The sequence below is a fragment of the Streptomyces pyxinicus genome, assembly GCF_024753135.1.
GTDB lineage: Bacteria > Actinomycetota > Actinomycetes > Streptomycetales > Streptomycetaceae > Streptomyces > Streptomyces pyxinicus.
The window spans coordinates 1-115,343 of the sequence record NZ_JANUGP010000026.1 but is presented as its reverse complement, the minus strand read 5'-3'; the positions used below and the strand labels follow the sequence as shown (position 1 = coordinate 115,343).

Sequence of the window (115,343 nt, the reverse complement as noted above, 5' to 3'; positions counted from 1 at the left end):
GTCGCCGCCCTGCTGCCGCTCGGCATCGGCATCGTGGCCATCCTCGGCACCAACGCGGTGCTGCGCGGCCTGACGAGCTTCACCGACGTCTCGGTCTTCGCCCTGAACCTCACCACGGCCCTCGGCCTGGGTCTCGCGATCGACTATGCCCTGTTCATCGTGCGCCGCTACCGCGAGGAACTGTCCACCGGCGCCGACCCGTTGACGGCCGTGGCCACCACCCTGCGCACAGCGGGCCGCACCGTGCTCTTCTCCGCTCTCACCGTCGCGGTGTCCCTGGCCGCGATGATGCTCTTCCCGCAGTACTTCCTGCGGTCCTTCGCCTACGCCGGCATCGCCGTGGTCCTCCTCGCCGCCGCCGCGGCGCTGATCCTGCTCCCGGCGGCCCTCGTCCTGCTCGGCCACCGGGTCAACTCCCTGGACCTACGGCGCCTGTTCCGCCGCCGCGACCGGGAGCCGAGGCGACCCCAAGGCACCTTGTGGGCCCGCACCGCTGATCTCGTCATGCGCCGCGCCCCGCTGTTCGCCGTGGGCACCGCCGCCCTGCTGGTCGTCCTCGGCACCCCGTTCCTGGGCGTGACGTTCGGTACCGCCGACGACCGCCAGCTCCCCTCGACCGCCGAGTCCCACGTCGTGCAGCAGCACCTCCGGGAGGGCTTCCCGGGCAGCCCCGGAGGCGGCCTGGAGGTGCTCGCCGAGGGCCCCGCGACCAAGGCCCAGTACGCGGCCTACAGGCAGCGGGTGGCCGCCCTGCCCGAGGTGGCCGGCGTGGAAGGGCCGCTGGTCAAGGGCGACGCGGCCTACTTCACCGTGCGGCCCCGGGGGGAGGCGGTGGACGACCCCGCCCAGCGCCTGGTCGGCGACCTGAGGGCGCTGCCCACCCCCTTCGACACCAAGGTCACCGGCACGGCCGCCGTCCTGGTCGACACCAAGCACGCGATAGCCGAACGCCTGCCGTGGGCCGCCGCGTTCATCGCCGTGGTGACCGTGCTGCTGGTCTTCCTGCTCACCGGCAGCGTCCTGATCCCGCTCCAGGCGGTGGTGCTCAACGGCCTCAGCCTGACGGCGATGTTCGGCGCCGTGGTGTGGGTCTTCCAGGACGGCCACCTCTCGGGCGCGCTCGGCTTCACCAGCCCCGGCTCCATCGAGACCACCCTGCCCGTGCTGATGTTCTGCGTGGCCTTCGGCCTCTCCATGGACTACGGCGTCTTCCTGCTCTCCCGCATCAAGGAGGAGTACGACCGCACGGGCGACCACGAGTCGGCGGTGCGGCACGGCCTCCAGCGCACCGGCGGGCTGATCACCGCGGCGGCGGTCATCCTCGCGGTGGTCATGGTCGCCATCGGCACCTCACGGGTGACCAACACCAAGATGCTCGGCCTGGGCATCGCGCTCGCGGTGCTGATGGACGCGATGGTGGTGCGCAGCCTGCTGGTGCCGGCCATCATGCGGCTCACCGGCCGGGCCACCTGGTGGGCCCCGGCCCCGCTGCGCCGCTTCCACGCCCGGTTCGGAGTGAGCGAGGGCGGCGGACAGGCGCCCGAGCGAAGAGCCGGGAGCGAGGAGCACCGGGAGCCGGTCACGCGGGCCTGAACTGCCCGGACCCTCTAGCCTGCGTCCAGGGTCCCCGAAGGGAGCGCGGATGCGAGCGGTGGTCTTCGAGCGGTACGGCGAGCCGGCCGAGGTGCGGGAGGTGCCCGACCCCGCACCCGCCGAGCACGGCGTGGTCGTCCGGGTGGAGGCCACCGGGCTGTGCCGCAGCGACTGGCACGGCTGGATGGGACACGACCCGGACATCACTCTGCCGCATGTGCCCGGCCATGAACTCGCCGGTGTGGTCGAGGCGGTGGGCGCGCTGGTCACCGGTTGGCGGCCCGGCGACCGGGTCACCGTGCCGTTCGTGTGCGCCTGCGGCACCTGCGCCGCCTGCGCGGCCGGCGACCAGCAGGTGTGCGAGCGCCAGACCCAGCCGGGCTTCAGCCACTGGGGCTCGTTCGCGGGGTATGTGGCGCTGGACCACGCCGAGGTGAACCTGGTGGCGGTCCCGGAGGGCATGGCCTTCGCCACCGCCGCCGCCCTCGGCTGCCGCTTCGCCACCGCCTTCCGCGCCGTGGTCCAGCAGGGCCGGGTCGCGGCCGGGGAGTGGGTGGCGGTGCACGGCTGCGGCGGGGTCGGCCTGTCGGCGGTGATGATCGCGGCGGCCTCCGGGGCCCGCGTGGTCGCCGTCGACGTCTCCGCTCAGGCCCTCGCTCTGGCGCGGAGGTTCGGGGCCGCCGAGTGCCTGGACGCGGCCGGGGTGTCCGACCCGGCCGCCGCCGTCCGCGCGTTGACCGGCGGCGGCGCCCATCTCTCCCTGGACGCCCTCGGCTCCCCGGCGACCTGCTCCGCCTCCATGAACGGCCTGCGCCGCCGGGGCCGGCACGTCCAGGTGGGCCTGCTGCCCTCCCCGGACGGGACGACCCCGGTGCCCCTGGCCCGTGCCATCGCCCTGGAGCTGGAGTTGCTGGGCAGCCACGGCATGGCCGCCCACGCCTATCCCGGCATGCTGGAGCTGGTCCGCTCCGGCGTCCTGCGCCCCGACCTGCTGACCACGTCGGCCATCCCTCTGGACGCGGCCCCGGCCGCGCTCGCCGCGATGGGCTCGGCGCCCGGCGCGGGGGTCACCGTCATCGAGCCCTGGGCCTGAGACCCGGCACGGAACCGGGGCGGAGACGGCAGGCCGCCCCCGGGTCGGACGTGTGTCAGTCTCTGCGGCCCCGGTTGCCGGGCCGGGATGCCACCCAGGCGCGCACGGTGTCGGCGTACCAGTAGGGCTTGCCGCTTTCCACGTGGTCGGGCGGGGGCAGCAGGCCGTGTTTGCGGTAGGAGCGGACGGTGTCCGGCTGCACCTTGATGTGCGCCGCGATCTCCTTGTAGGACCAGAGCCTTCGGTCGGTCATGAGTCGCACCTCCCCGCGTGCGCCGCGGCGACGGCCGGGGGACGGCCGTCGGGGGAGCCGGGCGCTTCGCTGGCGATCACCAAGCCTGTGCCCGGTGAACGACGCTGTGTGATCGACCGGACGCACCTGTCGTCCGGGTGTGACCGAGAGCCCGCGTACACGCGACATACGTGACAACACGGTGGTGTTTGTGACACACCCGCCACAGAAGTCGGCCGCGTCCCCAACCCTTTCGGCTGAGCGCCGATCTCCGGTGGGTGCGGGACAGTGAGGAGGGCAGGGGTGATCCCGATGACTGGTCCGAATGTCCGGACAAAACATTGACAGGGCTCGGCGGACGGGACTAGAAAGCCGGGGAGAGCCGCGACGAAGGGAAGCCGATGGCCTACGACCTCATCACCATGGGGCGGATCGGGGTGGACCTCTACCCGTTGCAGACCGGTGTGCCGCTCGCCCGGGTGTCGTCCTTCGGCAAGTTCCTCGGCGGCTCGGCGACGAACGTCGCGGTCGCCGCGGCCAGACTCGGCCGCCGCACCGCAGTGATCACCCGCACCGGCGACGACCCCTTCGGCCGCTATCTCCACGAGGCGCTGCGGGACTTCGGCGTGGACGACCGCTGGGTCACTCCGGTCCCCGGCCTGCCCACCCCGGTCACCTTCTGCGAGGTCTTCCCGCCGGACGACTTCCCGCTCTACTTCTACCGCGAGCCCAAGGCCCCCGACCTGGAGATCGCCGCCGACGACCTGGACCTGGGCGCCGTCCGCGACGCCCGGATCTTCTGGGTCACCGGCACCGGCCTGAGCGAGGAGCCGAGCCGGGCGGCGACCCTCGCGGCCCTCGCCCACCGGGACCGGTCCGGCACCACCGTCTTCGACCTCGACTGGCGCCCGATGTTCTGGCGGGACCCCGGCGCGGCCCGCCCCTTCTACACCGAGGCCCTGCGCCACGCCACAGTGGCGGTCGGCAACCTGGACGAGGTCGAGGTCGCCACCGGGGAACGCGAACCCCACACCGCCGCCCGCGCGCTGCTGGCCGCGGGCGTCGAGATCGCCGTCGTCAAACAGGGACCCAAAGGCGTCCTCGCCGTCAGCCGGCAGGGCGAGTCCGTCGAGGTGCCGCCGCTGCCGGTGACCGTCCTCAACGGACTCGGCGCCGGGGACGCCTTCGGCGGCTCCCTCTGCCACGGCCTGCTGTCCGGCTGGGACCTGGAGACGGTCATGCGGTACGCCAACGCGGCCGGGGCCATCGTCGCCTCCCGCCTGGAGTGCTCCTCCGCGATGCCGACCCCCGACGAGGTGGCCGCCGCGCTCGACGCCGGAGCGGTGCTGTGAGGGCCGGCCGGGTCGCGGGCACCCACACCGAGGGCGGCGACGGCGCCCGGCGCCCCCGCGTCGACGTCGCCGAACTCGTCCGGATCCGCACCCGGCACCCCGAGGCCATCGCCGAGGCCGCCGCCCGCCGGGCCCGCCGGCCGCTGCTGAACGGCAACGGCCGGCTGATGATCGTGGCCGCCGACCACCCCGCCCGCGGCGCCCTCGGTGTGGGCGACCGGGCGCTCGCCATGGCCAACCGTGCCGACCTGCTCGAACGCCTCTGCCTCGCGCTGTCCCGGCCCGGTGTCGACGGCGTCCTCGCCACCGCCGACATCCTGGACGACCTGCTGCTGCTCGGCGCCCTCGACCACAAGGTCGTCATGGGCTCCATGAACCGCGGCGGACTGCAAGGGGCCAGCTTCGAGCTGGACGACCGGTTCACCGGGCACCGCCCCGAGGACATCCGGCGCCTCGGCTTCGACGCGGGCAAGCTGCTGCTGCGCATCGACTACACCGACCCCGGCTCGCTGACCACCCTGGAAGCCACCGCCCGGGCCATCGACGCCATGGCCGAGCGCCGGCTGCCGGTGTTCGTGGAGCCGTTCATCAGCCGCCGCACCGCCGACGGCCGGCTGCGCAACGACCTGTCGGCGGAGGCGGTCACCCGCTCCCTCGCCATCGCCTCCGGGCTCGGCGGCAGTTCGGCCTACACCTGGCTGAAGGTGCCGGTCACCGAGAACCCCGACGACATGGCCCGGGTCATGGAGACCTCCACCCTGCCCGCCGTCCTGCTCGGCGGCGACATAGGGGACTCGCCCGAGGACCAGGTCGCCGCCTACGAGAAGTGGCGCGGCGCGCTGCGCCTGCCCACCGTGCGCGGCCTGGTGGTCGGCCGCTCGCTGCTGTACCCGGCGGACGGCGACGTGGCCGCCGCCGTGGACACCGCCGTAGGACTGCTGTGAGGGCCCGTATGACCAGCACCGAGCTGCATCTGCCCAGGGGCGCCGCCGCGAGCGCCGGGTACGCCGTCGACATCGACCCGGAGCGGGCCGGCTGGGCCCACAGCAGCCTGCGCGTCGTGGAGTTGGCACCGGGGGGTACCCGGACGTTCACCACCGGGGACAGCGAATGGATCGTGCTTCCCCTGGAAGGCGGAGGTACCGTACAAATCGAGGAGCACGAGTTCCAACTCCTGGGACGGGAGAGCGTGTTCGCGGGGGCATCCGACTTCGCGTACGCGCCCCGGGACGCCCGGGTCCAGATCGCCTCCGGCGCGGGAGGCCGCTTCGCCCTGGCAGGAGCGAAGTGCGAGCGACGACTCCCCGCCCGCTACGGCCCCGCGCCGGAGGTACCGGTCGAACAGCGCGGCAGCGGCACCTGCGCCCGCCAGGTGCGCAACTTCGCCTCCGCCGACGCCTTCGCGTGCGACAAGCTCATCGCCGTCGAGGTGATCACCCCGGGCGGCAACTGGTCCTCGTACCCGCCGCACAAGCACGACGAGCACCGGCCGGGCGAGGAGTCCGAGCTGGAGGAGATCTACTACTTCGAGGTCGCCGGTCCGAACGGACTCGGCTACCAGCGCGTGTTCCCCTCCCGCGCGGGCGGCGCCGACGTCCTCGCCGAGGTCCGCTCCGGAGACGCCGTCCTGGTGCCGGACGGCTGGCACGGCCCGTCCATCGCCCAGCCCGGACACGACCTGTACTACCTGAACGTCATGGCGGGCCCGGGCGCGATCCGGGAGTGGCGGATCTGCTTCCACCCCGACCACACCGAGACCACAGGGGGGTACCGATGACGATCCGGCTGACCGTCGCCCAGGCACTCGTCCGCTTCCTCGCCGCCCAGCACACCGAACGCGACGGCAACCGCCGGCGGCTGATCGGCGCCACCTGGGGCATCTTCGGCCACGGCAACGTCGCCGGGCTCGGGCAGGCCCTGGTGGAGTACGCGGACGTGATGCCGTACCACCAGGGCCGCAACGAACAGGCCATGGTGCACGCGGCCGTGGGCTACGCCCGTCAGTCGAACCGGCTGGCCACGCACGCCGTGACCACCTCGATCGGCCCCGGCGCCACCAACCTGGTCACCGGCGCCGCCCTCGCCACCATCAACCACCTGCCGGTCCTGCTCCTGCCCGGCGACGTGTTCGCCACCCGCCCCGCCGACCCGGTCCTCCAGCAGCTGGAGGTGCCGTACGCGGGCGACGTCTCGGTCAACGACACCCTGCGTCCGGTCTCCCGCTACTTCGACCGCGTCACCCGCCCCGAACAGCTGATCCCCGCCGCCCTCCAGGCGATGCGGGTGCTGACCGACCCGGTGGAGACCGGCGCCGTCACCCTCGCGCTGCCGCAGGACGTGCAGGCGGAGGCGTTCGACTGGCCGGAGGAGTTCTTCGCCGAGCGGGTGTGGACCGTACGCCGGCCGGGTGCCGACCCCACGGAACTCGCGGAGGCCGTGGCGGCGATCCGCTCCGCCGCCCGGCCCCTGGTCGTCGCGGGCGGCGGCGTCCACCACAGCCGCGCGGAGGCGGCCCTCGCCGAGTTCGCCGCGGCCACCCGGATCCCGGTCGCCGCCACCCAGGCCGGCAAGGGCTCACTGCGGTACGACCACCCCCAGGACGTCGGCGGCATCGGCCACACCGGCACCGCGACCGCCGCCGAACTCGCCCGCACCGCGGACCTGGTGATCGGCGTCGGCACCCGGTACACCGACTTCACCACCGCCTCCGGCACCCTCTTCCAGAACCCGGACGTCCGCTTCCTCAACCTCAACATCGCGCCCTACGACGGCCACAAGCTGGCCGGGCTCCCGCTGGTCGCGGACGCCCGCAGCGGCCTGGGCGAGCTGACCGAGGCACTGGTGATGCACGGGCACACCGTGGCCGGCGCGTACGCCACCGAGTACAGCGAGGACAAGGAGCGCTGGGAGCAGCGCGTCGACGCCTGCTTCGAGGTGGACGAGATCGACGCCCGCCCCACCCAGCCGCAGGTCATCGGGGCGCTGGACGCCCTGGTGGACGAGTCCGACGTGATCGTCAACGCGGCCGGCTCGCTCCCCGGGGACCTGCACAAGCTGTGGCGGGCCCGCTCGGCGGACCAGTATCACCTGGAGTACGGCTACTCCTGCATGGGTTACGAGATACCGGCCGCCCTCGGCGTGAAACTGGCCGCGCCCGAGCGCCACGTATGGGCGCTGGTCGGCGACGGCACCTATCTGATGATGCCCACGGAGATCGTCACCGCCGTGCAGGAGGGCGTCGCGATCAAGGTGCTGCTGGTGCAGAACCACGGGTACGCCTCGATCGGCGGGCTCTCGGAGTCGGTGGGCGGCGAGCGGTTCGGCACCGCCTACCGCTACCCGACCGAGGAGGGCACCTACACGGGCGCCCCGCTCCCCGTCGACCTCGCCGCCAACGCGGCCAGCCTCGGCATGCGGGTGCTGCGCGCGAAGACCGTACGGGAACTGCGCGAAGCGCTCGCGACGGCGCGCGCCGCCGACACTCCCACATGTGTCTACGTGGAGACCGAAACGTCCGACACTGTGTCGGGCGCGCCTCCGGCGCAGGCCTGGTGGGATGTTCCCGTGGCCGAGACCGCGACCCGACCGTCCGCGGTCAAGGCCCGTGAGCTGTACGAACGGCACGTCTCGACCCGACGCCGCCATCTGTAAAAGGAGTATCTGGGCATGACGAAGATCGTCAACCACTGGATCGGCGGCAAGACCGTCGAAGGCGCGTCGGGTACGTACGGGCCGGTCACCGACCCGGCGACCGGCGCGGTCACCACCAAGGTGGCGTTCGCCTCGGTCGAGGAGGTGGACCAGGCCGTCGCGGCGGCCAAGGACGCCTTCGCGGCCTGGGGCCAGTCCTCGCTGGCGCAGCGCACCACCATCCTCTTCAGGTTCCGGGCGCTGCTGGACGCCCACCGCGACGAGATCGCCGAGCTGATCACCGCCGAGCACGGCAAGGTGCACTCCGACGCGCTCGGCGAGGTCGCGCGCGGCCTGGAGATCGTGGACCTGGCCTGCGGGATCAACGTGCAGCTCAAGGGCGAGCTGTCCACCCAGGTCGCCAGCCGCGTCGACGTGGCCGCGATCCGCCAGCCGCTCGGCGTGGTCGCGGGCATCACGCCGTTCAACTTCCCGGCGATGGTCCCGATGTGGATGTTCCCGATCGCCATCGCGACCGGCAACACCTTCGTGCTCAAGCCGAGCGAGAAGGACCCGTCGGCCTCGCTGCGCATCGCCGAGCTGCTGGCCGAGGCCGGCCTGCCCGACGGCGTGTTCAACGTGGTGCACGGCGACAAGACGGCCGTGGACCGGCTGCTGGAGCATCCGGACGTCAAGGCCGTCTCCTTCGTCGGCTCGACCCCGATCGCCCGCTACATCCACACCACCGCCTCGGCCAACGGCAAGCGGGTGCAGGCCCTCGGCGGCGCCAAGAACCACATGCTGGTGCTGCCGGACGCCGACCTGGACGCCGCCGCCGACGCGGCCGTCTCCGCCGCCTACGGCTCGGCGGGCGAGCGCTGCATGGCCATCTCGGCGGTCGTGGCGGTGGGCGCGATCGGCGACGAGCTGGTGGCGAAGATCCGCGAGCGCGCCGAGCAGATCAAGATCGGTCCGGGCAACGACCCGGCGTCCGAGATGGGCCCGCTGATCACCGCCGCGCACCGCGACAAGGTGGCCTCCTACGTCACGGGCGCCGCCGCCGAGGGCGCCGAGGTGGTCCTGGACGGCACCGGTCACATCGTCGAGGGCTTCGAGGACGGCAACTGGATCGGCATCTCGCTGCTGGACAAGGTGCCGACCACAGCCAAGGCCTACCAGGACGAGATCTTCGGCCCGGTGCTGTGCGTGCTGCGCGTGGACACCTACGAGGAGGGTGTGGCGCTCATCAACGCCTCGCCGTTCGGCAACGGCACCGCGATCTTCACCCGGGACGGCGGCGCGGCCCGCCGCTTCCAGCTGGAGATCGAGGCGGGCATGGTCGGCGTGAACGTCCCGATCCCGGTCCCCGTGGGCTACCACAGCTTCGGCGGCTGGAAGGACTCCCTCTTCGGCGACCACCACGTCTACGGCAACGACGGCACGCACTTCTACACCCGCGGCAAGGTGATCACCACCCGCTGGCCCGACCCGGCCGACGCCCCCACCGGTGTGGACCTGGGCTTCCCGCGCAACCACTGAGCGTCACCCGGAGGTCACCTCCGGCACCCGTCAGGCCGTCCGGACTCCGGACGGCCTGACATTTTTTTGACACCTTGGCTGCGATTCCCGTTCACGCGGGATGAAACGGATGGCGAAGGGGTTCTTCGGTTATTGCCTTCGAAAGCATGGTCACATTCCCCTGAAGCTTGATGGAAGCACCTATAGGGCGTCACGGCCTGGGAAACTCAAGCCGAGCGCCGGTCGGTCGAGGTGCGGATTCCGCAGGTAAACAGCCATTGACGTGGTGGTTTTCGTCGGGGTTCTCTAAGCAGCGCCGGGAGCGGACGACAGGAACGTACGACGAGCCGCCGGAGGCGATAACGCTCCTGGACCCCCTCACTCGCACCAGTCGATCGGAACCGCCGCATGACCGACACGCTCCGCCCTGTCGAGACGTCCCCTCTCATGGACGCCTCGGGGGCCGCCGGGAGTCCGCAGAAGCTCAAGCGATCCATCGGCGTCGTCGGCGGCACCCTGCTGACCCTCTCGTGCGTCACGCCCGCCTCCACCCTCTTCGTGGTCGTCCCGGACCTCTTCGGCTCCCTCGGCACCGCCACCGCCCTCACGATCGCCATCGGCTCCCTCCTCTGTATCGCCGTGGCGTTCTGCTACTCGGAGCTGGGCACCCTCATCCCCAGCGCGGGCGGCGAGTACGCCATGGTGTCGACGATGGCCGGCCGCCTCGCGGGCTGGCTCGTCTTCGTGCTCTCCCTGCTGGTCGTCATGATCGTGCCGCCCGTCATCGCGATGGGCACCGCCGACTACCTCGCCCCGCTCGTGCACCTCGACCCGTCGATGACCGGCGCGGGCGTGATGCTGCTCGCCACCCTGGCCGGCCTGCTCGACCTGCGCGCCAACGCCTGGATCACCGGCATCTTCCTGGTCCTGGAGGTCATCGCGGCCGGCGTCGTCGCCCTCCTCGGCTTCACCCACGGCCACCGCGGCGTCGGCAGCCTCGTCTCCATGCAGGTCGCCGGCGGCGACGGCCACACCGACACCGTCACCGCGATGCTGGTGGTCTCCGGGCTCGCCATCGCCCTCTTCGTCACCCAGGGCTTCTCGACCGCCGTCTACCTCTCCGAGGAGCTGGAGCACCCGCGCCGCAACGTCGCCCGCACGGTGCTCGCCACCCTCGCCATCTCCACCGTGATCATCCTGGTGCCGGTCGCCGCGATCACCATGGGCGCGGGCGACCTCAAGGAGCTGACCGGCGGTGACATCAGCTCCATGGTCACCGCCTGGTCCAACTCCGCGGTCGGCACCTTCGTCAGCCTCTGCGTGGCCCTCGCCATCATCAACGCGGGCATCGTCATGGTCATCCAGAACTCCCGCGTCCTGTTCGCCTCCGCCCGCGACAAGGCCTGGCCCGGCCCGGTCAACCGGGTCTTCTCCAAGCTCGGCCGCTTCGGCTCCCCCTGGGTCGCCACCCTCGCCGTCGGCGTCCCCGGCGCGCTGCTCTGCTTCGTCAACCTGGACACCCTGTACGGCGTCACGGGCGTCTCGGTGACCGGCATGTACCTGCTGGTCGCGGTCGCCGCCCTGCTGTCCCGCCGCGGCTCCCACAAGCACACCGCCGCCTGGCGGATGCCGCTGTGGCCCGCGGTGCCGGTCCTGCTGATCGCCGTCCTCGCCTACATCCTCACCCAGCAGGAGACGGGCTACCTGCTGTGGACCGGCGGCATCACCGCCGTCGCCACCCTCTACTGGGCCCTCTACCTCCGCCCCCGCAAGGACACCCGCTGGCTGGTCTCGATCCCCGAGGACGAGCCCACCGAGACCGCCGGGCCGGCGCGGGCCTGAGCGCTCAGAACGCCCACGTCACCACCGTGCACCTGCCGTCGTCCTCGCCGCCCGCACTCCGGTACGCGGCGAGGGCGACGTCGTTCCCGGCGTCGACCCCCACCCACATGCCGTAGCAGCCCCGCTCCTGGGCCAGCGCGGCGAGCCGCAGCACCAGCGCCCGCCCGATCCCACGGCGCCGGTACGGCTCCGCGACCGCCAGCTCGTACAGGAACATCTCGGCGCCCTTGTCGGGGTGGAGGGTCTCCACACCGCTGACGAAGCCGACGGGCGGCCCGGCGGCGTCGGTGCGGGCGAGGAACAGATGGTGTCCGTCCGCCGCCAGGAACCGCCCCGCCCACTCGGGACGCGCCGGATGGTCGAACAGCGGCCCGGCGGCGGCGATCTCGGCGACGGTGGTGGCCCGGCGAATCTCCATGACGGCCTTCGTACCACGGCTGCCGTACGCCGGCACCCGCCCCTACTCCTCACGGAGGGCGGCGGGTTCAGCCCCGCGGGCGCACCGGTTGTCAGTGCCGGCCCGTACCGTTGACCCATGGATCTTCGACTGCCCGCGCTGCGCAGGCTGCTGCGGCGGCGACCGCGCCGGTTCGCCGCCGCGGCGGCCGCCGTCGTGGTGCTCGTCGGCGCCGGCACGTGGACGGCGGCCGTCGCCTCCGACGACGCCCCGGCGGTGCGCGCCGACGAGCGGGTCATGGCGGTCGACGGCGTCCGCCTGGACACCTCGTTCTTCACCCCGGCCGACGGCGCCCGGCACCCCGCCGTGCTGCTGGCACACGGCTTCGGCGGCAGCAAGGCCGACCTGCGCGAGCAGGCCCAGGACCTCGCCCGGGACGGATACGCGGTCCTGACCTGGTCCGCGCGCGGCTTCGGCCGCTCCACCGGCAAGATCGGCCTCAACGACCCGAAGGCCGAGGTCGCCGATGTCTCCCGGCTCGTCGACTGGCTGGCCCGGCGCCCCGAGGTCCGCCTCGACAAGACCGGCGACCCGCGCGTGGGCGTGGCCGGCGGCTCCTACGGCGGCGCGATCTCCCTGCTCGCGGCCGGACACGACCCCCGTATCGACGCCATCGCCCCGGCCGTCACCTACTGGAACCTCGCGGACGCCCTCTTCCCGAACGGCGTCTTCAAGAAGCTGTGGACCGGGATCTTCTTCAACACCGGCGGCGGCTGCGCCCGCTTCGAGCCCGCGCTGTGCCGGATGTACGACCGGGTCGCCGCGTCCGGCACCCCGGACCAGGCCGCCCGGAAGCTGCTGGAAGAGCGCTCGCCGTCCGCCGTCGGCGACGCCATCAAGGTGCCCACACTGCTGGTGCAGGGTCAGACCGACTCCCTGTTCACCCTCGACCAGGCCGACGCCGCGGCGAAGGCGATCCGGGCCAACGGCGCCCCGGTCGACGTCGACTGGATCGCGGGCGGCCACGACGGCGGCGACATGGAGACCGGCCGCGTGCAGAACCGGGTGCACGCCTGGTTCGACCGGTATCTGAAGGGCGACGAGGACACCGCCACCGGCCCGGCCTTCCGCGTCACCCGCACCGGCGGCGTCGACTCCACCGACGGCGCCGCCCAGCTGCGCGGCGCGACCGCCGACGCGTACCCCGGCCTGCGCGGCCACCGGGAGTCCGTCGCCCTCACCGGCCGCGAGCAGCGCGTCGCCAACCCGGCCGGCGCCAGCCCGCCCGGCGTCTCCGCACTGCCCGGCCTCACCGGCTCCGGCGCCCTGTCCCAGCTCTCCGCGCTCGGCACCGGCGTCTCCCTCGACTTCCCCGGCCAGTACGCGCACTTCGACTCCGCGCCCCTCACCCGCGACCTGCGCGTCACCGGCGCCCCCACCGCCACCGTCCACCTCACCTCCACCAGCGACGAAGCCGTCCTGTTCGGCAAGGTGTACGACGTCGGCCCCGACGGCTCCGGGCAGGTGCTGCCCGCCCAGCTCGTCACCCCGTTCCGGGTGACCGGCGCCAAGGCGGGCAAGGACGTCACCGTCACCCTCCCGGCCATCGACCACGAGGTGCGGAAGGGCCACCGGCTCCGCCTGGTCCTCGCCTCCACCGACCTCGGCTACGCCTCACCGATGGCCCCGGCCACCTACACCGTCTCCCTCAAGGGGAACCTGAGCGTGCCGACAGCGCCCGCCGTCACCACGGCCGCGGCGGCCCTGCCCGCCTGGGTGTGGTGGCTCCCGGCGGCCGGCGCGGCCCTCGCCCTCGCCCTGCTGCTCACCGCCCGCCGCCGCACCTCCGCCCCCGCGCCGGACCCGGACCTGACCGAGGTCCCGCTCGTCATCAGCGGCCTCGGCAAGCGGTACGTGCGCTCCACCGACCGGTACGCGGTGCGCGAGCTGTCCTTCCGCGTCGAGAAGGGCCAGGTGCTCGGCCTGCTCGGACCCAACGGCGCGGGCAAGACCACCACCCTGCGCATGCTGATGGGCCTGATCACCCCGGACACGGGCGAGATCCGCGTCTTCGGGCACGTGATCCGGCCCGGCGCCTCCGTGCTCTCCCGGGTCGGCGCCTTCGTCGAGGGCGCCGGCTTCCTGCCGCACCTGTCCGGCCGGGAGAACCTGGAGCTGTACTGGCGGGCCACCGGCCGCCCGCCCGAGGACGCCCACCTGGACGAGGCGCTCCAGATCGCCGGACTCGGCGACGCGCTCGCCCGCGCGGTGCGCACCTACTCCCAGGGCATGCGCCAGCGCCTCGCCATCGCCCAGGCCATGCTCGGCCTGCCCGACCTGCTCATCCTGGACGAGCCCACCAACGGCCTCGACCCGCCCCAGATCCGCGAGATGCGCGAGGTGATGATCCGCTACGCGGCCGGCGGACGCACCGTGATCGTCTCCAGCCACCTCCTCGCCGAGGTGGAGCAGACCTGCACCCACCTGGTGGTGATGGACCGCGGCCGGCTCGTCCAGGCCGGTCCGGTCCGGGACATCGTCGGCTCCGGTGACACCCTGCTGATCGGCACCGCCACGCCCGTCGAGGAGCCGGTCGTGGAGAAGGTGGCCGCGCTGCCCGCCGTCGCCTCCGCCGTACGCACCGAGGACGGACTGCTGGTCCGGCTCGAAGCGGGCGGCACGGCCGAGGTCCTGGTCGTGGAGCTGGTCCGGCTCGCGGTGCCGGTCGCCTCGGTCGGCCCGCACCGCCGCCTGGAGGACGCCTTCCTCACCCTGATCGGAGGTTCCGCATGAGCACGCTCACCGAGGTCGCCTCCGGCTACCGGGCGGGCCGCACCCTGCCCCTGCGGGTGGAGCTGATCCGCCAGCTCAAGCGCCGCCGCACCCTGGTCATGGGCGCGATCCTCGCCCTGCTGCCCGTCGTGCTGCTGATCGCCTTCGCCGTCGGCGGCGACCCCGGCGGCCGCAACAGCCAGGTCAGCCTGATGGACACGGCCACCGCGTCCGGCGCCAACTTCGCCGCCGTCAACCTGTTCGTGTCGGCGGGCTTCCTGCTGGTCGTCCCGGTCGCCCTGTTCTGCGGGGACACCGTGGCCGCCGAGGCGAACTGGTCCTCGCTGCGCTATCTGCTGGCCGCCCCCGTACCCCGGGCCCGGCTGCTGTGGTCCAAGCTCGCCGTCGCGCTCGGCATGAGCCTCGCCGCGATGGTGCTGCTGCCGGTCGTGGCCCTCGCCGTCGGCACGGCCGCCTACGGCTGGGGCCCCTTGCAGATCCCCACCGGCGGCGCGCTCGACACCGGCACCGCGGCCCAGCGGCTGCTGATCGCCGTCGGCTACCTCTTCGTGTCCCAACTGGTCACCGCCGCGCTGGCGTTCTGGCTGTCCACGAAGACGGACGCCCCGCTCGGCGCGGTCGGCGGCGCGGTCGGCCTGACCATCGTCGGCAACGTCCTGGACGCCGTCACCGCCCTCGGCGACTGGCGCGACTTCCTCCCCGCGCACTGGCAGTTCGCCTGGGCCGACGCCGTCCAGCCCCACCTGGAGTGGTCCGGCATGATCCAGGGCGCCGCCGTCTCCGTCACCTACGCCCTGATACTCTCCGCCCTCGCCTTCCGGGGCTTCGCCCGCAAGGACATCGTCTCCTGACCGCCACCGCTCACCAATCGGTCCCGGCCCATTGACCTTTCCTTACTTACGAGTAAGTTGACGCTCCGGTAAGGACCTGTGGGCACGAGCCGCGAGCGGGAGCCGTCATGGGCGTACGCAGGGATCTGAAACGGGCACGGCAGCGCACCGACCTGGCAGCCCGGGGCGAGGTGGAGCTGGTCCGGGACGCCACGGGCACCGTGCGCGAGGCCCGCGCGGCACCCCTCGCGCCCCCGCTCACCACCGGCTCCCTCGCCGACCTGCCCTTCGCGCACGCGGCCGAGACCCCGGACGCGGTCCTGCTGCGCCGCCGGGAGCGGGGCGCCTGGCGGCCGGTCACGGCCACCGCCTTCGCCGCCGCGGTCACCGCCGTCGCCAAGGGACTGATCGCCGCCGGCCTGGAACCCGGCGGCCGGGTCGCCGTGATGTCCCGCACCCGCTACGAGTGGACCGTCCTGGACTTCGCGATCTGGGCGGCCGGCGGCCAGTCCGTGCCCCTCTACCCGACCTCCTCCGCCGCCCAGGTCGACTGGATCGTCCGCGACTCCGGCGCCCGGTTCGCCGTCGCCGAGACCACCGAGAACGCCGCCACCGTCACCACCGGCACCGCCGGCCACCGCAACCCCCCGCGCCTGTGGCAGCTCGACGAAGGCGCCCTCCGCGATCTCGCCGCCCTCGGCCGGGAGGTGGGGGACGACGAACTCGCCAAGCGCCGAGGCGCCCTGACCCCCGACACCGTCGCCACCCTCTGCTACACCTCCGGCACCACCGGCCGGCCCAAGGGCTGCGTCCTCACCCACGCCAACCTGCACGCCGAGGCCGCCAACACCGTCGAACTCCTGCACCCGGTCTTCCAGGCCGTCACCGGGCAGCAGGCGTCCACCCTGCTCTTCCTGCCGCTCGCCCACATCCTCGGCCGCACCCTCCAACTGGCCTGTCTGCTGGCCCGCATCGAGACCGGCCACTTCCCGAGCGTCAAGCCCGACGAACTGCGGCCCGCGCTCAAGGAGTTCCGGCCCACCTTCCTGGTCGGGGTGCCGTACCTCTTCGAGAAGATCCACGACACCGGACGCGCCACCGCCGAGAGGCTCGGCCGGGCCGCCTCCTTCGACCGGGCCGAGCGGATCGCCGTCCGTTTCGCCGAGGCCCACCTGCAGAAGTTCCCCGGCACCGGAAAAGGCCCGGGACCCGGCCTCTACGCCGCCTGGGCCCTGTACGACCTGCTGGTCTACCGGCGCATCCGGCGGGAACTGGGCGGCCGGCTGCGCTACGCCATCAGCGGCGGCTCCCCGCTCGACCGCGACCTCAACCTGTTCTTCCACGCCGCCGGGATCGTCGTCTACGAGGGCTACGGCCTCACCGAGACCAGCGCCGCGGCCACCCTCGTACCCCCGCTGGCCCCCCGCCCCGGCACGGTCGGCCTGCCCATACCCGGTGTCTCGGTGCGCGTCGCCGACGACGGGGAGGTGCTGATCAGGGGCCCGGTGGTCTTCGGGGCGTACTGGAACGACCCGGCCGCCACCGAGGCCGCCCTCAGCGACGGCTGGTTCGCCACCGGCGACCTCGGCGCCCTCGACCAGGACGGCTACCTCACCATCACCGGCCGCAAGAAGGACATCCTCGTCACCTCCGGCGGCAAGAACGTCTCCCCGGCCGTCCTGGAGGACCGGCTGCGCGGCCGGGCGCCCGTCGGGCAGTGCGTGGTCGTCGGCGACAACCGGCCCTTCGTCGCCGCCCTGATCACCCTCGACCCGGAGGCGCTGGCCCACTGGCTGACCGTCCGCAAGCTGCCCGCGGACACCCCCCTCGCCGAACTGCTGCGCGACGAAAGGCTGCGGGCGGACGTGCAGAAGGCGGTCGACCACGCCAACGCGGCCGTCTCCCGCGCCGAGTCCATCCGGGCGTTCGCCCTGGTGGAGGGCGAGTTCACCGAGGAGAACGGGCTGCTGACGCCCTCGCTGAAGGTGAAGCGGCACGCGGTGACCGCCGCCTACGCGGACCGGATCGAGGAGCTGTACCGCCGCTGAACCGGAGGAGCCGGCCCCGGACACGCGAGAGCGGGCCGCCGGACCAGCCGGCGACCCGCTCCCCGGAACCCTCGGATCAGCTGCCCGACTCGCCGTTCGCCGACAGGATCGACACGTCCTCCAGCAGGTGCGCCAGCGCGCCGTCCCGCTTGACGTTGGAGGAGTTCTCGGTGCACTGCTGCTGCATGTGGTCCGAGAGGATCGGGATGTCCTGGACGTTGACACCGATGAGCGCGCCGACGCCGATCGGAATGTCGTTCAGGGCGATGCACGGCTTGTTGAACGAGCCCTGGATCAGCGCGATCTGGGGGCTCATGTTCCCGTACGTGGCCGAGTTGCCGTAGCTCTGCCAGCCCGCGTTCCCGTTGGCGACGGTCGGGCCGTCGTCGTTGCCGATCGCCAGCGCCTGCGGTGCCGCGGCAGCGGAGGCGCCGATGGCGGAAGCGGCGACAACCGCAGTCGCAACAAACTTCTTGATCACTGGCCTGTCCTTTCTGAGGAAACCCCGTCACCGGAGCTCTCTGGTCAACTCCTTCGGCCCCTTGTGGTTTCTCCCGTTCACTCCCTCGGACGATGCCGCGGGCTGGTGGTGCGCTTGTCCGACTTGCCGATTTCCGGGCCCGTCAGAGGGCCCTGCGGCCAACCGGGTGAATGGCCGCAACCATTCCCGGTGGGCCGGGTTTATCTCGCCGTAGGGCATGCGTCGCTACGAGGAAAGGAACGCGAAGTGCTCAAGAAGGCAATGGTCGCCGCCGCGACCGCCGCTTCTGTCGTGGGAATGGCGGTGGCGGCCGCGCCGCAGGCGCTTGCCATCGGCAACGACGACGGACCGACCGTCGCGAATGGCAACGGCGCCGTGTCGTCGTTCGGCAACTCGGCGACCCGGGGCGACATGAGCCCGCAGCTCTCGCTGGTCCAGGGCAGCCTGAACAAGCCGTGTGTCGGTATCCAGGACGTCGACGTCGCCGTCGACGTGCTCATCGGCGTCACCGTTCAGGACCTCCCGATCCTGTCGGACCACCTGCAGCAGCAGTGCTCCGACAACTCCACGAACGCCAAGCGGGACGGTGCCATCTCGCACGTCCTGGAGGACCTCTCGGTTCTCTCGGCCAACGGCGAAGGCTGAGCCGTTTCGGCCGGCCCGGGCAGTCCGCCGCATCGTCTCGCGGACTGCTCGGGCCCCTTTTTTCACCGGACGCGGTGCGAGCGGATGTCGCGTGAGGAAACCGTGCGATCGAGTGATTATCACTCAGTTCACGTTCTATCGAAGCGCTTTCCGTCTATCTCTCGTTCCGTGCCACGACCGTTCACGTCGTGCTCACACGGTTATGGCCGTCATCGGGGCATGACCCCAAGGAAGGGAACTTTCATGAAGAAGAGCGTTGCTGTCGTCGCCGGTGCCATCCTGGCCATGGGCATGGCCGCCCCGGCCTTCGCCGACGCCGGTGCCGAGGGTGCGGCTGTCGGTTCCCCGGGCGTCCTGTCCGGCAACGTCGTCCAGATCCCGGTCCACGTGCCGATCAACATCTGCGGCAACACCGTCGACATCATCGGCCTGCTGAACCCGGCCTTCGGCAACACCTGCGTCAACGACTGAGGACGCGCCACCACGCACCAGCCACCGGCGGTGTCCTGGCCGGCCCGGATCGTCGAATGACCCATTCTTCGTTCCGAGGCCGGCCGTCCCACTTCTGCGAGCAGGAAGACGACGACATTGCGTCAGACCCTCAGCAAGGGCATGGTCGTGGCCGCCGCGGCGGCGGCGACGGGCGTGCTCTCCTTGTACGGCGGCACCGCGCTCGCCGACACGGGCGCGCAGGGCGCCGCCCAGGGCTCGGCCGGTGTGCTCTCCGGCAACAACGTCGAGGTCCCGGTGAACGTGCCGGTCAACGTCTGCGGCAACTCCGTGGACGCGGCGGCCCTGCTGAACCCGGCCTTCGCCAACTCGTGCGCCAATCACGAGGTCCACACCGGCACCGGCTCGTACGGCGCTGACGACTCCGGCCACGGCGGCCCGTCCGCGTCCAGCCCGGCCGGCCATTCCGGCGGCTACGGCGACGACGACACCCCGCCGGCGCACACTACCGAGCGGACGACTCCGCCGGCGTATGGCGGTGAGGAGAAGACGACTCCGCCCGCGTATGGGGGCGAGGAGAAGACGACTCCCCCCGCGTACGGCGGTGACGAGAAGACCACCCCGCCCGCGTACGGAGGGGAGGAGTCGACCCCGCCTCCCTACGGTGGTGAGGAGACGACCACTCCGTCTCCGTCCGGCGACAAGACGACTCCGCCCCCGTATGGCGGTGAGGAGTCGACCCCGCCCCCGTACGGCGGTGAGGAGACCCCGCCTCCCGGTGGTGGTGAGCACGAGCATCCGAAGCCGCCGCCCAGCCTGCCGCACACGGGCAGTGACTCCCGGGCCATGCTCGCGACCTCGGCGGCCAGTGCCGCGCTGATCACGGCCGGTGCCGTCCTGTACCGCCGGGGCAGGTCGTCCAGCACCCACCGCTAGATCAGGTCCGCCGACCGCCACCGCCGTACCGGCGGTGGCGGTCGCGTGTTTTCCGGTGCCGTCCGTTCGGCCGTGCGGCGGTTCGGGCGTACCTGAAAGTCGTAACCGGGCGGGCGGCGTCCATATTGATGTGACGGTGTGTCAATAGCAGAGGAGGCAGGAGAGAGCCGACGAGAAGTATGTGGAGAGGAGCAGGCATGGCTGCACAGCGGCGACGGATGACCGTGCTCGCGGCGGCGGCCGTCGCGGCGGTCGTTCTGGCGGCCGGGCCGGGGTCCGCGGTGGGAGTGGCCCGGAACACCGACCCGCCCACTCCCGCACCGACGGCGGCGCCCGCGACGACACCGGCACCCTCGGTTTCCCCGACCGCCCCGCCCCTCCCGCCCTTCGGGGCCTTTCTCGACTCCGGGCCGCTCGGCGTGGCGCGCATGGCCGAGCTGAGCCAGTGGCTGGGCGGGACCGAGCTGAAGGTCGCCCACACCTATCTGCCCGGCGGTCGCTGGCGGGACATCGAGGGGCCGCCCGGCTTCCTGGACGTCTGGGCGCACTGGCGGCTGGAGAAGTTCGACCGCACGCTGGTGCTCAACGTGCCGATGCAGGAGCGCAACGAGGAGCACCTGTCCGACTCCCAGGTGCGGCTGCTGCTGCGGCAGGCCGCGGCCGGCGCCTTCGACCAGCACTTCCGGGCCCTTGCCGAACGGCTGGTCGCGCTGAACGTGCCGGACACGGTGATCGTGCTCGGCTGGGAGATGAACGGCACCACCTACACGCACCGCTGCGGTCCGGACCCGGCGGCCTGGAAGACGTACTGGAAGCGGATCGTCACCACCATGCGCGCGGTGCCGGGCCAGCGGTTCCGGTTCGACTTCAGCCCGAGCCGCGGCCGGGACGCCGTGCCCTGGACCGAGTGCTACCCCGGTGACGACACGGTCGACATCATCGGCATGGACTCCTACGACCAGCCGGCCGGGATCTCCTTCGACCAGCAGGTGACGGAGCCCTACGGCCTCCAGCAGCACGTGGACTTCGCGAAGGCCCACGGCAAGCCCGTCTCGTACCCGGAGTGGGGCCTCTTCCGCAACGGCGACAACGCCGAGTACATGAAGCGGATGCTCGCCTGGATCGACGAGCACCGGCCGCTGTACAACACGCTCACCGACTACTGCCCGCACGGCGTCTGGCAGTGCGCCGGCAACCCCCGCTCCGCGCAGCTCTACCGGACGGCCCTGTACGGCCGCACCGAAGAGCCGACGCCGACCCCCACCCCCACCCCCACCCCCACGCCGGTCACCCAGCCCCCGGCCAACTGCTCGCCGCTGGAGCTGGGCGACTGGGTCGAGCACTGGCTCGGCGGAAAGCTCTGCGTCCGGCTCGACTGGTGGTCGAGGAACCGTTAATCCCGGTCCCGCTCCCGCCACCGGCGCAGTACCTCCCTGCCCCGCTGCCGGGCGGCCGCGTCGCACAGCGCGGCCGTCAGCAGCGGGGCGGTGCGCCGCCGGGCCAGCAGCAGCCGCCGGTTGGCGACCGCCTCGGGCCGCCAGTGCCGCTTGTACGGCTCGTCCCCGCGCAGCAGACTCAGCGTGCCCCGGCCGCCCGCACCGGCCCGCACGGCGTGCTCGGCGCACGCGTCCAGCAGCATCACCGCCACGTCCGCCTTGCGCCGGCGCAGATCGGGATGGGCGCCGTAGAGGTAGCCGCCGGCCAGTTGGGCGGAGAGCAGGGTCAGATCGACGGCCACCACCTCGCCGTCCATCCGGAACTCGGTGACCACCGCGTTCCCGGCCCGCACCATCGGGCCGGCCGCCCGCACCAGATGCGCCCGGAACCGGGCCGTGAGGTGCTCGGAGGTCACCTTGCGGCCCTGCCACTGGAGCCGGTGCAGCTCCAGCAGCCGGTCCACGGCCGCACCCGCCTCCGAGGCGGGGACCGCGCGCCGCTCGACGCCCAGCGCGGTCAGCTTGCGCAGCTTGGCCCGCGCCCGCTGCTGGGCCTTGGCGGACGGCAGCCGGGACACCAGTTCGTCCATGGGAGCGGCCGGCAGTTCCAGGCACACCGAGTCGGGGATGTCCCGGCGCGGCCCGCGCCAGCGGTCGTAGACCCGCTCCGCCGCGCCGCCCGGCCGTACCTCGCGCAGGTCGATCAGCGCGCCGCGGGCCGTGTCCGCGAGGGCGTCGGCGAGGGCGCGGGCCGCCCGGCCGTCGTCGGCGTCGTCCAGCAGCAGGTCGGTGTAGTCGGAGATCGCGCCGCCCAGCGGGACCAGCGCGGGCAGCGGCCGGTGCGCCAGCATCAGCGGGGCCACGGCCACGAGTTCGCCGTCCGAGCGCACCAGCAGCAGCCGCAGCCGGCCGGGTCTGCCGTACGACAGCCACCACGAGTGCAGCCAGGCGTGGCTCTGGAACGGGGTCGCGCGGGCACAGCGGGCGTGCAGCCGGTCCCAGGCGGGCCCGAGCCGGGCGAAGGCGGTCTCGTCGGTGACGAGTTCGGTGGTGAGGGCGGGCCGGGTGCGGGTCGCGGTGCGTGCCGCGCAGGTCGCCGTCACAGCTGGCCGTGGGCTTCGGCGGCGAGGGCCGGGCCGGGCACCGAGGCGGGCCGCGGGCTCTCCTCCTCGGTCCGGCGCCGGGGCCGGACCAGCAGCGCGAGCCCGCCGAGCAGGCCGCCCCCGCTCGCCCCGACCAGGCCGGTCAGCGTGGGGGAGGGGGAGGAGGGACCGGTGGGCTTGACCGCCCGGGAGAACTGGAGGAGCTGGACGTGCGTGGCGGACTCGGTGTCGTCGGCGTGCCGGGTGAGCGCGCGGGCGACCGCGTTGGCCATGTCGGCGGCCCGGTCCGGGCGGTCCGAGGTGGCGGACACGGCGACCATCGGGGCGTCCGGCGAGGTCGCGGTGCGCACGTCGGCGCGCAGCGTGGCCACCGGCACCCCGGCCCACACCTGGGCGTCGGCGAGCACCGCGAGCTGGGTGGCGACCCGGCCGTAGGCCTGGGCGAAGCCCAGCGCGGTGGCGGTGTCGGACTTCTCGGTGGGGACGGCGACGACATAGCTGGTCGCCGTGTACGTGGCGGGCTTCAGGGCGCCGTACGCGCCGCCGAGCAGTCCGCCGGCGAGGGTCCCGGCCGCCACCAGCGACCAGGCGGGCAGCGTGCGCAGACGGGCGGCGCGGGGGCGCCGGGGAGGGGTGTCGGTCATGACGGGCTTGCTCCCTGCTGGATCGGGGCTCGGGGTGGGGTGGCGGGGGCGAGCGCGGCCCGGTAGACGTCCATGAGCCGGGCGGCGCTGCGGGTGACGCAGTAGTGGCGGGCGGCCTCGGGGGCGGTGCGCGGGCCGGGTCCGGCGGCGCGGACGCCGGCGAGCGCGTGGGCGTAGGCGCCGGGTTCGCACGGGACGCGTACGGCGTCCGGGGCGGCCTCGGCGGGCAGGTCCTGGAGTGCCGGGCAGGAGGTGTAGCGCACCGGCAGCCCGGCCGCGAGGGCCTCGACGACCGCGAGACCGAACGCCTCCTCGGGGGAGGGGGCGGCCAGGACGTCCATCGCCGTGGTCAGCGCGGGCAGGTCGGGGCCGGGCGTGCCGTCGGGCAGGTACGGCCGTTCCCCGGCGAACAGCACCCGGTCCTCGACCTCCGCCCGCCGCGCGGCCCGCCGCAGCGCCGATTCCTCGGGGCCGCCGCCGACCAGCAGCAGCCGGCAGTCGGCGGGGAGGCGGGCGAGGGCGTCGATCAGGACGTCGAAGCGCTTGCCGGGGGCGAGTCTGCCGATGCCGCCGATGACGAACGCGTCTTCGGGCAGGCCGAGTCGGGCGCGCGTGCGCTGCCGGACCGCCGGGTCGTGGGCGAACCGGGTGAGGTCGATGCCGTTGGGTACGACCGTGATCCGGGGCTCGGGGACGCCCCAGCGGGCCAGCCGCGCGGCGACCGTGGGGGAGACGGCGACGGTGGACCGGCCGAGCCGCTCGCCCAGCAGGTACAGGCCGCGCACGCCTCTGGTGAGCGGGCGGCCCTCCAGCTGCGCGTCGCCCAGGGAGTGTTCGGTGGCGACGACCGCGCGAACCCCGGCGAGCCGGGCGGCGATCCGGCCGTAGAGGCAGGCCCGGTAGAGGTGGGTGTGCACGAGGTCGTAGCGGCCGCGCCGGATCAGCCGGACCAGCCGGGGCAGCGCGGTCAGGTCCCGGTTGCCGGCCATGCCCAGGTGCGTCACCCGCACCCCGTCGGCCGTCAGCCCCTCGGCCACCGGCCCGGGGTTGGTCAGCGTGACCACGTCGCAGGTCACCGGCAGGTGCCGCAGCAGCAGCCGCAGCTGCTGCTCGGCGCCGCCCACACCGAGCCCGGTGATGATGTGCAGGGCCTTCACCGCAGCCCCGCCACGGGTTGCCGGCGCCACCGGTGCAGCCGGTGCTTGAGGAACAGCCGCCCCGCGCCGTCGTTCTGCCCGACGTGCACGCGCGGCAGCACCAGCGGGCCGTTCAGGGCGCCGGGGTCGATGGCGCAGCCATAGCCGTACCCGGCGTCCCGCACGGCGTCCATCGCGCGCCGGTCGACCGTGCCGTACGGGTAGCAGAACCCGGCGACCGGGCCGCCGGTCAGCTCCTCCAGCAAGGCGCGGCTCTCGGTGATCTCGGCGGTGAGCCGGGTGTCGTCGGCCCGGGTGAGGTCCACGTGGGTGAGGCCGTGCGAGCCGATCTCCATCCCGGCGTCCCTCGCGCGCCGGATGCCGTCGGCGGTCAGCAGCGGCTTGCGCGGGCCGAGCGGGTCCCAGGCGTTGTCGCCGCCGAGCCGGCCCGGCAGCACGAACAGGGTGGCCGTGCAGCCTCTGCGGGCCAGCACCGGCAGGGCGTGGTCCACGAAGTCGGCGTACCCGTCGTCGAAGGTCAGGCCCACCAGGTCCCGGCCCTCCCCCCGGGTGCGGGCTGCGAGGAGTTCGGCCACCGAGACCCCGCGCAGCCCCCGCCGCGCGAGCCAGCGCAACTGCCGGTCCAGGCGCTCGGGGGTGACGGTGATCCGGTACGGGTCCGGGGAGCGGTCGCCGACCGAGTGGTACATGGCGATCCACGGGACGGGGCCGGGCCCGGCGGGGGCCGGGGCGCCGGCGCGGGCGGGGGAGACGGACTCAACGGAGTACGGCATGCACGAGCCTTCGCGTGTGGGTGCGTACGAGACGGAGCGCGGGCGCGAACTCCCGGGCGCCCAGGGCCCGGCCGAGCAGGACGAACACCACGGTCACCGTGGTGCCGCCGGCGGCCAGCTCGGCGAGCGGCGACCCGGGCAGCCCGGCGACCAGGGCACCGGCCGGGGCGGCGACCAGGGCCGCCCGCAGCGGCCGGCTCAGCTCGCCCAGCAGCCGCCGGGTGCGGACGGGCACGCTGCGGCGCCGCATCCCGGCGAGCAGCAGGACGGCGGTGAGGGTGATGCCGGTGGCGTTGGCGGCGGCGATCCCGGTGACGCCCCAGGGGCCGACGGTCGCGGCGCCGATCCAGGAGGTGGCGGCGATCCCGGCGGCCATCGCGGCGACCGGGTACCAGGTGGCGCGGCCCGCCGAGAAGTAGGAGCGGACCAGCACACCGGTCAGGGTCTGGCCGAGCAGTCCGAGCGCGTAGACCCGCATCACGCCGGCGGTGGCCGCGGTGTCGCCGGCCGTGAACGCGCCCCGCTGGAACAGCAGCCCGATCAGCTGCGGGGCACAGGCCACCACCGCCGCCGCGCCGAGCAGCACGAGGGCGCCGGCCAGGACGAGGTCGCGTTCCACCCGGTCCCGGGCCCGCTCGGTGTCGCCCTCGGCCAGCGCCCGCGCGACCACCGGGAAGGTGATCGTGCAGAGCATCATCGACAGGGTCATCGGGATCTGCGCGACCTTCTGGGCGTAGTTCAGGTGTGAGATCGCCCCGGCGGGCAGCGTGGAGGCGAGGAACCGCTCGATGAGCACCTGCGACTGCCGGCACAGCGCGAACAGCAGCACGGTGGCCAGCAGCGGCGCGTCGAGGGGCCCCGCCGCCGCCCGCGTCCCCGCCGCCTCAGCGGCCGGTCGCCGCCTCAGCTCCCGCACCAGCGACGGCAGTTGTACGGCGACCATCAGCACACCGCCCGCCGCGACCCCGACCGCCGCCGAGCGCACCCCCCAGCGTCCGCCGAGGGTGTACATCGCGGTGATGATGCCGACGTTGTAGGCGATGTAGATCCCGGCCGGCGCGAGGAAGCGGCGGTGCGCCCGCAGGACCGCGCTGCAGTAGCCGGCCAGACCGAAGCTGACCACGCACGTCGCGGTGATCCGGGTGCAGTCCACGGCCGGGCGCGGATCGGGCAGGCCCGGCGCCAGCGCCTCCACGAACTGCGGCGCGGCCAGCGCGAGCAGTGCGCCCACCGCCGCGAACCCGAGGGCCAGCCGGGGCAGCGTGCCCGCGACCAGCGACCGCACCGGGTCCCCTCCGTCTCCCCGCGCCCGCCGGGCCAGGGCCATGCTGAACGCCGGGATCAGCGCGAACGCCAGCCCGTCCTCGATCAGCAGGGTCGCCGCGAACTCCGGCACGGTCCAGGCCACCAGGAACGCGTCCGTGTCCCGTCCGGCCCCGAACAGCCTGGCCAGCGACTGGTCCCGCACCAGCCCCAGCAGCGCCGCCGCGACCGAGAGGGACGCCGTGAGCAGGGTGGCCCGTGCGAGGAAACGGCCGGTGGGCGGGGCGTGTTCGGCGGGGGGCGGAGGGGTGCCCGCGGAGGCGGCTGCCGGCTCCGGGACGCTGGTCGTTCCGGTCGTCTGCTGCGGGGCCGTACCGGCCGTCGAGTCGGTCATGCCGGCCGTCCGCGGGTGGGGCGCGTGGTCATCGCAGGGCCGCCTTCCGCGCGTGCGGCTCGGACGGGTCCGGTACGGCGGTGCCGGCCTGCGGGGTGACGCGGTCGGCGCCCGCCAGGGACCACCAGGAGACGAGGCCGAGGGAGACGGCCGTCAGCACGGTGGAGGGGCCGCCGATGTCGGCGTAGACGAAGTCCACGAGCTGCCACAGCAGCAGCCCGCAGGCGACCAGGGCGCACTCCAGGTCCCGGCTGCCCAGGGCGTGCGCCCGCCACAGGCCGCGCAGCGCGCACACCAGCAGCGCGAGCCAGCCGCCCGCGAGGCACAGCAGGCCGATCAGCCCCTGCTCGCCGAGGACCAGCAGGTACATGTTGTGCGGGGAGAGCAGCGGCTGCCGGTGGAAGGCGGCGCCCGCGCCCTCCGTGTCGCTGCCCGAGGACAGCGCGAGCGAGGCGTGCCCGTCCCGGTACTCCGGGAAGCCCTTCAGCCCCACGCCGGTCAGCGGGCGGTCGCGCCACATGTCGACCGCCGCCGCCCACATCGTGTACCGGTCGGTGACGGACTGGTCGGGGGCGTCGGTGACCTGCCCGATGCTGTCGATCCGCTCCTGGAGCATCGTCGTCCCCACCCCGAACCCGCCCACCAGCACCACGCACGCGGCCACCGCCACCGCGCCCGCCTTCAGCGCCCGGCGCGGCCCGGCCAGCAGCAGCTGCGCGGTGACGGTGACCGAGGTGGCGATCCACGCGCCCCGGCTGAAGGACAGCGCGAGCGGCACCAGCAGCGCGAGCGCGCAGCAGGCGGCGACCAGCCGGTCCCGCACCGGCGCCCGGCCCAGCGCCAGGCCCACCGCGCACACCAGCCCGAAGGACACCGCCGTCGCCATGCCCATCACGTCCACGGCCCCGAACGTGCCGACCGCGCGGACGTCCTCGCCCTGGTACGACGCCCCCGTCCCGGTGAGGTACTGGTGCACGCCGATCGCGCCCTGCCAGCCGGCGAGCGCCACGAACGCCCAGGCCAGCAGCCGGAAGTCGGAGCGGCCCCGGACCAGGACCACGACCGCCGCCGGGACCAGCACGAAAATCTGCAGATAGCGGCCGAGCCCGGCGATCCCGGCGCCGGGCGAGACCGCGTTCATCGCGGCCAGCGCCACCCCGGCCACCGGCAGCCCGAGGACCACGGCGGCCCGCCGGCTCAGCGGGCGCCGGCGGGCGCGCAGCAGCCGCACCGCGCAGTAGCCGACGACCAGCGCGGACACCGCGTCGGCCGGACCGGCGCCGTCCCCGCCGGCCGGGACCGGCAGCGCGAGCAGCGCGACCACGGCCAGCACGGGCAGGACCGGGGGGAGCCGCCGGGGGCGGCGCGAGGGCAGGGCGAGGGCCATCGGTCAGCTCCCCGTCGAGCGCACGAGCGCGGCGGCGGTGCGCAGCAGGATGCAGACGTCCTGCCACAGCGACCAGTTGTCGATGTAGGCGTTGTCGAACCTGGCCCGGTCCTCGATCGAGGTGTCCCCGCGCAGCCCGTGGATCTGGGCGAGCCCGGTGATACCGGCCCGCATCCGGTGCCGGGCCGCGTACCCGGGGTACGTCTGGCTGAACTGCCCGACGAAGTAGGGCCGTTCCGGGCGCGGTCCGACCAGGCTCATGTCGCCGCGTACGACGTTCCACAGCTGGAGCAGCTCGTCCAGCGAGGTCTGCCGCAGGAACCGGCAGAAGGGGCTCATCCGGCGCTCGCCGGCCACGCTCCACCGGGTGGCCGCCTCGTGCTCGTCGACCGGGCGGTGGGTGCGGAACTTCAGCAGCGTGAAGGGCCGGCCGTCCTTGCCGATGCGTTCCTGCCGGAAGACCACACCGGGCCCGTCGGTGAGCCTCAGCACCACCGCGCACACCAGCAGCACCGGGCCGGCCAGCAGCAGCAGCGTCCCGGACACCGCCACGTCCAGCAGCCGCTTGCCGGCACCGGTGCGCCGCCCGGCGCCCAGGTCGAGCCGGCGCACCGCGAACCCGGCGAGCTGCTCGCGCCGCTCGTACACCGGGCTGTCCGCGTCCACCTCCCACACCGCGCAGCCGGACTCGACCAGCGCCCGCAGCAGCGGACCCTTCTCGGTACGGACGGCCGGGCCGACGGTGAGCACCGCCCGCACCCCGTTCTGGATGAGCGCCCGCTCGACGTCCGCGCCGCTGCTGAGCACCGGCAACCCCCCGCTGCCGTCCGGGTGTTCGGCGACCACGCCGACCGGGCGCACCCCGCAGCGGGGGTGCCTGAGCAGCGCGGCGGCCACCCGCTGGGCGGTGCCGGCGGGCCCGATCACCAGCGCGGCGCGCGGGTGCCTGCGCAGCACGGTCCGGCGCCGCCAGTGCACCAGGCCCCGGCCCGCGCAGGCCGTCGCCGCGTGCAGGGCCCAGCCCAGCAGCAGGGCCCGCGCCGGCAGGGCGTGCCCGGGGTCGTGGGCGCCGAGCAGGGCGGCGAGGGCCAGCCAGGCCACCGCGATCCGCCCGCAGACGGCGGGCAGTTCGTCCAGCACGCCGGGCACCGGCCGCGCGGAGTGCGGGCGCAGCAGCAGCGCGCCGGCCACCAGGACCGCGACCGGCAGCGGCCGGCGTACGGCCTCGTCCAGCGCGACCGCGCCCACCAGCGCGGCGAACAGGTCGGCGGCCAGCGGCGACAGTGGCGGCAGCGGCGAGGCGGGCCGCGCGGGCGGGCGCCGCAGCGGGAACCGGAAGCCGCCGGGGGCGCGGGCCGGCAGCACCGAGACGGACGAGAACCCGTGGTCCCAGGGCCCCGTGCCGGGGGAGGGGACGGTAGTTTCCGCGGTCACGAGTGGATGGACTCCCTGCGCTCAATGGACACGGGCGGGCGGGCGCCGAGGACTTCGCGGTACAGGGCCGCGATCCGCTCGGCGGTGTGCCGCACGTCGTGCGTGGAAAGGACGTGCCGGCGGCCCTGGTCACCGAGCGACGCGCGCAGCGCCGGGTCCGCCAGCAGCGCGGTGACCGCGGCGGCCAGCGCGGCGGGATCCTCCGACGGGACCAGGCAGGGCGCAGCCGGGGCAGGTGCGGGCGCGGCTGGGGCGAGCGTGGCTGGCGCGGGCGGGATGGGTCCGGCCGGGATGGGCCCGGGCGGGATGGGCCCGGCCGGTGCGGGCCCGGTCGAGGCGGGCGCGGCCGGGGCGGGCGGCAGGCTCTCGCGGGCGCCGTCTACGTCGGTGAGTACGACCGGCCGTCCGCAGGCCTGCGCCTCCAGCGGGACCAGCGCCATGCCCTCCCAGCGGCTCGGCAGGACGACGAGGTCGGCGGCCCGGTACCAGGGCAGGACATCGGTGACGGCACCGGCGAAGTGGACGGAGGGGTGGGCGGAGCGCCGTAGCACCTCGTGCGCGGGGCCGTCGCCGACGAGGGTGAGCCGGGCGCCGGGGTGCGCCGCGCGGACCGTGTCCCAGGCCCGGAGCAGGACGTCCTGTCCCTTCTGCCGGCACAGCCGCCCGACGCAGACCACGTGCGGCGATCCGCCCCCGCCGGGACCGGCCGGGGTGAAGCGCGCGGTGTCGATGCCGTTCGGGACGACCCGGTACGCCGCCCGGATCCCGGCGCGTTCGCCCGTGCCGCGTTCCGCCTCGCTGACGCACAGCACCCGGTCCGCCCAGCGGGCGCCCCACCGCTCCCAGCGCAGGGCCACGGCGGCGGTGGGCCCGGTGACCGCCTCGAAGGACCAGGCGTGCGGCTGGAACACGGTCGGGACCCGGCCCCGGAGGGCGAGCCGGGCGGCCAGACCGGCCTTCGCGCTGTGCGCGTGCACCAGTTCGGGCCGTACCTCTTCGATCAGGCGTGCGAGGCGCCGTACTTCGCCGGGCAGGCCGGGCCCCGGGGAGCGGCCGGCCCGCCAGTCACACACCTCGACGCCGGGGAGTTCCCGTACCGCCGTGGCCAGTTCACCGCCGGGGCAGGCCACCGCGACGCGCAGGCCCGCCGCCACCTGGGCCCGGACCAGGTCGGCCACGACCCGGGCGACCCCGCCGTCGACGGGTTGCGCGACGTGCAGGACCCGTGGCCCGGGGCCGGGTGGTGACTGGTGCATTCGGGGGATTCCTCGCTGCTCACGGGGGGCGCTCGGGACTCGGATCGGGAACGCGCCTCACTGCCGGACGTCCGCGGCGGTGACGAGCACAGCGGCCCGTGCCGCGTCCCGGTGGGGAACGAGCCGGAAGCCCGGCCGGTCACCGCCGTTCAGCGGAGCCGGGCCGAGATCAAACAGATAAGAGTCATGGCCGAGCGGCTGGGCGTAGGCCGAAGCCCGCCGCGCCGGTACCTCATCTGGTCCGATGATCGTAGGTTCGGCTACGTCGTCTGCCGGGCCGGCCGGGTCGCGCGGTGCGACCGGTGTGCGCCGGGGCCCGGAGGAGCGTGTGCGCGGCGTACTCGGCGGCGGACCCAGGAGCTTGCGCATGCCGGCGGCGCCCTTTCGCACGTGCTGGTGACATCCGCAACTCTAGTGGCTATCCGTACTAATACGGAGAAAGCAGACAAGTGTGTCGGAAGGGTGAAGGGCAGCTTACTGATACCGCCCACATCACCCCATTGGCGGCACAACCCGGACGGGCGCAGCGCGTTGACACAACGCCGGGCAGCCGCCCGGATGTTGTGTCGATCCCAAGGAGTACCTCTCCATGTCGCGTATCGCGAAGGGCCTGGTCCTGACCTCCGCCGCCGTCGCGGCCGTCGCCGGCGGTGTCGGCGTGGCCTCCGCCGACGCCGGTGCCGGCGCCGCCGCCGTCGGTTCGCCGGGCGTGCTGTCGGGCAACGTCCTCCAGGTCCCGGTCCACGTGCCGGTCAACGTCTGCGGCAACACCGTCGACATCATCGCCCTGCTGAACCCCGTGTTCGGCAACACCTGCGTCAACGACTGACGTCGGACACGCCCCTTCGGCCCGCCGCCCGTCCCATGCGCACCGCGTGGGGCGGGCGGCCGGTTTCCGCTCCCCCGGATGGGTCACGCATGGTAGCCGAGCGGTTGCGGGGTGTGAGAGCGGAACGGACGGTGGGCTCAGGTCCCGATGTCCACCGAAAGGAACGCCATGCGTGCTCTGCCGTCGCGGCGCCTCGCGTCCACCGTCCTCTGCGCCGCCGTGCTGGTAGGCATCGCCGGTCCCGTCGCCGTCGCCACCGACTCGGCGCGGGACGGCGCCCCTGCCACCTCCCGGGCGGCCGTCCCCGGCGCCGAGGAGCTGCTGGCCCAGGTCAGGGCGCTGCGCGCCACCGGAACCGTGCTCAACCCGGTCGCCGACCTGCTCGACCAGTCCCTGACCAGGGGTCAGCTGCCCGCCGACCAGGCCAAGCGGCTCGGCGACGCGGCGAAGAAGGCCGTCGCCGAGGCCGCCAAGGACCCGGCGCCCGTCGCCGCCGCGGCACCGTCGGCCGCCGTCGCGCCTGCCGCCCCCTCTACGCCCGCCGCGCCCGCCACCCCCGCGACACCCGCCACCCCTGCGGCCCCTTCGGCTCCGGTCGCCCCGTCCGCGCCCGCCACCCCCGCCGCGCCGTCGGCCCCCGTGGTCCCGTCCGCGCCCGCCTCGCCGAGTCAGCCCACCTCTCCGGACGCGGCGGCCAGCCCCTCGCAGTCCCCGGCGGCCGTGCCCGCCGCCCCGCAGCAGGTCCTGGCCGACCAGCAGCCCCAGGCCCGCGACGCCGTGAGCGACCTGCTCGCCGCCCTCGACAAGGCGATCGACGACCTGGTCGCGTCCCTCACCTCCAGCACCTCTCTCACCCCCACCACCTCCAGCGTCGGCACCGAGGCCGACACCGACGCCGACAGCGTCCTGTCCTCCGCCAACGGCGTGATGGACAACCTGCTCGACCTGATCAGCTCGGCCCTCGGCCAGGCCACCTCCGCCATCCCCTCGCTGGCGCCGCTCCCCTCCCTGAGCCTGCCGCCGGCGCCGTCGCTGCCGGCCGCGTGACCCGATAGGCGCACCTCGTCCCGCCGTAGCACCCTCGGCCGCCGCAGCCCCTCGGCCGCCGCAGCCCCTCGGGCGCGGCGGCCGGGGCGTGCGTGCGCGCGGATGGGGGCCGGGATCTCATATGTCTTGTGGGCACGGGGTTTCCGGTCCGGTCGGAACTCGTTGGACAGGGCGCCGGACAACCCGCGGGGTGACGCGAGTCGCCCAGGAAAGGAACACGATGAAGTCCCTCAAGGCCGCCGCCCTCGTCGCCGGTTCCCTGGCCCTCGTGGGCGCGGCCACGCCCGCGTTCGCCTACGGCCCCCACAACCTGCCGCCCATGAGCCTCAACGGCGGGCTCGACGCGCTCGCCAAGAACCCGCCCACCGTCACGGACCTGCTGCCGGTCCAGCACCAGTCCGACGCGCTCGACACCCAGAACAAGGACTCCGTGCTGCACAGCCTCAACGGCGCCACCGACTCCCTCAACCAGCGAGGCCTGCTCGGCGGCATCCCCCTGCACAGCTGAGCCCCGCCCCGCAGGGGCTCCGCACGGGCCGGTACCGCACCGCGGGACCGGCCCGCGCCGCGTCCGGGACGGCTTCCCTCGATCGTGTGGAGCGCCCCCGGGCACTGCTCCGGAAGGGTGAGAAGCCCGCGGCCCGCGCCGGAGGCCGTCGGTATGGTCGCGCGGTGACCTCAGCAACGAGTGAGACCCGTCCCTTCCGCGCCGCCGACATCGGCACCCTCGTCCTGCTCGCCTGGCTCGCCAGGAACGAGGAGGGCGACGGCCGGACGCCCTGCCTGCTCGCCTGCTCCCTGGGTGACGGCCCGGACGGACCCGAGGCCGCGTCGGCCGCCGTCGAGCGGCTCCTCGGCGACCTCGGCCTGCCGATCGGCGGCGAGCCCGTCGACGGCACCAGCCGCACCCTGAAGGTCGGCATGCTCGTCGCCGCCGGGCAGATCGTCCTCCAGCTGCCGCAGATCACCAGCCAGGTCACCCCGCCCGCCGACTGGCTGGCCGCCGTCCAGAAGCTCGGCTACACCTACTTCATGTTCAGCAAGCGCGTCTGCCCCTCCACCGGCCCGCGCACGCCCGTCACCGGAGCGGCGCTCGCGGAGTTCGCGGGCTCCCCGGAGACCACGAACGCCGCCGCACACGCCTACCTGCCCGCCCGGGGCCTGCGCGTCTGACGCGCCGCGCCGTACCGCGGGCGCCGGCCGCGCCTTCGGCGTGCTGCTGATCCTGACCCGCTGGTGGGACTTCCGGACAAGCCGATGTCCGAAGAGCCGACTATTACGGCACCTGGGGGAATTGTGAACTGAAGCCGTTTTCCGGCTCGTTACGCGGTACGGACGCCGAACCCCCGCACCCGGAAAGGGACCGTACCTGACATGAAGCCGACCACCCGAGGAACCCTCGCCGCCGTCGTCACGGGCGTCGCGGCCGCCGCCGCCACCATGGGCACCGCCGGCTCCGCAGCGGCGGCCGGCACGGTCCCCGTCCCCGTGCCCCTGGACGGCGCCGCCACGGCACTCCGCATGGAGCTGCCCCACCTCGGCGCCGAACTGCCACTGCTCCGGCCGGGCGCCCCCGAGGGCCCGCGCTACGCCACCGGCCACCTGCTGCCGGAGCGCACCCTGCCCCAGCTGCCGCTCAGCGCCGGCCTGCCCGGCCTGGACGCCCGCTCCCCGCTGCCGCACGTCCTCGGCGACGGCCGCTTCGACCACGTCGGCATTGACGCGCCCGCCTCCGACGTGCACGCCCTCGCCCCCGGCCTGTCCGCGGACGCCCCGCTGACCGCGCCCAACGGCGACCACTTCGGACTGCCCTCCACCAAGCTCCCCGAGGCCGGCGTCCTCGCCCCGGTCCTCCGGACGATGGCCGGCGGCAACCTGACGACGGGTCCGGGCCTGTGACCCGCTGACCCGCTCGTCCCCGCACGAACCGCCCCGGATGGCCCCCCGGCGGTGACCCCGCGCGCCCTTCACCGGTTACCGGTACCGACAGGATCGGGAACCCGGACGAGGAGAGCGCGATGGTCATCGGTGCCGGCGGTATGGCGGTGGGGACGGAACAGCAGGTCACAGCGGCGGCGGTGGGGAGACCGACCCGCCGGGAGGTGGCGCGGGGGCTGCTGGCCTCCCTCGCCGCCCTGGCCCTCGCCCCGGTCGTCGCCGCCTCCCGCCCGCTGCCCACGGCCGGCGGCGACTCCGGGTCCTTCCACGAGACGTACCGGGGCCGCCGTATCCAGGGCGTCCTGCTGCCGGTCGCGGGGCGCCGGGCGGCCGAGGGCGAGTGGCAGATCACCATCGACGGGCGCCCGCTGCACCTGATGCGCCGGGCCGACGGCACCTGGCTGAGCATGGCCGACCACTACACGTCGTACGCCACCCCGCTGGAGGCGACCCGTGCGGCCGTGGACCAGCTCGGCCCCGGCCAGCGGCTGCGCGACCTGGCACCGGGCCCGATGGACGCCACCCACGCGGACCACATGGGGACGGGGGGCGGCCATGGCGTACGTGCGTAAGGACGTCCGGAAGCTGACCGCGAGCGAGCGGAAGCGGTTCGTGAACGCGCTGCTGGAGCTGAAGAGGCGCGGCGAGTACGACGAGTTCGTGCGCACGCACATCGACTTCTACACCTCCGACGGCGAACACGGCCTGCGCACCGCCCACATGGCCCCCTCCTTCCTGCCCTGGCACCGCAGGTTCCTGCTGGAGCTGGAACGGGCGCTGCGCCGCGTCGACTCCTCGGTGACGGTGCCGTACTGGGACTGGACCCGGGACCGCGCGACGACGTCCCCACCCTGGACCAAGGACCTGCTCGGCGGCAACGGACGGTCCTCCGACCGGCAGGTGATGACCGGCCCGTTCGCCTATTCGGCCGGCCACTGGACCATCAAGGAGGGCGTCACGGACGGCAGGTTCCTCACCCGGGACCTCGGCCGCGCCGCGGCGCCCCTCCAGCTGCCGACCGGGAAGGAACTCCAGTCGGCGCTCGACGACCCCGTGTACGACGCCTCGCCCTGGGACTCCACCGTCCGCACGGGGTTCCGCAACAAGCTGGAGGGCTGGGGGAGCGGCACCGGCAGCGCCTCCTGGCGCAACCACAACCGGGTGCACCGCTGGGTCGGCGGCGCGATGCTGGGCGGTGCCTCGGTCAATGACCCGGTGTTCTGGCTGCACCACGCCTTCCTGGACCTCCAGTGGTCCCGCTGGCAGCGCGCCCACCGCACGCACCGCTATCTGCCCGCCCAGCCGCCCGGCCCCGCCGACCGCCAGCACGGCCGGGTGGTGGCCCGGCACGAGCGGCTCCCGCCCTGGGACGAGACCCCGGACCAGCTGGAGGACCTGAGCCGGACGTACCGGTACGCGTGAGGCGGCCCCGGCACACGGGAAGGGCCCCGGCGCTCGGAGTGCCGGGGCCCTTCCCTGTCGTACGGACGGCTCAGTTGCCGTAGCCGCCGGCGTCGTGGGTGCTGACGTTGGCGCAGGTGTTGCCGAAGGCCGGGTTCAGCAGGCCGATGACGTCGACCGTGTTCCCGCACAGGTTGACCGGGATGTGGATCGGCACCTGGACGATGTTTCCGGACAGCACGCCGGGCGAACCGACGGCGGCGGCCTGGGCGCCGGAGTCGGCCAGGGCCAGACCGGCCCCGCTGATCACCACGGCACCGGTGCCGAGAGCGACGGCGGCTGCCTTCGCGATGCGCGACATCACGTTCTCCTTCTGTTACTCGAAAGGGACGATGCGGCAGGCCAGCCACCGCACTTCCCGTTCAACGGCGTCGCGCGGGCCTGGTCACGGGGCCCGGCCGGGGATCACCCTTTTATCCGGGGGTACCACCCACGTCCCTCGTGCCACGTCAGGGCAGCCGCCGTACCGGCGAGCCCGCCAGATAGGCCTCGATGTCCTCGACCGCCTCGCCGTAGTAGGTCGCGTAGTTGGCCCGCGAGACATAGCCGAGGTGGGGTGTGGCGAGGAGGCGGGGCGCGGTGCGCATCGGGTGGCCGGCGGGCAGCGGCTCGGTGTCGAAGACGTCGACACCGGCACCGGCGATCCGCCCCTCGTGCAGCGCGGCCAGCAGCGCGTCCTGGTCCACGATGGCCGCGCGGGAGGTGTTGACGAGGAAGGCGGTCGGTTTCATCAGGGCGAACTCGGCGGTGCCGACCAGGTTCCGGGTGCGGTCGCCGAGGGCCAGGTGGACGGAGACGAAGTCGCTGTCGGCGAGCAGTTCCTCCTTCGACGCCGCGAGTTCGACACCGACCTCCGCGGCGCGCTCGGCACCGAGGTTCTGACTCCAGGCGCTGACCCGCATGCCGAAGGCGAGTCCCACCCGCGCGACCCGGCCGCCGATCCTGCCGAGCCCGAGCAGCCCCAGCCGGCTGCCGTGCAGATCGGCGCCGACGGTGGACTGCCAGGGGCCGCCCGCCCGCATCGCCGCGTTCTCCGCCACGATCCCCCGGGCCAGCCCCAGCAGCAGGGCCCAGGTCATCTCGACCGGGGGAGTCCCGGCGCTCGCGGTGCCGCACACGGTGACGCCGTGTTCCTCGGCGGCCGCGTAGTCGATCACGGTGTTGCGCATGCCGGAGGCGATGAGCAGCCGCAGCCGGGGGAGGCGGGCGAGGAGTGTGCCGGGGAAGGGGACGCGCTCGCGCAGGGTGACCACGATGTCGAAGCCGGCGAGAGCCGCGGCGAGCGCGTCCTCCCCGTCGAGGTGCTCGCGCAGCGCGACGACCTCGACCCGGTCCTCGATCACCGACCAGTCGGCCACCGAGGTGGCCACCCCCTGGTAGTCGTCCAGCACCGCACAGCGAAGTCGCACGTCGTCTCTCCCCTCGGACGGATCCCGCGCTCGGATCCCAGGGTGACTGTAACGCCGCCGACCGGCCCGTATCCGTCCTCAACCCCCGTGATGACGCCCACTGTTGATCTACGTCACCGCCAGGCACTTCAGGGTGAAAGTCATGGATATGTCCGGAATACGTAACGACGTGCGGGGCACCCCCGCGCACCGGGGCTCCGAGGCGCAAGGTGTGGGGGCGCGGCCGGCCGGCCGCCGAACCGCACCACGCACCACCGCACGGGGTGCTCTGGACCCTTGAGGGGGATCCTCGTGACCGTTTCCGCTTCTGTGCGCCGCATCACCGCCGTCACCGCCGTGACGGCGGCCGCCCTCGGCGCCGTGGCCCTGCCGGCCGCAGCCGCCGACCACCACCCGACGCCGCACAGCCGGCAGGGCGTCGTCCGCATCAGCGCCGCGCACGTCCATGCCCCGGGCCGCGACGACCGCAACGTCACCCTGGCCAAGGAATGGGTGGCCGTCACCAACGACGCCCGCCGTCCCGTGGACCTGAACCACTGGACGCTCACCGACCGGTCCGGCCACACGTACACCTTCCACCACTACCGCCTCGGCGCCCGCTCCACCGTGCGCGTCCACACCGGCGTCGGCCGCGACACCCGCAAGGACCTGTTCCAGGACCGCCGCAGGTCCGTCTGGGACGCCACCGACACGGCGACCCTCCGCGACGACCACGGCCGCGTCGTCGACGACGCGTCGTGGGGCCGCGGCCGGGGCCACCGCCACCACTGACCCCCGCGCCACCGAGGCCCACGGTCCCGGCCACCCCGGCCGGCCGTGGGCCTTTCGCGCGCCCGCCGCGGGCCGCCCCCGCATCACGCCCTTCCCGCCGCCCCCGCATCACGTCCTTCCCGCCGCCCTCGCCTTACGCTCTTTCCGTGCCCTCGGACGACGACGTTCCGGTCCTCAAGCGAAGCGGGCGGGAAACGAACTGCCACCCGCACGGCCCCCTGGGCCTGGCCCTGCTCATCCTGGCCGCCCTCACCGCGGCCCTGGTGCTCCTCCTGATGCACCGCCACGCGGGCCCGTTCACACCCCCGGCCGCCCCGACCCGCACCCTGTGGAGCCCGGCGCCCAACGCCCCGTACCGCCCGACACCTTCCGTGCCCGCACGGCAGTACGCCCGGTAGGCGTGGCACCCTCCCGGGTGAGTGCCACGCCTACCGGGCTACCGGGAACGCGGGGCGGCGTTCACCGGCGGGGACTGCGGGCGGTCAGCGGCGGCCACGGCCCCACGACGCGTCGTCGACGAACCGCTTGTGGTCGTTGCGCAGGGTCGCCGTGTCCTTGGCGTCCCACACCGACTTGCGGCGGTCCTGGAACAGGTCCTTGCGGGTGTCGTGGCCGACACCGGTGTGGACGCGCACGGTGGAGCGGGCACCGAGGCTGTAGTGGCGGAAGGTGTACGTGTGGCCGGACCGGTCGGTGAGGGTCCAGTTGTTCAGGCTGACCGCGTGACGCGAGCTGTTGGTGACGGCCACCCATTCGTTGTTCAGGGTGGCGTTGCGGTCGTCACGGCCCGGGGCGTGAGCCTTGGCGCCGCTGATGTAGACGGCGCCGTGCTGGTGCCGCGGCGCCGGGTGGTGGTGGTCGGCGGCGGCGGCCGGCAGGACCACGGCGCCGAGGGCGGCTGCGGTCACGGCGGTGACGGCGGTGATGCGGCGCACGGATGCGGAAACGGTCACGAGGATCCCCCTACAGGAGTCCATGGCACCCCCCTTTGCCAACCCACGGACATTGATCCCCGCAGGTCAGCGGTGGTGCGTTGTACGAGCGGCGACCGGCTGGCCGCGCACTCACACTGTGCGGGCCGGGCGCCCGGATTGCTGGGGAGATGTGCCTGTCATTACGTGTTCAACATATTCCTGTGACTCTTCGCTGTAACGTCCATGTATGGCTTGAACAGGCGAGATTGAACGTTTGTCAGGAAACCGGCCGCTCTATCACTGCAGCCCGCCCCCCGCGCCCGCCGCGAGCAGCCGACGCCTCACGCCGGGCATCACCCGAAAGTGAGTAACAGAACCCGTGCCCGCTGGGACGGACTAGTCCGTCAGGGGCACGAGTGGCGCCCCGCAGGACTGGCACGCCTGCGGATAGGTATGGCGAAAGGACTTCACCCGAGGCCCGTCCGCAGGGTCGTGTACATCGCCAACGGGCAGCACCCCGCGAGGCTTGGCGCCGGCCGGAGTGCTGGACGGCGCTTCTGTCCGGGAAGCCGTTCGCGAGCCCGTCGACACCGGACGCATGTCCGGTTTGGCGGGCAACGGCGAAGCGGTGCGACGGAGAACGGCAGCCGAACTGCTGGAGCAAGCCTCGGGGCGCCCTGGACGCCCAGGACGCGGGTTCGAGGATCGCGACGCATCACGGCTCGGTGAGATGACTCACGGCCACCCGCCATACCTTTACCTGGTGTTGGGATGACTCGCAGTAGCGAATAATCTACCGGCGACTAGGGTCACATGCGCGTGCAGTCGTTCAGAGAGGGCGGGGTCTCAAATCGTGGCTGACCATGGTGAGATACTCGATATCAAGGTCGCCGACATCAAGGCGACCGCTCCCCACTTCCAACATCAAAGCGTTGCCCTTGCACACGCGTTGACCAAGTTGAAGCACGGCCTTGCCGCAACCGGGTCCCCGTGGGGTGATGACGAGCAGGGCGAGAAGTTCCACAAGGCGTACGGCCCGCACGTCAAGCGGATCGAGCAGGCCGCGCAGATTCTGGCCGAGGGCCTGGCCAGTATCCACGAAGCCATGTTCGACATGGCTGACGGGCATATCGACAACGAAGAGCTGATCCGTGGCATGTTCAGCCGGATCCGTGTCGGCCATGACACCAAGGGCGACGGCAAGTGAGCGTCGCGGACAAAGCCCTCAAGGTCGTCCAGGACATGACGGGCATGTGGTGGCCGGACGCCGACGAGGGCGGCCTACGGGATGCCGCGAAGGCGTGGAGAGACTTCGCCGACGACGTGGATGACGTCACCTCCGCAGCCAACAAGGCGGCACGATCACTGATCGAGAACAACAAGGGCGAGGCGATCTCCGCCTTCAACGACCCTTTCTGGCGCCGCTACTACCGCGACGGGAACGGCTGGCTGAAGGACCTGCCCGACGCCGCACGTGACATGGCCAAGGCGCTGGAGGCGTACGCGGACGCCGTGCACAGCGCGAAGAAGAAGCTGGAACACGAACTGGAGATCGTCGGCGCCACCCTGGTCGCCGGTACAGCTTTGGCGATCTTCACCGCGGGTATGTCGGAGGGCGCGGCAGCCGCGGCCGCGGTCACCGTCGCCGACCTGGCTGCCGGCCTTGGGGTCACGGTCTCGACCGAGATCGCCACCATTGCGGGCACCACTCTGGCCACTGCGGCCTTCGCCGGCGTCGAATCCGTCACCGTCGACTTGGCCGTCACTCAACCCGTTTCCATCGCTCTCGGCGAGAGCAAGGGTCTCAGCCTCGACGAAGCGGGCAACGCCGGTCTCTACGGCATGGCGTTCGGCGGACTGTTCGGTGCCGGAGCTGGGACCATAAGGGCAGCGACCGAGGCGGGGGGCTTCGGCGACCTCTTCGCCGGCTTGCCCGGCTTCTCGCGCTCGGCGGCAGGACTTCCCGGGGAACTCGACTCCCTCAGCCCGGACGAGCTCCGTCTGATCCGCCAGGACGACGACTTCAGTGCCACCCACAACCCGCTCGGTCTGAAGAAATCGCGCTTCGATCCGGATGTCGGGATCATCCCGGCGGATCCGGAGGGTGACATCACACCGCTTCAGCATGTGCTCGGCGGAAAAAACAAGGCTGCCAAAGAGTCCAGTCAGTTCACCTCGTTCGCGCCGCAGGACGGCACGGGCAAGGTGTACGGAAGCGAGGAAGTCCGGGTCGACTACCAGCGGCTCCAGAAGGACATCGACGCGGGCCATGTCCACGGAGTCGAGATCCTTCCGCCACAACGCATCCAGCAGTCCATCGGTGACGAGATCGACAAGGTCGCCGGTCAGCACGTTGAGGTCCCGTCCGAGCTCAAGCCCCACGATGTGTCCGACTTCGTCGACGGTCTCGGCCTGAGCAAGGGCAAGTCACGTAAGGTGACAGACAGGATGATGGCCATGCTCAACACTCGTCGGGACGGCGAATGGCTCATCAGCGGCGTCGTCCCCAAGGAATACATCGACGGCCCCTACCCCACCTCGTGACCTTGACTCCGGAAGGGAGTGCCCCGTGCACGATGCCACATCCCGATGGGAACCGGACCCCGTGCTGAAGGAGCTCCTGTTCATGGACTTCGACGGCCTGCCCGCCGAGCCGGACGACGTCATCGCCGATGCCCTTGACGGCGGCTACCGGGAACGCACGGAGGGCCTGGTGACTCTCCTGCGCGACGAGAACGCCGATCCGGCCGCACGCTTTCTGGCCTGCTGCGCCCTCGCCTCCTGGGCGGACCCGATCGGCTACGCGACGGTGGTCGAGGCGGCTGCCGCGCCCGACGATCTGACGTGGCGGGGGCAGTCGTACGACCGCTTCAACAGCCAGGACGACACGTTCGCGCATCTGGCCGAGGCGGTGGGCCGCAGCCGCGACATGGTCGAGGAACGCGGCACCGCGGCCGAGCGCCTTGAGGCGGCCCGGGCGCTGATCCGGATCGCCGACCGCGTCCAGCTCGATCGCCGGGCGAATGATCTGCTGTACCCCGAGGTCGTCTCGGCGTGCCGGGACGACCTCTCCGCCGCCGTGGACCGAGGCATCGCTCGCCTCGCGGCCGGCAACCCCCCCAAGTTCGACCTTGGCGTGCAACTAGCCCTGTTCATCAACGCCCTCGCCGAATCCGAGCCCACCTGGGCCGCTGATGCCAGGAACGGGCTCGCCGCCGCACATCCCGGCGACCGGGCGTTGCGAGAACTGGCCGAGTCGGGGGGCAGCTCTCTCTGGCTGATGTAGCGGTGTCGACAAGTGGGCTCGTTCGAGCGGCCTTCGGTGGTTCGTCCATCGGGCCCCGGCAATCCTCGACCTTCTCCGTACGCACCGCTCCTGCCGGCCACTGATCGGCCGACGCGTGTACGACAACCGGAACAAGCGTTCCCGGCGTGTCTTGTGTCGCGTTTCACCCACTCGGAACAGCGAAAACACCCTCCCGTAGACCGCGAGAACACAGCACTGCCGAGAAGTTGCACCCGCGGTATCGCTTAGACGCGGGGGAGCTGGGCGGCTTCCTCGCTGGTTCCGTCTACCGACGTGCGTGGCGGCAGGCACGGCGAAGGGTTCTGCCGCCGCACATGTCAGCGCAGCGGAGTGCCGCCGGCGCGGGCCGCCGAGTGGGCGGCTACCGGCGTGGCCATGCTCTTCCCGGTGTGGCGCACTGCGTCAGCGGGCAGGCCAAGGAGCTGCACCACCGTGTCGAGGCGGCGTGGGACATTGCAGCCCCGGCGTGGCGGCGTGACGGTGAGGCTCTCTTGACCGAGTGCGCGTGGGGCGGCGGGCTCAGGAGCGCGGGCGGTAGGGGGCGGCGTACGGCTCCATGGACTGGCAGATCTCTTCCCGGGCCCATGAGGGGCCTGTGGGCGTAGTAGCGGGCCCTGGCCTTGCCGTGGGGAACGAGCGAACCGCGGGCGAGGAGCCCGCAGATGTCGCGGATGGCTTGTTGGTCGCTGGGGCCGGCGTCCTGTTGGTAGACAGTGCGGCGGACCTCCGCGTCTGAGAAAACGGGCAGCAAGGCGTGGACGGCCCGCTCGTCCGGGTCGGCTGCCTCGGCGCCTTCGACCAGGTGGGTCCAGGCCCGCAACATCATGTCGAAGCGACGCCGGGCCTGCTGGCCTGGCGGTGGCGGGCGGTCAGGCGGAACCGCATCCAGAGCCGGGTGCCCCGCTCCGGACTCCAGTGCGGCCCGTCCACGCGGGGAAAATCAGGGTGGGCAGGGCACGGGACATGCGTCCGTTGCCGCGCTTCCGCGGGTGGATCTTGACGAGGTCGAGGTGAGCCATCTGCCGACTTTCGCCAACGCGGCGGGTGCCGGGAACAGGGCAGGTGCTGTGTTGACGTCTACCCTGTTCTTGGCTGATAGGCCATCAGTATGGCTCTGACCAGGAACGACTCTTCCGGCAGTGGCGGTTGGGCGTAAGTTGCGGGCCCGGCTGGGGGACGCATGTGGGACGCGGCTCTCTCCTCCGCGAGTGACCTCGCGGAGGGGCAAACACACGCTCTGACCTGCATAAGCGAGCGCCCCCGGCAGGACTCGAACCTGCGGCCAAGCGCTTAGAAGGCGCCTGCTCTATCCACTGAGCTACGGGGGCCTGGTGGGGTGGCCTCGTACCTGGCGCCCCCGGGAGGGGCTGGTCAGTGACGTTGCCGTGGTCAAGGATAGGGCTCCTCGATCCTTGACCCTGTCGCTCCACCTCCGTGGCTCGATGTGGAGGTTCGGTGAAGCGGTCCTGATAATCGCAGGCAGGTACGAATCGTGCACTGTTTTTGGGCGGCTGGCGCCCCTGGTGTTGTGCACTCGTTATGCCTGGACTGAGCCATTGTCCCAGTCATCCCATCTGTCCGATCCACCCGGTCGGCGCGCAGACATGTCTATATGCTTCAGAATTCCCCTGAAATTGGGCATTCTTCGCATGTGGTGACCTTGGACGTACGGCCTCAGCTGCTCGACACACTCTCCGCTCTGCGCGACCGTGTCGCCGCCGCACGCTTTCCGCTGCCCCTGGCCGGGGCGCCACGCGCGCGTGCCAACCGCGACGAACTCCTCGCGCAACTCGACGACTACCTCCTGCCCCGGCTCCGACACCCCGAGGCGCCGCTGCTTGCCGTCATCGGCGGCTCCACCGGCGCCGGCAAGTCGACGCTCGTCAACTCCCTCGTCGGGCGGCGCGTCAGCGAGGCGGGCGTGCTCCGGCCGACGACCCGGACCCCGGTCCTCGTCTGTCATCCGGAGGACCATCACTGGTTCAGCGACCTGCGGGTCCTGCCCGGGCTGACCCGCGTGTGGGCCCCCAGACAGGACCCCGTCGACGACTTCCTGTCCCACGGCGACCCCACCGAGCGCGTCCTGCGTGTCGAGAGCGTCGAGAGCCTCCCGCGCGGCCTCGCCCTGCTCGACGCCCCCGACGTCGACTCGCTGATCGCCGAGAACCGCGCCCTCGCCGCCGAACTGGTCTGCGCCGCCGACATCTGGGTCATGGTGACGACGGCCGCCCGGTACGCCGACGCCGTCCCCTGGCACCTGCTGCGCACCGCCAAGGAGTACGACGTCACCCTCGTCACCGTCCTGGACCGCGTCCCCCACCAGGTCGTCTCCGAGGTCTCCCGGCAGTACGGCGCCCTGCTCACCAAGGCGGGCCTCGGCGACGTACCGCGCTTCACCGTGCCCGAGCTGCCGGAGTCCGCCTGGGGCGCCGGCCTGCTGCCCGCCACCGCCGTCGCCGCCCTGCGCGGCTGGCTCGTCCAGCACGTCCAGGACCCCGCCGCCCGGCAGCAGGTCGTGGCCCGAACGGCGCACGGCGTGCTCGACTCGCTCAGGTCCCGGATGCCGGAGCTGGCCGGTGCCGCCGCCGCCCAGTACGCGGCGGCCCTGCGCCTCACCTCCACCGTCGAGGCCGCCTACGACGCCGAGCGCGCCCGGGTACGCGGGCGGCTCGGCGCCGGTGCCGTCCTCGCCGGCGACGCCCTCAAACGCTGGCGCGCCTTCCCGCTGGACTGCACTGCCGGTGAACTGCTCGACGCCCTCGTGGAGAGCCTGGCCGCCCTCCTGCTGTGCTCCGTGACCGCCGCGGACGAGCGCGTCGACGAGGCCTGGCGCGCGGAACCGGCCGCCGGCGCCCCCGCACTCGCCCACCGCGACGCCTCCCTGGAGAGCGCCGAGCACCGCATCGGAATCGCCGTACGGCGCTGGCGGCGCGAGTTGGAGGAGTACGCCGAGGAGGAGACCCGGGAGCTGGACCGCACGGTCTCCCCGGACGCGGAGGTCGTCGCCGCCGTCGTCGCCACCGCGCTGCTGGGCGGGAAACGGGCGCGCAACGCCGGTGAGGGACTCGCCGGGCGGCTCGGCGCCCACGGTGCGCTGCGGCTGCGGGACCGGGCCGGGCGCCTGCTCATGGAGCACGTGGACCGTGTCATGCACACCGAACGGGAACGGCGCCTCGCCCCGCTCGACGCCCTGGACGTCCGTCCCGACCCGCAGGCCGAACTCATCGCCGCGCTGTCGGTACTGCAGAAGGAGAGGTGACCGGTGACCGCCGTCACTGACCAGGACCACGCGGATCACACCGATCACGCGGACGAACACGCCGGCCACGCTGGCCGCACCGATCGCACCGATCGCACCGATCGCCCGGATCACATGGATCGCCAGGACCGCTTCGATCACAGCGACCGCCTCGATCACAGCGATCGGGGCGCTCGCACCGAGCACCTGGACCACTTCGACCGCATCGGTCACAGCAGGCGCATGCGGCACGGCAGCGACAGCGATAACGGGACGGGACCCATGAAGTACGGCGAGCACACGGGCGGCTCCGGCGGCTCGGGCGGTACGGAGGGTTCGCCCGACACCGGTGGCCCTTCGGGAGACGCTTCCCCGGCACCGGGCGACAGCGGCTTCCGCGGCGCCGGGGAAGCGGGGGAGCGGTCGTCCGCACGTGAGCCCCACGCGCGCGGGACGGACGAAACGGTGGCCGACCCCCACCGTCCCGCCGCCGACGCGGACCAGGCGCGGCCGGTGTCGTACGGCGCCGGTGGTCGCTTCGGCGCCGTCCCGCACACGCCGAAGCCCCGTCACACCGAGGACCCGCCCGCACCGCGTCCCGCCGAGGACCCTCTGAAGCCCCGCAGGCCCGAGGGCGTGCTGATGCCCCGTCCGGCGGAGGAAGGCCGGCGGTCCGGCCTCGCCGAGGCGCCGCGCCGTACGCAGGGGACGCCATCACCGAGCAGCCGTACGGAGGATTCCCCGGCCTCCCGCACGGCCGAGGGCCCCCGGAAGCCGTGGTCCGTGGAGGAGCCGGCGAAGCCCGCGTCCGTCCAGGAGCCGTCGGAGCCCCGACCCGCCCGGGAGGCTGATGTCGGCAAGAAGCGCCGCCCTGCCGACGCCTCCGTACCCGACGCCTCCGTACCCGACGCCTCCGTACCCGACGCCTCCGTAGCCGACACTTCAGTAGCCCACCCCTCCGCACCCGACGCCGCCGATCCCGAGTCCGCCGAGGCCTGGGACGACGGGCTCATCGCGCGGCGCGTCACCGGTGCCGGGGCCGCCGCGCTCGCCGCCGAGCGGGCCGCCGCCCTGGAGGCGCCGAGCCGCGCCCCCGCGCGCGGGCAGGGCCCGGCTCCGCTGGCGTACGACGGCCCGCTGCGCTCCCGGCTGGACGCGCTGCGCGAACTCGTCGGGCTCTCCCGGGCCCGCCTGGACGGCCACACCCTCGCCGAGGCGGGCCGGGTGCTGGACGAGGCGGCGGCGCGCCGCAAGCTCTCCGGCCGGCACACCGTCGTGGCCATCGCGGGAGCGACCGGCAGCGGCAAGTCGCAGCTGTTCAACTCCCTCGCCGGTACACCCATCTCGGAGACGGGCGTACGGCGTCCGACCACGGCGGCGCCGATCGCGTGCAGTTGGAGCGACGGCGCGGCCGGGCTGATCGACCGGCTCGGCATCCCGGGCCGGCTGCGCCGCCGCCCGGTGCAGAGCGCCGAGGGCGAGGGGCAGTTGCGCGGGCTGGTCCTCGTGGACCTGCCCGACCACGACTCGGCCGCCGTACAGCACCGCGAGCAGGTCGACCGGATCCTCAAGCTGGTCGACGCGGTGATCTGGGTGGTCGACCCGGAGAAGTACGCCGACGCCGTGCTGCACGAGCGCTATCTGCGGCCCATGGCCGGACACGCGGAAGTCATGTTCGTCGTCCTCAACCAGGTCGACCGGCTTCCCGGCGAGGCCGCCGACCAGGTGCTGGACGACCTGCGGCGGCTGCTGGACGAGGACGGCGTGGCACTCGGCGAGCACGGCGAGCCCGGCGCCGCCGTGCTCGCCCTGTCCGCGCTCACCGGCGAGGGCATGGACGACCTGCGCGAGGCGCTCGGCCAGTTCGTGGCGGAGCGCGGCGCGGCGGCCCGCCGGGTCGGCGCCGACGTGGACGCCGCCGCGTCCGACCTGCGCCCGGTGTACGCGACCGGGCGGCGCACCGGGCTCAGCGAGGAGGCGCGCGAGGAGTTCGCCGCACGGCTCGCGGACGCGGTGGGCGCCACGGCGGCGGGCGAGGCGGCCGAGCGCGCCTGGCTGCGCAACGCCAACCGTGCCTGCGGCGACCCCTGGCTCCGGCTGTGGCGCTGGTTCCACGACCGCGGCGAACGCACCACCGGCCGGCACCTGGTGCGCACCCAGGCCGACGAGGAGGCCACCGCCCGCCAACGGGTCGAACAAGCGGTCCGTACGGTGTCCGACCGGGCCTCCGCCGGGCTGCCCGCACCCTGGGCACAGGCGGTGCGCGAGGCCGCCGTACGCGGCGCGCAGGGCCTGCCGGAGGCCCTGGACCAGTTGGCTGCGGGGGCCGCGCTGCCGGGCCGTCCGCCCCGGCCGGGGTGGTGGCCGGTGGCGGTGCTGGTGCAGGCGTCGATGACTCTCCTCCAGATCGTGGGCGGCCTGTGGCTGGTCGGCCAGATCGCCGGTGTCATGGAGCCCAACCTGGGAGTGCCGGTCCTGCTGATGATCTGCGGGATCGTCGGGGGGCCGCTGGTGGAGTGGGGGTCGCGGATGGCGGCCAGGGGACCCGCGAGGCGCTGCGGCCTGGAGGCGGAACGGCAGCTGAGGGAGGCCGCGGCCAGCTGCGGCCGGGCCCGGGTCCTCGATCCGGTCGCGGCGGAACTGCTGCGGTACCGGGAGGTGCGAGAGCAGTTCGCGCGGGTGGTGCGGGGTGGGGCCGGGGTGAGGTGAGGCTCTGACGGCCCAACGGCCCAACGGCCCAACGGCCCAACGGCCCAACGGCCCAACGGCCCAACGGTTCTGACGGCCTGGCGGCTCTGAAGGCCGGACGGTGCTGAAGGCCCCGTCACCCACTCGGGTGGCGGGGTTTTCCACAGGTCAGGGGGCCGTCCACAGTCCTCGGCGGGTTCGGCTCGGCGGAGGCAGTCTGAGGGCACGGCGATCGCACGACACGTCCCGCCGGTAGGTGTGCGGCGGGGCGGGCGGCGGTCGGCGGGCGTGCGGGTGCACGCGGTGGTCACGGGACCGCCGCGGGGGCGCCGGCACGGCAGACGCAGCCGCACGGGACGGACCCGTACGGATGTCCACCGGCCGCCGCCGAGCGGCCGGGGGAGGGGAACGAGGACATGAACGAGACGATCGTCTGCGTGGTGGGCAACGTGGCGACCGCGCCGGTGTACCGGGAGCTGGCGGCCGGACCGTCGGCCCGGTTCCGCCTGGCGGTGACCGCCCGCTACTGGGACCGGGAGAAGAGCACCTGGACGGACGGGCACACCAACTTCTTCACGGTGTGGGCCAACCGGCAGCTCGCGGTCAACGTGGCCGCGTCGGTGGAGGTGGGCCAGCCCCTCGTGATCCAGGGGCGGTTGAAGGTGCGCACGGACGCGCGGGAGGGCCAGCAGCAGTGGACCTCGGCCGACATCGACGCCGTGGCGATCGGCCATGACCTGGCGCGCGGCACGGCGGTCTTCCATCGCGCCGCCAAACCGGAGCCACCGGCGACGGCGGGCCGGCCGGAGCCGAACTGGGAGACACCGCGCCCGACGAACACATCGGATGGTGACCCGGCACAACAGACGCCGGAATCAGCGGTAATGACGTGACGTCAGGAAGCGCGCTCAATGGGGCTCTTACCGGTGCATGCCCTCCGGCGAACCGGTGGATTTATCGATAACCCCAGCTCATGACCGGTCCCCGGGATAACGATTGCGGATCGGATCCGCCATCGGATGATCCGACCGGCAGATGAGGTACCGGCTGGTCCATAGGATGCCGGGCATGCCCTTCGGGGCTGCCGATTCTGCTGGTGGGACCGTCCCCCACGTCCAACGGTCCTGCTCGAAGGGAATTCTGTGCTTGCTGCGCTCTCTGGGTTCTGCCGGTCCACCGGAGCGGCCCGCCTGGCCGCCGCCACGGCGGCGACCGGTCTCGTGGCCGCCGGTGTGCTGTCCGGGGCCGGTACGGCCGCGGCGGACGGGAGACCGGGGACTCAGGGCGGCGCGGCGGCCACGATCAACGGGCTCAAGACCTACGGCGAGGCCGTGATCCACGAGGGCGGCGGGGACCAGCGGGTGTCGGCCGGGCTGTTCGAGATGTCCGTGGACGGCGGCGGCACGCTCCAGACGTACTGCGTGGACCTGCACAACCCCACCCAGCGCGACGCCCGCTACGAGGAGACGCCGTGGAGCGGCACCTCTCTGGGCGCCAACAAGGACGCCGGCCGGATCCGCTGGATACTGCAGAACTCCTACCCCCAGGTCAACGACCTCGCCACGCTCGCCCGGCGGGCCGGCGCGGGTGCGCTCACCGAGCAGGACGCGGCGGCCGGCACCCAGGTGGCCATCTGGCGCTACTCGGACGGCGCGAAGGTCGACGCCGTGGACCCGCAGGCGGAGAAGCTCGCCGACTATCTGGAGAAGAGCGCCCGGAACCTCGGTGAGCCGCAGGCCTCGCTCACCCTGGACCCGCCCGCGGTCTCCGGCCGGCCCGGTGACGTGCTGGGACCGGTCACCGTGCACACCAACGCGGACGCGGTCACGGTGCTGCCGCCGGCGGACGCGGCCTCCAGCGGTGTGCGGATCACCGACAAGACCGGCAAGACGCTGACCTCCGCCCGGGACGGCAGCCGCGTCTACTTCGACGTGCCCGAGTCCGCGGCGGACGGCACGGCACAGCTGACGCTCCAGGCGTCGACCACGGTCCCGGTGGGCCGCGCGTTCGCCTCCGACAGCCGCAGCCAGACCCAGATCCTGGCGGGCTCCAGCGAGTCCACGGTCTCCGCGACGGCGACGGCGAACTGGGCGGCTGAGGGCGCCATACCGGCGGTGTCGACGCGGGAGGACTGCGCCGCGGGCGGAGTGGACGTCATCACGGCCAACACGGGCGACAGGCCGTTCACCTTCGACCTGCTGGGCACCGAGCACACCGTCCCGGCGGGCGCCACCCGCACGGTGACGGTCCCGCTCCAGGAGGACCAGGCCTACGACTTCACGATCACCGGCCCGAACGGCTTCAGCCACCACGTCACCGGCCTGCTCGACTGCAAGACCCAGGGCGCGGTCACGACCGAGCACGCCCCGGCCCACAACCAGCCCAGCCCCGCCACGGTCGGCGGCTCCGCGATCCCCGACAACACCGACCTGGCCGCCACCGGCGGCTCCGCCATCACCCCCCTCATCGCGGGCCTCGCGATCGGCCTGGTGGTCATCGGCGGCACGGTCCTGATCATCCTCCGCAACCGCGAACAGCAGAACGGCTGACCGCCCGCACTGGCCGGAGCGACAGGTCGGCGTACGACGACGCGTCCACGTCACACGCCATCGCCCCGCCTCCCGGTCCTCGCAGGAAACACCCCGACAACCGAGTGCAGGCGCTCGGCCTTGCCCGACCGGTGTTCTGCTGCCCGCTGCCACCGATGCCGAGGCCAACAATCTCGTACGGGAGTTCGGGATCCGCCGTCAGGCAGGCGCAATGCCCACGGGGCGCTACCACGGCAATCGAACAAAGGCGCTCTGTTCGCTCAGCCGATCCCCGGGAATCCGCCCTGGAGGCCCTCGGTGTGGGCGCCGAAAATCTGACTTTGCACGGGGCCGGAATTCGGGCCGCTCGGCGCGCCGGCGCGGGTAGCGTCAGTCTTGCTCCGCATCACGCGAGCCTGCCCCAGAGGCCGGAGGCTACCCGGCCCGGGGGTGCGAACCGCAGTCGAGTAAGGAAGCACCATGCCCAACCTGATTCGCCGAGAGCGCTGGCGGCTCTCCAGGCAATTGCACGGTATCAGTTTCGCTTTCCCTCATGGGGTGATCTCGCGGCGTAAGGCACTCGCGGGCTGATCCTTTGCCTCACGTTCGCGTTGGCATATGCCATCACATCTGCCCTGCCGGAGGCAGCGGTCCACTGGCCGGCCAATTTTTCCCTGGCCGTGACCGACTTGGAAATCACCCTGCAGATCCGCTGTTACCGACCACGCACGGAGTCAACGGGCTTGGGCCGCTTCGGCCATGGGCAGCGCAGGCCCTCGGCCAGTACAGCCGGATTCGAGGTCACCATGCGGAAAGCGAATCTCTCTACCTCTTCACCTCCGCCCGCGCACGCCGATGGGTCCGGAACCCGCCCGACAGCCGCGCCGACCACCGCCGCATCGACGCGTCACACGGCATCACGCCGTTCCGACCGTCTCGGATACGAGGCGTTCCGCCAGTTGTATGAGCCGTTGTACTTCCGCTACGCGCGAGCACGCCTGCACGCGGACGCGCCGTCGCGGCTGGCCGTGGCCTCCGCCGTAGGGGCCATCGGCAGCCGATGGACGGAGCTTTTGCGCCAGCCCTGCCTGGCGACAGGCACGTGGCATCAACTCCGTTACCACGTAACGACCTTGTGCACAGAGGGTGACGGCGTGATCGACAGCCTCTACCAGACCTGCGTGCCCGACGTCGCGGACGTCGTCCTGCTCAGGTACCGGCTCGGGCTATCGCCGAATGCCGTTGCCGACGTCATGGGGGTTGATCACCACTTCGTCGCGGCCGGCCTTCAGGCAGCGATACGGCTGCTTCCCCGACAAGCACTCGAACACTTGGAGGAAGTCGTCCCTCGTTCGTAGGTCAATATTCGCGGCCAGTAGTGGCGTTCAGCGCCCAGAACGCCACCTCCGCGCCACATACGCGCCACCCTGCACGCCACCATCGCCTCAAAGAGCGGTGGTGGATCTTGCCATGCTCTCCTAGGATGCCGATCAATTCCCTGGAGAGATCGGGGCTCGACCAGGAGGGGCATGCGCGTTGGCTGACAACCGACCGATCGACCTGTCTGTTCCCAGTGCGGCCAGGATGTACGACTGGCTGCTGGGCGGGCACTTCAATTACGAGGCAGACCGTCTGGCCTGTGAGGAACTCCTGCGCTATGCGCCAACCACCAAAGCGCTGGCGCGCAACAACCGTTGGTTCCTGGAACGCGTGGTCCGCGCGCTCGCCGAGGAACACGGCATCAAGCAGTTCGTCGACTTCGGTTCCGGGTTGCCGACCCAGAACAATGTGCATCAGGTAGCACAGGCCGTTCACCGCGACGCACGTGTCGTCTATGTGGACAATGACCCGGTCGTCCTCGCCCACGGCCGTTCGATCCTTGATTCGCACGACGGCAACGCCACCATCATCGAAGGCGACATGACACACCCGGAGGCCGTTTTCGAGAGTGCGGAATTCGGTCGCCTGATCGACCTGAAAGAGCGGACGGCTGCTCTGTTCATCTCGGTCCTGCACTGCGTCAAGGACAGAGACGACCCGGCGGGCATCGTCCGACGAGTGGTCTCACGGCTCAAACCGGGTAGTTTCGTGGTGATCTGCCATCTCGTCAGCGACGACGTCGGCCTCCGAGACCAGGTGACCGACCTGATGCGCAAGCAGACGGACGACCACTGGGGCAGAGTCCGGGAGAAGTGGGAGGTCGACCGCTTCTTCGAGAACCTGACCCTGCACCGCCCCGGGCTCGTGGACGTCACCGACTGGCGACCTGACTCCGACCTGCGTCAGCACGACCGCAGCGTCGAGTGGATGGACTACGGCGGCATGGCGGAAGTGCCGCCACGGTCGGCGCGGACGGATCCCTAGACGGACCCCAGGACGTGGGCTAGACGTAGCGCTTCTGGACGTTCTGGAGCAGCTCCAGGGTTTCCTTCGGGTTCAGAGCGGAGTTGTTGCTCAGGCGCAGGAGCAGCGTCGCGAAACGCTCGACGTCACGCGTCTGCGAGTGGTAGTCGGCGTTGTCGTTGCCCTCCACGTACACCATCGGAGGCAACTCGCCCACATCGAAGCTCAGGTGGGTCATCGAGGCGTGGTTGGAGACCACCTTCCCGCTGAGCGGGACGACCCGGATGCAGACTCGCGGGTCGTCCATGAGGTCGATGAGCTTCTGGATCTGCTCGTACATGACGGTCTCGTCGCCGACCATGCGGTACAGGATGCTCTCGTCGAGCAGGAACGTGGCGTGAGGCTGGAGCGCCTGGTGGAAGAACCGGTCCTGGCGCTCCGCCCGCAGTTCGGCACGCAACTCGATGACGTCCGGGGTGCGCGCCGCCACTTCCAGGCCGTCATGGATGATCTGTTGCGCGTACCGTGGCGTCTGGATCAGCCCCGGAACGATGAAGGCCTCGAAGGTCAGCAGCAGCGCGCACTGCGCCTCGATCCCGATGAGACGTTTCATCCACTGCGGCGCGCAGTCGGAGAACTTGCCCTCGAACCACTCCGGTTCAACGGCCCGCTGCGCAAGCCCCATCAGCCGCCACCGCTCATCGGTGTCGAGCCCGAAGAATGCGGCGAGTTCACGGATATCCCGGAAATCCGGGGGACTTTCCCCCCGCTCCAGACGGCTGATCTTCGACACGGACGCGTTGATGGCCTTCGCGACCACGCCGAGGGTGCGCTCACTCCTCAGTTCGCGGAGCCGGCGTCCGAGCATGAGACCGGCGACAGTTGGCGCGACCTCGGGATTCGGCCGCTCTCCGAAAAGCGGGACAACGCCCTCAGACACAGGGGACACGCGGCCTCCAACGAGTGCTCAGCATGAGTCCATGATGGCACGCTGGAGGGCCGCGCGTCCCCTCGAATGAATTTCTGACTAGCAGTCGATCAGGTGATCGAACTCCTGCTTCTTCGCCCCGTCCAGGAATGCCGCGATCTCGGCACCCTGGAAGACCAGAGCGGGGCCGGCCGGGTCCGTCGAGTTCCGCATGGCCACCCTGCCGTCCGGGAGCGCGGCCAGTTCGACGCACTGGCCGTTCGCGGAACTCTTCCTGCTCTTCACCCATTCCACCTTGAGTGAATCGGCAGGGAGACCGTTCGAATACATCTCCACGTGCGCCCACCTCCTGTCAGTCGTGATGTGCTGATCCGACTTGGCCGTCGCACTGCCATGCCCACCGCTGGGCTGGCAGGCGACACCTCATGCAATCCCGCGATGCAATTGCACGGGTTCCACCGTAGCGGAATTAGGGACCGCTCTATTCGAACATTGCGGCACACTTTCGAGTGATCCACTGCGAGTGCCGGCTAAAAGTTCAATGCAGAAACACCCGTGAGGTGCGGCGAGATCTCCCGTGCCGGCGTGGGAAGTTCACGCTTACGGATGCACGAACCCCGGAGATCGTTTCCCGTGGTCCTCCCTGACACAGCATTCTCCTGGCGCTCCTCATGGGGGCGTTTCCCATCGCTGTGAGAGGTGACAGAAGCGGATGAGTTCCAGGAATGTGAGCGTGCTCCGGCGAATCGGCGGCGGCATCGGGACGGCGGTCCTGGCGGTGGCAGGGCTCATGGCGGGGGGTGCGACAGCGAGTGCGGCCGACAGTACGGTGCGGGCTGTCAGCGGCCCGGAAGTGGGGCCGGGCGAGGTCTCCTGGGCGCAGTGCCCCGACGGCACACAGCTCGTCGGCGGCGGCTACTCCGCTGCTCCCGCCTATACCTACGGGGGTGCCTACTCCGACACCGTGCAGGCCAGCGCCCCCTCGGTGAGCCACCCCGGAGCGTGGGCGGCGCAGCCGCACGCGGGGCGGATCAGGGCATACGCCCTGTGCGACAGCGGCTCCGCGCCGACCCGGGCAGTCGCCGACCACGTACGCAACGGCGGCGACACCTCCTACGCCCAGTGCCCCGCGAACACCAATCTGGTGACCGGTGGCTACGCCATCAACCCGGTGTACAGCGTCGGCGGAACCCCCTACGACTCGGTGGACGTCAACGGCCCGTCCGAGAGCCGGCCGAACGCGTGGGCCGCCAGGTCGCACACCAAGGAAGGCCACATCCAGGCCTTCGCCCTGTGCCGGGACATCGGCTGACGGCGAATCAGCCCTTCGCCGGTCCCTGAGAGTCCACCGCTGCTGCGCGGCTCGCCGGAACAAGGTCGATCTGCCCGGCCACCATCGGCGGCCGGGGCCGGTGCTGTCCTCGCTCGCCGGTCGTGAGACCAAGCGCCTTCTAAGCGCCTGGCCTCAGCAGCCGCAACCGCACGCGTCCGCCCCTGAGTCCGCTCGCGCCGCCGCCGCTGGCGGAGCGGCGCAGCACCCCTTGCCCCGCCACGTGTCGCGCCCCTCCTTGGCGGCGATGACGGCGATGGCGAGGGCGGCGGTCGGGTCGGCCCAGGACCAGCCGAGCGTGGCGTTGAGGACGAGGCCGATGAGGAGTACGGCGGAGAGGTAGGTGCAGAGCAGGGTCTGCTGGGAGTCGGCGACGGCGCTCGCCGAGCCGAGTTCGCGGCCGGCCCTGCGCTGGGCCGCGGACAGGAAGGGCATGACCGCCAGGGAGAGGGCGGCGAGGGCGATGCCGGGGAGGGAGCGGTCGGCTTCGACCTGGCCGTCGCGGTCTCCGCTCAAGTGGTGGCGGTGTCGGTCACGGACGACGGCGGTACGGGGACGGCCCCAAAGGTCGAGCACCAGGACCAGGACGCCGAGCACGGCCGGGGCCTGGGCATGGTCGGCGTCATCGCGCACCGGGTCGTCGTGCACGACAGCGACCAGGGCCACACGGTCACCGCGGAGCTGTACGCGGACGCTCGGCGTGGAGGCTTCCCATGCTGATGACGACACCGCAGCGGGGCTACTGGTGTGAGTGCTGGACCGAGGTCCTGACCGAGGAGTGGCCGCCGGCATTGCTGGCATCGTTCGACGCCTACTCAGCGCCGCAGGCGGACCGTTGGGTAGCGGTCGTACTCCGCACGATTTCACCGGCACTGGACGCGGACGCATCGGACGCGGCGTGGGAGTGGCTGTACGAGGGCCGCATCGAGACGCGTCGAGCCCTGCTGCGTGCCGAACCGTGCACGGGGTCTGTCACCCACGCCGGCACCCGGATCACGTGGACGATCAGACCAGTGCTCTACTTGCCGCTGGCTCATCGTCAGGGCACCGAACTGCCGGCGTGCGCATACCGTTTCAAGGCCCACGCGACCGACTGAGTTACAACTTTCTCTACTGGTTCAAGCCCCGGCTGCGCTCCGCTCCGCCGGGCGCGCTTCCCGGCTCTGGCTGCGCCCGCGCTCCTGCCTCCGGCCCGCTCGGCGCTGCCGCCGCCGACGCGCGCCCGCATGTGGGTAGGACCGGTGGCCATGAGTCGATCACCGCACAGAGCGGCCACGGTCACGGCCATGCCTCCGGCGGGGGATCGGCCGGCACCGGGATGGAGGGGGCGCCGTTCCCGACCGCGGGTCCGCAGTGGCGTGCGCGGGGTGCTCCCATCCCGTCCACCGTCGACCCAGGCAGAGCCGAGCAGACGCGGCCCCTGGCGTCCAGGTCGTTCGTACAGTGGCGCGCTCCACCTGGACGCCAGGAACCACGCCCGCTCCACGGTGTGTGGGTCGACGGCGGACGGGATGGGAGCTGGGGAGAGTGGTTGGTTGAGGAGAGCGGCACAGCCTGAGGCGAAAAGCTGGAGCCCTGACTTGAGGCCAGGACTCCAGCTTCGTATCTACTTCCTCTTGCTGAGAGCCAGAGCCCTCACTACCTCCGGTACGTCGCAACTGTCGCACTTACGCAGTGCGACAAGGCCGATCACCAAGCGCACCAGCGGAGAGAGCACGAGACTCAGAAGGATCACGATCTGGAAAAACACGGACTACACCCTTTGACGAAACGGGGTGTAGTCGAATGTGGCTAAAAAGTAGGGCTCGCAGTGCCCAGCGCTCCACCTCGACCTACACAGGACAGACACACTGAAGTAGGCGAAAAGTCATTTTCGCCCAACCAGGTCGATGTGTCAATAGGGGCCCCGGGAGGCCGAGTTGATGCAAGGCCACGTAGCGCAGCTCGCTGCCGTACAGCAGTGGAGTACAGCAACCGCACTGACCGCAGGCGATCGTTCGCGGCCCTGAGCGACCTTGTGGCCAGTCCAGGAGACTTCAGTGACCCCCGTGCCTGCAGTTCGCATCGAGTGGCGCCAGATCGGGTAGTGACTTGACTCGCGTTCGAGACTCCGCCGACCTGGTCGTGAGCTATAGCGGTCTCCCCCGAGCATCGCGTCGCCGAGGTACGGCATCCTGAGCCAACCCAGCGGCGCCCAGAAGCCCGATGAAGATCGCCGGGGCACTCAGCCACCACCAAGCGCCGCCACGAGCCACACAGACTGCCAGCAGGAAGACGGCGACCGAGAGGAAGCCCACTGCCAAGCAAGATCCTGTGTATTCGCGGGTTCGCTGATCCTCATCATCAACGATCTTGCGCACAGTGGCGTCTATGTGCTTGGCGAGGAGCTGCTTCGCCTCGCTGCCCTCCGGGAGCATCCCCAACAGTTCAACATCCTGCTTGACGATCTCCCTAGTCATGGGCCGCTTACGGCGAGCCTGGAAGATGCCACCAACGATTGTGACTCCCGCCACAATGATCGGTGCCCAGTCTGCTAGCTTCAACGAAACTCCAGGAGCATGCAGGAGTGGTGAGGTCAATCAGCATGCCCGGCGCGTGTCCCTGACATGCCCGATCGAGCAGCCACTAGCGGAGAGCAACGGGGAATCACGGAGACAGCGCCGAGAAGACGCAGGTCACCGTCTCACCAGCTCGGCCCCCCTCCGCATACGCGATCTTCCAAGCTGGCTACTCGGGTACGGCCCTGGCCGCCGGCTCTGCTCGGCCCGGGGGTTTAGCGCCGCGTGCGACGCTGGCCCCCCCCGTGACAGGTAGATCTTCATCCACCTGTCACGACCGGAACGATCACCGCCGCAATAGCCGAAATCAGACCCCCCACGGCAAGGACGGCGTTGAACTTCTCCTTCGCCGTGGGGAAGACCGCACGGCTGAAGTCTCCAGCCTTGCTGCGCAGCACGAGCAGCTTTAGCTTCTGCCAGCGATGCTGGCGGTTCCGGCACCCCATCAAGATGCCGTAGGCGTTATTGCGACAGTAGGTCTTCCCGTCTCGATTGACCGCTCCACACCAGACCGGTACTTGGAAAGAGGCGTAAGCCGAGACTGTGACAGACAGAGCAACAACCATTGGTAGTGACCACCGTTGGCTCCACGCAACGATGAGAGCCGCAACCGCTATGTATCCCCAGTACAGGCGCACCGTTTTCCCCATGGATGCGGAGAGTAAGGGCATATGCGTTGCAGGCGGCAGATCCGATCCAGCCACGCTGAGTGCTTGCCTGGTCCCTGACGTGCGGAACATCGCTCGACATCGTCAGCACGCGCCTCCTTGGACCGTTTGTAGGCAATAGCGGCGACGACGGTGAGGCTGCGGGGAGCTTGAAGGCGGTCGGCGTATAGGCAGCCTTACACCCAGATCGACCAGGCGCCGGCCGCCGTGGCAACTATCAGTCCCGCGACGGCAAGCCACACCGGACCGCGTAGATCGTTCATCGCCTGCTCCCAGGCCAACCGCTGAGCCCACTCATACGTGGAGGTGAGGCGTCCGAAATTGATGACCGGCTGAATCGTTGCGGTTGATCGGGCGGCCGTGGTCCCTGTGGAAGATCAGTGATGCAGTCGCCGGTGCTCCATCGACAGCGCGCCAGGGCAGCGTCACGGAGGCCGGCGGATGCCGGTTGACATGCTCCTCCATCGACCGCGCCACGGCCGCTCCGCCGTCCAGCCACCTGGACCACAGAAACCCGTCGACGGCGCCCTCCATCCACGACAAGCCACCTCTGCGCATGCGTTACCCGGAACCCATCGTTCCGCTTGCGTGAATGGCTTACACCCGGCGACCAGTGATGAGCGAAAGAGTGAACCCAAGTAACAGTTTCACTACCACGAGTGACTGATGTCACACTTTGCCGTCGACAGTGAGGGTCTCCTCACCTATCCTCGTTCTCACGTACGCGGGTGTCTGCGTAGGAAGCGGGGGGCATGTCTCAGAGGTCAGGCGTGACGTCAGGCACGGATACCGAGGAGGCTGCAGTGGCAGGATTGCCGGATTTCGCTCTGCCGCCGGTGGTGGAAGTGGCTTGCGGTGTGAAGTTCCGAAAGATCCCAGAGCTATCCGGGATCCGACTGGCGCCGTTGTATGAAATGTGGAAATCTGATCTTCCTACGCTCGAAGAGCAGCCCACACTCCCATCGACTGAAGCTGCATTCGGGCCACGAATCCGAATCGACCTCCCTTCTCTCCGGGAAACACGTTACTGGTTTCTTAGTGAAGACGGGAAGAATCTCGTCCAATTGCAACCTGACCGCCTAATCGTCAACTGGCGCGGACGCGGCGATGGGGCAGATTACCCCCGATTCGGACACATTCTACAATCTCTGGGCCAACGAGCCGCCCAGCTTTCGGATTTCGTCGATGAGAATTTTCGGGCCAAGCTTGAATTCCTGCATGTCGAATTGAGCTACATTAATACCTTGCGCAACGACGGGCCCGACCCGTGGGACTTGCAGGATATCTTCCACACATGGCCTGATTTCGCGAGGCATCATCTAGGGCGTCCAGCAAACTCGCAGATAGCGTTTGACTTCCCGATCGCATCAGCAACTACGGGCAGTGACTTTTTCTTGCGCGTCTCGATCGAGCCTGGAGTAGTAGGAAACGCGACACCGGGCACATTTCTCACAATGACAGCCCAAGGCAAGCCGGCGCAAACTTCGATTGATGGCGCTATCGACTCCATAAAAGAAGCGCACGATCATCTCGTTAGGAGCTTCGCAGAAATCACCACCGAATCCGCTCATGAACGCTGGGGGAAACGCTCATGACCGTCATGGAAGTCGAAGCTTTGAGTCCGGTAGTAACTGGGCTCACCACTAGAAGGTCGTCTCCGGCAGATATCGCCGCTGAGAGTGTCGCAAGTCGCCGCCACATGCGGCCGAAGGCGCCTCTCTCGGTTACGGTCGCCGTGCAGGACGACGGCGCAGGCATTCCCGATCTTCGCCCGATGGTCGAAAAAATCAATAAGCTTCTCGCTCTTCCCAGGGGCTGGGACTCTTACCGCGCTGAGCCGATTACAGTCGAGGCAGCGGTTGCAATGCTGCAAATCCTAGTATGCGTAATGGATCGCAACAGCTTGCCGCCACAGCTTTTCCCATTGCCGGACGGTGGCCTACAGGCGGAGTGGCACGTGAGCGGGAGCTCGGTGGAAATCGGGGTATCAGGGGATGGTCAGTCAGGCTCTGCCCTCACGGACGGGGAAGAGGAAGTCGAAACAGAATTCTCTCTCCCAATTGCACGCGATCGGCTAGCCGATTTCCGGAACATCCTAGCCGGATTTTCTGGCCAAGCGGGAAGAGTCACCTCTAGGTGACCTTTGGTACATCGGGGGTGGGGATGAGTGAAGAGCAGGACATTTTCGATGGAGATCTGCTCTGGCGCTGGGTGGCTACTGAAAATCCTCAAATGATGCGTTATGACAGCGTGACTAATGAGGAGCTTGGTCCATCCAGTGCAGCTTTCAAACCGCACGAGGATGGAACTTCCGTATATGTCCGCCGAATTCTTGACGAGTGCGACGTCGGGCCTACGAGCATATCCGACAGTCCCCAGAATTCCGTTTGGGAGTTAGAAGCCAAAAGCATTCGCGAGCAAGAACTGGATGTAATCCCTGATGCGTGGCCGCAGGGAATACCCAACCCAGATCATCCTCGAAATGCAGCACATGCGTTGATCGTGGGCTGGGATAATTTGAGTCGGAAGCAGGTAGACAAAAGGGCAAAGGCGCTCGCTCGCCTAGCCTCTTGTGTATTCCATCCGCAAAAGCGGTTGCCGTAAGGGCGGGGCAATTGCGATAGCGGCCTGGCTGCGGCGCCTCCTGCGGACGCTGCGCCTCCAAAGTGGCGTTGCGTCCAGCGCAGCATGCTGGCATAGCTGCTAGGAGCGAGCTCTTAAAGCGGTGGTCATATGGCGGCGCCGTAGACGGCAGTGACGGCAGCGCTGACGGCAACGACGGCGGACGACAGCGGCACTCGGCGGCCCGGCACGGTGGTGGCATAGGTAACCCGGACCGGCCCACCACGGCGTGCCCGCATCTTTTAAGCGTCGACCCGCCCCGGGCGTCATGATCTAGCGATGGATGAGTACGCGGGCTAACGAGCCCTGAAGTGCCGGCCAGAGACATGGTGCGGCGGAGCTGGGCGGCGACCGTCGCTGCCCTGCCCGTGGGGACCTGGGTCACCCGGAAGGTCGTGAGCCGTCAGCCGTTCGGGATCTTCAACCTTATAGAAGGTGTGCCGGATGCCTTGGGGCTGACTGAGATCACAGCCATGCCGCTCGGGATGGAGCTGCCTGCCCTCGGGGCCGCCGTCACGGGCGTCGTCTACTGGCTCGATGCACGCGACCACCAGGTGAGGGTCCGGCTCGTTAGTGATCGTTCCCGGGCCGTCTCTGGGCCGTGCGAGGGTGGCCGAGGCCGACCGACGGCGACCGACACTGACAGGCGAGCCACGGCCGCCACCAGCGAAACCCCAGGTCAGAGCCGCCCGGGCGGACGCGTTTCCGCACAGGGGTGGCGATACGGCAAGATGGGGTGTATCTGCCCACTGTCAGATTTCAAGTTGCCGGACGGTTTCTCTTGGCTGAGTTCATTTACACCATGCGCAAGGCGCGCAAAGCGCACGGCGACAAGGTGATCCTCGACGACGTCACCCTGAGCTTCCTCCCGGGTGCCAAGATCGGCGTCGTCGGTCCGAACGGTGCCGGTAAGTCGACCGTGCTGAAGATCATGGCCGGTCTGGAGCAGCCGTCCAACGGCGACGCGTTCCTGTCGCCCGGCTACAGCGTGGGCATCCTGCTCCAGGAGCCGCCGCTGAGCGAGGACAAGACCGTCCTGGAGAACGTCCAGGAGGGTGTCGCCGAGGTCAAGGGCAAGCTCGACCGGTTCAACGAGATCGCCGAGCTGATGGCGACCGACTACTCCGACGCGCTGCTCGACGAGATGGGCAAGCTCCAGGAGGAGCTGGACCACGCCAACGCGTGGGACCTCGACGCCCAGCTGGAGCAGGCCATGGACGCGCTGGGCTGCCCGCCCGGCGACTGGCCCGTGGCCAACCTCTCCGGTGGCGAGAAGCGCCGCGTGGCGCTGTGCAAGCTGCTGCTCGAAGCCCCTGACCTGCTGCTGCTCGACGAGCCCACCAACCACCTCGACGCCGAGTCGGTGAACTGGCTGGAGCAGCACCTGGCCAAGTACGAGGGCACCGTCGTCGCGGTCACCCACGACCGGTACTTCCTGGACAACGTCGCCGGGTGGATCTGCGAGGTCGACCGCGGCCGGCTGCACGGCTACGAGGGCAACTACTCCAAGTACCTGGAGACCAAGGCCACCCGTCTCAAGGTCGAGGGCCAGAAGGACGCCAAGCGGCAGAAGCGGCTCAAGGAAGAGCTGGAGTGGGTGCGGTCGAACGCCAAGGGGCGCCAGGCCAAGTCCAAGGCCCGTCTCGCGCGGTACGAGGAGATGGCCGCCGAGGCCGACAAGATGCGGAAGCTGGACTTCGAGGAGATCCAGATCCCGCCGGGCCCCCGCCTGGGCAACGTGGTCGTCGAGGTCGACAAGCTGAACAAGGCCTTCGGTGAGAAGGTCCTCATCGACGACCTCAGCTTCACCCTGCCGCGCAACGGCATCGTCGGCGTCATCGGCCCGAACGGCGCCGGCAAGACCACGCTCTTCAAGATGATCCAGGGCCTGGAGACGCCGGACTCCGGCGACATCAAGGTCGGCGAGACCGTCAAGATCTCGTACGTCGACCAGAGCCGCGCCAACATCGACCCGAAGAAGACACTGTGGGCCGTCGTCTCCGACGAGCTGGACTACATCAACGTCGGACAGGTCGAGATGCCGAGCCGGGCGTACGTGTCCGCGTTCGGGTTCAAGGGCCCGGACCAGCAGAAGCCGGCCGGTGTGCTCTCCGGCGGTGAGCGCAACCGCCTCAACCTCGCACTCACCCTCAAGCAGGGCGGCAACCTGCTGCTCCTCGACGAGCCCACCAACGACCTCGACGTCGAGACCCTCTCCAGCCTGGAGAACGCGCTGCTGGAGTTCCCCGGCTGCGCCGTCGTCGTCTCCCACGACCGCTGGTTCCTCGACCGGGTCGCCACCCACATCCTCGCCTACGAGGGCGACTCCAAGTGGTTCTGGTTCGAGGGCAACTTCGAGTCGTACGAGAAGAACAAGGTCGAGCGGCTCGGCCCGGACGCCGCGCGTCCGCACCGCGCCACCTACAAGAAGCTCACCCGGGGCTGATCGGTCTTGCGCCACCTCTACCGCTGCCCCCTGCGCTGGTCCGACATGGACGCGTACGGGCATGTCAACAACGTGGTCTTCCTCCGCTATCTGGAGGAAGCCCGCATCGACTTCCTGTTCCGTCCCGAGAAGGACTTCCAGCAGGGGTCCGTGGTGGTGCGGCACGAGATCGACTACAAGCGGCAGCTCGTCCACCGGCACCACCCGGTGGACATCGAGCTGTGGATCACCGAGATCCGGGCCGCGTCCTTCACCGTCGCCTTCGAGGTGAAGGACGACGACCTCGTGTACGTCCGGGCCTCGACGGTCGTCGTGCCGTACGACTTCGAGGCGGGCCGACCGCGCCGGATCACCGCGGAGGAGCGCGAGTTCCTCCGGTCGTACCGGGACGAGGCCGACGAGGAGGCCGCCGCCGCATGACGGTGCTGCACCTCGCCGACGAGACAGAGGCGGCGGACCTCGCCGCCTACCTCTCCCGGCTGCTCCACTACGACCGTGGAGCCGCGGTGCGGTTGCAGGCGGCCGGCACGGCGCTGGCCGTCTTCGGCCGGCCGCCCTCCTTCGAGGTGCTGGCGGTACGGGCGGTGCGGCTGGCCAAGCCGTACGAGGACGGGCTCGCCGTCACCCTCGACCTGACCGTCTCCGCCGGGGAGTTGCTGGAGTCGGTTGACGAGCGGGCGGCGACCGCGGGCGTGCCCGCGGCGGTCACCGGGCCGCCGTGGGCCGGGGTGCTGCCGCCGCGCGGCGGCTGGCGGCCCGAGCCGGGGCTGCCGGCGCCGGACGCGCTGCGGGCGACCGTCTCCGCCGCGGTGCGGGAATTCCGGTCCCGCACCGAGGAGTTGGCGCCCGAGCGGCGCGGCCGGACGGAGCTGGACCGGATCGGGCGGGACATCTGGTCCCGGGAGATCGCGGGCACCGGGCTGCCGGTGCGGGCCGTGCACGCGGCCCAGTCCCTGGGCTTCCTGCGGCCGGGCGCCGGACCGGAGGACACCGGGCTGTACTCCTCGGGCGCGTGGCTGCGGCTGCGCACCCCCTACGGGTCCGTCGCCGTACGGCGGGAGGGACGGCAGGGGCTGGGAGCGGCTCTCGGTTTCAGCGTGCGCTGAGCACCGTCCGCCCCCGCGTGCCCGCCTCCGGGCGTCTCAGCCCGCGCTGTTCACCATCGACGCCGCCGCGTACGTCAGGTAGTTCCACAGCGTCCGCTCGTGCTCCTCGGACAGGCCCAGCTCGTCCACCGCCACCCGCATGTGCTTCAGCCAGGCGTCGTGCGCCGCCCGGTCCACGGTGAACGGGGCGTGCCGCATGCGCAGCCGGGGGTGGCCGCGGTTCTCGCTGTACGTGGTGGGGCCGCCCCAGTACTGGATCAGGAACAGGGTCAGCCGCTCCTCGGCCGGGCCCAGGTCCTCCTCCGGGTACATCGGCTTGAGCAGCGGGTCCTCCGCGACCCCCTCGTAGAAGCGGTGCACCAGCCGGCGGAAGGTGTCCTCCCCGCCGACCTGCTCGTAGAAGGTCTGCTCCTGAAGCGTGCCGCGCCGAATCTCTCTCACCCCTCCATGGTCTCAGACCGGGTGACCCAGGTCCGGGGACTTAGGACCTCGGCGGGATCCCGCCCCTACTGTGGAGTCATGGGCGCCCACGACACACGGACCGAGGCCCTCGCCGCCGCCGAGCGGGCCGAGCTGGTGCGGGAGATCGACGCGGACGGCGCCTGGGCCGCGGACCCGGTGTGGCGGGAGGCGTTCGCCACGGTCCCCCGGCACCTGTTCGTGCCGTACTACTACGTCACCGGGCCGCGCGGCCACGAGCGGCGCTGGTGCGAGAGCCCCGATCCGGCCGCCCGGGAACGCTGGGTGCGCGGCGCCTACGCGGACGTACCACTGGCCACCCGGCTGCGCGACGGCGAGCTGCTCTCCTCCAGCAGTCAGCCCTCCCTGATGGCCCGGATGCTGGTCGCGCTCGGTGTCGAGGACGGCGACCGGGTCCTGGAGGTGGGCGCCGGCACCGGCTACAACGCGGCCCTGCTCGGGCACCGGCTCGGCGACGACGGCCTCGTCACCACCATCGACCTGGAACCGGAGATCACCGAGTCCGCCCGGCAGCACCTGGCCGCCGCCGGGCACCACCCGGCCGTCGTCACCGGCGACGGGGCGCGCGGGGTGCCCGAGCGCGCCCCCTTCGACCGGATCATCGCCACCTGCGCGCTGCCGACGGTGCCGCGCGCCTGGATCGCCCAGTGCCGTCCCGGCGCGCGCATCCTGACGCCGCTGACCACCGGGCTGCTCTCGCTCACGGTGGCGGACGCCGGGCACGCGGAGGGGCGCTTCCTGCCGACGGCCGCGTACTTCGTGCCCCTGCGCGGCGAGGGCCGGGCCGAGCCGGCCGGGGTGTCCCTGGCCGGGCTGCCGCCCCAGGCCCGCGAGCAGGACGCCTTCCACTTCCTGCTCGCGCTTCTCCGGGACGCCCTGGACGCCCCGGAGGCCTACGCGCTGTGGCAGCGGGAGGGCGAGCCGGACCGGGGGCGGTACGGCGTCACGGTCGCCGGCGAGCGGGCCTGGGCCTGGCTGGACGACCCGGAGGGGCCCTACGCCTGGCCCCTCCCTTGAGCCTCCGTGCGCCCGCTCAGCCCCGGCGGACGGTGATCGTCGTCCAGGCGCCCACGTGCACCTGGTCGCCGTCGAGCAGCGGCACCGGCACGAACGGCTGGATCGGCTCCTCGCCGCCGTTGACCGTGGTGCCGTTGGTCGAGTTCTGGTCCACGACCGCCCAGCTGCCGTCCGGCTGCTTCACCAGCACCGCGTGCTGGTGCGAGACGCCCGGGTCCTCCGGCGGCACCGACAGGTCGATGTCGGGGGTGTCGCCGGTGGAGTGCCGGCGGCGGCCGATGGTGACCTGGTTGCCGGTGAGCGCGCGCTGCTGCGCGGGCGAGTACGCGGGCAGGTTCAGGCCCGCGGCCTCGGGTCCGGAGCGCTGCATCATCGCCATGAAGTAGTCGCGGTCCGGGCCGATGGTCGCGGTCCAGGTGGCCGGCCACGCGGTGTCGTCCGGGAAGCCGGGGCCGGCGGAGACGCGGGGCACTCCGTGCGTCGCCGGCGAGTAGACGTAAGCGCCCCGGTCGGCATGCCCGCCCGTCTCTTGTCCTCCGGGACCGGTGGCCGACGGCGGGGAGATCACCCAGTCGTCCTCGCCGCGGCCCGAGGTGGGACCGCCGCCGGGCGCGCGGCCGGTCTCCCGCGGGTACGTGGGCGCGGGCGGCCCGGAGTACGACGCCTGAGCGGCGCCACCGGGAGCGGCAGGGGGTGTCGGCCCGGGAGGGGGCGGCACCGGGCGCGAGGGGTCCCCACCGAAGCCGGAGGGACCACCGGGGCCGGGGCCCTGACCCTGACCCTGGCCCTGACCCGGGCCCCTGTCGAACCCGGAGGGACCGCCAGGGCCGCCGGGGCGCTGCCCCGGGCCTCTGTCGAAGGCGGAAGGCGCACCGCCCCCCGGACCCTGACCAGGCCGACCAGACCCACCAGAACCACCAGGCCCCGCACCGAACCCGGACGGGCCACCAGGACCGGGACCCTGCCCCGGACCCCGGTCGAACCCGGAAGGCGCACCGGAGCCGGGGCCCTGACCCGGACCCCGGTCGAACCCGGAAGCCCCACCGAAACCGGGCCCCTGGCCCTGGCCCTGCCCCTGCCCCCGGCCCTGGCCAGGACCCGGACCGAACCCGGACGGACCCGACGGGGCGCGGTTGCCGCCGAACGGGATCGGGCCGGAGGGCTCGCTGTCGACGTGGGGGAGCGACTCGGCGCCCCGGTTCACCTGGGACGGGCGCGAGCCCCGGTAGTCGTCGCCGAACGGAGGCCCCGGCGACCGGTACGCGTCCGGCGGAGCGGCCGGCGTGTACGAGGTCGCCGTGTTCGTCAGGAAGTTCCAGCGGCACTCCTCGCAGAACGGCGCGCCCCCCTCACGGGGCGTACGGCACTGCGGGCACAGCTCCGGCTCGGGCGCGCCGGAACCACGCGGGGGCGGGAAGCCGTAGCCGCCGGTGGGCGGGGGCGGCGGGGGCGGAGGTACGGCACCGGCCATGCGGTGACCGCAGACCTCGCACCAGTCGTCGGAACCCGACTGGTGTCCGTTCGGGCAGGTCGGCATGTCGGTGCTTCCCCTTCTCCTGAGGCTCGTCCGGTCTCACACCGCCGTGCGGCGGCGTCACTTCTTTACACGAACAGTCTTTGTGGACCGGGTCTCCAGCGTCATCTCGTCGGCCTCCGCGACCCTCGTCTTCAACCGCACAGTACCCGTCGCGGCGTCGACCACGTCCACCACCTTCGCAAGCAGTTTCGCAGTATCCGCGTTCCCCGAGGCGCCGGCGAGCTGAACGGCCCGTCCCAGTTTGGCCGTTGCTCCGTCGAAATCGCCCGCTTTGCGAAGGTCGAGGCCCTGTTGGATGGCTTGTGCCAGTTCCGCCTGCCCGGTGTAGTGCGCGACTTGGGGGTTGAGCGCCGTGGAGGCCGCCATGTCGTCGGTCCACACGGCCCGTACGAGCCCCTGTGCTCCCTGTGCTCCCTCGGCCCCGGGGTTCTGTGCCGTTCCGTCCGGTTGTGGGACGACCAGGGAGACGCGGGCGGCGAGCATCTCCTGGCCGAGGCCGGCCGCCGGGACCTCGACGCAGACGTGGTAGTCGCGGGACTCGTCGCCCCAGGAGCCGGTGGGGTAGTCCCCGGCACGCGGGCCGGCCTCGGTGCGCCGGCCGGTCAAGTTCTCCACGCTGGGGGCGACTTGCTTGACGTACCGGATGGTGGTGCCGACCGGTGTCCACACCCGCAGGGCGACGTCGGCGACCTCCTTGCCCATCGCGGTCTCCATCATCCGCGTGAAGTCGGCGGCCAGCCCCGCCGGATCGGCGACGATGTCGGCGGTGCCGAGCAGCGCCGAGGCGATTCCTGTGACTTCTTTCACTTCCCAGTCGGTGCCCACGCCCCGGGCATCGCAGGTGAACCGCCCGGCACACGCGTCCAGCGCGGCCCGCAGGTCCTCGGGGGACTCGTGCTCGTTGCGGCCGTCGGTGAGCAGGATGCCGTGCCGGATGGTGACGTCCGCCGAGGACAGCAGCCGGTCGGCGAGCCGCAGCCAGGTGCCGATGGCCGTACCGCCGCCCGCGTCGAGACGCCGTAGCGCCTGCTTGGCCTCTTCCCGGGTGCCGGCGTCGGCGACCGCGAGGGCGCCGCCGCCCGGGTAGACCTCCTTGGCCACGTGCGTGCCGGCGATCACCGCGAAGCGGGTGCCGTCGCGCAGGGCGTCGACGGCGGCGGCCGTGGCGGCTTGGGCGTTGCGCATCTTGGTGGGCGGGTAGTCCATGGAGCCCGAGCAGTCGACCATGAGCACCACGGCGGCCGAGGGTCCCCGTCCCGGGCCGTACAGCGGTGCGGCGACGGTGCCGCCGCCCGTCGCCGTGACCGTGACGATGGCGTTGACCTCCCGGCCGCCCTCGGGCAGGTACGCGTTCTGGTAGACGTCCACCGAGAACCGCGGCACGTCCGGCTTGGCGAAATTGGCCATGCTTGATCGACTCCCCCTGAAAGGCGCCCCGTTCCCGCGGGGCGCGGGTGTGGACGGACCGGTCCCCTCCGGTCCGCCGCCGCTGCCCCCGCCGGGCGCGGCGTTTTGTACGGCCTCAGGCCGATACCGGCGATCCTGCCCCGTGCGACGGCGCCGGGAACGGCAGCACCGCCACTGTTACGTTGTCGTGGCCCCCGCCGTCCAGGGCGTGCCCGACCAGCACCCGGGCGCTGTGCAGCGGGCGTTCGGCCGCGTCGGCGGGGAGGGCCTCGGACATCTCCTCGGCGGTCTCGGCGTAGTTCCACAGGCCGTCGGTGCACACCACCACGACGCCGGGCCGGTCCGGCTTGAAGGACGCGGTGTGCGGTTCCAGTTCGTAGGCGTCGGCGCCGAGCCAGCCGGTGATGGCGTGGGCGCGCTCGTCGGCGTACGCCTCGGCCTCGTTCATCAGCCCGGCGGCGACCATCTGCGCGGCCCACGAGTCGTCCTCGGTCAGCCGGGCTGGGGGTGCCGAGCGGTCGGCGGGCACCCAGTAGACACGGCTGTCGCCGACCCAGCCGACGACCAGCAGGCCGGGGCTGACGATCGCGCCGACCAGCGTGCAGGCCGGGGCGTTCTGGTGCGGTGCGTGCTCGCGGGCCGTGTCCGGCTCCTCGGCGAGCGCGTTGACCGCCTCGGCGGCGGCGACGATCGCCTCGTGCATGGCCTGCTGCGGGTGGGTGCCGCGCGGCAGGGCGGCCAGCAGGGCGTCCCCGGCCGTCCGGGAGGCGGCCAGGGAGGCCTCGTCGGGGCGGGTCGCGGAGGAGACGCCGTCGCAGACGACGGCGAGCGCGACGGGGGTGCCGTCGGGCAGCGCGGTGTGGCCGACGGCGAAGGCGTCCTCGTTGCGGTGGTGGCGCAGTCCCCGGTCGGTGACGGCCGCGACCGGGCCCGACTCCTGCTCCATGTGGTCGCGTTCGCGGGGCTGGGCGTGGCCGCAGTGCTCGCAGTAGCCGTCGTCGTCCACCCGGCCGGCCCGGCAGGCCACGCAGACCTGTGCCGTACCGGGTGCGGTACCGGCGGCGGCCGGCTCGGCCGCGGGGTCGCTCGCGCGGGGGTCCGGCGCCTGCAAGGGGTACTCCTCGGGTTCGGCGGGCCGGTCGAAGCGGACACCGGGCGCGGCCGGCCGTTGCTCGCCGGTCAGCGGCCGGCCACCGGAGTCGGTGCCGGGCAGGTCGGTCGGCAGATGGGCGGCCGGCGGGGTGCCGGCGGAGCCGGGCGGCTCGGGCGCCGGCCAGTCCACCCCGTCACCGGGCGCCGGGGCACCGGACAGGGTGAGGGTCGGATGGTCCTGCGGGGCGGCGGGCACCACCGACAGGTCGTGCCCGCACGCTCCGCAGAAGTGGTCGCCCGGTTCCACGGGCTCCGCGCAGCTCGGGCACTTCGCCGGTGCGGCCTGCTGGGGCTTCTGCGACATCAACTACACCCACGTCCGGGGGCGGTAACGGTTGGCCCGTTCCACCAGTTCGATCCTCTCCTCGCCGCCGGCCGCCAGCCGGGCCAGCGCGCGGTAGGCGCGCTCCAGACCGAAGCGGAGTCCCCGCTCGTCCAGACCGCTGCCCAGCAGCACCCGCCCTTCGGCGGCCGAGGGAGTGGTGCCCTGCCCCGAGGAGAGTATCCAGTCCAGGGCGCAGCCGAGCACTTCGACGGACAACTGCCCGCGGCGCGCCGGGTCCAGACCGTACGCGTCCAGCGCCTCGACCTGCCCGGCGGCGGCCGTCAGGTCGTCCAGGAACGGTACGTCACCGGCGCTCGCGGTGCGCTGTCTCAGCCGCGCCCGTACGGCCGCCACCCGGGCCGCCGTGTAGTGGATGGAGGCCTCCGGCACCGACTCCAGGGTGCGCACCGCGCCCTGCCGGTCCCCGGCCGCCAGCTGCACCCGGGCGAGACCGAACGCGGCGCTGACATGGCCCCGGTCGGTCGCCCACACCAGCCGGTAGTACTCGGCGGCGTTGTCGAGCTGGCCCAGCACCTCCGCGCACAGGGCGAGCGCCAGCTTGGGCGCGGCCTCGCCCGGGAAGGCGTCGTAGACCGCGTCGAAGCCGAGCGCGGCGCCCTCGAAGTCGCCGGTGACCAGGGCGGCCAGGCCCCGGTACCACACCACCCGCCAGTCGTCGGGGCGTTCGCCGTCCAGTCCGGCCAGGGCGGTGAGGGCCGCCTGGTGGTCGCCGCTCTCCAGGCGGGCGCGGACCTCCCGCAGCCGGGTCTCCACGGTCCGCGCCGGTGCCGAGGCCAGCGCGGCGAGCAGCTCGGCCGGCGCGGAGGTCACCAGGCCCGCGAGGAAACCGGCGTTCGGGTCGCCCGGGTCGACCAGTGGCACGGGCAGCGCGAGCGCGGCCGGCGGCACGTCGACCGGCTGCACCAGGGCGGCGGCCGGCTCGGCGGGCCGTCCGCCACGCGCCCCGAGCCGGGAGACGTCCTTGGTCAGGCGCGGGAACAGCTCGGTGTCCGTGACCCTGACCTCGGGCCCGAACAGCGTGGACAGCGCCGACCGCGCCTGCCCGGTCTGGAGCGAGACGACCTCCCGCAGCACCCCGGTGAGCTGCTCGGACATCTCCTGCGCGGAGGCGAACCGGCGGGCCGGGTCCGGGTCGGTGGCGCGCACCAGGAGCCGGTAGAAGGACTCGTAGCGGCGGAACACCTCGATGGTGTCCGGGTCCGGCAGCGAGTCCGCGAAGACGTTCGTGTAGCCCTGGAAGTCGAAGGTCAGCACGGCGAGGGTACGGCCCACCGTGTACAGGTCGCTGGCGACCGACGGGCCGACCTCGGCGACCTCGGGCGCCTGGTAGCCGACCGTGCCGTAGATCGCGGACTCGTCGTCGTCCATGCGGCGCACCGCGCCCATGTCGATCAGCTTGAGCTGGTCCTCGGTCTGGATGGCGTTGTCGACCTTGAAGTCGCAGTACAGCAGGTTGCGGCTGTGCAGGTGGCCGAGGGCCTCCAGCGCCTCGATGCCGTAGGCGCAGGCCTGCTCCACGGGCAGCGGGTCCCGGCGCCCGTCGGGGGTCCGGCGGCCGTTGGCGATCTCCTTCAGCGACTTGCCGCCGACGTACTCCATGACGATGTAGCCGTCGAGGGAGCCGGTGCGCTGGTCCAGGTGCTCCACGAAGTTGTAGATCCGCACGATGTTGGCGTGCTCGATCTCCGCGAGGAAGCGCCGCTCGGAGATCGCGGCGGCCATCGCGTCCTGGTCCCCGGTGTCCAGCAGGCCCTTGAGGACCACCCAGCGGTCGGAGACGGCCCGGTCCACGGCCAGGTAGACCCAGCCGAGCCCGCCGTGCGCCAGGCAGCCCGCCACCTCGTACTGGCCGTGCACGACGTCCCCGGCCGCCAGCTTGGGCACGAAGGAGTACGGGTGGCCGCACTTGGTGCAGAACCCCTCGGTGCGCCCCGGGCGCTCGCCCCGGGCCCGGCCGACCGGCGCCCCGCAGTCCGCCCGCGAGCAGAACCGTTTGCGTTCGGGGACCTCCGGGTTCTCCAGCACCATCGCGCGCGGGTCCGGCCGGGGCACCCCCGGCACGCTCACCAGTCCCGCGCCCAGCCGGCCGCGCGTCGAGGTGCCCGAGGAGGAGCCGGAACTGCGCACCGACACCGAGCGGCCGGTGGAGCGGCCGGACAGGGACCGGGAGAGCCGCCCGGACACCGAGCGACGCGAGCGCGCGGACTGCGAGGAGGTGCGGGCACTGCGCGCGCTGCCGCTGTCGGCCGCGTTCCTGGTGACCCCGGTGGGCGGCGAGCCGACCATGCCGGTGGCGGCCACCACGGGCGCGAGACCGCAGGTGTCGCAGTACAGCTCGCCGCCGCCGACGTCCTCGTACGCCCCCGCGCAGCCCGGCCGCTGACAGGTCTGCCCCGCCTGGCTCATGACTGGTCCCCCTCACGGTCCTTGGGTGTGCCCGCGCCGCCCAGCAGCTCGCGGGCCAACTGCTGGTAGCGCAGCACGGCTTGTTCCGCCACCCGCAGGTCGCAGGGCGCGCTCCACAGCATCCGCCGGGCCGCGTCGTACCGCTCGATCAGGAACGGGTCCTCGGCCAGGCCGTGCCGGGCCACCTTCGCCCGGTAGGCGTCCAGCCGGCCGCGCAGCTCGGCGCGGACCGCGAGCGGCGCGGTGACGGCCGTCAACGACTCGCGGGCCCGCAGCAGTTCGTCCTCCGCCTTGCGCTCCAGCGACTCCAGCAGCGGGGACAGCCGGTGCCACTGGGCCTGCCTGCGGTAGTCGGCGGCCGTCGCGAGCTGCTCCTGGAGCACGGTCGGCGGGCCGCTGACCACCGGCACCTCGGTCGCGGCGATCTTCGCCAGCACCTCGCCGCGCGCGGTGCGGGCCTCGGCGAGGGTGCGGTCGGCGCGCGAGAGGACGTCCCGCAGCCGGATCAGCCGGGCCTCGGCGTCCTGCCGGACGGTGAGCACGGCGTCGATCTCGCGGCGCACCTCCTCCAGGGCGCGCGCCTCCCGGTCGTACACCGTGGTGTCCGGGCGGCCGCCGCCGGGCGCCGAGCTGCCCTCGGCGGGCACCCAGTGGGCGAGCGGGTCGGAGACGACCTCCTCGCGCAGCCTGGTCAGTATCCGGGTGATCCGCTCCAGGTCGTCACCGGCCGGGTGCTCGCCGGGCCGGACGCCGACGGAGTGCGCGAGCCGCCGGGTGCGCCGGAGTTCCGCGGCCAGTAAATCGATCCGGGCGGGCAGCGCCGACCACACCGCGTCGGCGGCGACCACCAGGTCCAGGCTGGAGGCGTACAGCTCGTTCATCCGGTCCACCAGCGCGGACAGGGTGTACGTCTCGCTGAGCCGGCCCTCCCCGGCGACGGTCACGGACTCGCCGCGCAGCAGCTCGGTCAGCTCGGCCAGGTCCTCGCGGCTGGACCAGCGGCGCCGGGCGCGGATCTCCCGGGCGGAGCGCAGCGCGGCGGTGTAGGCGTCGAAGCAGACCCACAACCGGGTGATGCGCGCCTCGGTGGTCTCCCAGCGCTCCCGGGTGAGGCCGGTCAGCTCGGCGCCTTCGAGGAGTCTGCGGCCCGCGTGGTCCTGGAGGGCCAGCAGGGAGGTCTCGATCGCCTCGTACTCCTGGCCGAGCCGCGCCAGCGCACGGTCCACCTCGTCCCGGTCCATCACCGGCCCGGCGGGGTCCGTGACGCCCATCGATCACCTCTCGCTGCTGTGTCTGGTCGGCCTGTCGGGTTGTCCGGTTGTCGGGGTGTCGGGGTGTCGGGGTGCGGGGGTCAGCCGCCGTGCAGGTAGCGCGGCGCGGGGGGCTCGGACGCGGCCGGGTCCTTCCCCAGTGTCGCCGACAGCCACCGGTCGTACGACGCCTGCCAGCCGTGGTCGCGGTAGTCCACCAGGACGTGGTTGACCCGGCGCACCAGATCGCTCGCGCCCTTCTTCATCGCCACGCCGTAGTACTCGGTCGTGAACGGCTTGCCCTTGAGTTCGACGGTCGGGTCCTGCGCGGCCTGGCTGGCGGCGAGCGCGCCGTCGGTCACCACCGCGTCCACCTCGCCGAGTTGGAGCCGCACCAGGCAGTCGAGCTGGTTCGGGACGGTGATCGAGACATCGGTGGAGGCGGGCAGCCTCCCGGACGTGCGGTCGGCGTCCAGCTTGGTGTGGGCGGTCGAACCGGCGGCGGAGCACACCCTCTTGTGCGCGAGCGAGCCGTCGTAGCCCGTGATGCCCGAGGACTTGGGCGCCAGCACCTGCTGGCCGGTCTTGAAGTAGGGCGCGGAGAACGCGACTTGGGACAGCCGGTCGCAGGTGATGGTCATCGTGCGGACCACCATGTCGACCCGGTTGTCCTGGATCGCCGTGATGCGCTGGCTGGTCGGTATCGCCTTGAACTGCACGGCGTCCGGGTCACCGAGGAGGTCCTCGGCGATCCGGTGCGCCAGGTCGATGTCGAAGCCCTCCAGCTCCGCGCCCTCGGTGTTGGGGTTGCGGTAGCCCCAGCGGTAGCTGTTCTGGTCGACGCCGACGATCAGCTTGCGCTTGGCGCCGGTACGGGCCTTGATGGCGTCGATCGTCGGGCCGTCGGCGCCGGACGGGGACAGCGAGCGGTCCTGGGCCCCGGCGTCCTGGCAGTCGTCGGCGCGGACCTGGCCCGCGTGGGCGGTGCGCTGCCCGGCCGGCCTGCCGTCGGCCGGGGCCTGGGTGTGCGGGAGCAGCAGGACGAACGCCAGTGCCAGCGCGCACAGCACCGCCATCGCGCCGACGCCGCCCCAGCCCCGTAGGGCGGCCCGCGCACGCCTCCCGTACATCGCCCTGCCCCCTGTCACCGGTACTCCGAAAGCCTGCGCCCGATGCCGGCCACGGCACCGGCCGCGCCCAGCAGCGCGAGGGCCGCCGCGCCGGCCGGCAGCCCGGTCAGCGCGTCCCGGCCGTCCCCGGCCGCCCGCTGGAACTCGCCCTGTTCGTGGTCGATGGCGCGGGCGAGGTTGGCGTCCACGCTGTCGAAGCACGCGCCGGTGGCGCCCTTGGCACCGATCACCTTGTCCAGCGCCTGCTGGTAGTTGCCGTTCTCGTCCTCGGTACGGGCCGCCGCGTGGCGCTGCTTCCACACCGCCATGTTGCCCTCGGCCGCCTTGACCGGGGCGGTGCCGGCGCTGTCGTCGGCGAGCCGGCCGGCCGCGGCCAGCCCCTTGCCGAGCGCGGCCATGTCCTTGTCGAAGTCGCGGTAGTACGCGTCGTACACGGTGCCGTCAACCGTGACGGTCTCGGCGCCGCGCGCCACCAGGCTCAGGTTCTCGTTGCCGCGTGCCTTCAGGGAGGCGATCCGGGCGTCGTGCAGCACGCCGAGCGAGCGGATGCCCCGGTCGTAGGAGCCGTCCAGTTCGGAGCGGGCGACGGTGTGGCCGACGACCAGCCAGAGCAGCACGACCGTGGTGGCGGCGGTGCCGGCGACCAGGCCGTGGTTGAGGACGCGGTGGGTGCGCTGGTAGGTGCGGTGCTGGGCCCAGCCGAGCGCGCCGAGCGCGAGGACGCCGAGCGCGATCGCGGCCCACGGGTACGGGGTGGCGTCCGCGTAGTCGGCGTCGAGCCGCTGGTTCTCCCGGGTGTAGAGGTCCTCGGCGGCCGGGAGCATCTGCCGCTGCATCTTCTCGTTGGCGTAGCGCAGATAGGCGCCGCCCACCGGGTAGCCCTGCCGGTTGTAGGTGCGGGCCCGCTCGATCAGGCCCTTGTACTCGGGCAGCAGCCGGTTCAGCCGGGTGATGGCCGCCTCGGACGCCGACCCGGGCTCCGCGTTGGCGGCGGCCGTCACGAGGCCGCCGGCGGCGGTACGGATGTCCTTCTCGTACCGGTCCCGGGTGCCGGCCGTCTCCTGCCCGCCGGCCAGGAAGCCGCTGGAGGCGGCGGTGTTGGCGTCGGCGAGCGAACGGTAGATGCCGGCCGCGCCGGAGCTGAGCGGCTGGCTGCGGTGCAGCACGTCGTCGGCCGCCGCGGCCCGCTCGCTGGTCTGCCAGGCGGTGACGGCCCCGAACGCGACGACGACCAGGGCGAGTACGGCGCCGATGATCCGCAGCCGCCCCGGCTCCGTCGTCGCGGCGGCCCGCAGCCGCTCGGCACCCTCGGCGAAGGCGGTCCGCCGGGCCGGCGGCGCGGCCGGCGGACGCGGGGTGTGCGGTACCGGGGTGTACGGCACCGGGGGCGCGGGCGGCCCGGACTGCGCGGGCACGCCGGGCACCGCCACCGGTGGCGGTGCGCTGCTCTTCGGCGGGTGTGTCACTCGACCTCCCCCATGGCCATCCGTTCGCCGCCCAGTATCACCGCCACGACCGGCGTCCGCACCGGCCTTCACTGGATCTTGATCGGATCGCAGCGTCCCCTACGGGCGCGCGCCCCCAGCGCACCACCCCCTGCTGATGAACACGCGGGGCGCACCGGATCGGTTCCGCCGGCCGTTGTCGCCCGAGTCGTCGCGCGGGCGGGAGCGGCTGAACGACCGCAGGGGCGATCCCGCGTCCGCACACGATCCCGCGCGCCGAAACCCCGGCCCGTCGGTTGTCGCTGGCACCGACGCCGGGTCGCACCACCCCGGACACGACGAGGCTCCGGGTGACGAGGTCACCCGGAGCCTCCGGCAGAACCGAGGTCTCAGCCCCCCGCTGGTGCCCTACCAGCCGCCGGTGCCGATCTCGGTGGGGTCGCCGATGCCGCCGTTGCCGGTGCCCTTGTAGAGGTAGAGCTTGCCCGTCTCTCCGGTGTCGGACTTCACGGCCGCCAGGTCGCCGACGCCGTCACCGGAGAAGTCGGCACCGGCGTAGCCCGAGATCCCGTTCCAGCCGCCTGTGCCTATCTCCACCCGTGAGGTGACACCGGAGCCGTCGCCCTTGTAGAGGAACAGCTTCCCGGTCGATTTCTCCGTGCCGACGAGGTCGTCCTTGCCGTCCTTGTTCATGTCGCCGGGGCTGACGACCTTGTTCATGCCGTTCCAGCCACCCGTGCCGATCTCCACGCGCCCGCTCAGGCCCGAGATCGTCCCGTTGCCGGTGCCCTTGTAGAGGAACAGCTTGCCCGACGATTCCTCCGAGGCGCCGACGTCGTCCTTGCCGTCACCGTTGAAGTCGCCGACGAACAGGTTGGTCATGCCGTTCCAGCCGCCGGTTCCGATCTCCACCCGTGACGCCAGACCCGTACCCGTCCCCTTGTAGAGGAACAGCTTTCCCGTCGACTTCTCCGTCGCGACCAGGTCGTCCTTGCCGTCACTGTTCAGGTCGCCCGCGGCCACGTTCGCCATGCCGTTCCAGCCACCGGTACCGATCAGCACCCGGGAACTCAACGCTCCCACCTTCGGGCCCTTGTACAGCCACAGCTTCCCCGTGGACACCTCCGTCGCCACCAGGTCCGCGACCCGGTCCCCGCTGAACTCACCCGCCGTCAGATTCGTCATCCCCGGATCGGTGATCACGGGAGCGTCATCGGTCACGGACTTGTTGCGCACCGGCTCGAAGGTGCCGTGGCCCGAGAAGTACGGATAGGGGATCTCGTGGTGGATGACGTCCTGCCTGCTGCTGAACTCGTAGCCGATGTAGCTCGTGTGGGAGCTGTCCGTCCACTTCTCGAAGAGCGCGACATGACCGTCGTCACGGACCGCGTCGTTGAGGAGGGCGTCGCCGGCCTTGAGATCACCCTTGGAGATCGATTCGGTGACGCCGGCGCTGGCGAAGGTGTCCGTCGTCAGGGAGGAACTGAGGCGCCACGCCATCGACACGTATCCGGAGCAGTCGGTGCGGTAGCCGGCGTAGTACTCGCCCTGGTTGTACTTGAGGCCCTTGCCGAGCCAGCTCTGGGCCCGGTCGATGACCTCGCTGCGGGTGATGGACGGTGCCGTCTCCGCCGCGCCGACGGCGGTCCTCCGGCCCGGGACCGGCGTCACCGGGCCCTGGCCGCCGCCGGCGAGCTGCCGGACCGTCGCGCCCGGGGTGAGCGGGACCGGGGCGGCGTGGGCGACACCGCCGCCGACGGACACGAGACCGCAGGACAGCGAGGCGGTGACGGCGAGCGTGACCGAGACGGAACGGGCAGCGACGGGTCTGGGCATGACACATCCTCAGTGAAGGAAGGCGTGATGGTCCGTGGGGTGGGGCGAAACAGGCGGTCCCCGATACGCGGCGAGCCCACAGGAGATCAGCCGCGGGGCGCGTGGGGGAGGCAGTGACCGCTGTGAGTGCCGTGTCGACACTCTGCCCGCTCCGGCAGCCCGGAGGGAGCGTCGGAGCCTGGCATCAAGGAGCCTGTCACCTTGGTGCAACGCCGTTTCGAGCAGGCCGACTTGTCGATTGCTCGTCATCGGGACGAATGCAAAGATCAGGTAACGATGACGTCCACGTGGGGACGTGCCGCAGCACGCTTGGGGGGCGGAATGCTGGAGATCCTTGGCTTGGAACCGCAGGTGGAGGCGGTGTACCGGCTCCTACTCGACAGAACCGATCTCGGCGTTCCGCAGCTCTGCCGCGAACTGGGCCTCGCCGAGCGCGACGTGCGCGAGGCACTGGACCGGCTGGCGGAACTGACCTTGCTGCGGCAGTCGCGGGACGAGCCCGGACGGCTGAGAGCGCTGAGCCTGGACCTCGCCCTCGACGTGCTGCTGCGCCGGCGGGAACAGGACGTGCTGGAGCAGCAGCACCACCTGGCGGCCGCCAGACTGGCGGTGGCCCGGGCGATGACGGAACGGGCCGGCCGCCGCTTGACGGCCGGCTGCGGCTCGGACGCCGACGTGCTGCTGGGACTGGACGCCTTCCAGGAGCGTCTGGAACTGCTCGCCAAGGACCTGCACCACGAGTGCCTGGCCATGCTGCCGGGCGGTGCCCAGTCTCGCGAGGGCCTGGAGGCGTTACGTGCGCTCGACGAGGAGGCGCTGGGACGAGGCGTCACCCTGCTGGCGCTGCACCACGACAGCGTGCGTACCGACCCCGCCATGGCCGAGTACGTCGGCCGGCTGTCCGAGGGGAGCGGTGAAGTGCGCACCGCCCCCATGCTGCCGCCGCGCTTCCTCGTCCTGGACCGCGCGACCGCCCTGATCCCCGTCGACCCCGACAACACGCACCACGGGGTTCTGTGCACGAAGGAGCCCGCGGTCGTCGCCACCCTCTGCGCGGTCTTCTTCCACACCTGGGAGACCGCCATCCCCCTGGGCGCCGGGCTGCCCGCCGAGGAACTGAGTGCCGAGGAGCGTTCCCTGCTGCGCCTCCTGGCCCGCGGCCTGACCGACGAGGCAGCGGCCAAGCGGCTGGGAGTGTCGCTGCGTACGGTGCGGCGCCGGATGTCGGCCCTGATGGAGCGGCTGCACGCCAGGAGCCGGTTCGAGGCCGGTCTGAAGGCGGGGCAGCTCGGGTGGCTCTGACCGGCGGCCGCTGGGCCCAAGGGGAGGGGAGCGTCCGGCGGCTCCGGGGCTACGACGAGCGCACACGGATGGTCCCGGTGGCCGGCTGGTCAGCTTCCCAGAGCTGTGATCACCAGTGGTGCTTTCCCTCCACGGTGCGGGCCAGGATGCCCAGCGTCGCGCGCAGCCCTGCTTCCGGGATGACAGGGAAGACGTCGGCCTGGCGGTACCGCTCATGGATACGGCTCCAGTCGTAGTACGAGGTCACCAGGGAGCCCCGGTCGGCCGGTTCCACCCGGTAGCCGTACACATGGCCGATCGGAGGCTGGATCGTGCCGGAGATCGTCCACTCCAAGTGAGCGTTCCGCGCGTACTCGGTGATGATCACCGTCACGTCGTAACGGCCCATCGGCAGATCCCCGAGAGGCTCCCGGTCCATGTGCACGACGAACTCGTCCCCGACACCGCGAACCGTGTCTCCTTCCGCCGATTGCAGCATGCCGGAACTGTCGATCGCCACGTGCCCTCGCGGCGAGCAGAGGAGTGCGAAGATCTCCTCCGGAGAGGCTGCGATCTCACGGCTCGTCTCGAATCGCTCTGTCGTCATACCTCTACTGTCACACGACCGAGAAGGCTCGGAAGCGGACGCCCTGGCCGGAGCCGTGCCGGGCGGCGCCCGGCCGCCGGCTGGTCATGGAGAGCGCGGGTATCGACCAGCGGCTCGTCGGCCGCGTCCGCATACGATCCCCGAACGGGCCGACCAGGTCCGCGACCGGACCCGGCGCGGCAGGCACGGAGGCCGCCCGCCGGCCTTCGACCGCGAGGCGTACCCACACCCCGACGTCGTGGAACGGTGCTTCGACCGCAGGTCCTCGGCGCTGAGCCGGTGCTCGGGCTCAGTGCCGCCCGGACTCCCAGTGCCGCCGCGCCCGTTCCTGGGCCTCGGTGCCGGCGGCCAGGTGGTCCAGGCCCAGCAGGGCCGCTCCCAGGACCGGGCTCGTGGAGACCACGTGGACGTCGGCCTTGGGGGCGCGGGCGGCGAGTTGGTCGCGGACGGCGTCGTCCAGCAGGGCGTGGCCGGCGGTCAGGACGCTGCCGCCCAGCAGGACCGGGGTCTGCTCGGTGAGGAGGTCCAGGCGGGTCAGGGCGACCGTCGCCATCACGGTGACCTCCCGGGCCAGCCGTCCCACCAGCGCGCGGGCCACCGGGTCGCCGTCGGCGGCCGTGGCGAAGAGCACCGGGGCCAGTTCGTGCCGGCGCTCGTGCCCGACGTGCCCGAGGTGCAGGGCCTCGATGAGGGCGTACATGGTGGGCAGCCCGAAGTGCGCGGGCAGGGTGCTCGCGAGGGTCGTCGGTTCGCCCCGGCCGTCCTCCGCGCGGGCCGCGTGCCACAGCGCCTCCTCGGACAGGCCCCAGCCGCCGCCCCAGTCCCCGGAGATCCGGCCGATCGCCGGGAAGCGGGCGGTACGGCCGTCGGGGCGCATGCCGACGCAGTTGATGCCCGCCCCGCACACCACCGCGACCCCCCGGGGTTCGGCGACGCCCGCGCGCAGGATCGCGAAGGTGTCGTTGCGGACCGTCACCGACGCCCCCCAGCCCCGCGCTTCCAGGGCGGTCGCCAGCCGCTCCTCCTCCAGGGGCAGGTCGGCGTTGGCCAGGCAGGCCGAGACATGCCCGACGGAGGTCACGCCGGCGTCGGCGAAGGCCCGCGCGACCGGTTCGGCCAGCGCGTCCAGCGCCGCCGGCACGCCCACCGCCGGCGGCCGGAAGCCACCGCCGCGCGCCGTGGCCAGGACCTCCCCGGCGGCGGTGACCACGGCCACGTCGGTCTTGCTGTTGCCCGCGTCGACGGCGAGCACGGTCGAGATCAGGCCCACGCCAGATGCTCCCGGTTGTGTGCGACCAACTGGTCGGTGAGGGTCTCGGCATACGCGTACTGGCCGATCAGCGGGTGGGCCAGCAGGGCCCGGAAGACCCGGTCCCGGCCGCCGCGCAGCGCCGCCTCCAGGGCCAGCTCCTCGTACGCGGTCACGTTGGCGACCAGGCCCGCGAACAGCGGGTCCAGCTCCGGGACCGGCAGCGGCACCGGTCCGGACGGGCCGACCGCCGCCTGCACCTCGATCACCGCGTCGTCCGGCAGGAAGGGCAGCGTGCCCCGGTTGAGCGCGTTCACCACCTGGTAGGGGCTCCCGCCCCCGCCCAGCAGCGCCGCCGCGAGGTCGACGGCCGCCTCCGAGTAGTAGGCCCCGCCCCGCTTCGCCAGCAGCGCCGGCTTCTCGTCCAGGGCCGGGTCGCCGTACATCTCCAGCAGCTCCCGTTCCATCGCGGCGACTTCCTCGGCTCGCGAGGGCTTGGTGCGCAGGTCGCGGACGACCTCGTCGTGGGCGTAGTAGTAGCGCAGGTAGTACGACGGCACCACGCCCAGCCGGTCCAGCAGGGCCCGGGGCAGCCGGAGGTCGTCGGCGAGCGCGTCGCCGTGCTCGGCCAGCAGCTTGGGCAGCACGTTCTCGCCCTCGGGACCGCCGAGCCGTACGTCCGTCTCCCAGGTGAGGTGGTTCAGGCCGACGTGCCCGAGGTGGACGTCGGCCGGGGCCACGCCCAGGTGCCCGGCGAACCTGCGCTGGAAGCCGATCGCCACGTTGCACAGGCCGACCGCCCGGTGCCCGGCCTGGAGGAGGGCGCGGGTGACGATGCCGACCGGGTTGGTGAAGTCGATGAGCCAGGCGCGCGGGTTGCTGCGCCGCACCCGTTCGGCGATGTCCAGCACCACCGGGACCGTGCGCAGCGCCTTGGCGAGGCCGCCCGCGCCGGTGGTCTCCTGGCCGACGCAGCCGCACTCCAGCGGCCAGGTCTCGTCCTGCCGCCGGGCCGCCTGGCCGCCGACGCGCAGTTGGAGCAGGACGGCGTCGGCGCCCTCGACGCCCGCGTCCAGGTCGGAGGTGGTGACGATCCGGCCGGGATGGCCCTGCTTGGCGAAGATGCGCCGGGCCAGGCCGCCGACCAGGTCGAGACGGTCGGCCGCCGGGTCCACCAGGACCAGTTGCTCGACGGGCAGGGTGTCCCGGAGCCGGGCGAAGCCGTCGACGAGTTCGGGGGTGTAGGTCGAGCCGCCGCCGACCACGGTGAGTTTCATACAGACATCAACCCTTCACTCCGGTGAGCGTGACGCCCTCGACGAACGCCTTCTGCGCGAAGAAGAACACGAGGATCACGGGTGCCATGACCAGAACCGTCGCGGCCATGGTGAGGTTCCAGTCGGTGTGGTGGGCGCCCTTGAACGACTCCAGGCCGTAACTCAGGGTCCAGGCGCCCGGGTTCTCGGACGCGTAGATCTGCGGGCCGAAGTAGTCGTTCCAGGCGGAGAAGAACTGGAAGAGGGCCACGGCGGCGATGCCCGGCTTCGCCATCGGCAGCACCACCCGCAGCAGGGTGCGCAGCTCACCGCAGCCGTCGACGCGGGCCGCGTCCAGGTACTCGTTCGGGATCGTCAGCAGGAACTGGCGCAGCAGGAAGACGGAGAACGCGTCCCCGAACGCCATCGGCACGATCAGCGGCCACAGCGTGCCGGACAGGCCGAGCTGCTTCGCCCAGAACAGGTACATCGGGATGACGACGACCTGCGGGGGCAGCATCATCATCGAGATCACCAGCATGAGGGACAGGTTCCGGCCCCGGAAGCGGAACTTGGCGAGCGCGTAGGCCACCGGGACGGACGACAGCACGGTGAGCACGGTGCCGAGTCCGGCGTACAGCAGGGTGTTGCGCCACCAGGTGAGGAAGCCCGGGGTGTCGAACACCTTCCGGTAGTTGCCCCACTCCCAGGTGTGCGGGATCAGGTCCCGGCTCAAGGCCTGGCTGTCACTCATCAGCGAGGTCAGGAACACGAAGACGAAGGGCAGCGTGAAGAAGAGCGCGGCGGCCACCCCGAGGGAGTGCACCGCGACCCACTCCAGCAGGGCCCGGCGGCGGGCGGTGCGCTCGGCGCCGGAGGCCCCCGGGGCGAGCTTGAGCGGTCGCTCCAGTACCTGGGTCATGGTCAGTCACCTGCCTGGATCAGGCCGCCCCGGCGCCGCATCAGGAGCGCGGTGAACGCCATCGACAGGGCGAACAGCACCAGGGCGACGACACAGGCCGAGCCGTAGTCGAAGCGCTGGAAGCCGAGGTTGTAGACGAGCTGGGGGAGGGTGAGCGTGGACTTGTCCGGGTAGCCGGGCTCGAACTGGGTGCCGGCGCCCTGGATCACGCCCGACGCCACCTTCCCGGCGATCAGCGGCTGCGTGTAGTACTGCATGGTCTGGATCACGCCGGTGACCACGGCGAACATCACGATCGGGGAGATGTTCGGCAGGGTCACGTACCGGAAGCGCTGCCAGGCGGAGGCGCCGTCCAGCTCGGCCGCCTCGTACTGCTCGGTGGGCACGTCGAGCAGCGCGGCCATGAAGATGACCATCAGGTCGCCGATGCCCCACAGCGCGAGCAGGGTCAGGGCCGGCTTGGACCAGGAGGGGTCGTTGAACCAGCCGGGTGCCGGGACGCCCGCCTTCTCCAGCAGGGAGTCGACCGGGCCGGTACCGGGGTTGAGCAGGAACGCGAACGCCATCGTCGCCGCGACCGGCGGGGCCAGGTAGGGCAGGTAGAACAGGGTGCGGAAGACCCCCGTACCGGTCTTGATCCGCGTGATGAGCATCCCGATCCCGAGCCCGAAGACGACCCGGAGGCTCACCATCACCAGCACCAGCCACAGGGTGTTTCGCAAGGCGGGCCAGAACAGCGGGTAGTGCGTGAAGACGTACGTCCAGTTCTGGCCGCCGCTCCAGGTGGGCGGCCGGAAGCCGTCGTAGTGCGTGAAGGAGAAGTAGACCGTCGAGACCAGTGGATAGGCGAAGAACACCCCGAAGCCGATCAGCCAGGGTGACATGAAGGCGAGGTTGCGCAGCGCCGCCCGGCGGCGCTTCGACGTCAGCGTGAGCGTGGTCATGGCTACTTCGCCTGCTCGATGTCCGTGTCGATCTGCGCGGCCGTCTTCTTCAGTCCGGCCTTCAGGTCGGTGACCTCGCCGCTCTCGTAGTCGTAGCCGAACTGCTGGATCGTCGTCAGGTACACGCCGCCGTTGACGGACGCGGGGCTGGTGGTGGAGTTCGGGTCGGCGGCGATGTCCAGGAAGGTCTTGAAGCGCGGGTCGTACGTCAGCTTCGGGGACTTCAGGGCCGCGAGGGTCGAGGGCACGTTGTGGATGGCGTTGGCGAAGCCCACCACGGCGTCGGTGTCGGTGGTGATGTACCGGACGAACTCCCAGGCCGCGTTCTGCTTGTGGCTGGTGGCGGCGATACCGGTGATGGTGCCGGTGATGTAGCCCTTGCCGTACTGGTCGGCCTGGTCGTCCGGGACGGGCAGCGGGGCGACGCCGATCCCGAAGTCCGGCTTGGTCTCCTCCGCCATCCCGAGCCGCCACTCGCCGTCGAGCTGCATGGCCACCTGGCCGGTGTGGAAGGGGTGTTTGGCGCCCCACTCGTCACCGAGCGTCGCCCGGTACTTCTCCAGTTTCTCGTAGCCGCCGAGTTCGTCCACGAGCCGCTTCTGGAGTCGGAAGCCCTTCGCGAACGCCGGGTCCTTCGCCAGCTCGGACGTGCCGTCCTTGCCGAAGTAGGTGGGGGAGAACTGCCCCAGGTAGTGCTCGGTGGTGGACTCCCAGCCGTGGTAGTCCGGCATGAACCCGAGCTGCCGGTACGTGTCCCCCCGGGCGATCGTCAGCTTCTTGGCGTCCGCCTCGAACTCGGACCAGGTCTTCGGCGGGTGCGCTATGCCGGCCTTCCGGAACGCCGTCTTGTTGTAGTAGAGGCCGTAGGCGTCGCCCAGCAGCGGGGCGGTGCAGCGGTCGCCGTCGAACTGCGTGTACTCGTTCATCGCCTTCGGGAACGTCGTCCCCGGGTCGATGCCCGCCTTCTCGAAGAAGGGGTTCAGGTCCACCAGCGCGCCCGAGGAGCAGAACTTGCCGACGTTGTTGGTGGTGAAGGAGGAGATCACGTCGGGTGCCTTGTCGCCGCCCGCGCGCAGCGCCTGGTTGATCTTGTCGTCGGTCATGTTGCCGACGACGTTCACCCGGATGTTGGGGTGCGCGTGCTCGAAGCCGGCGACCAGCGCCTTGACGGCCTGCACCTCGTTCGGCGCGCTCCAGGCGTGCCAGAAGGTGATCGTCGTGTCCTTCGACGGGTCGTCCGAGGCGCCCGCGCCGGACTGGCCGGTACAGGCGGTGGTGAGCAGCACGGTGGAGGCGGCCAGGGCGAAAGCCGCTTTTCGGACGGCTTCGGGCAGGGCTGTGGGCATGACGAGGTCTCCCAGGGGCGGGGACGGGGGAAGGGGATGGGGAAGGGCGGTGCCGGGGTCGTACGTCAGCGGGAGGTGTCGAAGACCTCGTCGCGGGTGGTGGCCAGCGCGGACTCCAACGCGCCGCGCAGGACGGGGTGTTCGTGGACGTCGCCGACGACCAGCCGGGGGCGGGCCGCCGCCAGTTCCGCCAGCTCGGCCTGGACGAGGGCGCGCAGCACCTCGCCGCCGGCCGTCAGGGCGGAGCCGGACAGGACGACGAGTTCGGGGTCGAGGACCGAGACGAGCGAGGCGAGACCGGTGGCCAGCCGGGTCGCGTAGGTCCGCAGCAGTTCCCGGTGCGGCCCGTCCGCGTGGTCGGCGGCGCGGGCCACCAGCGCGGCGGCGGCCTCCGGGTACGGCCCCGGCGGCACGTCGGCGACGCCCAGTTCGCGGGCCAGCCCCGGCAGCGCCTGGGCGCCGGCCAGCTCCTGGTAGCCGCCGCTGTTGGCCCGGGTGACCTGGCGCACCAGGGGCGTGCCCGGCACCGGCAGGAACCCGACCTCGCCGGCGCCGCCGGTCCAGCCGCGGTGCAGCCGGCCGCCGAGGACCAGGGCGGCGCCGAGGCCCTCCTGGTTCCACAGCAGCACGAAGTCGGCGTGGCCGCGGGCCGCGCCGAGCCGCTGTTCGGCGATGGCGACGAGGTTGACGTCGTTCTCGTACTCGACCGGCATCGGCAGCGCGGCGGCGAGGTCGTCGAGCAGCGCGGGGGAGTGCCAGCCGGGCAGGTGGGAGGCGTAGCGCAGCCGCCCGGTGGTGGGGTCGAAGGCGCCGGGGGTGCCGATGACGAGCCGGTGGACGTCGGCACGGGCCAGCCCCGCGGCCTTCACGGCGCCGTCGAGGGCGTCGGTGACCTGCTGTACGACGGGACCCGCGGACCGCCTGCCGGGGGTGGGCAGCTCGAACTCGCCGACCGTGCGGCCGGTGATGTCGGCGACGGCGGCGCGGATGCGCTGCGGGGTGACGTCGAGCCCGGCGGCGTACGCGGCACCGGGTTCGACCGCGTAGAGCTGGGCGTTGGGTCCCGGGCGGCCCTCGCTGGTGCCGGTGGCCCGGACCAGTCCGGCCGCCTCCAGCCGGGCCAGCAGCTGGGAGGCGGTCGGCTTGGACAGGCCGGTGAGCTTGCCGATCCGGGTGCGGGAGAGCGGGCCGTGCGCCAGCAGCAGGTCCAGGGCGGCCCGGTCGTTCATGGCGCGCAGGACCCGCGGGGTGCCCGGCGTACCGGCGGTTCCTGCCATGGACTCGACACCTGCCTCTCCGGCCGCCCAGCTTCTCAGTGTCCGGGCCGGGCGTCCAGTGTCGATCAAGGAGGCCGCGGGGGAGCACCGTTCATACTGTTAGGAAACTTTCCTGTCGGGGTGGGAGGAACGTAAGCCCAGGACGAAGGGGGCGTCAAGAGACAACGGCCCCGGGCGACGGAGTCGTTACCTCGGGGCGGGGGAGGGGGCCGGGGTCAGGCGGTGACGAAGCGGGATGTGTCGAGGGTGGGGTAGGGGGAGGGGAGGGGCAGGGGTTCGCCCAGGGCGACCTTGGTGTCGTCCTCGTAGTACGCCTTGGCGGGGTCGTCACCGGGGAGGACGGGGTCGGTGTGGCAGTGGGCCGTCCACGTCTCACGGTTGATCAGGACGTAGGCCGGGATGCCGGCGGCCGCGTAGGCGGCGAGCTTCGCGCCGGTGTCGATGGCGTGGTTGGACGAGGTGACCTCGCCGACGAGAGCGATCATGCCGATCGGGTACCAGCCCTTGTGTGCCCTGAGGTACGACTCGTCCAGCTCGGTCGGCTCGCGGCGCAGGACGTAGAAGTCGGGGATCACCAGCGCCATCGTGCTGCCGTCGCGATGTGCCGCCCGGAAGCCCATGCCCATGCCCGCCAGGTCCAGGCCGGCCGTATGGAACTGGACGGTGAGCCCGACCGCGCCCTTGCTGTGCTGGTAATCCGGTTGCGGCGGCACGATGACCGTCCCCTCGACGTACTCGGGTCGAATCGGCGCCACCGACGCCTCCTCGAACGCGATCAGCAGATCGATGGGGTCCTGCGTCATCACCGGCTCCACAAGAGGTTCGGCGCTCATCGCTCATTCTCCTCGTCGCACTGATGCCAGGCTAAGCCCGCGCTGGGTGCCCCGGCAGAACGATGGGGCACCCCGTGCGCGCCCCGCGCCGGAATGCCCCACCGCTTCACTCGAACGAGCGTGCTGAACCGTTCCCCTACTTCCCCTACTTCGCCTACTTCGACGGCGGTGCCGGGCGCTGCGGCGCGATCGGGGTCGTGGCGATCGACTGCGGGGAGTCGGCGTTGGCGTAGACGGAGGGGGCCGCGACCGCCGCCGTCGGGTCGGGGGCGGCGGCCGCCACGTCCTCGACCGCCGTCGCGCCGCCCACGATGCGGATGCTCGCCGCGTCGAAGGCCCGCTTGACGCGCCAGCGCAGCTCCCGCTCGACCGTCAGCGACTTGCCCGGCATGGTCTTGGCGGAGACCCGGATCACCATGGAGTCGATGAGCACGGAGTCGAGGCCGAGCACCTCCACCGGGCCCCACAGCAGCTCGTTCCACGGCTCTTCCTTGCTCAGCTTCTCGGCGACCTCGTCCAGTGTGGCCTTGACCTTGTCCAGGTCCTCACCCGCCCGCACGGTCACGTCGACCCCGGCCGTCGCCCAGCCCTGCGACAGGTTGCCGATCCGCTTCACCTCGCCGTTGCGGACGTACCAGATCTCCCCGTCGGCGCCGCGCAGCTTGGTCACCCGCAGCCCGACCTCGATCACCTCGCCGGAGGCCACCCCGGCGTCGATGGTGTCGCCGACCCCGTACTGGTCCTCCAGGATCATGAACACGCCGGAGAGGAAGTCGGTGACCAGGTTCCGGGCGCCGAAACCGATCGCCACGCCCGCGACACCGGCCGAGGCCAGCAGCGGCGCCAGGTCGATCTTGAAGGTGCTCAGCACCATCAGCGCGGCCGTGCCGAGGATCAGGAAGCTGGCCACCGACCGCAGCACCGACCCGATCGCGGCCGAACGCTGCCGACGGCGCTCGGTGTTGACCAGCAGCCCGCCCAGCGCGCTGCCGTCCGCCGCCTGCGCGCTACGGCCCATCCGGTCTATCAGCTTGCTGATCGCCCGCCGCACCACCGCCCGGAGCGCCACCGCCACCACGATGACCAGCAGGATCTGGAGCGCCATCGCGAGCCACGTCGACCAGTTCTGCTCGACCCAGCTCGCCGCGTTCGTCGCGCTGTCCTGGGCGTCCTGGAGGGTCGGCACGGCCGGCGCCGTCGAGCCCGAGGGGGACGGCGATGGGGACGGCGTCGTACCGGCGGCCAGCAGGACGGCGGGCAAGGACGACACGGCAGGTACCTCCAAGTGCTGCGCGGTCCGCACCGGCGGGGTCACGAAAAGGTCACCGGACGGACAGGACCACCACACTAACGGGGCATGGCGGGTGCCCCGCGCGGATCCACCAGGCGGGCCCCCAGGAGAGACCGGACTCACTCCGGCTTGAACAGGCCGTGGTCCTGGGGATGTATGGGGTGTGGTCGAAAACACTCCCAGCCCGTTACCGGGACATGGTGGCGCGTTCACCAGGCATGAGGGGAGACTGACCTCAGATCGTCCCGGCGCGAGCCACGCGCCGCCGACGCCCAAGGAGGCACCCGTGCCGCACGTCCTGGTCCTCAACGCGTCGTACGAGCCGCTCGGCGTCGTACCGCTCCGCCGCGCGCTCGTCCTCGTCCTGGAGAACAAGGCCGTCTCCCTGGAGGAATCCGGCGCCTATCTGCACAGCGCGACCGTCACCGTCCCCGCCCCCAGCGTGGTCCGGCTCAAGCGTTTCGTGCGGGTCCCCTACCGCGGACCCGTCCCCCTCACCCGGCGGGCGCTGTTCGCGCGCGACGGAGGCCGGTGCATGTACTGCGGTGGCGTCGCAACCAGCGTCGACCACGTCATCCCGCGCAGCCGCGGGGGCAAGCACGTCTGGGACAACGTGGTGGCGTCCTGCCGCCGCTGCAACCACGTCAAGGCCGACCGCCACCTCGTCGAGCTGGGCTGGCGGCTGCGCCACAAGCCGGCCCCGCCCTCCGGCCTGGCCTGGCGCATCATCGGCACCGGCCACCGCGACCCGCGCTGGCTGCCCTACCTCCAGCCGTACGGCGCGGACGACGCCCTGGCCCGGATCGACGGCATCTCGGCCTGACCGGGCCCCGCCCTCGTGGCGCGGTTCAGCCGCGAGGGCCCTCCGGGCGGACACCGCGTACAGCGCCCGGCGCGAACGCGGCCGGCGCCGCCGCCCACGCCCCGGCCTGCGCGCTCGGCTGCACGGGCCACGCCCACACCGCCGCCGCGCGACCGTGCCGCCCGGCCGCCGCGCCCAGGCACACCGCCGTGACGTAGCCGAAGGCGGGCAGCTAGCTCGGCCGCGCCCCGAACAGCACGGCGGCCGCCGCCGTGAGCCCCGTACAGCCCAACGTGTTGCGCAGCACCGCCGGCGGTCCGAACACGTCCGGGTGCCCGAGCACCGCGAGCGACAGCAGCCCCCCGGCCAGTGCCGTCAGCGCCGGCAACTGCGCCAGCCGCCGCGGCCACCAGGGGCGGACGGCCGTGCGGTCCAGTTCCGCCGAGGCGCTGTACAGACTCGTCCCGATCACCGCCGACGCCGGCAGCGGTGCCGGCGCGACCACCGGCACCCGGCGGTCCGGGTCGAGACAGGCGTCCAGCAGACCGGCCGCCCACACCGCGAAGGCGGCCGTACCGGCGAGCGCGGCCGGCGCCAAGGGCAGCGCCCGTGAGCGGGCGTACCGCAGCGGACCGTTCACAGCGCCGGCACCCCCTTCGTGTCGCAGCGTCCCCGGGCCGCGAAGTACGCCGACAGCCACGCCCAGCGCTCCCGCTCGCCCATCCCGGCCAGCCGGGCGCGGGCCGCCAGCCGGGCGCGCAGGTCGGTACGGTGGGCCCGGTCGCCGCGGGCGTCGATCTCGTCGACATACTTCCGCGTCCTGCCCGGCGCGAGGTAGGCCTCCACCGCGTCGTCCGCCCGGTGGGCGCGGTCGCTCGGCTCCTCGTCGTAGGGGCAGTCACCCTGGCCGCTCAGTTCCGTCACGGCCTCCCACGCGAACTGCTCGGGATCGATCAGCCGGCCGCGTACGAAGTGCCAGCCGAGCGGTGTGAGCATCGGCAGCCGCGCCTCGTCCGTGTGCGGTCCGCCGGGCCGGTCCGCCCAGCGCGCCGGCAGTCCCGGGACGCCCGCCAGCTTCCCCGTGACACCCGACAGAGCGTCCCTGACCTGCGGGAGCAGGCGCGCGTACCGGGCGTTGACGCAGACCGCGGGAGTGGTGGTGGTGTCGCACACCTGGCGCCGGGTGAGCGGGTCGGTGTGCCACAGGCCGTCACCGGTCCCCACGAGCAGCGCCCCCGCGGCCACGGCCGCCGCCAGCGGCAGCACCGCCGTCGTCCGGCGCCGGGCCGCGTACGCCAGCGCGGCGGCCAGCGCGAGCCCGCCCGTCCACACCGTCATGGCGAGCGGCTGCCACCACACCGGCAGCACGTCGTCCGCCAGGGTGGCGGCCGGGTTCAGCGGGCTGAGGGAGCCTGAACGGACGGTCGCGGCACCGAGGCCGACGTACCCGGCCATCGCCAGCAGCGGCGCGGCCAGCCGCGTCGGCACGAGCCGCCCGACCAGGTGCCCGAGCAGGGCGGCCGCCGCCATCGCCGTGGTGCTGCCCGGCACCAGGGCCGGGTGCGGGTGGTCGCCGCGGGCGTAGGGCCAGGTGGCGAGCAGGGCCCCGGCCACGGTGAGCAGGTAGCCGGCGGCCACCCAGAACGCCACCGGCAGCGCCGAGACCAGCAGCCGGGACAAGGGGCCCCGGGCGGCCGTCTCCCACAGCTCCGTCGTCCCGCGCCGCCGCTCCCGGCCGCCCTGCCAGCAGCCCGCGGCGGCGGCCAGCGGGATCCCGACCAACAGGATGGTGTGCAGGGTGTCCGCGGTCTCCGCCCAGCCGCCCTGCCAGGTGCGTGCCCTGCCGGCCAGCGCCACGACGAGGCTCAGCGCGACGGCGGCCCCGGCGAGCGGGCCGAAACCGCGCAGCGCCTCGGCACGCAGAGGGTGGCGGACGGAACGCCTGGTGGTCCGGGTCCGGTACGCGGTGGCCGTGCCGTTCATCGCAGCGCCTCCCGTCGCTCGGCGGTGCGGTGGGCGCGCAGGGCGGCCGTGTAGCCGCGCTCGATCGGGTGGTCGCCGGGGCCTCCGGAACTCTCGCCGAGCCGGGTCAGCGACTTTGGGGTGCCCCGGTAGGCGATCCGGCCCCCCTCCAGCAGCGTGACCTCCGTACAGGCGGCGGCCACGTCCTCCACCAGGTGCGTGGAGACCACGACGGTCGCCGAGGCGCCCAGTTCGCGCAGCAGCTCGCGGAACTCCACGCGCTGCTCCGGGTCGAGTCCGGCCGTCGGCTCGTCCAGCAGCAGCACCTCCGGGTCGTTCACGACGGCCTGCGCGATGCCGACCCGGCGCACCATGCCGCCGGACAGCGTCCTGACCTTGGCGTCGGCCCGGTCCGCGAGGCCCACCCGGGCCACGGCCCGCGCCACGGCGGCCGGCACCCGGTCCGCCGGGATCTCCTTCAGCCAGGCCATGTACGCCACGAACTCGCGCACGGTGAAGCCCGGGTAGTAGCCGAACTCCTGCGGCAGATAGCCGAGCCGGCGCCGTACCCCGGCCCGGCCGCGCGGGTCGGCGACGTCCGCGCCGAGCAGTTCCACCCGCCCGGCGTCCGGCCGCGCCACCGTGGCCAGCACCCGGATCAGGGAGGTCTTCCCGGCGCCGTTCGGCCCCAGCAGCCCGTGCACGCCGGTGCCGAGGTCCAGGTCGACGGAGTCGAGCGCGAGCCTCCTGCGGTGCCGGACGCGCAGTCCGGTCACGTGGATCGAGGTCAAGGTGTCTCCGGAAGAGAGGAGGAAGAGAGAGGAGGGCACGTCACCGGCCGAACGGGCGGTCGTACGCCGGGCGGCGGGCCGCGAGCAGGGCCGCGCTCAGGACGGCCGCCGCCGCCCACGCGCCCTGCGTCCCGGTGCCGTCGAGGCAGCGGCCGAGCTGCTCGGCCAGCCGTGCCGTGAGCGGCCCGCCGGGCGCGGCGGACACCGGCGCCAGGACGGCGCACAGCCAGCCGCCGCCGGTCAGCCCGGCCGCCGTGCGGCAGCCGGTGAAGGAGGCCAGGGCCAGCGTGCCCAGCGTCAGCGCCAGCCCCGGCAGCAGCCAGGCCACCGCGGCCGGGGCTCCGGAGGCGGGCAGCAGCAGGCCGGCGAGGGTCAGCAGCGGCAGGCTCACGGCGAGTACGGCGACCGTCCGGACGAGCGCCAGCCGCAGCCCGCCGCCCGGGGTGGCCGCGGTGACCTCGTACAGCGGGTCGGCGGCCGGGCCGTAGGACAGCGCGACCCCGGCCACCGGCAGTACCGGCGCGACGGCCAGCAGCAGCGCCCGCGCCCCGGGGAGCCCGGCGCCGTGGGAGAGGGCCAGCGCGCCGACGGCCACCGCGAGTACGGCGGGCGGCCAGGCGCCGCGTACGGCGGGACCGGCGGCCCACAGGAGCCGGGCGAGGCGGGAGACGGCGGGGACGGGTACCGGTGTCGCCCGTGCCAGTACCGCGTCCCGCACCTGCGCCAGCACCGGACCCGCCGCCGTGCCGCGGACCGCCGCCGACACCCGGGAGGCACAGCCGGCGCAGCCCTCCAGGTGCTTCTCCACGGACCAGGTGTCCGGCTCGGGCAGGGTGCCGTCGGCGTAGCGGGCGGCGCGGCCGGCGCTCACGTGCCAGATGTGGGTGTTGCCGTCGCTCATGCCGTGCCTCCCAGCGGGGACGGGTTCAGCAGGTCGAGGGCGGCCCGCAGTTCGGCGCGGGCGCGCCGGGCCCGGGACTTGACGGTGCCCTCCGGGATGCCGAGCAGCCGGGCCGCCTCGCGGGTGCTCAGCCCGTCCACGACGGTCGCGCGCAGCACCTCGCGCAGCTCCGGGGAGATCCGGTCCAGGGCGGCGCCGACATCGCCGTACTCCAGCCCCGCCAGCACCCGCTCCTCGGCGGACGGCGCGGTGACCCCGTGCCCGCCGCCGCCCGGGAGCCCGGCCTCCAGCGGCGGCCCGGCGAGGCGCGTGACCCGCTCCTGGGCGCGCAGCGCGTCGACCAGGCGGCGGGCGGCGATCGTCCACAGCCAGCCGCCGGCCGCCTCCCCGCGGTGCCCGGACGCCGACCGCCACACCGTGACGAACGTGTCCTGCACCACCTCGCGCACCACCTCCGGGTCCGCGCAGCGCCGGGTCAGCCGGGCGTGCAGCCAGCCCGCGTGCCGGTCGTACAGCGTGCCCAGCGCCGCCGTGTCCCCCGCGGCGACGGCCCGCAGCAGCGCCGCGTCCCCGTCGTCGTCCTTCTCCCGCTGGCCCCCCACGGGGCGGAACAGTCTCACACCCCCTCTATCGACCGGCGGGGCGGTGCCGGATCACGGTGCTCCGGCAGCGGTCGCGAGTGGCTCGGCCGGTTCGGGGTAGGCCTGCCTGAGTCCGGCCCCGAGCCGGACACGCGTCCGATCCCACCCTTGGGGGTCCCCCCGAGGATCCGGACGCGACCGCCCACGACCGAGGAGACCTTCGTGCCCGCACCCGCTGCCCTCACCGTCCCCGCCCAGTGGAAACCCGAGGCGGAGCAGTCCGCCGAGACCGACGAGAGGCGGGCGTACGTCTTCAGCGCGGAGGGCGCGTGCACGCAGGCGCCGCTGACCAGTGAGCCGCCGCTGCCCGACGCCGAGCCCCTGACCAGTGAGCCGCCGCTCGCCGAGGCCACCCCGCTGACCAGCGAGGCCGACCCGATTCCCGACTGCTACGCCCCGGGGGTGTAGATGCCCGCGGCGCACGACGAGGATCCCGCGCTGGATCTCTCCCGGCTCGCCGAGCTGCACGGCGTCGCCACCTCCTACAGCCCCGCCCCCGACCTGACCGTCCTGGTCCCCGCCTCCGCCGTGGTCGCCGCGCTGGCCGCCCTCGGCGTCGACGCGGGCACCCCGGACGCCGTACGCGCCGCGCTCGCCGTACGGGAACACGAGCTGCGCGAGCGCCTGCTGCCGCCGACGGTGGTCCACTGGGCCGGCGCCGAACCCCCCGCCGCCCTCGCCGCGCTGCCCGCCGGCACTCTGCTGAGCGTCGCCACCGAGGACGGGCGGCACCGGGACGGCTGGGACGGAGTCGTCGAACTGCCGCTCGGCGTCCACCGCCTGACCGCCACCGCCCCCGACGGCCGCACCGGCACGGCCCACCTCGTCGTCGCCCCCGACCGGCTGCCCGCCCCGCCCGGCCGCTCCCACGGGCTGCTCGTCCAGCTCTACTCACTCCTCTCCCGCCGCTCCTGGGGCATGGGCGACCTCGGTGACCTGGCCGAGCTGGCCGGCTGGGCCGGACGCACCGCGGGCGCCGGGTTCGTGCAGGTCAACCCGTTGCACGCGGCCGTGCCCGGGGCGCCCACCGACCCGTCGCCGTACCGGCCGTCCTCCCGGCGCTTCCCCGACCCGGTGCACCTGCGGATCGAGGAGATCCCCGAGTACGGGTACGTCACCGACCGCGCCCGCCTCGACCCCCTCCTGGAGCGCGCCGAACGGCTGCGCACCGCCGTCCTCGACCAGGGCGCCCTCATCGACCGGGACGCCGTGTGGGACGTCAAGCGCGCGGCGCTGGAGATCGTCCTGCGCGTCCCGCTCGGCCCCGGCCGCCAGGCCGCCTACGACGACTTCCGCGCCGCGCACGGCCAGGCCCTCGACGACCACGCCACCTGGTACGCCCTCGCCGAGACGCACGGCTCCGACTGGCGCGGCTGGCCCGCCGAGCTGCGCGACCCCCGCTCGCCCGGCACCGCCCGTGCCCGTGCCGAACTGGCCGGCCGGGTCGAGTTCCACGCCCGCCTGGCCTGGCTCGCCGACGGCCAGTTGCGCGCCGCCCAGCGGGCCGCCCGGGAGGCCGGGATGGCCGTCGGGATCGTGCACGACCTCGCCGTCGGTGTGCATCCCGAGGGCGCCGACGCCTGGGCGCAGCAGGACGTGTTCGCCGCCGGCACCTCCGTCGGTGCGCCCCCGGACGCCTTCAACGCCCGCGGCCAGGACTGGGGCCTGCCGCCCTGGCGCCCCGACCGGCTCGCCGCCACGGGGTACGCCCCCTACCGCGACCTGCTGCGCGCCCTGTTCCGGTACGCGGGCGCGCTGCGCATCGACCACGTCATGGGCCTGTTCCGGCTCTGGTGGGTGCCGCAGGGCAGCCCGCCCACCGAGGGCACCTACGTCCGCTACGACGCCGACGCCATGCTCGCGATCCTCGCCCTGGAGGCCGGCCGGGCCGGGGCCCTGGTGATCGGCGAGGATCTCGGCACCGTCGAGCCGGGGGTGCGTGAGCGGCTCCAGCGGCGCGGGGTGCTCGGCACCTCCGTGCTGTGTTTCGAGCGGGACTGGGCGGGCGACGGCCGCCCGCTGCCGCCCGAGCACTGGCGCGCCGACTGCCTGGCCACCGCGACCACCCACGACCTGCCGCCCACCGCGGCCCGGCTCACCGGCGACCACGTCGAGCTGCGCGACCGGCTCGGCCTGCTCACCCGCCCGGTCAGCGAGGAGCGCGCCGAGGCCACCGCCGACATCGCCGAGTGGCTCGCCCTGCTGGGCAGCCTCGGCCTGCTGCACCTGACGGCCGCCGGGCCGCCCGGCACCGACGAGGAGGAGGAGATCCGCGCCGTCCACCGCTTCCTGCTGCGCACCCCGGCCCGGCTGATCGGCGTCTGGCTGCCCGACGGGGTGGGCGACCGGCGCCCGCAGAACCTGCCGGGCACCTGGGACCAGTACCCGAACTGGCGGCTGCCCGTCGCCGACCACGACGGCCGCCCGGTGCCGCTGGAGGAGCTGACGGCCTCGCCCCGGCTGCGGGCGCTGCTCGACGTGTTCGCGCGGGCGGAGAGCGACGTGTTCGCGCCGGCGGAGGGCGAAGCGTTCGCGCCGGCGGAGGGCGAAGCGTTCGCGCCGGCGGAGGGCGCGTGAGCCCGCGTACGGGACCCCGGGCGCGCGGCCGTCCGGGTGATTCGCTAACTTGAGATCGTGGACAAGAAGAACGCCCTGCGCGCCGGCGCCCTGGCCGCCGGTACGACGCTGATGATGCTGCTCATGTCGTCCCCCGCGCTCGCGCTGACCCGCGACGACGGCGACGACCCCGGCCCGGGCCTGAGCGTCATCCAGACGCTGGGCCTCTACGTGCTGCTCCCGGTGGCGCTGTTCGCGGTCATCGCCGGCCTGGTGATGGCGCTGGACAAGTCCCACAACAAGAAGGACGCCACCACGTCCAACATCTCCGTCAGGCCGGGCACCAAGGCCTGACCGCTCGACTCCGTCACCGGGGGCGCCGCCTTCCCGCCGCGTATGCGGGCGGGACCGGCGCCTCCGGTGTTTCTCGTGTCTGTGCGGGCGGTTACTTCACGGTCCCGTCCAGCAGGTCCCGCAGCAGGCCGGCCAGGTGCTCCGCCTGCTCCGGGGCGAGGGCGGCGAGGGCGTCGCTCTGCTCGGCGAGGCCCGCCCCGACCGCCTCGTCCAGCACCCGCAGCCCCTCCTCGGTGAGGGTGACCTGGAGCCCGCGCCGGTCGTGCGGGTCGGGGGAGCGGCGCAGCAGCCCGGCCCGCTCCAGCTTGTCCAGCCGCCCGGTCATCCCGCCGGTGGTGAGCATCAGGGTGGCCGACAGCTGCCGGGGCGAGAGGGTGTGCGGCTCGCCGGCCCGGCGCAGGGCGGCCAGCACGTCGAACTCGCCGCGCGAGATGCCGTAGGGCTCGTACGCCTTCTCCATCCGGTCGCCCATGGCCCGCGCGAGCCGGAAGACGCGGCCGAAGACCTCCATCGCCCGGGTGTCGAGGTCGGGCCGTACCCGTGCCCACTGGCCGATGATCGCGTCGACGGGGTCCTGGTGCTGCTGCATGCGGCGAGTATCCGCCCGCTTCCGCTCACCCGCAAGAAAGTCACTTGACGCTAAGTCGCTTAGAGCTAAGCTACTTGCAAGCGACCTGCATCGACCGACCCTTGAAGGGTGCTCCATGGCCACCCGCTCCCGCGCCGCCCTGATAGCCCTCACCGCCCTCGCCCCCGTCTCCTGGGGCACCACCTACGCCGTCACCACCGAGTTCCTGCCGCCGGACCGCCCCCTGTTCACGGCTCTGGTGCGCGCGCTGCCCGCCGGACTGCTGCTGCTCGCCGCGACCCGGGTGCTGCCGCGCGGCGCCTGGTGGGCCAAGGCGGCCGTGCTGGGCGCGCTGAACATCGGCGCCTTCTTCCCGCTCCTCTTCCTGGCCGCGTACCGCCTGCCCGGCGGGATGGCCGCGGTCGTCGGCTCCGTGCAGCCGCTGCTCGTCGTCGCGCTCTCGGCGCTGCTGCTCGGGCAGCGGCCGGCCGCGCGCACCCTGCTCACCGGCATCACCGCCGCACTCGGCGTCAGCCTGGTCGTGCTCAAGGGCACCGGCGCGCTGGACGTGACCGGAGTCCTCGCCGCCCTCGCCTCCACCGCCTGCATGGCGGCCGGAACGGTGCTGACCAAACGCTGGGGACGCCCCGCCGGCGTCGGACCACTCGCCCTCACCGGCTGGCAGCTCACCGCAGGCGGCCTGCTCATCGCACCGCTCGCCCTCCTCGTCGAGGGTGCCCCGCCCGCGCTGGACGCCCGCGCCGTCGGCGGCTACCTCTACCTCGCCCTGGCCAACACCGCCGTCGGCTACTGGCTCTGGTTCCGCGGCATCGCCCACCTCACCGCCGTCCAGGTCGGCTTCCTGGGCCCGCTCTCCCCACTGACCGCGGCCGTGGTCGGCTGGGCGGCCCTCGACCAGACCCTGACTCCCGTGCAACTCGCGGGCCTGGCGGTGGCGTTCGGCGCGACGGTCGTCGGCCAACTGGGCAGCCGTTCCGCCAGTTTCCCTGAACGGACCGGTCGGGGAGATGCGATGGGCCCCCGCACGACGACGGCGCGCCGGATCGCCCCCGGCACGGTCATCCAGCCGCTTTACGAGGAGGAGGACGCCAGTGAGGCGGTCACCACGACCTGCTCGGCGCACCCGGCCGCACGCAACGCGTCACCCGTGACCTCGACCAGCCACACGGCGGCGTCCACCGACCACTCCGGCACGCGACACACGAACCGCAGCACGCCACGGTCACGACCCTTGTTGTAGCCGTGCTCACCGGCCACGTCCGCCATACCGGACAAGTCGAGTGCCCCAGCGGCCACTTCGGCCTCCGCGATGTCGCCGAGCCGCTCTTTGATGGCGTCGCGCACCGCCGTGTCCTTCCCTCGCATCGCGGGTCCGGCGGCGACAGTGACGCTCACGGGAACCGACCTGGACGGGTCGGTGAGGGCGAACCACTTCCGCATCGCCCGCAAGTCGTCATCGGCGTCACCGACAAGCTCCTGCAGCGGGAGGACAGCATGCAGCCCGGTGAACCGGACGCGCCCGATCCGATGCACCGCGTCCGACAAGATGCGCGTCACGTGGAGCAGCGGGAGACGCGGCTCACGGACGTCGACCGGGATCTCCGCCGACATCCAGGCCAGTTCCCGGACCTTCCCGTCCTGCGTCCAGTCCCCGCCGGCCAGGGCATCGGCCCAGCGCCCCGGGTCCTGGACGATCCGGGCCTCGCCCCATCCCTGGTACTCGTAGGTCCATCCGCCGGTGGAGTACCAGCCGTAGGCTTCTGCCCTGCGCATGGCCAGGTCGTACAGTTCGCTGCCGTGGGCGTCGCACGTGAGATGCGACGCCCACGGATACCGGTCGAGTACCCCGTGCAGGGCGACAAGCGTCTCGTAGTACACGCGATGACCTCTCTGTACGCACTCGTTCCGCACGGGACCGGTATCCGTCGGCGGGACACTGGATCCGGATGCCGGATCCGACGCTAGATGCCGCAGTACAGCGTCTGCGTCTTCGTGGTGAGTTTCGAGTCACCGTCCGGGTAGCCGACGATGTCCGCGTCCACCACGGTCCGGAACTGGTTCTTCGCGATGAGGTTGGTGCACTTCCAGTTGGCGACCGCCCTCTTGTTGCTTCCTCCGCCCGGCGGAACCGTCTTGACTCCCGTGTCGAGATTCTTCCACCCGGAACCGGTCTTGACCTGCAGCCAGATGGTGATCTTCGCGTGTGTCGCCGGGCCGTCGTACTTCTTCCACCAGCCGTGAGCGTTGATCGTGTGGCTCACGGTGTGGGAGAAGTGGACGTAGTCCCCCTTGGTCTCGAAACCGTGAATGGGCCCGGCGGCGGTGGCGGCACGGTAGCTGCCCGGACGTACGTCGCGGTCGTCGGCGTGTGCCGACACAGCCGTGGCAGCGGTCAACAGCACGGCCAGCACGGCCGATGCTCCCCCGATACGTATGTTCAAGATGTTTCCCCTCGTTCGGGCGCGATGGCGCGCGCCGCGACAGACTCCATCACACCATCCCGTCTCGCTCAATTGTTTTCATCGGCGCACGAGTTCGAGGTCGGCTCGGGCTCGCGCGCCGAGTGGGGTGTCCTGTGTCACCGGACCTTGACCGTCTGCCCTCGGACTTCGACGGACGCGAGCTTGTGCCATCGGCCGCGCGGGGGCAGGCCGTCCCGTTTCGGCGTTCCAGCGGCGCGTATCGTTGCTGGTCGCGGCCGGTTTCGCCGTTCCACCGTCCCGGAGTGGGGAAAGCTCCTGGCGCCCGGGCCGCTCTCTTCCCTACCGTTCAGGTCGTCAAGGCGCCGCCCCGGAGGTTCAGATGGAGCCGACGGGTGAGCGGGCCGAAATCCCAGGATCAGGGAGGTCGTCTTGCGTCGTCTCACGCGCGTACTCGGCGTGCTCGGCGGGAGCGCTCTGCTCACGCTCGGTCTTACTCAGTCGGCCGACGCCGCGGTCGGGAACTTGCACCTGAACCAACGTGTCATCACCGACCCCGCCCGGTGGTCATGCCATGACGGCGGTCCGCTCAATCTCATCGTGCACAACTACACCAGCTCCCCGGTGGTTGTCTTCGACCAGCCGGCATGCGCAGGCAACGCGATCGGCCTGGTGGCGCCGATCAGCAACGGCTTCTTCCCCAGGGGATGGAGTGTCCGCGTCATGCAGTAGGCGCCATCGACGCGTACCTCACGCGGAGCTGGACAGGCAGGGGCCGCTGTCCGGGGATCAGGTGTCGTCGGTGGGCGTGGTCACCCGATGCGCATCTCGTAGCGCAGTTGCTGCCGATGGGCCGGCATGAGCATCTCGTCGGCCTGGATGGGGCGGTCGTGCTGGTCGAGGGTGAGGCGTCTGAGGCGGAGCAGTGGCTGATCCGGCGTGATGCGCAGAGCCTCGCACTCCTCGGCGCTGGGCATGCGGGCGGTGACGTCCTCGCGTACGCGGGCGCCGACGTGGCCCAGTTCGGCGAGGAGGGTCACGGCTCCGCCGGGGATCTTCCCCTTCTCGGCGAGGCGGGTGCCGCGGGCGATGTCGAGGGGGTAATAGGTGTCCGTCAACTCGTTCGGTTCGCCGTCCAGTTCGATGACCCTGCGGCGTACGACGACGGTCTCTCCCGCCGACAGCCCGAACAGCGCGGCGACCTCGTCCGGAGCGGGGACCTCACCGGCGAACACGACGCGCTGGCTTCCCTTCCGGCCCCGCGCCGCGGCTTCGGCGGCCCAGGCGTCGGGCTGCCCCTGCTTCGGCGGAGTCAGGTAGGGCATCGAGGTGCTGACCCAGCTGCTGTCACTCACACGGTCCTCCTGTGTTCGGGGCGTGGATTCCGCCGCCCGTCGAGCCCGAGATCGATGCAGAGAAGCGCCCGACCGCAGAACGGGTCGGGCGCTCATGGGGGTGGGCTTCCAGCGCTCTACGCCCTGCGGAACCCGCCGCCCGCGACGCCCCGTACGAAGGCGTCGAACTCGGTGGTACCGAACGCCAGGGCGGGGCCGTCCGGGGTCTTGCTGTCACGCAGGGCCCGGCCGCCGCCAGGGAGGGTGGCGACCTCGACGCAGTCACCGTTGTTGCCGGAGTACGAGGACTTCACCCACTCCACTCCGGCAGCCGACAAGAAGGCGTCGAACTCGGTGGTGCCGAACGCCAGGGCGGGGCCGTCCGGAGTCTTGCTGTCACGCAGCGCCCGGCCGACACCAGGAAGGGCGGCGACCTCGACGCAGTTGCCGTTGTTGCCGGAGTACGAGGACTTCACCCACTCCAGTCCGGCAGCCGAAGCGCGCTCGATGTAAGGCTTCACCGTCTTATTCCATTTCCTCTATGGCGCCCAGAATGAGTGCCCGTGAATCGCGGACGTTCGCCGCGGCCATGTTCAACCGCCGGAACAGGGTGGAGTAGGTGTCGACGTCGGCGGGTTCCTCGTAGTACAGGGTGCTGGTCGGCGATTCGGTGTAAATGATGTCCGTCTCGGTCGACGCCGGGAAGCTCATGATGACGAAGGGCCCGAAGAGGCATGCGTTCATAGGGTCGTTCCGGGGCAGCACCTGAAGCGGTACGTTCGACCGCCTGCTGTCCTCGACCAGTGCTTCGATCTGCGCCTTCATGACCTCGTTCGAGCCGACGCGGTGGTGCAGGACACTCTCCGAGATGATCACCCAGAGCTGCAACGGGTTCTCGCGCGTCAGCACCTTCCGCCGTTCGCTGCGCACATTGATCTGTGTCTCGACATGCTCTTCGGTGGCATCCGGCACTTGCAGCTCGATGAGCGCCTTGGTGTATTCCGGCGTTTGAAGGAGCCCCGGAACAAGGTTGGTCTCGACGTTGTACAGCTCGGCCGCGTCCCACTCGATGGCGACGTAGGCGGCGTACGCCGAATCGACGGCGTTGGTGTACCGCGACCACCAGCCCTTTTTCTTCGCTTCGCGCGAGAGTTCCTCGATCTCGGCGCGCTCGGCCGGGTTGGTGACCCCGGTCGCGTCCATCCAGGCGCGAAGGTCGGGGAGGCGGATGCCGGACTGGGCGCCCTCGATCCGTCCGACCTTCGACTCGGCCGAACCAAGCACCTTGGCGATGTCGGCGTGAGTCAGCCCGGCACTGTTTCGCAGCTCCTTGAGGCGCCGAGCCAACCGTCGCTGACGGATCGTCGGGTTGCTGTTGGCGGGCACGTTCGAGCCCCTCCTCTTCTTCGTGCGGGTCAAGTGTGCCGCTCGCGCGCGGCTGCGGCAACAACCCATCGAACGTCCTCAAAATGGGGGCTTTGGTACTCCACACTCAAGATCGCCGCAAGCTCCCCCGTATCCGATCAAAGAGGGCAGGTATGGCGGATCAGGGGACGGAGCAAGCGCGGTACCGGCGGCAGCGACCCAGCGTCAGAGCCGCTCGTGCCGATGCCAGGGCATTAGCCGGCAAGTGGAAACACCCGGAGATCGCTGCTGAGTTGGCGTTGCTGGTCTCGGAGGTGGTCACCAACGCCGTGATCCACGGGGACGCGGGCCGAGGGAGTCAGGTGCAGGTGACGTACCGCCTTCTCGACGACCGCCTGCGGGTGGACGTCCGGGACGCGGCGACCGGCCGGCCGCGGATACTGCGGCCCACACCGTTACCGGATGAACTCCGCGAGTTCGGGCGGGGCTTGACCGTCGTCGCCTCGCTCGCGCACCGCTGGGGCGTGATTCCCAGGGTCATCGGCAAAAGCGTGTGGTTCGAGGTCCTGCTCGGCACGCGGGTCGCCCCGGACACCGAGCAGGCGGTGTTCCGGTGAATCGGACGGCCGCACCCCAGCTGTACTACGCGACCAGTCTGCGCCTGGCCGCGGTGCCCTCGGCGGTCGGTTGCTCGCGCATGTTCGTCCGGCAGGCGCTCCGGCGCTGGAAGGTGCCGGACTACGTCGACGTGGCCGAGCTGGTGGTGAGCGAACTCGTCACCAACGCCGTCAAGGCGACCGGCATCACCGAGCCGCAGCCGAGGTGGACGGCGATCACGGCGGAGCACGTCGTCGCGGTGCAGCTTCGGATCACCGACAGGCGGCTGTACGTCGAGGTCTGGGACCGCAGCACCGACGCCCCCGTACGGAAGGACCCGGACGACGACACCGAGGGCGGCCGTGGCCTGCCGCTCATCGAGGCCATGACCGAGGGGTGGGACGTCTACCGCCCGGCCGTCGGCGGCAAGGTCGTCTGGGCCGAAATGTCGCTCGACGAGCCGCCGAAGCCGCCGCCTTTTCCCGCCATGCCGATACGGGTGCCGAACGAGATCAGGCCGCCGGGGGGTCGGATGGAGCGGGTGGCCACCACCGCCCTCATGCAGCGCGTCCTCGACGGACTCCGGGAACTCGTCTGATCCGGACGCCGTAGGAGGAGGTGGCGGGCGGAGGCGCACGATCCACGCAGAAAGAGGGCGTCCGGCGCGGTGCCGGACGCCATCTTCAAAAGCGCGTGACGTTACGCCGTAGCGTCCGCCGACTGTGCCCGCAACGCCCGCTCGACGCCCGCGCGGGATTCCGAGACCAGGCGGCGGAGGGCCGGGACGGGCTCGGTGGTGGTGAGCCAGGTGTCCGTCTTGGTCAGGGTGTCCTCGGAGACCTGGACCGACGGGTAGAGGCCGACCGCGATCTGCTGGGCGATCTCGTGGGAGCGGGACTCCCAGGCGCCCTTGAGGATCTCGAAGTAGCGGTCCGTGTACGGCGCCAGCAGCTCGCGCTGGTCGGTCTGGACGAAGCCGCCGATGACAGCCTCCTGCACCGCGTTGGGCAGCGAGTCGGACTCGACGACCGACGCCCAGGCCTCCGCCTTGGCCTCCTCCGTCGGGCGGGCCGCGCGGGCGGTGGCCGCGTGCCGCTCGCCGGCGGCGGTGCGGTCCCGCTCGTACTCGGCCGCGATCTCCGCCTCGTCGAACCGGCCGACCGCCGCGAGCCGCTGCACGAACGCCCAGCGCAGCTCGGTGTCCACGGCCAGCCCCTCGACCGTCTGCGAGCCGTCCAGCAGGGCCTCCAGCAGGTCGAGCTGCTCCGGCGTACGGGCGGTCGCCGCGAACGCCCGCGCCCAGGCGAGCTGGTGGTCGCTGCCCGCCTCCGCCGCCCGCAGGTGCGCGAGCGTGGCCTCGGTCCAGCGGGTCAGCAGCGCCTCCCGGGTGGCCGGCGCCGCGTACAGGTCGATCGCCAGCTTGACCTGGCGGTGCAGGGACTGCACGACGCCGATGTCGGACTCCTTGCCGATGCCGGACAGCACCAGCTCAAGGTAGTCACGGGTGGCCAGCTCGGCGTCCCGCGTCATGTCCCACGCCGACGCCCAGCACAGCGCGCGCGGCAGCGACGCCTCGAAGTCGCCGAGGTGCTCGGTGACGACCCGCAGCGACTCCTCGTCCAGGCGGACCTTGGCGTAGGACAGGTCGTCGTCGTTGAGCAGCACGACCGCCGGACGGCGCTTGCCGGTCAGCTGCGGTACGGCGGTCAGCTCGCCGTCCACGTCCAGCTCGATCCGCTCGGTGCGCACCAGCTTGCCCGACTCGGCCAGCTCGTACAGGCCGATCGCGATGCGGTGCGGACGCAGCGTCGGCTCGCCCTTGGCACCGGCCGGCAGCGCCGGGGCCTCCTGGCGGACCGCGAAGGAGGTGACGGTGCCGTCGGCGTCCGTGGCGATCTCGGGCCGCAGGACGTTGATGCCGGCGGTCTCCAGCCACGCCTTCGACCAGGTCTTCAGGTCACGCCCGGAGGTCTCCTCCAGCGCGCCCAGCAGATCGGTCAGACGCGTGTTGCCGAACGCGTGCCGCTTGAAATAGGCCTGCACGCCCTTGAAGAACTCGTCCTCGCCGACGTAGGCCACCAGCTGCTTGAGGACGGAGGCGCCCTTGGCGTACGTGATGCCGTCGAAGTTGACGAGCACGTCGTCCAGGTCGCCGATGTCCGCCATGATCGGGTGCGTGGACGGCAGCTGGTCCTGCCGGTACGCCCACGTCTTCATCGAGTTGGCGAACGTCGTCCACGAGTGCGGCCAGCGCGAGCCCGGCGCCGCCGCCTGGCAGGCGATGGAGGTGTAGGTGGCGAACGACTCGTTCAGCCACAGGTCGTTCCACCACTCCATGGTGACCAGGTCGCCGAACCACATGTGGGCCAGCTCGTGCAGGATGGTCTCCGCCCGCACCTCGTACGCCGCGTCGGTCACCTTGGACCGGAAGACGTACTGGTCGCGGATGGTCACCGCGCCCGCGTTCTCCATGGCGCCCGCGTTGAACTCCGGCACGAACAGCTGGTCGTACTTGGCGAACGGGTACGCGAAGTCGAACTTCTCCTGGAACCAGTCGAAGCCCTGCCGGGTGACCTCGAAGATCGCGTCCGAGTCCAGGTACTCGGCGAGCGAGGGCCGGCAGTAGATGCCGAGCGGCACCGACTGCCCGTCCTTCTCGTACACGCTGTGCACCGAGTGGTACGGGCCCGCGATGAGCGCCGTGATGTACGTCGAGATGCGCGGCGTCGGCTCGAAGATCCAGACGTCGTCCTTGGGCTCCGGCGTGGGCGAGTTGGAGATGACGGTCCAGCCCGTCGGCGCCTTCACGGTGAACTGGAAGGTCGCCTTCAGGTCCGGCTGCTCGAAGGAGGCGAACACCCGCCGGGCGTCCGGCACCTCGAACTGCGTGTACAGGTAGGCCTGCTCGTCGACCGGGTCCACGAAGCGGTGCAGGCCCTCGCCGGTGTTCGTGTACGCGCAGTCCGCGACGACACGCAGGATGTTGCGGCCCTCCAGCAGCCCCGGCAGGGTGATCCGGGAGTCCTGGAAGAGTGCGGCGGGGTCGAGCTGGTCGCCGTTCAGGGCGACCTCGTGCACGGCCGGTGCCACCAGGTCGATGAAGGTCTCGGCGTCACCCCGGGCGACGTCGAAGCGCACCGTGGTCACGGACCGGTAGGTACCGCCCTCCTGCGCGCCGGTGAGGTCAAGTTCGATCTCGTACGACTCAACGGTGAGCAGCTCGGCCCGCTGCTGCGCCTCTTCGCGAGTCAGGTTTGTGCCAGGCACGCGGTCATCTCCTCGTGATGTGTCGGTCGCTTCATCCTTCCATGCGAGCCACCGGGAACGCGATGTCCGGTTCCCACCGGTGCGGGCGGCGCCGAGCCCGGGGCCGGACATGCCGAAGGGCGGCCACCCACCGGTGACCGCCCCTGTGCCGCCACCGCCTACCTGGCGGACAGCTCCGCCGCCACCAGCTCCGCGATCTGTACGGCGTTCAGGGCCGCGCCCTTGCGGAGGTTGTCGTTGGAGACGAACAGGGCCAGGCCGTTGTCCACCGTCTCGTCACGGCGGATACGGCCGACGTACGACGGGTCCTGGCCGGCCGCCTGGAGCGGGGTCGGGATGTCGGAGAGGGCGACGCCCGGGGCCTTCGCCAGCAGCTCGGTCGCGCGCTCCGGGGAGAGAGGGCGGGCGAAGCGGGCGTTGACCTGGAGGGAGTGGCCCGAGAACACGGGCACGCGCACACAGGTGCCGGACACCTTCAGCGCCGGGATCTCCAGGATCTTGCGGGACTCGTTGCGCAGCTTCTGCTCCTCGTCGGTCTCGTTCAGACCGTCCTCGACGAGGTTGCCGGCGAAGGGCAGCACGTTGAAGGCGATGGGGCGCTTGTAGACACCCGGCTCGGGGAAGTCGACCGCCGCGCCGTCGTGGGTGAGCTTGTCGGCCTCGGCGGCCACCTTCTGCACCTGGCCGTGCAGCTCGGCCACGCCCGCGAGGCCCGAGCCGGACACCGCCTGGTAGGTGGCGACGACCAGCGCCTCAAGGCCGGCCTCCTCGTGCAGCGGCTTGAGGATCGGCATCGCGGCCATGGTGGTGCAGTTCGGGTTGGCGATGATGCCCTTGGGGCGGTCGGCGATCGCGTGCGGGTTCACCTCGGAGACCACCAGGGGCACGTCCGGGTCCTTGCGCCAGGCCGAGGAGTTGTCGATCACGACGGCGCCCTGCGAGGCGACCTTCTCGGCCAGCGCCTTGGAGGTGGCGCCGCCCGCGGAGAACAGCACGATGTCGAGGCCGCTGTAGTCGGCGGTGGCCGCGTCCTCCACCGTCACACCGTCCAGCACGGTCCCGGCCGAGCGGGCCGAGGCGAACAGGCGCAGCCGCGTGACCGGGAAGTTCCGCTCCGTGAGGATCCCGCGCATGACCGTGCCGACCTGACCGGTGGCTCCGACGATTCCGACCCTCACAGTGACTCCCTCTATCCGTGTCTCGCGTGACCGGGGCTTTTCCATCATGCGGCCGACCCCGGTCGACCTGTCCAATTTTTCGCGCAGCGTGCCCGAGGAATGGGACACGATCACCCGCCGGGCGGTTCCATACCTCCGCCCGGGACCCCGCTGAGCTGCAGAAATTCGCTTCGCGAGGCTCCGGCGCCGCAAGCTGTGCCGTCCGGGTCCCTGCCCGGGTGCCTTCCGGCCACACGACGGTGTGACGTACGCCTCTGCGGCCGGCGCGGAAACTCCGGGGGCGGCCGAACGTTCCGGCGGGCTCGCGCGTCGTAGGGGCGAACGCGGGAGGGGGTGGCGTGTGCTGCGCGGAGGGGCGTGCCGCGAACAGGGGTCGGGCGCCGTCGGCACGGAGTGTGCCGACGGGGCCGACGATCCGCTGGACGCGGCCCAGGAACGCCGGGTGCGGGCGGTGCTCGCGCTCGGCGGGGTGCCGCAGTCGGACCTGCCGGACGGGGTACAGCAGGTACGGCTGCGGCTGCTGGAGCGGACCGCCGGCGGGCGCGAGGCCCCGCGGGACGTGTCGGCGTGGGCGGCGGTGGTGGCGTCCAACCTGGCCATGGACTGGCACCGGGCCAGGCGGCGCCAGGAACGGCTGGGGGAGCGGCTGGCGGCGCTGCGCGAGCCGGCGCACCCTTCCGGGGAGGAGACCAGCCTGCTCTCCCTCGCCGTGGCGCGCGGGCTGGACGAACTCCCCGACACCCAACGGCAGGTGCTCGTCCTGCGCTTCTTCGCCGACCTGCCCGTGCGGGGCATCGCGGAGGAGCTGGGTGTCCCCGAGGGCACGGTCAAGAGCAGGCTGCACACGGCGGTCCGCGCCCTGCGCGAGCGGCTGCACGAGGACGAGGTGGTGTGACGTGACCGCCGGACACGAGAGCGGTGACGGTGTGACGCACGAGGACATGGACGCCCTCCTGCGCGAACAGCTGACCTGGCTCGCGGAGGCACTGACGGGGGAGCGGCAGCGGGCCAGCGCAGAGCCGGTCCGCGAGCCCCGGGGGGAGGACCTGCCGGGGGCACGGCCTACGGCGGACAGCGCCGCGGCTGTGCGGGGGGAGGCGGTGAGTGCGGGGCCGGTTGCGGGGCTGGAGAGCGGTCAGGCGGCGGCGAGGGCCGCGGTCGAGTCGGCCGACGGGCGGACGACCGAAGGGGGCTTGCCGGGGCCGGCTGGTGGTGGGTCGGTCGAGGGGGATTTGGCGGAGTCGGTCGGTGGTCGGGCGGCCTTGGGGTGCTCGGCGGCGTCGGGCCGCGATCGGGTGGCCGAGGGGGGTTCGGTGGAGTCGGCCGGGGGGAGGCCGGGTGGGGAGTCGGCGGGTGCGCCTGTCGCCGGGGGCGACCCGGCGGGTGCGGGGGCGGCCGGGGTGACAGCCGCCGGGTCTCCCGGTGAGGTGGACGCGGCCTCGCCCGGCGAGCCCGAGGCTCGGGCGGCGTCCGGTTCGGGTCCCGCCGCCGGGCGCCCCGCTTCAGTCGGCGGCGAGCGGCGTGGCGGGACAGCTCGGCGCTTCCGGCTCGGGGGTGGGCTCGGGCGGTCGTCGGACGGGGCGGGAGTGGGGGCGGCCGGGGCGTCGGCCGCCGCGTCTCCCGGCGAGGCTGAGGTAGCCCCGCCTGGCAAGCCCGAGGCTCGGGCGCTGTCTGGTTCGGGTCCCGCCGCCGGGCGCCCCGTTTCAGTCGGCGGCGAGTGGCGTGGCGGGGCGGCTCGGCGCTCGCGGCTCGGGGGTGGGCTCGGGCGGTCGTCGGACGGGGCGGGAGTGGGGGCGGCCGGGGCGTCAGCCGCCGCGTCTCCCGGTGAGGCGGATGTAACCCCGCCTGGCGAGCCCTCGGCCGGGGCGCCGTCATACTCGGGCTCCGCCGCCGGGCGCCCCGCTTCAGTCGGCGGCGAGCGGCGTGGCGAGACGGTCCGGCGCTCCCGGCCCCGGGGTGGGCCCGGGCGGTCGTCGGGCCCGGCGGGCGTGCGGGCGGCCGGGGCGGCAGTCGCCGCGTCTCCTGGCGAGCCCGAGGTTGGGGCCTCGTCCGGCGCGGGCTCCGCCGCCGGGCGCCCCGCTCCAGTCGGCGGTGAACGGCTCGGCGGGACGGCTCGGCGGTCCCGGCCCCCGGGTGGGCCCGGGCGGTCGTCGGGTCGTGGGCGGGCCGGGCGTATCGCGCTCGGGGCGCTCGTCGGGGCGGCCGTCCTGTGCCTGGGCCTCGGGTGGCTGGTGACGCAGTCGGGGAGCGATACGGGTGGGAGCAGTGCCGACGCGAAGAGTGCCGTGCAGGCGCCGGCCGACGGCGGGAAGCTCGGGCGGCCGGCCGACCCGGTGGGGGAGCTGGCCTGCTCCCGGCTGGTCGTGGAGGGCACGGTGGTGAAGGTGGAGCCGCGAGGCGAGTCCGGGGGGAGCCGGGTGACGGTGACCGTCGGCCGCGCCTACAAGCCCGCGCACGCACCGGTCCGGGTCAGTTTCCTGCTCGACGGCTCCCAGCCCGCACCGCACACCGGGCAACCGGTGCTCGTACGGGTCGCGCGGGACCGGCAGAACGCCGACCTGTGGGCCGTCGGCGAGGCCCCCGTCAAGGCCGCCCGCGCCTGGCTGACCGAGGCCCTGCCGGACTCCCGTCACGCCACCTGCCCAGCGGCCGGACGACGCTGAGAAGCGCGGCGCGAGGGAAAGGGGGCGGACGCCCACGCACGGCGCCCGCCCCCCTCAACCAGCCGTCACCCCGTTACGGCGTGACCTTCTCGATCTTCACGCTGCCCGTGCCCGCGACCGTGCCGCGGTTGTTGACGAGCTGGACCTGGCCGAAGAACTCGCGGCCGGCCGGGGCTTCGGCGGCGGCCGTGAGGGTGCCGCTGACCGTGGCCGTGTCGCCGGTGCCGAGCTTGACGCCGGCCGTGTCGTCCACCGTCACCGCACCGAGGGTGGGGGCGAAGAACACGTCCCGGTAGTCGTAGTCGGTCGAGCCGGACGGAATCGAGTAGCCCGCGACCTCGATGGTGTAGGTGCCGGCGGCCGGGGACGGCACGGAGACCGCCTCCTCCGAGTCACCGTCGGCGGACTTGCCGACCTCCTTGCCGGACGCGTCGTACACCGTCAGGTCCAGGTCGGCCGCCGTGTCCGAGACCGAACCGATCGCCACGTCCAGCGACTTCGCGCCGGCCGGCACGGTCACCGTGGAGGTCTGCGTCTCGCCCTGCTTGATGGCCGGGCGGGCGGTCTTGGCGGAGCCGAGCGGGCCGCCGACCAGCTTGCCGTCCAGCGCGGCGTACTTGTTCGTCACCTTCCAGGACGCGGTGGCCGGCCGGCCGACCTTCGCCTCGGGCACGGTCACGGTCTCCGGGTCGAAGACCGCGCCGAGCGCGGTGACGTCCAGCCGGTACGGGTTGTCCAGCAGCGGCGAGGTGCGGCGCGCCTCGACCTCGATCTCCCAGACGCCGGGCTGCGGGTCGGCGTACGAGCGCACGTCGGGCTTGCAGCCGTTGCCGTCGAGGTAGTTGTTGTAGCAGTACGGCGTCGAGGTGTTGTCGACCGGCGTGCCGTACGGGTTGATGGCGATGAACCGGGTCTGGCTGCCGGAGGCGAGGCCGCCGATCGCGACCTCCAGCGACTTGGCGCCCTCGGGCACGGTCACGAAGTAGGAGGTGGTGGCGTTGCGCTGGACGGAACTCGACGCCGCGACCGTGTACTTCACCGGCGCGGAGACGACGACGGTGGAGAGGATCTGCTTGTCGACGCCCTCGGTACGCGGGTCGTCGACCTCCAGGATCGCGCTCTTGAGACCCGCCGACCGCGGAGCCGCCCGCACCTTCACCGTCACCGGCTGGTTCAGCGGGAGCTTGACCACGTCGTCGCCGAGGATCTTGAAAGTGTGCTCGGCGTTGTTCTCGAAGTACAGCTCGTGGCGCACCGGCGTGGCGGGGCCCGAGGTACGGGTGACGGTGACGTCGTACGTCTTCTTCTGGCCCGCCTTCAGGCCGCCCTCGCGGTCGTACAGGCCGGTGCCGAAGCCGGGGGTCTTCAGGGCGGAGTCGAGCGCGGTGTCGACCGGTGCCTTGACCGTGTAGTCGTGGGCGGTGGCACCGCGCCGGATGGACTTCCAGGCGTCCACGATGTTGATCAGGCCCGCGCCCTCCTCGTACGCCTGCGCGCCCTTGATGTGGTCGGCGGTCGAGGTCAGCGCCGTGCGCAGGGTCGCCGGGGTCAGGTCGACGTGCTGCTGCTTGGCCGCGCTCAGCAGCAGCGCGGAGGCGCCGGCGGCCTGCGGGGAGGCCATCGAGGTGCCCTGGAGCATGGAGTAGCCGGCCGGCAGCGAGTAGCCCGCCTCGGCGACCGGGGAGCCCGGCAGCCAGGTCTGGGTGGTGTTGATCGCCGCGCCGGGGGCGCTCAGGGTCGGGGTGAAGCCACCGTCCTCGCGCGGGCCGCGTGAGGAGAAGGGCATCATCGCGTACCGGGTGGAGACGGCCGAGCCGTAGTTGGCGGCCCAGGTCTCCTTGGAGATGGTCGCGCCGACGGAGATCACCTTGTCCGCGAGGCCGGGGTCGCCGATGGTGTTGGCGCCGGGGCCGGAGTTGCCCGCGGAGATCACGAGCTGGACGCCGTAGGTGTCGATGAGCCGGGTGTACAGCTCGGCGCGCGCGTTGTTGCCGTCGTTCAGTGCCGGCAGGCCGCCGATGGACATGTTGACGATGTCGACGCCGCGGTTGGCGACGAGGTCGATCATGCCCTCGGTGAGCGCGACGTTGGTGCAGCCGCCGGTCCAGGTGCAGGCGCGCGAGGAGACGATCTTCGCGCCCGGGGCCTCGCCGTTCATCTTGCCGCCGAACAGCCCGTTGGCGGCGGTGATGCCGGCCACGTGGGTGCCGTGCTCGGACTCGATGACGCCGATGTTGACGAAGTCGGCCTTCTTGCCGACCCAGTCGCCGCCGTAGGGGTCGGTCGGCACGTCCTTGCGGATCTGCACGACGAACGGCTGGCGCTCGGCCACGTCGGTCTTCGGGTCGTCGGTGCCGAACCAGCCGACCTGGTGGTCCTCCTTGTACGGCTTCATCGGCGTGTCGTCGGTGAAGTCGAAGTTGTTGTTCAGGTCGACGCGGACCGTGCCGGCGGCCGGGTCGTAGAGGATGCCCCAGGAGTCGGTGGTGTCGCCGTCGCGGTTGGCGTCGCCCTTGGCGTCACCGCCGGCCGTGGCGTTCTCGCGGAACAGGTTGACCTGGTAGTCGCCCGCGGGAGCCTTCCAGTTCGCGCCGCCGTAGCTGAAGGAGGGGCCGCTGACCGGGTTGGTCATCCGGCGCCAGGTGCCGTCGCTGTCGGTGATCGGGTCGGTCGAGGTGACCCAGTCGACGATCTTGCGCTCGCCGGTGCTGGTCTTCTGGAGCGCCGGGTGGCTGAGGTCGACGCCGGAGTCGAGGATGCCGATGGTGACGCCCCGGCCGTCCGCCTTGGGGTTCTTCTTGACGAAATCGACCGCGCCGGTCTCGAACGACGGGTTGTAGGGGTTCTCCGCCGGGGTGCTCTTGCCCGGTCCCGAGTACGTCCTCTTCGCCGCTGCGGACTTGCCGGTGGTGGCGGTGTTCGGCGCCGGGTCGTCCAGCGGGATCTCCTGGCGCAGGTCGATCGCGTGCACCGAGGTGAGCTCGGCGGCGGCCTTGATGGCCGCGTCGGCCTGGGCGGTGGGGACGGTGGCGCGGACGTAGCCGACCTTGTCGTAGCTGCGGCCCACCGAGCCGCCCTTGACCGCGTCCAGCTCCCGGGCGACCTGCTCGGTCCGGCCGGGGGCCGTCGCGATCATCATCGTGACGTTCTTGGTGCCGTCGGCCTTGGCCTCGGCGAGCGCGTCGGCGTCGTCCGAACCCAGCTTGGCATGGGCGGACTTGAGACCGGGATCGGCGGCCGGGGCGGTCGGGGTGTCCGCCGCGACGGCCAGCGGGACCGACCCGGTCGCGGCGAGGGCGGCCACGACACCCACGGCCGCGGCTATGCGGGCCAGGCGTCTCGGACCGGATATGGGATCACGCTCGGGCGTGTGGGTCATCGGCATCCCTCAGGTAAAGGAACGTGTGAACGAGAGCGCTCAGCTTTACCCGAAGGGCAGGAATTTGGGGTTCGTTGACCGAATCGATATCCATGTATGGGGAAAACCCCCGATGGATTTCGGGGTGATCCGGGCGGATCTCCCCCCGTTGGTCCGGCGCGGTCTTCGCGGCTAACGTCGGGGAATGCGACGTAAGTTGAGGGTGGCGGCCTACGCCGTGTGCGTCCGTGACGGCCGGATACTGCTGGCCCGCTCGCCGGGACCGGACGGCACGCCCGAGTGGGTGCTGCCCGGCGGCGGCATGGAGCACGGCGAGGACCCGTACGACACCGTGCGCCGCGAGGTCGCCGAGGAGACCGGGTACCGCGTCGAGGTGACCGGCCTGCTCGGCATCGACTCCGCCCGCCATCTGCTGCCCCGCCGGGCCGCCCGCGGCCGGGTCGACCACCACGGGGTGCGGATCGTGTACGAGGCGGTCGTCACCGGCGGCGAACTCCGCCACGAGGTGGGCGGCTCCACCGACCTCGCCGCCTGGCAGGACCTGGACGCCGTCACCGGACTGGTCCGGGTGCCGCTGATCGACACGGCACTGCGCCTGTGGCGCGAACGGCCACCCGGCGGACGAGCCGGCACCACCCCTCATGCCGCCCCCGAGGCAACCCCCGAGGCAACCCCCGAGGCAACCCCCGAGGCAACCCCCCAGAGGACCGGACA

Annotated in this window: 102 protein-coding genes, 1 tRNA gene and 3 pseudogenes (1 of these 106 running past the window's edge); 55 read left to right on the top strand and 51 right to left on the bottom strand. The window is 72.2% G+C overall.

What is annotated here, in order from left to right:
- Together NX794_RS27900 and NX794_RS27895 are read left to right on the top strand one after the other, a co-directional pair.
- On the top strand, positions 1-1,593 hold the 3' portion of the coding sequence (locus tag NX794_RS27900; protein WP_258781938.1) for an MMPL family transporter. It extends 681 nt beyond the left edge of the window; the window shows 1,593 of its 2,274 coding nt (coding positions 682-2,274); its start codon lies off the left edge, out of view; its stop codon occupies positions 1,591-1,593.
- Between the two features lie 49 nt (positions 1,594-1,642).
- Entirely contained in the window at positions 1,643-2,686 is a 1,044-nt protein-coding gene (locus NX794_RS27895) for a zinc-dependent alcohol dehydrogenase family protein (RefSeq protein WP_258781937.1), read from the top strand.
- Between the two features lie 55 nt (positions 2,687-2,741).
- Here NX794_RS27895 and NX794_RS27890 read toward each other — a convergent pair whose 3' ends face one another.
- On the bottom strand, positions 2,742-2,939 hold the full coding sequence (locus NX794_RS27890) for a helix-turn-helix transcriptional regulator (protein ID WP_054231835.1): 198 nt from the start codon (positions 2,937-2,939) through the stop codon (positions 2,742-2,744).
- Positions 2,940-3,319: 380 nt separating this feature from the next.
- Between NX794_RS27890 and iolC the strand changes: the two genes are divergently transcribed.
- From iolC to NX794_RS27860, 6 genes are all read left to right on the top strand, one after another.
- Positions 3,320-4,270, top strand: coding sequence for a 5-dehydro-2-deoxygluconokinase (iolC, locus tag NX794_RS27885; RefSeq protein WP_258781929.1), 951 nt, complete (start codon positions 3,320-3,322; stop codon positions 4,268-4,270).
- A gap of 83 nt (positions 4,271-4,353) precedes the next feature.
- Positions 4,354-5,214 (top strand): Cgl0159 family (beta/alpha)8-fold protein, encoded by an 861-nt coding sequence (locus tag NX794_RS27880; RefSeq protein WP_428985973.1) that lies wholly within the window; start codon positions 4,354-4,356, stop codon positions 5,212-5,214.
- Positions 5,215-5,222: 8 nt separating this feature from the next.
- On the top strand, positions 5,223-6,047 hold the full coding sequence (gene iolB, locus NX794_RS27875; protein WP_258781927.1) for a 5-deoxy-glucuronate isomerase: 825 nt from the start codon (positions 5,223-5,225) through the stop codon (positions 6,045-6,047).
- Positions 6,044-7,921, top strand: a complete 1,878-nt coding sequence (iolD, locus tag NX794_RS27870; RefSeq protein WP_258781925.1) for a 3D-(3,5/4)-trihydroxycyclohexane-1,2-dione acylhydrolase (decyclizing) — start codon at positions 6,044-6,046, stop codon at positions 7,919-7,921. Before iolB ends, iolD begins: the two co-directional genes overlap by 4 nt.
- A gap of 15 nt (positions 7,922-7,936) precedes the next feature.
- Positions 7,937-9,439, top strand: coding sequence for a CoA-acylating methylmalonate-semialdehyde dehydrogenase (gene mmsA, locus NX794_RS27865; protein WP_258781924.1), 1,503 nt, complete (start codon positions 7,937-7,939; stop codon positions 9,437-9,439).
- A 387-nt stretch (positions 9,440-9,826) separates the two neighbouring features.
- Entirely contained in the window at positions 9,827-11,260 is a 1,434-nt protein-coding gene (locus NX794_RS27860; RefSeq protein WP_258781923.1) for an APC family permease, read from the top strand.
- Between the two features lie 4 nt (positions 11,261-11,264).
- Here NX794_RS27860 and NX794_RS27855 read toward each other — a convergent pair whose 3' ends face one another.
- Entirely contained in the window at positions 11,265-11,678 is a 414-nt protein-coding gene (locus tag NX794_RS27855; protein ID WP_258781921.1) for a GNAT family N-acetyltransferase, read from the bottom strand.
- A 117-nt stretch (positions 11,679-11,795) separates the two neighbouring features.
- Here NX794_RS27855 and NX794_RS27850 point away from each other — a divergent pair, with 117 nt between their 5' ends.
- The 3 genes from NX794_RS27850 to NX794_RS27840 all read left to right on the top strand — a co-directional run bounded on the left by NX794_RS27850 (position 11,796) and on the right by NX794_RS27840 (position 17,328).
- Positions 11,796-14,450, top strand: coding sequence for a CocE/NonD family hydrolase (locus NX794_RS27850; RefSeq protein ID WP_258781919.1), 2,655 nt, complete (start codon positions 11,796-11,798; stop codon positions 14,448-14,450).
- Entirely contained in the window at positions 14,447-15,301 is an 855-nt protein-coding gene (locus tag NX794_RS27845) for an ABC transporter permease (RefSeq protein WP_258781917.1), read from the top strand. The genes NX794_RS27850 and NX794_RS27845 overlap by 4 nt, the downstream gene beginning before the upstream one ends.
- A 107-nt stretch (positions 15,302-15,408) precedes the next feature.
- Entirely contained in the window at positions 15,409-17,328 is a 1,920-nt protein-coding gene (locus tag NX794_RS27840; protein ID WP_258781916.1) for an AMP-dependent synthetase/ligase, read from the top strand.
- 76 nt (positions 17,329-17,404) lie between these two features.
- Here NX794_RS27840 and NX794_RS27835 read toward each other — a convergent pair whose 3' ends face one another.
- Positions 17,405-17,809, bottom strand: coding sequence for a rodlin (locus NX794_RS27835; protein WP_258781914.1), 405 nt, complete (start codon positions 17,807-17,809; stop codon positions 17,405-17,407).
- 246 nt (positions 17,810-18,055) lie between these two features.
- Between NX794_RS27835 and NX794_RS27830 the strand changes: the two genes are divergently transcribed.
- From NX794_RS27830 to NX794_RS27810, 4 genes are all read left to right on the top strand, one after another.
- On the top strand, positions 18,056-18,454 hold the full coding sequence (locus tag NX794_RS27830; RefSeq protein ID WP_258781912.1) for a rodlin: 399 nt from the start codon (positions 18,056-18,058) through the stop codon (positions 18,452-18,454).
- A 243-nt stretch (positions 18,455-18,697) separates the two neighbouring features.
- Positions 18,698-18,925 (top strand): chaplin, encoded by a 228-nt coding sequence (locus NX794_RS27825; RefSeq protein WP_258781911.1) that lies wholly within the window; start codon positions 18,698-18,700, stop codon positions 18,923-18,925.
- Positions 18,926-19,042: 117 nt separating this feature from the next.
- Positions 19,043-19,840 carry a chaplin family protein gene (locus tag NX794_RS35960; protein WP_309506038.1) on the top strand — a complete coding sequence of 266 codons (798 nt, stop codon included), beginning with the start codon at positions 19,043-19,045 and terminating at the stop codon, positions 19,838-19,840.
- A 197-nt stretch (positions 19,841-20,037) separates the two neighbouring features.
- Positions 20,038-21,237 carry a glycoside hydrolase family 26 protein gene (locus tag NX794_RS27810; RefSeq protein ID WP_258781909.1) on the top strand — a complete coding sequence of 400 codons (1,200 nt, stop codon included), beginning with the start codon at positions 20,038-20,040 and terminating at the stop codon, positions 21,235-21,237.
- Here NX794_RS27810 and NX794_RS27805 read toward each other — a convergent pair.
- From NX794_RS27805 to NX794_RS27770, 8 genes are read right to left on the bottom strand one after another with little or no spacing between them, the layout of a single operon-like run.
- A complete protein-coding gene (locus NX794_RS27805) occupies positions 21,234-22,379 on the bottom strand; it encodes a GNAT family N-acetyltransferase (protein WP_258781908.1) in 1,146 nt (381 codons plus the stop codon). The genes NX794_RS27810 and NX794_RS27805 overlap by 4 nt on opposite strands.
- On the bottom strand, positions 22,376-23,023 hold the full coding sequence (locus NX794_RS27800) for a YveK family protein (protein WP_258781906.1): 648 nt from the start codon (positions 23,021-23,023) through the stop codon (positions 22,376-22,378). The genes NX794_RS27805 and NX794_RS27800 overlap by 4 nt, the downstream gene beginning before the upstream one ends.
- Entirely contained in the window at positions 23,020-24,180 is a 1,161-nt protein-coding gene (locus NX794_RS27795; protein ID WP_258781903.1) for a glycosyltransferase, read from the bottom strand. Before NX794_RS27795 ends, NX794_RS27800 begins: the two co-directional genes overlap by 4 nt.
- Positions 24,177-24,953, bottom strand: coding sequence for a polysaccharide deacetylase family protein (locus tag NX794_RS27790; protein WP_258781902.1), 777 nt, complete (start codon positions 24,951-24,953; stop codon positions 24,177-24,179). The genes NX794_RS27795 and NX794_RS27790 overlap by 4 nt, the downstream gene beginning before the upstream one ends.
- Positions 24,937-26,610 (bottom strand): murein biosynthesis integral membrane protein MurJ, encoded by a 1,674-nt coding sequence (murJ, locus tag NX794_RS27785; protein WP_258781900.1) that lies wholly within the window; start codon positions 26,608-26,610, stop codon positions 24,937-24,939. Before murJ ends, NX794_RS27790 begins: the two co-directional genes overlap by 17 nt.
- A 28-nt stretch (positions 26,611-26,638) precedes the next feature.
- On the bottom strand, positions 26,639-27,997 hold the full coding sequence (locus NX794_RS27780; protein WP_258781898.1) for an O-antigen ligase family protein: 1,359 nt from the start codon (positions 27,995-27,997) through the stop codon (positions 26,639-26,641).
- A gap of 3 nt (positions 27,998-28,000) precedes the next feature.
- Positions 28,001-29,431 (bottom strand): exopolysaccharide biosynthesis polyprenyl glycosylphosphotransferase, encoded by a 1,431-nt coding sequence (locus NX794_RS27775; RefSeq protein ID WP_258781896.1) that lies wholly within the window; start codon positions 29,429-29,431, stop codon positions 28,001-28,003.
- The gene (locus NX794_RS27770; protein WP_258781891.1) at positions 29,428-30,687 is read right to left on the bottom strand and encodes a glycosyltransferase; all 1,260 of its coding nucleotides are present in this window, start codon (positions 30,685-30,687) and stop codon (positions 29,428-29,430) included. Before NX794_RS27770 ends, NX794_RS27775 begins: the two co-directional genes overlap by 4 nt.
- A 589-nt stretch (positions 30,688-31,276) precedes the next feature.
- On the opposite strand from NX794_RS27770, the gene NX794_RS27765 reads away from it, so the two are divergent.
- From NX794_RS27765 to NX794_RS27735, 7 genes are all read left to right on the top strand, one after another.
- The gene (locus tag NX794_RS27765) at positions 31,277-31,516 is read left to right on the top strand and encodes a chaplin (RefSeq protein WP_258781890.1); all 240 of its coding nucleotides are present in this window, start codon (positions 31,277-31,279) and stop codon (positions 31,514-31,516) included.
- Between the two features lie 168 nt (positions 31,517-31,684).
- The gene (locus tag NX794_RS27760) at positions 31,685-32,563 is read left to right on the top strand and encodes a hypothetical protein (RefSeq protein WP_258781889.1); all 879 of its coding nucleotides are present in this window, start codon (positions 31,685-31,687) and stop codon (positions 32,561-32,563) included.
- Between the two features lie 220 nt (positions 32,564-32,783).
- A complete protein-coding gene (locus tag NX794_RS27755; protein ID WP_258781888.1) occupies positions 32,784-33,071 on the top strand; it encodes a hypothetical protein in 288 nt (95 codons plus the stop codon).
- A 164-nt stretch (positions 33,072-33,235) separates the two neighbouring features.
- Positions 33,236-33,736 carry a DUF5949 family protein gene (locus NX794_RS27750; protein WP_258781887.1) on the top strand — a complete coding sequence of 167 codons (501 nt, stop codon included), beginning with the start codon at positions 33,236-33,238 and terminating at the stop codon, positions 33,734-33,736.
- 201 nt (positions 33,737-33,937) lie between these two features.
- Positions 33,938-34,462 carry a hypothetical protein gene (locus NX794_RS27745; protein ID WP_258781885.1) on the top strand — a complete coding sequence of 175 codons (525 nt, stop codon included), beginning with the start codon at positions 33,938-33,940 and terminating at the stop codon, positions 34,460-34,462.
- A 119-nt stretch (positions 34,463-34,581) separates the two neighbouring features.
- Positions 34,582-35,073 (top strand): tyrosinase cofactor, encoded by a 492-nt coding sequence (locus NX794_RS27740; protein WP_258781884.1) that lies wholly within the window; start codon positions 34,582-34,584, stop codon positions 35,071-35,073.
- Entirely contained in the window at positions 35,057-35,923 is an 867-nt protein-coding gene (locus NX794_RS27735) for a tyrosinase family protein (protein WP_258781883.1), read from the top strand. The genes NX794_RS27740 and NX794_RS27735 overlap by 17 nt, the downstream gene beginning before the upstream one ends.
- A 70-nt stretch (positions 35,924-35,993) precedes the next feature.
- On the opposite strand, the gene NX794_RS27730 is transcribed toward NX794_RS27735, so the two are convergent.
- Together NX794_RS27730 and NX794_RS27725 are read right to left on the bottom strand one after the other, a co-directional pair.
- A complete protein-coding gene (locus NX794_RS27730) occupies positions 35,994-36,263 on the bottom strand; it encodes a chaplin (RefSeq protein WP_258781882.1) in 270 nt (89 codons plus the stop codon).
- 148 nt (positions 36,264-36,411) lie between these two features.
- Positions 36,412-37,371, bottom strand: a complete 960-nt coding sequence (locus tag NX794_RS27725) for a D-2-hydroxyacid dehydrogenase family protein (RefSeq protein WP_258781880.1) — start codon at positions 37,369-37,371, stop codon at positions 36,412-36,414.
- Positions 37,372-37,662: 291 nt separating this feature from the next.
- On the opposite strand from NX794_RS27725, the gene NX794_RS27720 reads away from it, so the two are divergent.
- Together NX794_RS27720 and NX794_RS27715 are read left to right on the top strand one after the other, a co-directional pair.
- On the top strand, positions 37,663-38,142 hold the full coding sequence (locus NX794_RS27720) for a lamin tail domain-containing protein (protein WP_258781879.1): 480 nt from the start codon (positions 37,663-37,665) through the stop codon (positions 38,140-38,142).
- Between the two features lie 146 nt (positions 38,143-38,288).
- On the top strand, positions 38,289-38,540 hold the full coding sequence (locus NX794_RS27715) for a hypothetical protein (RefSeq protein WP_258781878.1): 252 nt from the start codon (positions 38,289-38,291) through the stop codon (positions 38,538-38,540).
- 84 nt (positions 38,541-38,624) lie between these two features.
- Here the strand turns inward: NX794_RS27715 and NX794_RS27710 are convergent, their stop codons facing one another.
- Entirely contained in the window at positions 38,625-39,095 is a 471-nt protein-coding gene (locus NX794_RS27710) for a lamin tail domain-containing protein (RefSeq protein WP_258781877.1), read from the bottom strand.
- 814 nt (positions 39,096-39,909) lie between these two features.
- On the opposite strand from NX794_RS27710, the gene NX794_RS27705 reads away from it, so the two are divergent.
- The 3 genes from NX794_RS27705 to NX794_RS27695 all read left to right on the top strand — a co-directional run bounded on the left by NX794_RS27705 (position 39,910) and on the right by NX794_RS27695 (position 42,342).
- Positions 39,910-40,263 (top strand): WXG100 family type VII secretion target, encoded by a 354-nt coding sequence (locus tag NX794_RS27705; RefSeq protein WP_258781876.1) that lies wholly within the window; start codon positions 39,910-39,912, stop codon positions 40,261-40,263.
- Positions 40,260-41,600 carry a WXG100 family type VII secretion target gene (locus tag NX794_RS27700; protein WP_258781875.1) on the top strand — a complete coding sequence of 447 codons (1,341 nt, stop codon included), beginning with the start codon at positions 40,260-40,262 and terminating at the stop codon, positions 41,598-41,600. Before NX794_RS27705 ends, NX794_RS27700 begins: the two co-directional genes overlap by 4 nt.
- 61 nt (positions 41,601-41,661) lie before the next feature.
- Positions 41,662-42,342, top strand: a complete 681-nt coding sequence (locus NX794_RS27695) for a hypothetical protein (RefSeq protein ID WP_258781874.1) — start codon at positions 41,662-41,664, stop codon at positions 42,340-42,342.
- A gap of 1,276 nt (positions 42,343-43,618) precedes the next feature.
- Here NX794_RS27695 and NX794_RS27690 read toward each other — a convergent pair.
- Positions 43,619-43,691: transfer RNA gene (locus tag NX794_RS27690), tRNA-Arg, on the bottom strand.
- A gap of 323 nt (positions 43,692-44,014) precedes the next feature.
- Between NX794_RS27690 and NX794_RS27685 the strand changes: the two genes are divergently transcribed.
- The 6 genes from NX794_RS27685 to NX794_RS27660 all read left to right on the top strand — a co-directional run bounded on the left by NX794_RS27685 (position 44,015) and on the right by NX794_RS27660 (position 53,181).
- A complete protein-coding gene (locus NX794_RS27685; RefSeq protein ID WP_258781872.1) occupies positions 44,015-45,622 on the top strand; it encodes a dynamin family protein in 1,608 nt (535 codons plus the stop codon).
- A gap of 444 nt (positions 45,623-46,066) precedes the next feature.
- Entirely contained in the window at positions 46,067-48,310 is a 2,244-nt protein-coding gene (locus NX794_RS27680; RefSeq protein WP_258781871.1) for a GTPase, read from the top strand.
- A gap of 395 nt (positions 48,311-48,705) precedes the next feature.
- Positions 48,706-49,182, top strand: coding sequence for a single-stranded DNA-binding protein (locus tag NX794_RS27675; protein ID WP_258781869.1), 477 nt, complete (start codon positions 48,706-48,708; stop codon positions 49,180-49,182).
- Between the two features lie 249 nt (positions 49,183-49,431).
- The gene (locus tag NX794_RS27670) at positions 49,432-50,838 is read left to right on the top strand and encodes a Cys-Gln thioester bond-forming surface protein (protein WP_428985971.1); all 1,407 of its coding nucleotides are present in this window, start codon (positions 49,432-49,434) and stop codon (positions 50,836-50,838) included.
- A 1,133-nt stretch (positions 50,839-51,971) separates the two neighbouring features.
- Positions 51,972-52,175: a hypothetical protein gene (locus NX794_RS27665; protein WP_258781864.1), complete on the top strand. Its 204-nt coding sequence runs from the start codon at positions 51,972-51,974 to the stop codon at positions 52,173-52,175.
- A gap of 178 nt (positions 52,176-52,353) precedes the next feature.
- Positions 52,354-53,181, top strand: a complete 828-nt coding sequence (locus NX794_RS27660) for an SAM-dependent methyltransferase (RefSeq protein WP_258781862.1) — start codon at positions 52,354-52,356, stop codon at positions 53,179-53,181.
- Between the two features lie 19 nt (positions 53,182-53,200).
- Here the strand turns inward: NX794_RS27660 and NX794_RS27655 are convergent, their stop codons facing one another.
- Together NX794_RS27655 and NX794_RS27650 are read right to left on the bottom strand one after the other, a co-directional pair.
- Complete coding sequence (locus NX794_RS27655; protein WP_258781861.1) at positions 53,201-54,109, bottom strand: helix-turn-helix domain-containing protein; 909 nt, start codon at positions 54,107-54,109, stop codon at positions 53,201-53,203.
- Between the two features lie 78 nt (positions 54,110-54,187).
- Positions 54,188-54,373, bottom strand: a complete 186-nt coding sequence (locus NX794_RS27650) for a DUF397 domain-containing protein (protein WP_428985970.1) — start codon at positions 54,371-54,373, stop codon at positions 54,188-54,190.
- A gap of 448 nt (positions 54,374-54,821) precedes the next feature.
- Between NX794_RS27650 and NX794_RS27645 the strand changes: the two genes are divergently transcribed.
- Positions 54,822-55,400 (top strand): hypothetical protein, encoded by a 579-nt coding sequence (locus NX794_RS27645; protein WP_258781858.1) that lies wholly within the window; start codon positions 54,822-54,824, stop codon positions 55,398-55,400.
- A 153-nt stretch (positions 55,401-55,553) separates the two neighbouring features.
- Here the strand turns inward: NX794_RS27645 and NX794_RS27640 are convergent.
- A pseudogene (locus NX794_RS27640) lies at positions 55,554-55,916 on the bottom strand (cation efflux transmembrane domain-containing protein); the annotation flags it as partial.
- On the opposite strand from NX794_RS27640, the pseudogene NX794_RS27635 reads away from it, so the two are divergent.
- Together NX794_RS27635 and NX794_RS27630 are read left to right on the top strand one after the other, a co-directional pair.
- Positions 55,905-56,138 (top strand): annotated as a pseudogene (locus NX794_RS27635) (ATP-binding protein); the annotation flags it as partial. The pseudogenes NX794_RS27640 and NX794_RS27635 sit on opposite strands and share 12 nt — an antisense overlap.
- Positions 56,132-56,515, top strand: a complete 384-nt coding sequence (locus tag NX794_RS27630; protein WP_258781856.1) for a hypothetical protein — start codon at positions 56,132-56,134, stop codon at positions 56,513-56,515. The pseudogene NX794_RS27635 and the gene NX794_RS27630, both read left to right, overlap by 7 nt.
- A 1,032-nt stretch (positions 56,516-57,547) precedes the next feature.
- Here NX794_RS27630 and NX794_RS27625 read toward each other — a convergent pair.
- Together NX794_RS27625 and NX794_RS27620 are read right to left on the bottom strand one after the other, a co-directional pair.
- A complete protein-coding gene (locus NX794_RS27625) occupies positions 57,548-57,877 on the bottom strand; it encodes a hypothetical protein (RefSeq protein ID WP_258781855.1) in 330 nt (109 codons plus the stop codon).
- Positions 57,878-58,236: 359 nt separating this feature from the next.
- Complete coding sequence (locus NX794_RS27620; protein ID WP_258781853.1) at positions 58,237-58,626, bottom strand: hypothetical protein; 390 nt, start codon at positions 58,624-58,626, stop codon at positions 58,237-58,239.
- An 821-nt stretch (positions 58,627-59,447) separates the two neighbouring features.
- On the opposite strand from NX794_RS27620, the gene NX794_RS27615 reads away from it, so the two are divergent.
- From NX794_RS27615 to NX794_RS27595, 5 genes are all read left to right on the top strand, one after another.
- On the top strand, positions 59,448-60,239 hold the full coding sequence (locus NX794_RS27615) for a TIGR04255 family protein (RefSeq protein WP_258781851.1): 792 nt from the start codon (positions 59,448-59,450) through the stop codon (positions 60,237-60,239).
- Between the two features lie 568 nt (positions 60,240-60,807).
- Positions 60,808-61,248: a hypothetical protein gene (locus NX794_RS27610; RefSeq protein WP_258781849.1), complete on the top strand. Its 441-nt coding sequence runs from the start codon at positions 60,808-60,810 to the stop codon at positions 61,246-61,248.
- A 799-nt stretch (positions 61,249-62,047) separates the two neighbouring features.
- Complete coding sequence (gene ettA / locus NX794_RS27605; protein ID WP_258781848.1) at positions 62,048-63,712, top strand: energy-dependent translational throttle protein EttA; 1,665 nt, start codon at positions 62,048-62,050, stop codon at positions 63,710-63,712.
- A 6-nt stretch (positions 63,713-63,718) separates the two neighbouring features.
- A complete protein-coding gene (locus NX794_RS27600; protein WP_258781844.1) occupies positions 63,719-64,132 on the top strand; it encodes an acyl-CoA thioesterase in 414 nt (137 codons plus the stop codon).
- Complete coding sequence (locus NX794_RS27595; RefSeq protein ID WP_258781843.1) at positions 64,129-64,818, top strand: DUF8185 domain-containing protein; 690 nt, start codon at positions 64,129-64,131, stop codon at positions 64,816-64,818. The genes NX794_RS27600 and NX794_RS27595 overlap by 4 nt, the downstream gene beginning before the upstream one ends.
- Before the next feature lie 36 nt (positions 64,819-64,854).
- On the opposite strand, the gene NX794_RS27590 is transcribed toward NX794_RS27595, so the two are convergent.
- Complete coding sequence (locus NX794_RS27590; protein ID WP_258781842.1) at positions 64,855-65,259, bottom strand: globin; 405 nt, start codon at positions 65,257-65,259, stop codon at positions 64,855-64,857.
- A gap of 78 nt (positions 65,260-65,337) precedes the next feature.
- Here NX794_RS27590 and NX794_RS27585 point away from each other — a divergent pair, with 78 nt between their 5' ends.
- Positions 65,338-66,315 (top strand): methyltransferase domain-containing protein, encoded by a 978-nt coding sequence (locus NX794_RS27585; protein ID WP_258781841.1) that lies wholly within the window; start codon positions 65,338-65,340, stop codon positions 66,313-66,315.
- A gap of 16 nt (positions 66,316-66,331) precedes the next feature.
- Here NX794_RS27585 and NX794_RS27580 read toward each other — a convergent pair whose 3' ends face one another.
- The 8 genes from NX794_RS27580 to NX794_RS27545 form a co-directional block, all read right to left on the bottom strand.
- The gene (locus NX794_RS27580; RefSeq protein ID WP_258781840.1) at positions 66,332-67,852 is read right to left on the bottom strand and encodes an FHA domain-containing protein; all 1,521 of its coding nucleotides are present in this window, start codon (positions 67,850-67,852) and stop codon (positions 66,332-66,334) included.
- Positions 67,853-67,909: 57 nt separating this feature from the next.
- The gene (locus NX794_RS27575) at positions 67,910-69,259 is read right to left on the bottom strand and encodes a vWA domain-containing protein (protein WP_258781838.1); all 1,350 of its coding nucleotides are present in this window, start codon (positions 69,257-69,259) and stop codon (positions 67,910-67,912) included.
- A gap of 115 nt (positions 69,260-69,374) precedes the next feature.
- Positions 69,375-70,715, bottom strand: coding sequence for a PP2C family protein-serine/threonine phosphatase (locus NX794_RS27570; protein ID WP_258781834.1), 1,341 nt, complete (start codon positions 70,713-70,715; stop codon positions 69,375-69,377).
- Positions 70,716-70,718: 3 nt separating this feature from the next.
- Positions 70,719-73,163: a serine/threonine-protein kinase gene (locus NX794_RS27565; protein ID WP_258781833.1), complete on the bottom strand. Its 2,445-nt coding sequence runs from the start codon at positions 73,161-73,163 to the stop codon at positions 70,719-70,721.
- On the bottom strand, positions 73,160-74,434 hold the full coding sequence (locus NX794_RS27560) for a coiled-coil domain-containing protein (protein WP_258781831.1): 1,275 nt from the start codon (positions 74,432-74,434) through the stop codon (positions 73,160-73,162). Before NX794_RS27560 ends, NX794_RS27565 begins: the two co-directional genes overlap by 4 nt.
- A gap of 80 nt (positions 74,435-74,514) precedes the next feature.
- Positions 74,515-75,543, bottom strand: coding sequence for a glutamate ABC transporter substrate-binding protein (locus tag NX794_RS27555; protein WP_258781829.1), 1,029 nt, complete (start codon positions 75,541-75,543; stop codon positions 74,515-74,517).
- A 14-nt stretch (positions 75,544-75,557) separates the two neighbouring features.
- The gene (locus NX794_RS27550; protein WP_258781828.1) at positions 75,558-77,009 is read right to left on the bottom strand and encodes a hypothetical protein; all 1,452 of its coding nucleotides are present in this window, start codon (positions 77,007-77,009) and stop codon (positions 75,558-75,560) included.
- Positions 77,010-77,396: 387 nt separating this feature from the next.
- Entirely contained in the window at positions 77,397-78,824 is a 1,428-nt protein-coding gene (locus NX794_RS27545) for a C40 family peptidase (protein ID WP_258781826.1), read from the bottom strand.
- Positions 78,825-79,163: 339 nt separating this feature from the next.
- Here NX794_RS27545 and NX794_RS27540 point away from each other — a divergent pair, with 339 nt between their 5' ends.
- The gene (locus tag NX794_RS27540) at positions 79,164-80,126 is read left to right on the top strand and encodes a helix-turn-helix domain-containing protein (RefSeq protein ID WP_258781824.1); all 963 of its coding nucleotides are present in this window, start codon (positions 79,164-79,166) and stop codon (positions 80,124-80,126) included.
- Between the two features lie 109 nt (positions 80,127-80,235).
- On the opposite strand, the gene NX794_RS27535 is transcribed toward NX794_RS27540, so the two are convergent.
- Complete coding sequence (locus NX794_RS27535; RefSeq protein WP_258781823.1) at positions 80,236-80,712, bottom strand: SRPBCC family protein; 477 nt, start codon at positions 80,710-80,712, stop codon at positions 80,236-80,238.
- A gap of 133 nt (positions 80,713-80,845) precedes the next feature.
- Between NX794_RS27535 and NX794_RS27530 the strand changes: the two are divergent.
- A pseudogene (locus tag NX794_RS27530) lies at positions 80,846-80,971 on the top strand (IS5/IS1182 family transposase); the annotation flags it as partial.
- Between the two features lie 30 nt (positions 80,972-81,001).
- Here NX794_RS27530 and NX794_RS27525 read toward each other — a convergent pair.
- The 8 genes from NX794_RS27525 to NX794_RS27490 all read right to left on the bottom strand — a co-directional run bounded on the left by NX794_RS27525 (position 81,002) and on the right by NX794_RS27490 (position 89,809).
- Complete coding sequence (locus tag NX794_RS27525; protein ID WP_258781822.1) at positions 81,002-81,982, bottom strand: N-acetylglucosamine kinase; 981 nt, start codon at positions 81,980-81,982, stop codon at positions 81,002-81,004.
- Entirely contained in the window at positions 81,973-83,238 is a 1,266-nt protein-coding gene (locus NX794_RS27520) for a 6-phospho-beta-glucosidase (protein WP_258781821.1), read from the bottom strand. Before NX794_RS27520 ends, NX794_RS27525 begins: the two co-directional genes overlap by 10 nt.
- Before the next feature lie 7 nt (positions 83,239-83,245).
- Entirely contained in the window at positions 83,246-84,139 is an 894-nt protein-coding gene (locus NX794_RS27515) for a carbohydrate ABC transporter permease (protein WP_258781820.1), read from the bottom strand.
- 2 nt (positions 84,140-84,141) lie between these two features.
- Positions 84,142-85,083, bottom strand: a complete 942-nt coding sequence (locus tag NX794_RS27510; protein ID WP_258781819.1) for a carbohydrate ABC transporter permease — start codon at positions 85,081-85,083, stop codon at positions 84,142-84,144.
- A gap of 2 nt (positions 85,084-85,085) precedes the next feature.
- A complete protein-coding gene (locus tag NX794_RS27505) occupies positions 85,086-86,429 on the bottom strand; it encodes an ABC transporter substrate-binding protein (RefSeq protein WP_258781817.1) in 1,344 nt (447 codons plus the stop codon).
- A 65-nt stretch (positions 86,430-86,494) separates the two neighbouring features.
- On the bottom strand, positions 86,495-87,706 hold the full coding sequence (locus tag NX794_RS27500; protein WP_258781815.1) for an ROK family transcriptional regulator: 1,212 nt from the start codon (positions 87,704-87,706) through the stop codon (positions 86,495-86,497).
- A 215-nt stretch (positions 87,707-87,921) separates the two neighbouring features.
- Positions 87,922-88,539, bottom strand: coding sequence for a Uma2 family endonuclease (locus NX794_RS27495; RefSeq protein ID WP_258781814.1), 618 nt, complete (start codon positions 88,537-88,539; stop codon positions 87,922-87,924).
- Between the two features lie 154 nt (positions 88,540-88,693).
- Positions 88,694-89,809: a mechanosensitive ion channel family protein gene (locus NX794_RS27490; protein ID WP_258781812.1), complete on the bottom strand. Its 1,116-nt coding sequence runs from the start codon at positions 89,807-89,809 to the stop codon at positions 88,694-88,696.
- Between the two features lie 307 nt (positions 89,810-90,116).
- On the opposite strand from NX794_RS27490, the gene NX794_RS27485 reads away from it, so the two are divergent.
- The gene (locus NX794_RS27485; protein WP_258781811.1) at positions 90,117-90,653 is read left to right on the top strand and encodes an HNH endonuclease; all 537 of its coding nucleotides are present in this window, start codon (positions 90,117-90,119) and stop codon (positions 90,651-90,653) included.
- 211 nt (positions 90,654-90,864) lie between these two features.
- On the opposite strand, the gene NX794_RS27480 is transcribed toward NX794_RS27485, so the two are convergent.
- From NX794_RS27480 to NX794_RS27460, 5 genes are read right to left on the bottom strand one after another with little or no spacing between them, the layout of a single operon-like run.
- Positions 90,865-91,272 (bottom strand): hypothetical protein, encoded by a 408-nt coding sequence (locus NX794_RS27480; RefSeq protein ID WP_309506036.1) that lies wholly within the window; start codon positions 91,270-91,272, stop codon positions 90,865-90,867.
- Positions 91,269-92,615, bottom strand: a complete 1,347-nt coding sequence (locus tag NX794_RS27475) for a hypothetical protein (protein ID WP_258781810.1) — start codon at positions 92,613-92,615, stop codon at positions 91,269-91,271. Before NX794_RS27475 ends, NX794_RS27480 begins: the two co-directional genes overlap by 4 nt.
- Positions 92,612-93,385, bottom strand: coding sequence for an ABC transporter ATP-binding protein (locus NX794_RS27470; RefSeq protein WP_258781809.1), 774 nt, complete (start codon positions 93,383-93,385; stop codon positions 92,612-92,614). The genes NX794_RS27475 and NX794_RS27470 overlap by 4 nt, the downstream gene beginning before the upstream one ends.
- Before the next feature lie 40 nt (positions 93,386-93,425).
- On the bottom strand, positions 93,426-94,286 hold the full coding sequence (locus NX794_RS27465; RefSeq protein ID WP_258781808.1) for a zf-HC2 domain-containing protein: 861 nt from the start codon (positions 94,284-94,286) through the stop codon (positions 93,426-93,428).
- Complete coding sequence (locus tag NX794_RS27460; protein ID WP_258781807.1) at positions 94,283-94,888, bottom strand: RNA polymerase sigma factor; 606 nt, start codon at positions 94,886-94,888, stop codon at positions 94,283-94,285. The genes NX794_RS27465 and NX794_RS27460 overlap by 4 nt, the downstream gene beginning before the upstream one ends.
- A 201-nt stretch (positions 94,889-95,089) precedes the next feature.
- Between NX794_RS27460 and NX794_RS27455 the strand changes: the two genes are divergently transcribed.
- The 3 genes from NX794_RS27455 to NX794_RS27445 are packed head-to-tail and all read left to right on the top strand — an operon-like array spanning position 95,090 to position 97,837.
- Complete coding sequence (locus tag NX794_RS27455) at positions 95,090-95,335, top strand: hypothetical protein (protein ID WP_258781806.1); 246 nt, start codon at positions 95,090-95,092, stop codon at positions 95,333-95,335.
- On the top strand, positions 95,336-97,504 hold the full coding sequence (malQ, locus tag NX794_RS27450; protein WP_258781804.1) for a 4-alpha-glucanotransferase: 2,169 nt from the start codon (positions 95,336-95,338) through the stop codon (positions 97,502-97,504).
- Positions 97,505-97,561: 57 nt separating this feature from the next.
- Positions 97,562-97,837, top strand: a complete 276-nt coding sequence (locus tag NX794_RS27445) for a hypothetical protein (protein WP_258781800.1) — start codon at positions 97,562-97,564, stop codon at positions 97,835-97,837.
- A gap of 91 nt (positions 97,838-97,928) precedes the next feature.
- On the opposite strand, the gene NX794_RS27440 is transcribed toward NX794_RS27445, so the two are convergent.
- Positions 97,929-98,426, bottom strand: coding sequence for a MarR family winged helix-turn-helix transcriptional regulator (locus NX794_RS27440; RefSeq protein ID WP_258781799.1), 498 nt, complete (start codon positions 98,424-98,426; stop codon positions 97,929-97,931).
- Positions 98,427-98,541: 115 nt separating this feature from the next.
- Here NX794_RS27440 and NX794_RS27435 point away from each other — a divergent pair, with 115 nt between their 5' ends.
- Positions 98,542-99,666, top strand: coding sequence for an EamA family transporter (locus NX794_RS27435; RefSeq protein WP_428985969.1), 1,125 nt, complete (start codon positions 98,542-98,544; stop codon positions 99,664-99,666).
- Between the two features lie 721 nt (positions 99,667-100,387).
- Here NX794_RS27435 and NX794_RS27425 read toward each other — a convergent pair.
- A complete protein-coding gene (locus tag NX794_RS27425; protein WP_258781795.1) occupies positions 100,388-100,867 on the bottom strand; it encodes a hypothetical protein in 480 nt (159 codons plus the stop codon).
- Between the two features lie 411 nt (positions 100,868-101,278).
- Here NX794_RS27425 and NX794_RS27420 point away from each other — a divergent pair, with 411 nt between their 5' ends.
- Entirely contained in the window at positions 101,279-101,578 is a 300-nt protein-coding gene (locus NX794_RS27420; RefSeq protein WP_258781794.1) for a hypothetical protein, read from the top strand.
- An 80-nt stretch (positions 101,579-101,658) separates the two neighbouring features.
- Here NX794_RS27420 and NX794_RS27415 read toward each other — a convergent pair whose 3' ends face one another.
- The 3 genes from NX794_RS27415 to NX794_RS27400 form a co-directional block, all read right to left on the bottom strand.
- Entirely contained in the window at positions 101,659-102,201 is a 543-nt protein-coding gene (locus NX794_RS27415; protein ID WP_258781793.1) for a GntR family transcriptional regulator, read from the bottom strand.
- Between the two features lie 116 nt (positions 102,202-102,317).
- A complete protein-coding gene (locus NX794_RS35955) occupies positions 102,318-102,701 on the bottom strand; it encodes a DUF397 domain-containing protein (RefSeq protein ID WP_309506035.1) in 384 nt (127 codons plus the stop codon).
- Between the two features lie 4 nt (positions 102,702-102,705).
- Entirely contained in the window at positions 102,706-103,566 is an 861-nt protein-coding gene (locus NX794_RS27400; RefSeq protein ID WP_258781792.1) for a helix-turn-helix domain-containing protein, read from the bottom strand.
- Between the two features lie 152 nt (positions 103,567-103,718).
- On the opposite strand from NX794_RS27400, the gene NX794_RS27395 reads away from it, so the two are divergent.
- Positions 103,719-104,162 (top strand): ATP-binding protein, encoded by a 444-nt coding sequence (locus NX794_RS27395; protein WP_258781791.1) that lies wholly within the window; start codon positions 103,719-103,721, stop codon positions 104,160-104,162.
- Complete coding sequence (locus NX794_RS27390; protein ID WP_258781789.1) at positions 104,159-104,740, top strand: ATP-binding protein; 582 nt, start codon at positions 104,159-104,161, stop codon at positions 104,738-104,740. The genes NX794_RS27395 and NX794_RS27390 overlap by 4 nt, the downstream gene beginning before the upstream one ends.
- Positions 104,741-104,841: 101 nt before the next feature.
- Here the strand turns inward: NX794_RS27390 and pepN are convergent, their stop codons facing one another.
- Entirely contained in the window at positions 104,842-107,409 is a 2,568-nt protein-coding gene (pepN, locus tag NX794_RS27385) for an aminopeptidase N (RefSeq protein ID WP_258781787.1), read from the bottom strand.
- A 158-nt stretch (positions 107,410-107,567) separates the two neighbouring features.
- Entirely contained in the window at positions 107,568-108,587 is a 1,020-nt protein-coding gene (locus NX794_RS27380) for an aspartate-semialdehyde dehydrogenase (protein ID WP_258781778.1), read from the bottom strand.
- Positions 108,588-108,927: 340 nt separating this feature from the next.
- Between NX794_RS27380 and NX794_RS27375 the strand changes: the two genes are divergently transcribed.
- A complete protein-coding gene (locus NX794_RS27375) occupies positions 108,928-109,482 on the top strand; it encodes an RNA polymerase sigma factor (protein ID WP_258781777.1) in 555 nt (184 codons plus the stop codon).
- Between the two features lie 1,390 nt (positions 109,483-110,872).
- On the top strand, positions 110,873-111,250 hold the full coding sequence (locus NX794_RS27370; RefSeq protein ID WP_258781776.1) for a hypothetical protein: 378 nt from the start codon (positions 110,873-110,875) through the stop codon (positions 111,248-111,250).
- 73 nt (positions 111,251-111,323) lie between these two features.
- Here the strand turns inward: NX794_RS27370 and NX794_RS27365 are convergent, their stop codons facing one another.
- A complete protein-coding gene (locus NX794_RS27365; RefSeq protein WP_258781774.1) occupies positions 111,324-114,629 on the bottom strand; it encodes a S8 family serine peptidase in 3,306 nt (1,101 codons plus the stop codon).
- A 202-nt stretch (positions 114,630-114,831) separates the two neighbouring features.
- Between NX794_RS27365 and NX794_RS27360 the strand changes: the two genes are divergently transcribed.
- A partial coding sequence (locus tag NX794_RS27360) for an NUDIX hydrolase (protein ID WP_428985972.1) occupies positions 114,832-115,343 on the top strand: 512 nt, incomplete at its 3' end.

Coding starts and splice junctions, on each gene's coding strand:
- NX794_RS27440 (WP_258781799.1), bottom strand. CDS start 98,426: ATGCAGCAGCACCAGGACCCCGTCGACGCGATCATCGGCCAGTGGGCA.
- NX794_RS27585 (WP_258781841.1), top strand. CDS start 65,338: ATGGGCGCCCACGACACACGGACCGAGGCCCTCGCCGCCGCCGAGCGG.
- NX794_RS27745 (WP_258781885.1), top strand. CDS start 33,938: ATGAAGCCGACCACCCGAGGAACCCTCGCCGCCGTCGTCACGGGCGTC.
- NX794_RS27465 (WP_258781808.1), bottom strand. CDS start 94,286: ATGAGCGACGGCAACACCCACATCTGGCACGTGAGCGCCGGCCGCGCC.
- murJ (WP_258781900.1), bottom strand. CDS start 26,610: ATGACCGACTCGACGGCCGGTACGGCCCCGCAGCAGACGACCGGAACG.
- NX794_RS27610 (WP_258781849.1), top strand. CDS start 60,808: ATGAGTGAAGAGCAGGACATTTTCGATGGAGATCTGCTCTGGCGCTGG.
- malQ (WP_258781804.1), top strand. CDS start 95,336: ATGCCCGCGGCGCACGACGAGGATCCCGCGCTGGATCTCTCCCGGCTC.
- NX794_RS27510 (WP_258781819.1), bottom strand. CDS start 85,083: ATGACCACGCTCACGCTGACGTCGAAGCGCCGCCGGGCGGCGCTGCGC.
- NX794_RS27505 (WP_258781817.1), bottom strand. CDS start 86,429: ATGCCCACAGCCCTGCCCGAAGCCGTCCGAAAAGCGGCTTTCGCCCTG.
- NX794_RS27630 (WP_258781856.1), top strand. CDS start 56,132: ATGCTGATGACGACACCGCAGCGGGGCTACTGGTGTGAGTGCTGGACC.
- NX794_RS27535 (WP_258781823.1), bottom strand. CDS start 80,712: ATGACGACAGAGCGATTCGAGACGAGCCGTGAGATCGCAGCCTCTCCG.
- NX794_RS27730 (WP_258781882.1), bottom strand. CDS start 36,263: ATGTCGCGCATCGCGAAGGCAGCCGCCGTCGCTCTCGGCACCGGTGCC.
- NX794_RS27765 (WP_258781890.1), top strand. CDS start 31,277: ATGTCGCGTATCGCGAAGGGCCTGGTCCTGACCTCCGCCGCCGTCGCG.
- NX794_RS27570 (WP_258781834.1), bottom strand. CDS start 70,715: ATGTCGCAGAAGCCCCAGCAGGCCGCACCGGCGAAGTGCCCGAGCTGC.
- NX794_RS27575 (WP_258781838.1), bottom strand. CDS start 69,259: ATGGCCAATTTCGCCAAGCCGGACGTGCCGCGGTTCTCGGTGGACGTC.
- NX794_RS27755 (WP_258781888.1), top strand. CDS start 32,784: ATGAAGTCCCTCAAGGCCGCCGCCCTCGTCGCCGGTTCCCTGGCCCTC.
- NX794_RS27520 (WP_258781821.1), bottom strand. CDS start 83,238: ATGAAACTCACCGTGGTCGGCGGCGGCTCGACCTACACCCCCGAACTC.
- NX794_RS27435 (WP_428985969.1), top strand. CDS start 98,542: ATGGCCACCCGCTCCCGCGCCGCCCTGATAGCCCTCACCGCCCTCGCC.
- NX794_RS27810 (WP_258781909.1), top strand. CDS start 20,038: ATGGCTGCACAGCGGCGACGGATGACCGTGCTCGCGGCGGCGGCCGTC.
- NX794_RS27565 (WP_258781833.1), bottom strand. CDS start 73,163: ATGAGCCAGGCGGGGCAGACCTGTCAGCGGCCGGGCTGCGCGGGGGCG.
- NX794_RS27620 (WP_258781853.1), bottom strand. CDS start 58,626: ATGGGGAAAACGGTGCGCCTGTACTGGGGATACATAGCGGTTGCGGCT.
- iolB (WP_258781927.1), top strand. CDS start 5,223: ATGACCAGCACCGAGCTGCATCTGCCCAGGGGCGCCGCCGCGAGCGCC.
- NX794_RS27845 (WP_258781917.1), top strand. CDS start 14,447: ATGAGCACGCTCACCGAGGTCGCCTCCGGCTACCGGGCGGGCCGCACC.
- NX794_RS27475 (WP_258781810.1), bottom strand. CDS start 92,615: ATGAACGGCACGGCCACCGCGTACCGGACCCGGACCACCAGGCGTTCC.
- mmsA (WP_258781924.1), top strand. CDS start 7,937: ATGACGAAGATCGTCAACCACTGGATCGGCGGCAAGACCGTCGAAGGC.
- NX794_RS27675 (WP_258781869.1), top strand. CDS start 48,706: ATGAACGAGACGATCGTCTGCGTGGTGGGCAACGTGGCGACCGCGCCG.
- NX794_RS27365 (WP_258781774.1), bottom strand. CDS start 114,629: ATGACCCACACGCCCGAGCGTGATCCCATATCCGGTCCGAGACGCCTG.
- NX794_RS27515 (WP_258781820.1), bottom strand. CDS start 84,139: ATGACCCAGGTACTGGAGCGACCGCTCAAGCTCGCCCCGGGGGCCTCC.
- NX794_RS27595 (WP_258781843.1), top strand. CDS start 64,129: ATGACGGTGCTGCACCTCGCCGACGAGACAGAGGCGGCGGACCTCGCC.
- NX794_RS27770 (WP_258781891.1), bottom strand. CDS start 30,687: ATGCACCAGTCACCACCCGGCCCCGGGCCACGGGTCCTGCACGTCGCG.
- NX794_RS27800 (WP_258781906.1), bottom strand. CDS start 23,023: ATGACCGACACCCCTCCCCGGCGCCCCCGCGCCGCCCGTCTGCGCACG.
- NX794_RS27890 (WP_054231835.1), bottom strand. CDS start 2,939: ATGACCGACCGAAGGCTCTGGTCCTACAAGGAGATCGCGGCGCACATC.
- NX794_RS27500 (WP_258781815.1), bottom strand. CDS start 87,706: ATGGCAGGAACCGCCGGTACGCCGGGCACCCCGCGGGTCCTGCGCGCC.
- NX794_RS27740 (WP_258781884.1), top strand. CDS start 34,582: ATGGTCATCGGTGCCGGCGGTATGGCGGTGGGGACGGAACAGCAGGTC.
- iolC (WP_258781929.1), top strand. CDS start 3,320: ATGGCCTACGACCTCATCACCATGGGGCGGATCGGGGTGGACCTCTAC.
- iolD (WP_258781925.1), top strand. CDS start 6,044: ATGACGATCCGGCTGACCGTCGCCCAGGCACTCGTCCGCTTCCTCGCC.
- NX794_RS27840 (WP_258781916.1), top strand. CDS start 15,409: ATGGGCGTACGCAGGGATCTGAAACGGGCACGGCAGCGCACCGACCTG.
- NX794_RS27545 (WP_258781826.1), bottom strand. CDS start 78,824: ATGCCCAGACCCGTCGCTGCCCGTTCCGTCTCGGTCACGCTCGCCGTC.
- NX794_RS27560 (WP_258781831.1), bottom strand. CDS start 74,434: ATGGGCGTCACGGACCCCGCCGGGCCGGTGATGGACCGGGACGAGGTG.
- NX794_RS27495 (WP_258781814.1), bottom strand. CDS start 88,539: ATGAGCGCCGAACCTCTTGTGGAGCCGGTGATGACGCAGGACCCCATC.
- NX794_RS27760 (WP_258781889.1), top strand. CDS start 31,685: ATGCGTGCTCTGCCGTCGCGGCGCCTCGCGTCCACCGTCCTCTGCGCC.
- NX794_RS27825 (WP_258781911.1), top strand. CDS start 18,698: ATGAAGAAGAGCGTTGCTGTCGTCGCCGGTGCCATCCTGGCCATGGGC.
- NX794_RS27555 (WP_258781829.1), bottom strand. CDS start 75,543: ATGTACGGGAGGCGTGCGCGGGCCGCCCTACGGGGCTGGGGCGGCGTC.
- NX794_RS27860 (WP_258781923.1), top strand. CDS start 9,827: ATGACCGACACGCTCCGCCCTGTCGAGACGTCCCCTCTCATGGACGCC.
- NX794_RS27580 (WP_258781840.1), bottom strand. CDS start 67,852: ATGCCGACCTGCCCGAACGGACACCAGTCGGGTTCCGACGACTGGTGC.
- NX794_RS27790 (WP_258781902.1), bottom strand. CDS start 24,953: ATGCCGTACTCCGTTGAGTCCGTCTCCCCCGCCCGCGCCGGCGCCCCG.
- NX794_RS27780 (WP_258781898.1), bottom strand. CDS start 27,997: ATGGCCCTCGCCCTGCCCTCGCGCCGCCCCCGGCGGCTCCCCCCGGTC.
- NX794_RS27735 (WP_258781883.1), top strand. CDS start 35,057: ATGGCGTACGTGCGTAAGGACGTCCGGAAGCTGACCGCGAGCGAGCGG.
- NX794_RS27395 (WP_258781791.1), top strand. CDS start 103,719: ATGGCGGATCAGGGGACGGAGCAAGCGCGGTACCGGCGGCAGCGACCC.
- NX794_RS27855 (WP_258781921.1), bottom strand. CDS start 11,678: ATGGAGATTCGCCGGGCCACCACCGTCGCCGAGATCGCCGCCGCCGGG.
- NX794_RS27895 (WP_258781937.1), top strand. CDS start 1,643: ATGCGAGCGGTGGTCTTCGAGCGGTACGGCGAGCCGGCCGAGGTGCGG.
- NX794_RS27850 (WP_258781919.1), top strand. CDS start 11,796: ATGGATCTTCGACTGCCCGCGCTGCGCAGGCTGCTGCGGCGGCGACCG.
- NX794_RS27625 (WP_258781855.1), bottom strand. CDS start 57,877: ATGACTAGGGAGATCGTCAAGCAGGATGTTGAACTGTTGGGGATGCTC.